This is a genomic window from Cytobacillus sp. FSL W8-0315, assembly GCF_038002905.1.
Classification (GTDB): Bacteria; Bacillota; Bacilli; order Bacillales; family Cytobacillaceae; genus Cytobacillus; species Cytobacillus pseudoceanisediminis.
Genome location: NZ_JBBOOC010000001.1, coordinates 1,557,573 through 1,672,915 on the forward strand (window position 1 = coordinate 1,557,573; position 115,343 = coordinate 1,672,915).

The window sequence follows — 115,343 nt, forward strand, 5'->3', positions numbered from 1 at the left end:
AGTAAGTGGGTTTTTGTCGCAGACAGGGGAGAATAATACAAATGGCAGTAAAGATTGAGGAATGATGTCATTTGATGTAGCGGCAATTAACGCTTTCTAATACATATTAAGGAGGATTTATGTATGTCAGCTGTTGAATGGATTGCAGGAAAACAGTACGAAGAAATCATTTATGAAACATACAATGGAATTGCGAAAATTACGATTAACAGACCGCAAGTCCACAATGCCTTTACTCCAAGAACGGTAATGGAATTAATTGATGCTTTTGCGTACGCACGTGATGATGAAAATGTAGGTGTTATTGTCCTGACGGGTGCCGGAGATAAAGCATTTTGTTCAGGCGGGGATCAATCTGTCAGAGGACATGGCGGATATGTAGGTGACGACCAGATCCCTCGTTTAAATGTACTGGATCTGCAGCGCCTGATCCGTGTTATTCCTAAGCCGGTTATTGCAATGGTAAAAGGCTATGCGATTGGGGGAGGACATGTCCTTCATATCGTATGTGATTTAACGATTGCAGCAGATAACGCTGTATTCGGACAAACAGGCCCTAAAGTAGGCAGCTTTGATGCAGGTTATGGTTCAGGATATCTTGCTAGAATCGTCGGCCATAAGAAAGCACGCGAAATTTGGTATCTGTGCCGCCAGTACGGCGCTCAGGAAGCTTTGGATATGGGGCTTGTCAATACTGTGGTGCCGCTTGAGAAAGTGGAAGAAGAAACAATTAAGTGGTGTGAAGAAATACTGGAGAAGAGCCCGACGGCTATCCGCTTCTTGAAGGCTGCCTTCAATGCCGATACTGATGGGCTTGCAGGAATCCAGCAATTCGCCGGAGATGCAACACTTCTATACTATACAACAGATGAAGCGAAAGAAGGCCGTGACGCATTTAAAGAAAAGCGCAAGCCAGACTTCGGCCAATTCCCGCGTTTCCCTTGATTGAATATTAATTTTTTCAGCTTGATGGCTTGCCATCAGGCTGTTTTTATATGAAAAATCGCATGAAATGAGGAGTATATGATGGAAGCGCAAATAGTACCGAATTTTCTTCAACAGCGAACTTTTTTAACCCCCGATCGCCCTGCCCTTTCCTTTTTGGGGAAAACCTATACATTTTCTGAAGTATACGAGCGTACATACACAATAGCAGGGCAGCTCCAGGCAGCTGGATGCATGAGAGGACAGTTTGTAGGTGTCCTTCTCCGAAATCATGAGGACACTGTTTTTATTCTTTTGGCCCTGCAGCTGCTCGATGTAAAAGCCGTCATATTAAATAACAGGCTGACTGCTGAGGAATTGATTTGGCAAATGAATGATTCGAAGTCCGCTTTCCTTTTAACTGAGAATACTTTTAATGAAGTTAGCCAAAAGGTTGTAAACTCCTTAGGAGAAATTTCGGCAATCTATAAAGAAGATTTATTCAGGAGAGATCCTGATGAGCCGTCAGTAGTAGAAGAAATAAGTCTTGATGAGGTTTGTACCATCATGTATACATCCGGTACAACCGGCAATCCAAAAGGTGTACTGCAAACCTACGGAAATCATTGGTGGAGTGCAGTGGGGTCTGCATTGAATTTAGGGTTGAATGAAAACGACAGCTGGCTGTGTGCTGTCCCGATTTTTCATATTAGCGGCTATTCCATTTTAATGCGGAGCATTATCTACGGCATGAAAATGGTTCTTTTTGAATCTTTCCATGAAGAGAAAGCCATTGAGGCCATTTCCATCGAAAAAGTGACAATCATGTCTGTTGTAAGTACGATGCTGACCAGGGTAGCAGATGCACTTAAAGGTGAAAAGCTGCCGGAGTATTTCAGATGTATGTTATTAGGGGGAGGACCCGCAGCAAAATCTCTTCTTGAAGATTGCAGAGAGAAGGGAATTCCTGTATACCAGACTTACGGAATGACAGAAACTTCGTCCCAGATCGTGACACTGGCTCCGGAATACAGTCTCAGCAAATTGGGTTCGGCCGGTAAACCTTTATTCCCTTCCCAGCTGAAAGTTGCTGATCCAAATGGGAAGCATGCTGATCCCGGAGAAGCGGGCGAAATTCTTGTAAAAGGTCCAAATGTGACAAAAGGGTATTTAAACCGAAAAGAGGAAACAGCAGAAAAACTAAAGGGTGGCTGGCTTTCAACTGGAGATATTGGATATGTGGATAAAGAAGGATTCTTATATGTGCTTGATCGGCGGTCAGATTTAATCATTTCAGGCGGTGAAAATATCTATCCGGCTGAAGTCGAGGGTGTGCTTGTTTCACACGCCCAAATATCGGATGCAGGGGTTATCGGCATGAAGGACGATGTTTGGGGTGAGGTGCCTGTAGCCTTTATCGCTGGAGACGAGAATCTGGATGAAAAAGAAGTGATGAAGTACTGCTTTGAGAAGCTGGCAAAGTATAAAGCACCTAAAAAACTCATCATCATTAATGAAATCCCTAGGAACGCTTCAAAAAAGATATTAAGAAGAAAGCTTCGGGAACTGCTTGAGGAAAGCGGGAATTAGCATGGATATCAAGACAATTACTTTATATAAAATCAAGATGCCTTTGAAAACACCTTTTTCCACGCATTTAGGGACAGTGAAGGATAGAGAGGGAATTATTATTGAGGTAATCGATCAAGAAGGACGGAAAGGCTACGGTGAAGGAGTCGCTTTTTCTTCACCCTGGTATACGGAGGAAACGGTTGAAACGAGCTATCATATGCTAAAAGAATTCCTTATCCCAATAATGCGTAATGCGGATATAAAGCATCCTTCAGAAGCGGGCCGCGTTTTTGACGCTTTCAGAAGGAATCAAATGGCGAAAGCGGCACTTGAAACGGCTTTATGGGACTTGGCAGCCAAAAAAGAAGATATTTCTCTATCAAAATATATAGGAGGCCAGCGGGAATTGATTCCATCCGGCGTGGTTGTTGGCGCTAAAACAAAGGAAGAAGTAAGAAGGCAAATTGAATACTATCTGGAGAGCGGCTATCAAAGGGTAAAAGTAAAGATCAGCCCGGCGAACGATTATGAATTTATTTCAGAGATCCGCCGCTTTTACCCTGATCTGCCAATCATGGCAGATGCAAATTCAGCTTACTCATTGGACGATATAGAACATTTAAAAAGGCTTGATGATTTTGGGCTGCTGATGATTGAACAGCCGCTGGAATATGATGATATTGTTGATCATGCAAAGCTTCAGAAAGAACTGAAAACACCAATTTGCCTGGATGAGAGTATTGTCACCTTTAATGATGCCAGGAGAGCTGTCGAGCTGGGAAGCTGTAAAGTCATCAATATTAAGATTGGCCGGGTTGGAGGTCTGGGAACAGCAAAGAAGATTCATGATTATTGTCTGGATAAAGGGATCCAAGTCTGGTGTGGAGGCATGCTGGAGTTTGGAGTCTCCCGTGCACATAATATTGCTCTTGCCTCCATGGAGGGCTTTTCCATTCCTGGAGATATCTCAGCCTCGGGCAGGTATTGGGAAGAAGACATCATTCTGCCCGAAGTCACCGTGGAAAACGGGATGATAAAAGTTCCTGATAAACCGGGAATCGGTTATGAAATTAATGAAAAAAGGCTGAATGAAGTTTCCACCTCTAAAGATAGCATTGCTTTATAAGTAAAAAACCGCAGTTCTGCTTTTGGCAGATTTGCGGTTTTCGTTATATTGCAAAAAAATAGACGCATTATCAGCGCCCTTTATTTATAAATTATTGCGTAATTTCGTCTTTAATAAATGAATCCTCTTTAATGGCAAAGGAGCTTAATCCAGCAGCAGCGGCAAAAGCAGCTCCAAGCAAAATAATGGTTGATAACATATGTATCACTCCTATAAGTTGTTGTTACTCTATACATTCCCGGTAGGAATCTTAATAAACTTGTTTTTATAAAAAACACAAAAGCGATGCATAAAATGCACCGCTTTTGCAGCATTTCGCCTAACCATCCAATGAAATGCGTACCAGCAATCCGATAGCACCCGGAAGGTGCTGTCACCCATTAAAGGTCATGAGGCTCAAACGTTTTGCAGTCTGTTTCTTTGCTGTTGTCTGCGGTTTCTCCAGTATGGCTGACTACGTATATTTGGTCTGCACTGCATCGGTTCCCATTTTTCCAGAAAGCGCAGTTGTTAACTTCACATAAAACGTCTTTTGCCATTTTCAAACACCTCTTATCAGAAAATTGTGACCACATTAAAATTGACAAATTTGCGGAGCATGTCACTTCTTTATTTTCTGCAGTGCTTTACTGTTCAGTCATGGCATTTGCAGGAATATCATGCCGGATCTTTAGTTTGTTTTTGCCGCAAATATCGTTTGTCGTTCATGAAAAGGCTCCAAAAGTATATGAACCCAGGGAAAAGGATTAGGAATCCTGCGATATAGGTGGCAAATATGGCCCGGAATGAGCTCGGATCTGTAAACGCAGAAGCAATAGTCACTTCAGGGTATACAATATAGGGCAGATGAGCTTTTCCATATACATAGCTGGCAGCAAGGTATTGGAGGGTTATGGAAATAACCGCCAATCTGGGAATTCCCCTAACTCCTTTTTTGTTTACGGACGGAAGGAACAGTGCCAGTCCTCCTATTAGAAACAATCCAAGAGACAGCAAAAGCAAAGGCAAATCATCGATCATCTTTTCATAAATCCAAAATGCTTCCCTTTTTAAAGTAAACATAATAAGAAATGCCATTATGATTGAAACCGGTCCAAGCATGATTGCATCCCTGCGGTACACTGAGTAAGCTTCCATCTCTTCCGAGGCTTTTGAGTAGTCAGCGAGTAGAAGGGAAGACAAAAACAGTGTGCTGCTGATGGCAAAACCAATAAAAGCATATTCATTCGGGCTAGTAAAAAGATGCGCAAGGTCCAGAGATTGCCTGCCATCAGTAAATTCAACAAAATCTCCATGGGTGATGGGCAAAACGCTAATCAGCAATCCGGGGATAAGGATTCCGGATAGGCCTGAAATATAGGTGAGCGGCTTCCTGTATTCTTCCGCAATGTTGGAAAACACGAGGAATGCACTTCGGATCGCAAGTAATAGCAATATGATGCTGCCTGGTATTAGAAGTACAGTTCCCAGTGTATAGGCTGCAGTTGGAAAAAGGCTATAGACTGCCACTACAATTGCGACGATAAAGGTGTTTGTCACTTCCCAGGTAGGAGACAAATAACGATTCGCCACATTTGCCGCCTTTATTTTGGGCAGATTGAAGTAAATCATGGACCAGAAGCCTGCGCCGAAATCCATTGTTGCCATTACCGCATATATGAAGACGAATCCCCATAACACTGTGATGGCAAGTAATTCTTCAGCCATTGGATTCACTCCTTCATGTATTTGATCCGTATAGAGGAACGTTTTTCTGTTCGGCTCTATTTATATCATCTATTACGGTATTCTTTTTGAAGTAATATAGCATAACAAACACAACTGCCACCCCAAGCACTACATATACCAGGGCAAAGAGAATAAATAATATCCCCAGATTTTCAGCGGTCGTAACAGAATCAGCAGTGGACAGCACCCGGTAGATGGTCCAAGGCTGACGTCCGGTACAGGCAAATACCCAGCCAAATTCTATTCCAAGAACTGCTAGCGGCCCTGAAGCAACAAATGCCCACATGAGGACCCGCGGAAAATGATTTTTTTTCAGAAACTTATTCCATACGAAAGCGATTAAGGATAAAAATATCAGCAATGAACCAATTCCGACCATGGCATTAAAGAGAGTATGAACAAAAAGTGGAGGCCATTCTTCTTCCGGAAAGTCATTCAGACCCACTACAACGGTGTCAAAGCTGTTGCCCGCCAAAAAGCTTAGTGCCCACGGAATTTCGATTCCCCACTTAACCCCCTGTGTTTCACGGTCTGTAAATCCGCCGATTGCAAGGGGGGCATAGGATTGTGTTTCAAACAGCCCCTCTGCTGCTGCAAGTTTTTCCGGCTGATACTCATGCAGATATTGAGCCGATTCATGGCCGTTTAAAGCTGTTAAAAATGAAAAAATTCCGCCGACAATCAGGCTCAGCATAAGTGCTTTCTTATGAAAGTTATATACTCGTGTTCCGAATGGAGTTCTCAGCATTTTGAAAGCAGCAACTGACGCTACAACAAATGCGCCTGTTGTGTAAGCTGATAGTGCCACATGGCCAGCTGTAACGATAAAGCTTGGGTTAAAAAACGCAGCCCATGGATCCACATCGACAATTTCCCCATCGACAATCCTGAAGCCCTGTGGTGTTCCTTCAAATGCGTGAACATTGGTTATCAGAACAGCAGAGGCGAAAGCGCCAAGGGCAACCAGCACAAGGCTTGATATACGCATCCATGGAGGAATTCTTTCGGCAGCATACACATAAATTGACATAAATAAAGCTTCAATAAAAAAAGCGTAAATTTCAATCTGGAATGGCAAAGCCATCACCTTGCCGATAACCTCCATAAAACCAGGCCAGAGAAGGGAAAGCTGCGTTCCTGCTATGGTTCCTGTCGGAATTCCTACTCCAAGAAGCACTGCAAATGCCTTGGTCCACCGTTTTGCCATAATGACGTAATCATGATCCTTCGTTTTCTGGTAAAGAAGTTCCGCTGTCAGCATCATCAGTGGCAAGCCAACTCCAATCGTTGCAAAAATAATATGAAAGCCCATTGTAGTCCCAAATAAAGACCTTGCAATCAATAAATCACTCAATGCATTTTCATCCCTTCAATTTCTTCAATGGAAATAGTTTCTTCAAAAACCAGCCAACTATGTAAACTTTTCCTGTATTAGCTATATTAAGGAAACGAAAAAACCTCCCAATGTGGGAGGTTAGTGAGAACTTATTCGTTCAGCGCTTTTTTCAATGAATCCAGATTATCTTCCATAAGTGTAAAATAAGTTTGATTTTCTGATATATTTTCTTCTGTAAGGACCGATAAATTATGAAGCATTAAAGGTTCTGCACCGATTTCTTTTTGCAGAATTTCAGTCAGTCTTGAGCTGACATTCTGTTCAAAAAAGACATATTTCAAGTCATGTTCTTTGGCTTCCGCAATGATTTTCTGCAGTTCTTTCTGAGTAGGCTCGCTGGAAGAATTTAAACCCGATACACTGATTTGATCTAAACCATATCGTTCTTCCCAATATCCATATGCTGCGTGTGAAACAATGAATTCCTTATGCTCAGCATTTTGAACTGTCTGCTCAAAGTCATTATGGAGAAGATCCAGCTCCTGGGCAAGCTCCAGATAATTCTGTTCAAACTGCTCTTTCTGTTGAGGCATCTGCTCAACTAAAGCATCTTTAATTGATTCAGCCAATTCCTTGGAGTATAAAGGATCCAGCCAAACATGGGGGTCGATATCTCCATGGCTATGATCATGACCTTCTTCAGATTCTCCTTCATGATCATGACCTTCTTCAGATTCTCCTTCATGTTCATGGCCATCTTCAGATTCAGCTCCGTGCTCATCAGCATGTTCTTCTTCATGTTCAGCTTCATCAGCATGTTCTTCGGCTTCATGCGCAGGATCATGATTTTCATCTGAGTGAACAAACTCAATATTTTCTCCTGCGGCCACCATTTTAACTTTCTCATTTTTCAATGTTTCTTTTGCTTTTTCCACAAAGCCTTCAAGACCGAGTCCTATAAAAATAAAAAGATCTGAATCAGCCAGCTTCATCATATCTTTTTGTGATGGTTCAAAAGTATGTTCATCCGACCCGGGAGGATAGATGGTTTCAACTTCTAACGCATCCCCTCCGATTCGTTCAGTAAAATATTGAAGCGGGTATACCGTTGTATAAACCGTAGTTTTATTGCTGCTGTTTTCTTCTGGCTTATCGTCTGAGCAGCCTGATAGAACTAAGATTAGGCCTAAAATAAATACTAAAAATTTCTTTGTCATTTTCTCTTTCTCCTCCTTTAGTAAAACGTAGTTATTACGATTTAAAGCACGGACTATATTTTTAAATAATGTTTATTAGGGCAGTTAATTGCAGCAGTCAGCGTCCAAGTGATTAATAATACGTAATCATTACGATTTCCCTTAGTTATCTTACATAATTTCCAGCCAAAAAGCAAGAATAAAAATTTGTTTGAAGCTCCAGCTTTATGTATCATAAATATAGATGCCTGTTAAAGGTCATCATTAGTATTGACATCTTTTTGTCAAGTATTGCAGCATTTATGCCTGCTCAAAGCAAAAAAATACATAAAAGTCAGGGAGTGGAACAATTGAAACTTTTAGAAGAAATCTTAAACCATAACCAGCAGTTTGTTGAAGAAAAAAAGTATGAAGAGTTTGAAACAACGAAATTCCCTAATAAGAAAATGGTTATCTTGACTTGCATGGACACTCGTTTAGTGGAGCTTTTGCCAAAAGCGCTCAATGTAAGAAATGGTGATGTGAAAATTATCAAAAATGCGGGAGCTTTAGTAACACATCCGTTTGGAAGTATTATGAGAAGCATTTTAGTAGCTGTTTACCAGCTGCAGGCAAAAGAAGTGTTTGTTATTGGCCATCATGACTGTGGCATGAGCGGAATGAAAGCAGATGCGGTTGTCAGCAGCATGAAGGAGAGAGGCATTACTGAGGATGCATTGGATACGATGACATACTCAGGAATCGCTGCAGAAGACTGGCTAAGAGGCTTTGAAAATGTAGAGGATAGTGTGTCCCATAGCGTCCATATGGTGAAAAAGCATCCATTGATGCCGGCAGATGTGCCTGTGCATGGGCTTGTTATTCATCCTGGCACAGGCAAGCTTGACCTGGTAGTGGACGGATACGAGGGTTAATTCTTTTTCTTTTTGGGCCATTCCTCCGGAACAAGGTCAACACCGCCTGGATGAAAGGGATGACATTTAAGGATCCGTTTTATAGTCAGCCAGCCGCCCTTTAAGGCGCCAAATCGCTTAACAGACTCCAGCCCATAATGGGAACATGTCGGATAAAAACGGCATGTTGGAGGCTTTAGCGGTGAAATCGCAATTTGATAGAAACGAAATATCGAAATCATTATTTTTTTTAACATGGCATTACCTTTCCTGGTTAAATCATATTTTCTTTTAAAATAACATATAATCGTGAAAACGTCATAATTTTCATATTAATTTGATGAATTTAGTCGGATATTGCGTTATAATAAAAGGAAAACTTTAGGGGAGTGTTTTGAATGCCTTCAGTAGAAAGTTTCGAGTTGGATCACAATGCTGTTAAAGCTCCATACGTGAGGCACTGCGGTGTCCATAAAGTGGGAAGTGACGGTTTAGTTAACAAGTTTGATATCCGTTTCTGTCAGCCAAATAAGCAGGCGATGAAGCCGGATGTCATTCATACACTTGAGCATCTGCTCGCTTTTAATATCCGTACGCATGCAGAGAATTATGATCATTTTGATATTATTGATATTTCCCCGATGGGATGCCAGACAGGCTATTATTTAGTCGTTAGCGGAGAGCCGTCAGTTGAAGAAATAATCGATCTGCTTGAAGCTACAATGCAAGATGCGGTTGAAATAACCGAGATTCCTGCTGCAAATGAGAAGCAATGCGGACAGGCAAAGCTTCATGACCTTGAAGGCGCAAAACGTCTTATGAGATTCTGGCTGGATCAATCGAAGGATGATTTGAAACAGGTTTTTGCATAATGAAAACGGGCTGACTGGTCAGCCCGTTTTTATAATAAGATAAGAATAAAATTTTGTAAGCCGATAACTGCATGACTTATAAAATCGGCGATAAAAGTCTTGAAATGGATTCTTTCAATTTGATTTTTAAGGCTCTATTTCTGTAATCTTCTGCAGTAAGGTTAGTTGATAGCTGGACATCTTCCTGAAAGCTCTCAGTCAGTTCTTTCGAAACGTCCTCATCATATATAAAGGCATTTACCTCAAAATTCAGCCTGAAGCTTCTAACATCTATATTCGCGGTTCCAACCGACGAAACTTTCTCGTCAACAATCAAGGTTTTTGCATGGATAAAGCCATTCTCATATATATAGATGTTCGCATTAGCTTTTAACATTTCTCCTATATAGGAGTAGGTTGCCCAATAAACAAACATATGGTCAGGCTTGTTCGGTACCATAATGTTCACTTCCACCCCTGATAATGCAGCTATTTTCAATGCATCCAGTAGACTAGCGTCCGGAATGAAGTAGGGAGTTTGGATATAAATAGATTTACGGGCCGATGAAATCATTTTTATATACCCATTTTTAATCTGTTCCCATTCCGAATCAGGACCGCTGGTAACAATTTGCATCCCTACGCTATCTCGAGACTCGGTCAGTGGAAAATACTTAGGAGCATAGTAAATATCATGGCGGTGCGAAGCCTGGTTCCAGTCCAGGATAAAGCGGGTCTGCAGGGAATGGACAGCACTCCCTCTAATTCTTAAATGAGTATCACGCCAATACCCAAACTTTGGATTTAGCCCGAGGTATTCATCCCCGACATTAAACCCGCCAACATATCCAATTCGGCCGTCAATAATGGCAATCTTGCGATGGTTCCGGTAATTAATTCTCAAGTTGATAAATTGCAGCCGGGAAGGGAAAAAGGCTTCAATTTCCCCTCCTGCCGCAATCAGCTCTTTAAACGCCCTTTTATGCAGGCTTCTTGAACCCAGTTCATCATAGAGAAGCCTTACTTTTACGCCTTCCTTTGCCTTTTCCGTCAAAAGATTGATTAAGCTTTTCCCCAGATTATCTCTCTTGAAGATATAATATTGCAGATGGATGTGATCGACTGCATTTTTGATGTCATCCACAAGCGAATTGAACTTCTCTTTCCCATCTGTAAAAATCCTGACCTCGTTGTCCTGGGTTAATACCGAATCATTATTGACAAGATGCATATATATAAGGTCCTTGGAGTTTTTAATTATGTCATTTCGAAAATGGAAATCCTTTTCCTTGATTCCTCTGATTTGATTGTTCAGCAGTTCATCAATTCCAATCTTTTTGCGGTCTTCCCATTGAAACATCTTTCTTCTGGTTAAATTCTGCCCAAAGAAGAGATACATGAAAAAACCAAGAAGAGGAAGAAAGAACAAAACCATGAGCCAGGCCCATGTGGCACCTGCATCCCTTCGCTCCAGAAAGATAACAAATGCTGCCAGGATAATATTTAATACTAGAAATACTGTAAGCATCATGGAGTATATATCCATCTCAATGTCCTCTCATTACATGTATATTATTTCCGTCCATTTAAAAGGAAAACCTCCGGCTATACGGAGGCTGTATATATAATAGCGTATGCTTATGAACGGTTTTGGTTATCTTCTTGATCTTCTTTAGCCTCTTTTTGTTCCTGCTCGCTGTCAGGAAGCGGATCAACTGGGTCTACCGTATGTTTGAATTGGTAAGCTTTTGAAGTGGTAATGACGCTTAAAAGCAGTACCACGATCACAATGATAATCGATATGACTAATACCGTATACATGTTTCTCCCCCTTTTCTCTCAATATTTTACCATGAAAGCAGCTCTTTCATGAAAGATTTCGCAATCACCAAGGTACAGGTTTGATTTTTGTTAATGTGGGTAATCTATTGTTGGGAGGATGATTTATATGAGTATAGAATTGGTAAAGGCTGTTAACCAGCAAGTAGCAAACTGGACTGTTCTGTATGTAAAGCTTCACAATTACCATTGGTATATTAAAGGGAAAAACTTTTTTACCCTTCATGCAAAATTTGAAGAACTTTATAATGAAGCCAACGTACATGTTGATGAACTGGCTGAGAGAATCCTGGCTCTTGAAGCCAAGCCGGTTGCGACTATGAAGGAAGTTCTTGAGACCAGTTCTCTCGAAGAAGCGACAGGAAAAGAAAATGAAGAAGAGATGGTCCAATCTGTCGTTGATGACTTCGAAAAAATGGTGGACGAGCTTCAGGAAGCCATTGAGCTAGCAGAAGAAGCCAAAGATGAAGGAACAGGCGACATGCTGATTGCTGTAAAGCAAAGCTTAAAGAAACATATTTGGATGCTAAAAGCATACCTTGGCTAATAAACAAAGACTGGCTGGAAAGCTGGTCTTTTTGTATGCAAAAAAAAAGAGAGAGTGCCTTCGGAACAAATCTAAACCGGGTGCCTTTCCTTTGTGCTTACCTTACTCCCGGCGTGTATGTACAATAAAACAAAAAGCGGCTTATCGCCGCCTTAAATAATATGGATAGTTAATAATTCCGGATATGTATAGTTTAGTGTATGTTACGGTGATGAATGATTGGGCTTCTGCGCTGGCCGTAATTCTCACTGGCAAATTTCCCTTTTAAGCTCTCAATCAGATAAAGCCCCATTAAATCATATAATTCCTGATTTTCGAGATCCTTGATGATATTCAGCAGGTCTTCTCTGTCCATTTCTTCTAAGAAAGCAAAAGCGAGCATATCGATATCCTCTTCATCACCTGTCAGCTTATTCCTGTAAAGTTCATATAGCTCATCAATCAGTTTCATGATAACACCTCCTTAATAATGCGCCTGTTTTATTTAGTATACTTAATTTAATACCCCTGATGCAGGAAAATATTCACCCGGATAAATTGAGAAGCCGTTTCCCATTTATTTAACTTAGTATATGTAAGCTTATGAAGAATGATCGTAATTTCGTATAATTTTATCATAAATGTGGGATACGATAACTATAGAAATGAAAAAGTAATGATATTTAAGATAAAGCAACCGGTGTTGAAGCTGTGTCACAGGAATGAACAAAAAAGGGGCTGACATGATTGGAAGGGAATAAAAAGACGTATTATATAACGCTTGGTTCTGGGGAGATTTCCCAAAGTGCCACTGGCTCAACATGGAATTTTAAAATAGAGGCAACAGATGATGAAATCATTGCCTTAAGAGAATATTTTGACCAGAACTATTCAACTGAGTGGCAGAATTTTTACAGGGCCCATGTTCCTTATGTTCAATACCATTATGACCGTGAAAATGATGCTTATGATGATACAATGAAGAAAATTTATGGAATGATTTATGATCTTGGAGATGATGAAGCAAGAAAGCATATTGAAAGCATGGGGATCCTCACCGAAGAGGAACATAAATAAGAAAAACGGAAGCGCCTCGCCCACCCCCTGCACCTGAATGGGGCAGGCTGGAAAGCTCTCGAAGTGCCAAGTAATATTTAGTAGCATAAAAAGCTGAGGCGAATGCCTCAGCTTTTCTACATTTCCATTTCTACAGCTGTATCAAGAACTTCCTGCGGAACAGCTATAGCCTCTACCTTATTATAGTTTGAGTATTGGCCGTTCATGTTCTGCTTCATGGAGATGGTCTGGCCTTCAGCCGTGATTTCCATTTCCATAATCATATTCAGCACACTTGGATAAAAAGTTTCTTTATCAATCACGATTTCGTATTCAACGCCGTTAATTTTCATGTTATCAAGCATTTCTCCGTTCGCGGCCAGTTCAGGCGGGAGCGTTTCTGCTGCTGTTTCCTTCACAAAATCATTGAATTTTTCTCCATCGGCTTTCAGCTTTAGGATGTAGTTTTCTGCGTCCTGTTCAAACGTAAAGTCGTCCACGAACTCCTGCAATTTTTTTAGTTCTTCACCAGGATTCGTCTGCTGACTGGACATTTGAAGCAAATCATCCGACATTTCTTTAGGGAACTTCATCCACTGCTTACCGGCGGCGTCATAAAGGAACATGCCTTCTTCAGTAAAATAGCTTTCGATATCATATGACTCTTCTGTGCCGTCCATCGACATAGTCATCTTTTGATAGAAGGCCATTGGATCTGTTGTAACATCCATGTCAATGACAGAATCGATATTCATATTTTCCCCTTCAGTGCCTGAGCTCATTTCCTGGCTCATATCCATATTTACGGAGAAGCTTTTAAGCTCTTCTGAAGCCTCGGTTGATTTCGTTAAAACTTCCTCCAGTGTCAATTCTGAAGCTTCTTCTGCTTTGGTTTCTTCCTTGTCTGTGCCACCATCAGATTCATTTACAGGTTTTGCTGTCTCACTGCATGCAGCCAGCATTAGAATCATTAAGAAGCCAATAAGAATTGCAAGGGACTTTTTCAAGGTATACACTCCTCTATTTTGGTTAGTCAGCTAATTTTACGGTAAAAAAAGGAAAAAAGTTTCAAAAATATGTAATTTGATACTTTAGGCCCAGAAGTTTTTAAATAAATAATAAACATATATAATGATAACAACAGAAATTTATTTTCGAGTGAGGGAAAAGTATGGAAACCTTTTTGGATGCGAACGGCGGGGAAGTGAGATTTTCTTTTAATAAAAGAGCTTTTGGAACAGAGCCAAGACATGTTCTGGTCATTTGCCGCTATGGCGATCAATGGCTGCTGACGAATCATAAAAAGCGGGGGTGGGAATTTCCGGGCGGCAAGAGAGAACAGGGGGAGTCACTTGATGAGGCAGCCAGAAGAGAGGTATATGAAGAAACAGGAGCGGACTTAAAGGATTTACACTTTATTGGTGAATATGAAGTAAACTTTGGAACCGAACGTTTTGTCAAAGCCATTTTTTTCGCAGAGGTGGAGAGCCTTAACAAAAAGGAGCAATATTTTGAAACTGACGGTCCCATCCTGACAGAGGGAAACATGCTGGAAGACAGATGGAACAGTCAATACAGTTTTATCATGAAGGATAAAGTAATTGAAAACTGCCTCGAAAAAATCATGAAGGAAAAGTAAAAAACGGCAATACACTGTGCCGTTTTTTTAAGATCCATTTTTAATCAGTTTTCGCTCGAGAAGTTCGACAAGCTGATACATCACTGTTGCAAAAACAGCAATTACCAGCAATGACAGCATGACAAGGGTGAAGTTGAATACTTGGAAGCCGTAAATAATCATGTATCCGAGACCTTTTGAAGATACAAGGAATTCGCCGACAATGACTCCGACCCATGATAGCCCGACATTCACCTTTAAAGTGGAAATGATAGTCGGGAATGAAGCAGGCAAAATGGCTTCCCTGAAGATTTGAAATCGATTCGCCCCAAAGGTCTGAAGCACTTTAATATAATTGGGGTCTACTTCTTTGAAAGATGTATAGACGACAATGGTTGTGATGATGATGGAAATAATCGCTCCCATGGCTACAATTGAAGTAAAACTGGGGCCTAATGCGACGATTAATATCGGGCCAAGGGCAACCTTTGGCATTGAATTCAGGACAACCAAATAGGGATCCGCTATTTTCGATAGCATCGGTGACCACCAGAGAATGGCTGCAAGCAATGTGCCTAAAAAAGTACCCAAAATGAATCCAAAAACGGTTTCTGACAAAGTATAGCCTAAATCCACCATCAAGGTACCATCCTGGATTTTGGTTAAAAATAACCCCCATACTTTAGAAGGCGAACTGAAAATCAGCGGATCTATCCATTGCTTTTGGCTTGCCAGCTCCCACCCTGAAAAAAACACGATAAAGATGACAGCCTGATAGAAGCGGACCCATTTTTTTTCACGGTTCAACGACTGGATATATTTCTGGTGGAGGAATTTAACGTTCTCCTGCGGGCTCAAGGGACTCCAGCTCCTTCCATATAGTTTGAAAAATTGCTGGATATGCTTCATGATTTCTTGCGTTAAAAGGAGTTTCATCTCTTAATTCTTTCGGAATGACAAACGTTTTATGAAGCTGTCCGGGCCTTGCGGAAAAGAGAAAAACGCGATCACTCATGCTGATTGCCTCACCAATATCATGGGTAACCAGTATGGCTGTTTTACCAAAAGATTTAAGCGTGTTAGAGACCAAATCCTCAAGCTTCAGCTTGGTTTGATAATCTAATGCGGAAAAGGGTTCATCAAGCATGAGCAGCTTTGGTTCTGTTGCAAGTGTTCTTACAAGGGCAACACGCTGGCGCATTCCGCCTGAAAGCTGCTTCGGAAACTGTGATTCTACACCTTTTAATCCCATCTCCTTAAGGAGCTGCAGAGCATAAGCTTTTTTGTCTGGAGTAAGGCTGTTCCCGATTTTCAGCCCCAGCAGGATATTTTCTTCAATCGTTTTCCAGGGAAAAAGATAATCCTGCTGCAGCATATAGCCAATTTCATTTTCTGCCGTTTCAACCCGCTTTCCTTCAAGTGTTACAGTGCCTTCTGTGGGTTCAAACAGGCCTGCTATGATGGAAAGCAAAGTTGTCTTGCCGCATCCGCTTGGGCCGAGGAAGGAAACAAATTCGCCTTCCTCCACTTCAAGCGAAATATCGGAGAGGGCCGTTACAGCAGAGGTTTTCGTAAAATAAGTGTGGTGGACAGCATCTACCTTTAAAAAATTCATGTCGGCCTCCTCTTTCGTTTATTACTTCATTACACCTTCAGCGATTTCTGTGTTGACAAGTGTGTCATGCTCTATGCGCTTAGGGAGCTCTCCTGCTTCGTCCATGATGTTCTGCAGATTTTCCCATTCTTCAGTGTCCAGGATAGGATCTGTTGCAAAGGATCCCTGGCTCTTATAGCGGTCTACTACCATCTCAATGATATCAAGCTCGGTATTGTCGAAATATCCTTGAATGGTTTCTGCCGTTTCTTTCGCACTGTGTGTCTCAACCCATTGCTGTGCTTTATAAATCGCTCTTGTGAATTTTTCGACCGTTTCTTTATTTTCATCAATATAGCTTTGTTTTGTCATGAATGTGGTATATGGTACATGACCGGACTCTGTTCCGAAAGAAGCTACGATATAGCCTTTGCCTTCTTTTTCAAAAACACTGGCAGTCGGCTCGAACAGCTGAACAAACTCGCCTGTTCCTGAAGCGAAGGCCGGAGCGATATTGGCATAATCAATATTTTGAATCAAGTCCATATCTGCGTGAGGATCAATTCCATGCTTTTTCAGAACAAACTCACCGGCCATTTGCGGCATACCGCCTTTGCGCTGGCCAAGGAATGTTTTGCCTTTCAGCATATCCCAGGAAAAATTGTCGATTTTATTGCGGGAAACTAAAAATGTTCCATCTGTCTGGGTTAGCTGTGCAAAGTTGATAACCGGGTCATTGGAGCCCTGCGCGGATACGTAAATCGATGTTTCAGAGCCAACAAGCGCCACATCAGCGCTGTCTGAAAGCAAAGCTGTCATCGTTTTATCTCCGCCTGCTGTAGTCGTAAGCTCTACTTTAAGACCTTCTTCTTCAAAGAAACCCTTCTCAAGGGCTACATATTGCGGAGCATAGAAGATGGAACGTGTCACTTCGGCAATACGGACGTTTTGCATTTCATCCTTTCCGCAAGCGGCCAAAGGAACAATAAGTATCGCCGTAAGCAAAAGAAGCATGCTTACTTTCATCCATTTTTTCATAAGCCATAAGACCTCCCTTATGCTAAAAAAGTCAGATTTAAAAGCCTAGGATATCGTATGAAAATCGAAAAAATGTGTGAATGCCCATGGAAACATTTTTAGGCGGAGGTCATAAAGCTCATACTATTAGTCGTATTCAGATTACTTCAAGAGGGGGAATGAGGACATGGAATTCCAAAATGGCCAAATCATAAATAAACAGAGATTTCCTTCGCCAAATCCGGCAATCGAATTATCAGTTGTCACATATCATGCAAACGGATTACATATAAAAGGCCTGCTGGCAGAGCCAAAGGGGGAGGAGCTATATGATGGATTCCTATACCTGAGAGGAGGCATAAAAAATGTCGGGAAAGTAAGGCCTTCACGGATTGTCCAGTTTGCCTGTGAAGGCTTTATTGTATTCGCCCCTTTTTACAGAGGCAACCAAGGGGGAGATGGCAACGAAGATTTTGCAGGGGAGGACAGACAGGACGCGTTTGCCGCTTTCACTCTTCTTCAGGAGCATGCACGGGTAAAAAGAGTCCATATATTTGGCTTTTCCCGCGGTGGCGTAATGGCATTGCTTACTGCAATCGAGTTTCCGGAAGCCGCGTCCATTGTAACATGGGGAGGGGTCAGTGATATGTTTCTCACTTATGTGGAGCGCAAGGATCTCCGAAGAATGATGAAACGTGTAATAGGCGGAACCCCGACGAAGTTTCCGGAAAGGTATAAATATCGCACCCCGCTTTTTCGGCTGGAACAGCTGGAGGCGCCTGTCTTAATCATCCATGGGGAACAGGATCATAATGTTTCGGTGGAGCATTCCTATCGCCTGGAAAAAAGGCTCAAGGCTCTTAAAAAAGAAGTAGGCAGCTGGTATTTCCCTGAATATACCCACTACTTTCCGCCAGCCGTGAACCGGAAGACAGTAGAGGATTTAAGTGCGTGGATGAAAAGCAATGGGTAGATAAAATTAAAGACTTTCAGAGCGGAAAAAGGTGGGGTAAAATAGAGGTAAGGATATTAAGAATGAAGGAGAGATACCAATGGGTATGCCTTTAGAGCTGAACACAATGATCGTGACAAAGGGAAGGGAAAAAAGACTTGATGAAAATTTCTTTTCGCTTGTCAAAGACGGATACCGATTATATCCGCTCGATATCCCTGTCGAGGTAAAAAGAACAATTGACGGAGACCTGAACGGAATGGGTATTATTAGAAAAGTAGAATGGGAAAACAGCCAGACACTCATTACTTACCAGCTTGTTTCTCTAAACTCAACAAACTAAAGAGCGCCTGGACTTAGTCCGGCGTTTTTTTGTTCAAAAGATTTCTGCAAATCGCAAGTGAGAATAGTGCTTTTTTAATCAGGGAATGAGAAAGAATGATTAGTTGGAATAGTGCCGCTGAGCGAGGAAAAGGAGTTGCGAAAGGACTTAAACAGAAGGAATAGTGCTACTGAGAAATAGAAAAAGAGTGCGAACTGGAACTAATCGAAGCGCACTGTGCCGATCAACGACTATAAGTCTGCATGCAAGAAACTTATTCGTTCGAGCTTGAAGACTTATAAAATGAAATATAAAAAAGGAATTGCTGCTAAGCTGCAATTCCTTTTCTATATTATGCGATTGGTCCGCCTTTTTCTTCGATTTCAGAAGAAACGCTTGTGAACTTCTTGAAGTTCTCACGGAATTTTGCAGCGAGTTCTTTTGCCTTTGCTTCATAAGCAGCCTGATCTGCCCATGTTTTGTTTGGCTGAAGAACTTCGTCAGGCACACCCGTAACGTGCTGCGGAATTTCCAATCCGAAAATTTCGTCTTTGACTGTTTCTACGTTGTTTAGTTCGCCTTCAAGTGCAGCTTCCACCATAGCACGAGTGTAAGCAAGTTTCATGCGTTCACCGACTCCGTACTCTCCGCCAGTCCATCCTGTGTTTACCAGGAAGACTTTTGCATTATGCTCATCGATCTTCTCGCCAAGCATTTCAGCATAACGGTTTGCAGGAAGCGGAAGGAAAGGTGATCCAAAGCAAGTTGAGAACGTTGCCTGCGGTGAAGTGATGCCGCGCTCAGTTCCTGCCAGCTTGGAAGTATATCCGCTTAAGAAATGGTACATTGCCTGCTCTTTTGACAGTTTAGAGATTGGAGGCAATACGCCAAATGCGTCAGCTGTTAAAAATACGATTGTATTAGGATGTCCGGCAATGCTTGGGTCAACAATATTATCGATGGCCTGAAGCTGGTAAGCCGCACGTGTATTTTCAGTTAAAGTGCTGTCATCGTAATCAGCAACCCGAGTTTCGCTGTTTACTACCACATTTTCCAATACAGCCCCAAATCGGATAGCATCAAAAATTTGCGGTTCTTTCTCACGGGATAAGTTAATGCATTTCGCATAGCAGCCGCCTTCAATATTGAAGACGCCATTTGCTGACCAGCCATGCTCGTCATCCCCAATCAGCTTGCGGTTAGGGTCTGCAGATAAGGTTGTTTTCCCTGTTCCGGATAAGCCGAAGAATAAAGCAACATCTCCTTCACGACCAACGTTCGCGGAACAGTGCATAGGAAGGATCCCGTTTTCTGGAAGCATATAGTTCATAACAGAGAAAATGGACTTTTTCATTTCGCCTGCATATTCAGTACCACCGATTAAAACAGTACGGCGCTCGAATGAAATGATGATAAATGTTTCGGACTTTGTGCCGTCAACTGCAGGGTCTGCTTTGAAATTAGGAGCAGAAATGACTGTGAACTCTGCTTGATGATCCAATAGCTCGTCTTCTGCCGGACGAATGAATAACTGATGTGCGAAAAGATTGTGCCAGGCATATTCATTAATTACCTGGATTGGCATGCGGTGCTTTTTATCTGCGCCTGCGAAGCCTTTGAAAACAAATACTTCTTCTTTTTCTTTTAAGTAGTTGATTACTTTATTATAAAGATTAGAGAATGCTTCTTCAGAGATAGGCTGGTTTACGCTGCCCCAATCCATTTTATCTTTATTTGATGCTTCTTCAACAATGTATTTATCTTTAGGAGAACGTCCTGTATACTTTCCTGTAGTAGCGCGTACGGCGCCAGTAGAGGTAAGGGACCCTTCATTGCGGTTTAAAACTTTTTCCACAAGCTGAGGAACGGATAATTGCACTTGAATGTTGCTGCCATTTAATAATTCGCTCAATTCGTTTGATATGCTTACAGAGTTCATCTGATGAATACCTTCCTTTTTTCCGATTTTTTTATGAAAGTGATTACATCTCGAAATTAGTATAACACATTAAAACGATTAGTCTATACTATTACGAAACTTTTTTATTCATGTTATAAAAATGTCATAATTGGACATGCAATTCCACTTTAATCACCTTATAACTGATATATGTTAATATAGAAGAAAGTGTTAATTTTAACATGGGACTGATCTAAAATGAAGACAATTGCCCTCTATGATGAAACTTGTTCTTTATGCAAGGAAACAAAGAAGATATTTAAAAAACTTGATTGGCTGAATAAAGTGGTATGGATTTCTCTGCAGGAGTATGAAAAAATCCCGGATTCTCTCTCGTTTTCCAAGCATGACCTGCGCAGAGAGCTTCATATTATTACTCCATCGGGCGGTGTGAAAAAGGGTTATTCTGCAGTAAGGAGACTGCTGTTCCTCTTTCCTGCCTCCTTTTTAATCAGCCTCCTTTTATATCTCCCATTGACGCCAATACTGGGCGATCCGATCTACAAATGGATTGCTAAAAACAGGCATAAATTTCTAAAGAAAAAATGTGATGATGGAAGCTGTTCGCTGTAAGCATGGAGCATAATTTTCAATGCTGAAATTTTACTGTTAAAAATAATGAAAACTTGTTGACATGATTCGATAAAATACGGTATGATTCAACCTTGAACGGATACTCTCTTATCCCGAGCTGGTGGAGGGACAGGCCCTATGAAACCCAGCAACCTGCTAAAAGGCATTTATCAGCAAAGGTGCTAACCTGACGCAAGGACGTAATTCCTTGAACGATAAGAGTGAAAGGCGCGAATCGATTTGCTTTCAACCTTTTCACTATTGAGAAGGTTTTTTATTTTGCACAGGCAATGGGATGAACGGCTTTTGGAATGTACTATTTATGTGAGTTTTTAGCAGCTTGCAGAGAGGCATAAGAAAAGATGGATGCCTGGCTTTCTAGCCAGCGATGCCTATTTTTCTAATAAAAACTCCATGTTTATTTCATACTACTAAGGGAATGAGTTCCGTATCAAACAGAGATCCATGAAATGACAGGGAAAAGTTCTTTTCCGCTTCCCCATTTCTTAATTCTCGCTCAATTTTCTATTTATAAGGAGGAAGCCAGATGTCAACAAAGCGTCGTTTGTTTACTTCTGAATCAGTTACTGAAGGTCATCCGGATAAAATCTGTGACCAAATTTCTGATGCAATCTTAGATGCGATTTTAGCTAAAGATGCGAATGCCCGTGTTGCTGCAGAGACTTCTGTAACAACTGGACTTGTATTAGTTGCAGGTGAAATCACAACATCTACATACGTAGATATTCCAAAAATCGTTCGTGAAACGGTAAAAGAAATCGGTTATACCCGTGCTAAATATGGTTTCGATTCCGAAACATGTGCAGTTTTAACTTCCATTGATGAGCAGTCAGCAGATATTGCAATGGGTGTTGACCAGGCTCTTGAAGCAAGGGAAGGACAAATGAGTGATCAGGAAATCGAAGCAATCGGTGCAGGGGACCAGGGTTTAATGTTCGGTTTTGCATGCAACGAAACGAAAGAGCTAATGCCTCTTCCGATTTCTTTAGCACATAAACTTTCCCGCCGTCTGACTGAAGTTCGTAAAGAAGAAATTCTTCCTTACCTTCGTCCGGACGGAAAAACTCAGGTAACGGTTGAGTATGATGAAAATGACAAGCCAGTCCGCATTGACACAATCGTTATTTCTACCCAGCATCACCCTGAGATCAGCCTGGAACAAATCCAGCGCAATCTTAAGGAGCATGTTATTAACCCGGTTGTTCCCAAAGAACTAATCGATGAGAATACAAAGTATTTCATCAACCCAACAGGACGTTTTGTAATCGGCGGACCTCAAGGGGATGCAGGCCTGACTGGACGCAAAATCATTGTTGATACTTACGGCGGATATGCCCGTCATGGCGGAGGCGCGTTCTCCGGTAAGGATCCTACAAAGGTTGACCGCTCTGCTGCTTATGCTGCTCGTTATGTAGCGAAGAACCTTGTGGCAGCAGGTTTAGCTGAGAAAGTGGAAGTTCAGCTTGCTTATGCGATTGGTGTAGCACAGCCAGTGTCGATTTCTGTTGATACATTCGGAACAGGCAAAGTCGATGAAGATGTACTAGTTGATCTAGTTAGAAAGCACTTTGATCTTCGCCCTGCAGGAATTATTAACATGCTTGGCCTTCGCCGCCCAATTTACAAGCAGACAGCTGCTTACGGACACTTCGGACGTACAGATGTTGATCTTCCTTGGGAGCGTACGGACAAAGCTGAAATCCTTCGCTCTGAAGCTTAATAGAAAAGCGGAAGCTCTTTGGCCATCCCCGATACTTTAAGGGGGAGACAAAAATATAAAAAGCGGGAGTTGCATTAATCAATGTAACTCCCGCTTTCTTTTTTGCGTCATTATACATAAAGGGTGTTTATTCACTTTTCGGTCTTTATGCTCTTTAGTCGTTTATAATTATATGTTATCGTATAAACTTCGGATAATGGCTTAATTTTCCGTGCATATTTTTTTTATATTCCACGTGCTAATTATAAATGATTAGTGGTAGTATTATAGGGTATGTTTTCTAAGAAAAAGGAGCCGTTAAGGCTGTATCTAAATATTGAGAAAAGAATGGAGTAGGTGACGTACATAATGTGTGGTTTTATTGGTTGTGTACATGAAAAAGCACAAAATTACCGTGACGCAGATAAAGAACAGTTCCAAAATATGAATGATATCATTACCCATCGGGGTCCCGATGATTCAGGATACTATTTTGATGACCATATTCAATTCGGCTTCCGCCGGCTGAGCATTATCGATATCGAAAGCGGACACCAGCCGCTGACATACGAGAATGAGCGTTATTGGATTATCTTTAATGGTGAAATCTATAACTATGTGGAACTTCGTGAAGAACTTCTCAAAGCTGGATTAAGCTTTGAAACAAGCTCCGATACAGAAGTCATAATTGCCCTTTACAGCCATATGAAAGAAAAGGCTGTTGAAAAATTGCGCGGTATGTTTGCGTTTGTCATTTGGGATAAACAGGAACAGTCTCTATATGGAGCCAGAGATCCATTTGGGATTAAGCCTTTCTTTTATTACGATAAGGGAGACCGCACGTTCTTTGGATCAGAGAAGAAGAGCATTCTTTTGGCTCTTCAAAATGATGTATTAAACTATGACTCCCTCCAGCATTATCTGACCTATCAGTTTGTGCCTGAGCCAAACACGATGTCAGAGGGAATCCATAAGCTTGAGCCTGGCCATTATTTTACTAAAAAAATTGGTGCTCAAATGGATATTAAGCGATATTGGAAAGCTGCTTTCCATCCAGCGCAGAAGTCAGAAGCTGATTTCACGAAAGAAATTAGAGATGTTTTGTTCGACTCAGTCAAAATGCATATGCGTGCCGATGTTCCGGTAGGTTCATTTCTTTCAGGCGGAATAGATTCTTCCATCATTGCTTCCATTGCGAAAGAATTCCATCCTGCTATTAAAACATTCTCCGTCGGGTTTGAACGCAATGGCTTCAGCGAGGTGGATGTAGCGAAAGAAACAGCGGAAAAGCTGGGTGTCGAAAACATCAGCTACATCATAACTCCTGAGGAATACATGAATGAGATTCCGAGAATCATGTGGCATATGGACGATCCGCTTGCTGACCCGGCTTGTGTGCCCCTTTATTTTGTAGCAAGAGAAGCACGCAAGCATGTAACGGTTGTACTTTCAGGTGAGGGCGCTGATGAGCTATTTGGCGGCTATAATATTTACCGTGAACCACAATCCCTGGAAGTCTTCAATAAAATTCCTGCCATCGGCAAAAAGCTTCTACGCATGATTGCAAACATGATGCCAGAGGGAATGAAGGGGAAAAGCTTTATCGAACGCGGTGTAACACCAATGGAAGAGCGCTACATTGGAAATGCAAAAATGTTTACAGAGCAAGAGAAGCGCAGCCTGCTTCATGTATATAAAGACAGCTTAAATTATACGGATATCACTAAACCGCTATATGAAGAAAGCCGGGGCTATGATCCGGTTGACCGCATGCAGTATATCGATATTCATACGTGGATGCGCGGAGACATTCTATTGAAAGCGGACAAAATGACGATGGCTCATTCTCTCGAGCTTCGTGTTCCGTTCCTTGATAAAGAAGTGTTTGAAGTGGCTTCCAAAATTCCGACCAGCCTGAAAACGGCCAATGGAACTACGAAGTATATTCTTCGCAAAGCTGCTGAAGGAGTCGTTCCAGACCATGTGCTGAACCGCAAGAAGCTTGGATTCCCTGTGCCAATCCGCCACTGGCTGAAAGACGAGATGAATGAATGGGCGAAAAATATCATTCGTGAAAGCAGCACAGATCATCTAATTAATAAAGATTACGTACTGCAGCTGCTAGAAGACCATTGTCAGGATAAAGCGGACAATAGCCGCAAAATCTGGACAGTTCTTATGTTCATGGTTTGGCATCAGGTATATGTGGAGAAAAAGTATTCTTTCGAGAAAGAGTATTTGTTAAATAAAGACTTGCAGCCGCTTAAAGGCTAAAAATAAAAACGTCCATCAGGTGAAAACCTGGTGGACGTTTTTATTAATTATAAGAATGTATAAATTTTTTAAGTCAGATAATTGTCTGGCGCAAGCAGCCTCCCACCTCGAGATCACAAGCTTGTCTAGCTGAGGCTCCTAGGGACGAAAGATAAGACACTCCCTCACAAAAGGCAAAGGACGTCTTTCCGGAATGCTCGTCTTGTGCTTGAGGCCGCAGGATAAGGAATGCTTCGTTAGCATAAAAATCGCACGACCGAAAACGTTAGGTTTTGGGAGGTCGCGGCGATCTTAGTCTGCGTTCTTTCGTGGGCAAGGCGCTTCCGCTTTTCTTATGGGAGATAGGTAATAGCCTGTTTGCCCATCTGCACCCATGCTTTTTCAAAATCGTTTTTGGGTGCTTTTTTATTTTTCTCTCCTGTGAGCGGATCGTTGAAATACATGTATTCCTGATCATACCCTGTGAGCAGGACTGAATGCTCTTTATAGGTAATCTGTATTTTTCCGCTTGGCGTATGCCAGGTCTGGAAAAAGTCATCAGAAAGCTGTTTATAGGCTGTGTTGATAATAACCCAGACAGGCCTGCCGTCTGACAAATGGATCTTTAAGTCTTCAAAATCGGATCCGGTAAGGTCTTCAATGGAGCCAGGCATGTACTTTTCCGCAAGCTCTTTTACCGGTTTATGATAAACGCCAAGACCTGGATTATCAAAGGAATACATATCGCCTATGAATCCGTCATTCGGGTGCCCGAAATAGATTTTTCCGTTTTCTATGCGATAAGGCTCAGGATTTTTCTTTATTTCTTTAGCGAGTGTCATTTTATCAGCCTGTATTCCTGCATGCTGAAGGAGCATGGATAAGCTCGTCACCTCGCATCCTCTGGGGAGCTCAGGAAACTGATTGACTGCGGGTGCATCTATAATTGTTTCTTCCTTGATCTTTATTACGACAGTGTTGTTTCCAAGGAAAGAGCTGGCTTTCTCAGCAGGTTCAGACAGCCATGATTTAATTTGGTTTACGGCTGAAGCAGGCTGGCTGCCTGAAAGGTTGTCATAAACAAATGCACCAGAAATCAGGATGAAGACAAGTAAAAACATTGGTGCCGTTTTTAACATTGTTTTTCTGAATATCACTATTAAAAATAAGAATAGAACAATTGCCGCAATATAAATCTTCAATTTCTTCACCCGCCCATTGGTATTGCCTTATGTTTATTATCGGCTGTTTTCCCATTCTATAATAGGGGGCAGGTGAGTTATTCAGGCTTTTTCTGCAAAGACTTATAGTACTGCCCTTTTTCGGCGTACTCCCTGCTGATCCGTTCCATATCTTTGATATCTTCTGGTGTCAGCTCGCGGATCACTTTTGCGGGCCTTCCGAATGCAAGTGTATTGGGAGGAATTTTCTTTCCCTGTGGAACAAGGCTCCCTGCACCAATGAATGCTCCCTCTCCGATTTCAGCCTGATCTAATACAATTGAGCCCATTCCTATTAAAGCCTTTTTGCGGACAATGCAGCTATGAAGGATTACCTGATGGCCAACTGTCACTTCATCTTCCAATATCAGCGGGTTATTCGGGCTTTGATGCAGGACGGAATTGTCCTGGATATTGACTTTTTTGCCGATGATTGTTGGTGCTACATCTCCGCGTATAACGGAGTTGAACCAAACGCTGGAATCCTCGCCAATTTCAACATCGCCGGTAATGGTAGTAAAATCTGCAATAAATGCGGATTCTGCAATTTTAGGTTCTTTATCTTTATATGGATAGATCATGTGAAACACTCCTATATGAAGTTTGATTATTTTGATTTTATCATAAGAGGCATGATAAACGTTATTTTGGCAAAAAGAATTCCAATTTTACAAAGGGTTGATTCATGAACAATTTCAGCATCTAGGCTATAATATATATACAAAAGACAGTACGTAAAAAGGCTGGGAGGATTGACTATGTGGAAATGGGAAACTGAAGGAGATGCAAAGGGCGTTATTGTCATGGTGCATGGGGCAATGGAGCATCACCGCCGTTATGGCTGGCTGATTGAAATGTGGCGCTTGGCCGGTTTCCATGTCATTATGGGAGATCTTCCTGGCCAGGGGATGACTTCAAGATCCAGAAGAGGCCATATTGACTCCTTTGATGAATATATACTTGAAGTTCAGGATTGGGTACATGCTGCCTATGAATTTGAATTGCCGGTCTTTCTTTTAGGGCACAGCATGGGCGGTCTGATTGCCATTCGCCTGCTGCAGGAGGAAAGGATGAATCTCGCTGGGGTAATTCTGTCCTCCCCATGCTTAGGCTTGGTTCAACAGCCTTCAAAATTTCTGAACTTCTTATCGCTTGGACTCAATTCTGTGATGCCTGGCCTGAAAATGGATGCCGGATTATCCGTTGACATGGCGACGCGGAATCAGGACGTCCTTGATGCTGATTTAAATGATTCTCTTTATGTGACAAAAGTTTCGGTCAGATGGTACAGGGAACTTGTTTCTGCAATAAAGCTTGCCTTTGAGAATCTTGATAAGATCCAGGATGTGCCCCTCCTTGTATTACAGGGCGGCGATGATAAGATCGTAAATAAAACAACTGTCAGAGAATGGTTTAACCTTGCGCCCTTCTCAGAGAAAAGGTTCAAAGAATGGCCTAAATGCTACCATGAAGTCTTTAATGAACCTGAGCGTGAAGAAGTCTTTGAATACGCGAAGGATTTCGTTAACAGCCAATTAAAAGCGCTTGGTTATGTGGTTTAAGGACGGTGTTTTAATTATGGAGGGGTGCAGCTTAATATAAGAAACTGTTCACCTATCCCTAAGCAAAAGGAGGTTTATCATGTCATGAGTGTCCCTTCCATGCCAATTAGCTTAATGTCACATGTCTACAGGAAGGTTCTTCCTGCGGTACATAAGGAACTAGCATACTGGAAAAGCAGAGCGGAAGCCATTCCTGATCAGGAGTTAAGAAAGCAGGCTCTTGCCAGCATTGAGCATAAAACCTTCCACTGTGAAGGCGGAGCTATTATGTCATTAATGGCCAAGGAAAAATATGAACAAGCGGTTAAGTTCATCGTCGCATATCAGACAATCAGTGATTATTTGGACAATCTCTGCGATCGGAGCACTTCACTTGATCCCCGGGACTTTGCGGCACTGCACGAGTCAATGGAGGATGCCCTCGATACCGATGCAGCAGAAAAAAATTATTATCGGCTGAGAAATGAACAGGATGATGGAAACTATCTTGCAGATTTGGCAGGAGTCTGCAGGGAAGTGCTGTCCAGTCTGAGGCATTACAGACATATAAAAAGCCATCTGCTTGAATTATGCCGATACTATTGTGATCTGCAAATACATAAGCATGTTGTGGTGGAAGAACGAGTTCCCCGTCTGCAGAACTGGTTTGACCAATATCGGTCTGATATTCCTGAGATGGAATGGTATGAGTTCTCTGCTTGCTCGGGATCTACTTTGGGGATTTTTTGCCTTGTTTCCTACGCACTGAGAGATGATTTTGAAGCGGAGCATGCGGTAAATATACGAAATGGTTATTTTCCATACATCCAGGGTCTCCACATTCTTCTTGATTATCTGATTGATCAGGAAGAGGACAAAGCCGGTGGAGACTTGAATTTTTGCTTTTACTATGAGAACGAAGAAAAACTGTTTTCGAGATTGAAGCATTTTGTTGCCGAAGCAGATAAGCATACTGAAAAGCTGCCTCATAAACATTTCCATAAACTGATTAATCGCGGCTTGCTCGGGGTTTATCTATCCGATGAGAAGGTCCGGAAGCAGCGGAATGTCAGAAGATTAGCCAAAAGCATGATCAGAACAGGCGGCATGGTAAGCTTTTTCTTTTATGTGAACGGCAGAGCTTACCGTACTTTGCAGAAGATGATGCCTGCGGGCTTTTCAGGAGCGATTGAAAAATAATAAAAAGCCTGCATTTTTTGCAGGCTTTTACCGTTTTTCAATAACTACAATAAACGGCGGGTTATTTTTTTGATTAATAAACTGGTATTGCAATACATGGACGAGGCTTTGATCCAGCTGCCTTACATATCTGAGCAGATAATCACGCTCAACAGCTCCCTCAATATGGCCGTGATAAATCACTAAAAGAATAATCCCCTCCGGAGCCATCAGTTCCAAAAGCTGATCGATGGCAGAAATGGTTGTCTGCGGACGGGTGACAATATCTTTATCACCGCCGGGCAGGTAACCTAAATTAAAAATGGCTGCAGTTATTTTTCCATGATGCACAGGCGGCACATTCTCAAGAATGAATTCATGTCCTGTATGGAAAAGGGTAGCCCTGTCTGACAGGTCATGATCAGCCAGGCGCGTTTTTGTATTCTGGACAGCTTCTTCCTGAATATCGAAACCGTAAACTCTTCCATTATGTCCTACCAGATCCGCCAGAAATACTGTATCATGTCCGTTGCCCAAAGTGGCATCAATAACGATATCTCCAGGTGATACTGCTTTCTCAAGCAGCTGTCTTGCATAAGGTAAGATTCTTTCAAGCTTCATGACAATGCCTCCATTTGGCTTGGATTGTAAAGTTTGCCTTGCCAGCTGTTTCTGCGCTTTAATTCCGCATCAATGCTATTTAGCACTTCCCACTTATTTACGCTCCACATTGGCCCGATCATCAAGTCGATTGGCCCATCTCCTGTTATTCGGTGTACAATCATTTCCGGAGGTAAAATCTCCAGCTGGTCACATACTAAGTTTACATATTCATTAAGTGACAGAAACTCAAGCATGCCTTTTTCAAATTGTTTAACCATCGGGGTTCCTTTTAATAAATGAAGGAGATGAATTTTTATCCCCTGCACATCCAGTTTTGCAACTTCCCGTGCGGTTTCCATCATCATATCCGGTGTTTCAAGCGGAAGGCCATTAATGATGTGGGAACAGATGCGGATGCCATGTTTGCGGAGCTTCTTTACTCCCTCTGCATAGCATTGATAATCATGAGCGCGGTTAATTAAAAGGGCAGTCCGTTCATGCACAGTTTGTAAGCCCAGTTCTACCCAGAGATAAGTTCGCTGATTAAGCTCTGCCAGATATTCGACTACATCATCAGGCAGACAGTCAGGGCGGGTCGCAATAGACAGTCCGACAACTCCGTCCTGCTCAAGCACTCTCTCATACATATCACGAAGCACTTCCACAGGGGCATGAGTATTCGTAAAGGCCTGAAAATAAGCCATGTATTTTCCATCTTTCCATTTATGATGCATTTTTGTTTTTATTGCATTAAATTGTGTTTCCAAATCATCAGCACGGTTCCCGGCAAAGTCTCCCGAACCGGATGCACTGCAGAATGTACATCCCCCATGTGCGACTGTGCCATCACGGTTGGGGCAATCAAAGCCGCCATCGAGTGCCACCTTGAAAACCTTATGGCCAAATTCATTACGCAAATGATAATTCCATGTATGGTACCGTTTATTATCGGATGCATATGGAAAAGGATTTACTTTATCCACAATTATCCCTCCTTTTTCAAAGAGTAATCTATAAGGTAAAAATGAATATGAAGGATTTCATAAAATTAATCTTATCATGACCCAAAACCTTATCCAAGGGGAATTGGCAGGAAATAGAGTGGTAAGAATTACAGAAAAATGAACAAACTAATTATTGAAGCATGCAAGCTTCTAGACCCATTCTTTAAGGAGGGGAACAGATAATGGCAACCCGTGAATCGATGGATACACTCCTGCAGCAGTGTGAGGATGCAATCCGTTTTGCCCAGGAGCAGTTTGAATCAGGCAGGACACAGGAGCATTATAATGATAACGAATACTCCAATGCTCTTCAATCTTTGGAAGCTGCTTATAATGATATAACCCAGATGGCCCATAGCGCCAACTCCCAGCAGCGGGAACAGCTTCACCGAATGAGACTCCAGCTGCAGCAGCTCCAAAATCAGATGATAATACTTCCTCATTAAGGAGTGGTCCACAGATGGTAAAAAAGCGCTCAAAACAAAACAATCCGGAACAAAAGACCCGCAATGGCGCCAATAGCCAGGACGTTGAACTTGGCCGGGATTTTGATGCGGTAAAGCAGTCGAAAAAGAATTATGAGAAGTCAGGCGGCCAGCCTGTAAAATCAAAATTTCACCCTGAGCCGGAACAATCATCATAAATAGAATATGGAAAGCCCCGATTTTTCAAAATCGGGGCTTTATTTTTGTGCCGTTTAACGAACTATTCTCAATAGGTGCATTCCTTAAATATCCACATTCAGTTTCAATTATAAAAGAAGAAGTATTCTGTCTATTAAAATCGAATGAAAACCTATTGCAAGGACAGGAAAAACCAACTAAAATTATTTTGGATTTCGAAATAGTGCCGGGTGGTAATATGCCGGCTGACATAAAAAAAATTTTAAAAAAGGGGCGTAATTTTATGCCGCGGACCTTATGGCTTTTAATAATTGGGATGGCAGTGAATGTAACCGGATCTTCTTTTTTGTGGCCACTTAATACAATCTACATTCATGACCACTTAGGCAAGTCCTTATCGGTTGCCGGCCTGGTTTTGATGGTGAACGCAGCTGCAAGCGTCGCAGGAAATTTAATAGGGGGAAGCCTATATGATAAAATAGGCGGCTATCGTTCGATTCTTCTTGGAATTATCATCACGGTAATGGCGCTTCTCGGTTTGACCTTTTGGCACGGCTGGCCTGCATACGTGGTGTTTCTCACTATTGTCGGATTTGGGTCTGGCATTGTTTTTCCATCTATGTTTGCGATGGCTGGATCTGTGTGGAAGGAAGGCGGCCGCAAAGCTTTCAATGCCATCTATGTGGCTCAGAATGCCGGTGTTGCCATTGGTGCTGCTCTCGGCGGCCTTGTGGCTTCGTACTCTTTTCAGTTGATTTTTCTGGCCAATACTGTCATGTATATCGTTTTTTTACTGATCGCTGTTTTTGGATACAGGGGAATAAATACTGCTTCGGGTCAGCAGACCTCCATCCTTCAGGAAAATCGCATGGTTAAAAATCATACCAAGCTTTATGCACTGCTCATATTATGTGCAGGCTATTTATTGTGCTGGGTCGGATATGTGCAATGGCAATCAACTATTGCTGCTTACACACAGGAATTGAATATTTCGTTAAAGCAATACAGCTTGCTGTGGACTATTAATGGAGCCCTGATTGTATTGGGACAGCCGTTTATCAGTGCTTTGGTAAAATGGTTTAAAACACTTAAGGTTCAGATGGTCGCCGGCATGGTCATATTTATAGGTTCATTTGCTGCTGCAGCAAGTGCCGAGAAATTCTCAGCTTTTATCACAGCCATGGTTATACTGACGATTGGCGAAATGCTAATATGGCCAGCGGTTCCGACCATTGCTAACCAGCTTGCCCCTAAAGGGCGGGAAGGTTTTTACCAGGGAATCGTAAACAGTACTGCTACAGGCGGAAGGATGATCGGGCCTTTACTGGGGGGGATTCTCGTTGACCTTTACGGAATCTCCATGCTGTTTGCTGTATTAATAGTTCTATTTGTTTTTGCCATTCTGACAACTCTTGTGTATGACCGGAAATTGAAGGAGCCTAAAAAATTGGCGCATGTATCATAAGAAAGAAACCTGCAGTTTTGAGCTGCAGGTTTTTTTGAAATTTTAGTTCTTAACCGGCGCCTTCGAAGTAATTTTCTTTTTGCTTAGCGGCAAATACAACTTCATTGAAGAAGCTTTTCAAAATCAGCCATCTCGCTGGATAAGAACTGATAAAATCCTCGAGAACCTCTTCTGAATAAAGAAGCAGGACATCCAGATCTGCCTTCTTTTGCTTCAAATCATACAAAAGGGCATGCGGAATGGTGTAATAGTCATTCAGCTGCCATTGATTTAGTTTCACAGTTAAAATATTATGGTCATCAATATAGGTTTGCAGCGCCTGTTTTTGCGCCTGAGTGCATTCCTGTTTTGATTTGTTTCCAGATTGCCAATTCGGATTAATCAGATAGATGCCTTTCATCTGAAACACCTCCCATGTCTGCTAGTACTAATGTTATGGGCAGTAAAAGCCATAAGAATACCCATTGAAGTGAATTTGTTTTCAGAAAAATATGATAAAATAGTATTCATAAATAGTAGATTGACCTAAATGAGGGGATTCAAATGAAAAGTGCATTCTTCGATCTGCCTGTGAAGGTTGTCGAAACCATTGTTGAGAACGCCTTTGGATGGCTTGTAGTTGTGAATAAAGAAGGAACAATTATTTACATTAATAAAAATTATTGTAATTTTCTGGAAACAGAAAGGGAAAAGGCTCTTGGGAAGCATGTGTCCGAGGTGATTGAAAATTCACGTATGCATATAGTGGCAGAATCAGGAAAGGAAGAAATTGCAGATCTGCAATATATAAGAGGCAACTATATGATAGCAAATCGCATCCCCATTTTTTCTGATGGCGAAGTAATTGGCGCTTTCGGGACAGTCTTTTTTAGGGATACAAAGGAATGGATGCAGATGAACAGCCATGTAAAGAGCATGCTGACAAAAATCCAGAGCTTTATCCAGGAAATTGATCCAAGTGTTAAATACAGCCTTGATGATATCCTGGGAAACTCGAGCCAGATTCATAGCCTTAAAGAAAAGGTGAAAATGGTGGCAGCCAGTGATATTTCCGTTTTAATCCGCGGGGAAAGCGGGACTGGAAAAGAACTATTTGCGCACAGCATACATCAGCTCAGCAACAGGAGCCATCAGCCATTTGTGAAAATTAACTGCGGAGCCATTCCGGAACATCTGCTGGAGTCTGAACTGTTTGGCTACGAAGAAGGTGCGTTTACAGGTGCGAAAAAGGGAGGTAAAAAGGGGAAATTCCAGCTTGCTGATGGAGGGACTTTATTTTTGGATGAAATTGGAGATATGCCGCTTAATATGCAGGTGAAGTTATTGCGTGCTCTGCAGGAAGGCGAGATTGAAAGCGTGGGTTCGACTTCTCCGGTTAAAGTAGATGTCCGGATTATCGCTGCAACTAACAGACCGCTCGAAAAAATGATGGAGGAAAAGCGCTTTAGGGAGGATCTATTCTATCGGATTAATGTGGTGCCGTTCATGATTCCTTCTTTGCGCGACAGGATGGAAGATTTATCACTCCTGATCGATAGCTTTATCAAGAAAATAACGAAAAAATCGGGAAAGAGAATAAGTGCAATTGAAGACGAGGTAATAGAAAAGTTTCATCAATATAGCTGGCCCGGCAATATTAGAGAGCTTGAAAATGTAATAGAGGCATCCATTCATTTAACAAGCAATGAAAGTATTACTACAGAATCTTTGCCGGATTACATGAAAGAATCTGCCGTTTATCCCGTTGGAAAAAAGAACTTGAAGGACATTCTGGAAGAAACAGAAAAGCGGATATTGACTCAAAGCTTGAGCAAATATAACCATGATCGATTAGAAGCGGCAAAAGCTCTAGGCATCAGTAAATCTTCTATGTATGAAAAACTAAAGAAATATGGAATTGAATAAAGATAAACAGTCCAGAAATCCGGAATATGTTCCAGAATTCTGGACTGTTTTCATTCTAGTAATTTTATGTACACTTAGTCCTACCCTTAGACGGAATTATCAGAAACTAGTCTATTATATCTGTGGACTTGTTTCCTTTGCATTCCAGAATTCTGGAAAAATGATTCATTAATTGTTCACGATTCCCTTTACCTACAAGCCTTTCATGTTGGCACGACTCTTGCATTATCATTTCTCAGCAAGTTATTTTTCAGTTATTTTTTGCAAGCGTTTTCAGGAGGAGGATGAAAAGTTCTTTTCTTATTTTTAAAACAAAGGGGGAAATGAAATGCTAAGTATGATTGGATTAATAGGCGGGCTTGCCCTGCTGATTTACCTGACTATGCGGGGAATGAACCTGCTGGTTGTCGGACCGCTATCTGCCTTGTTTGTAGCTCTTTTTAGCGGCATGCCATTATTTCCGCAGCTGGCAGGTGAAGGGGAGGCCAATTTGGTCGGGAACTATATGTCCGGCTTTTCAGGGTTTGTAACATCATGGTACCTAATGTTCCTATTGGGTGCAATTTTTGGGAAGGTAATGGAAGACAGCGGCGCGGCCGACAGTGTATCCAAAATGGTAGTGGATAAGCTCGGAATGAAATATGCCGTTCTTGCCATTGTCGCTTCCTGTGCTATTTTAACTTATGGCGGAGTCAGTTTATTCGTAGTTGCTTTCTCTGTATATCCAATGGCATTAAGTTTATTTAAACAGGCAAATCTTCCAAGAAGGTTCATCCCTGCAGCACTTGCCTTTGGATCTGTAACTTTTACGATGACTTCTGCGGGTTCACCGGAAATTCAAAACTGGATCCCGATTGAATTTCTTGGAACGACTCCATATGCAGGCTGGGAAGTCAGCTTAATTGTCGCTGTGTTCATGATGATTTTTGGCTACTGGTGGCTGAAGCGGATGATCACAAAGGCTGTAAACAAAGGAGAAACCTTTGAATCCCGAAAGCAGGATCCTGTAACTGAGAATAAGGAATTACCGCACCCTTTTATGGGGGTTCTCCCATTGGCTGTTGTTTTAATTATCTCATTCGTATTCCATGATTCTCTTGCACAATCTGCACTTATTCTTGCATTACTGGGCGGAGTTATTGCCACATATCTATTGAACAGAAAGTATTTCACAAATTTCTGGAATGCTGTGTCTGATGGTACATTAGGCGCATTAATAGCGATTGGGAATACAGCTGCTGTTGTCGGGTTCGGCGGAGTGGCAAAGGCAGTTCCTGCATTTGCCACAGCAGTAGATTGGATGACAAGCATTCCTGGGAGCCCGCTGATAGGCGGTGCCATAGCAGTAAGTGTTATCGCCGGCATGACCGGTTCAGCTTCAGGCGGGCAGGCCATCGCATTGCCGATTCTGGCCCCGCATTATATGGACATGGGCGTCAATGCAGAAGCCCTGCACAGAACAGTAGCCATTTCATCCGGTGCTCTGGATTCCTTGCCGCATAATGGCTATGTCGTTACCACTGTACGGGCTATCTGCGGGGAATCTCACCAGGCTGCATATGGAGCGGTAGCGGCTGTTACAGTAATCGTTCCGCTGATTGGTTTAGCACTTGCGATTGTATTATTCTCACTCGGTCTAGGAATCTAATTTCGGCAGGGGCTCATAAAATAGAGCCCCGGCTTTGTTTTTGAAAGGAGCTTATTCATGGTACAAAATAAAGTAGTTTTTATAACCGGTGCAGCGCAGGGAATTGGCTATGAAATAGGCAAGAGATTTGCTGAACACGGCTCGAAAATCGTTCTGACAGATATTCAGGAAGAGGCTGTGAAAAAAGCTGCAGAAAATTTGCAGAATGAAGGTTTTGAAGCAATCGGGCTTAAATGTGATGTGACCTTGGAGTCTGATATACAATCGGCCATCAATGAAACTGTCAGTCAATTCGGTGCCTTGGATGTGCTCATTAACAATGCAGGGCTGCAGCATGTTTCCTTTATTGAAGACTTTCCTACTGAAAAATTCGAGTTTCTTATCAAAGTAATGCTGACTGCACCGTTCATGGCCATTAAACATGTCATGCCCGTCATGAAAAAACAAAAGTCCGGCCGTATCCTGAACATGGCATCCATTAACGGTCTTGTTGGATTCGCGGGGAAAGCAGCTTATAACAGTGCCAAGCATGGCGTTATAGGCCTTACTAAAGTCGCAGCATTGGAAGCTGCTGAAGATGGCATTACGGTCAATGCCATATGCCCGGGCTATGTGGATACACCACTCGTAAGAAATCAGCTGAATGACCTTGCTAAAACAAGAAATGTACCTATTGAAAAAGCGCTGGAAGAAGTCATTTATCCCTTAGTGCCGCAAAAGAGGCTGCTGAAGGTAGAAGAGATTGCAGATTATGCTATTTTTTTGGCTGGTGACGGAGCTAAAGGCATTACAGGACAGGCGGCAGTTATCGATGGAGGATATACTGTTCAGTAAATCAGGCACATTTTCTGAAAGATTGCATATTCTAGTTATTAAATTCCTGTCAGGATAAGCCTACTTGCATCCTGGCGGGAAATTTATTACAATAGTCATATTCCTATACTAAAATGCTTAGATAAGGAGCAGTAGTGGTGCAATAGCCCGTTATAGAGAGTTGACGGAAGGTGCAAGTCAGCCGGGCACATCATGAACTCGCCTTGGAGCAGCAAGTGTGAAGTACCAGTAATGCTTGCCGTTTTCCGCGTTAAGGATGAATGAAGCGAGTGACATGTTCACTAATGTGGGTGGTACCGCGGGAGATTTATACATAATCCTCTCGTCCCTTTTTTGGGATGAGAGGTTTTTTATTATATTTTTTAGGCTGTTTCGTAAAGTTGATTGCAGCGGAGGGCACTTGATCCTCGAAAATGCTGACGCATTTTCTTCGTGCGGTGCTCATTCATGGAGGGTTATTCAATGTCCTGCGGGTAGTGAGGAAAGTGAGAGACCCCGCAGGCGAAGCCGGGGAGGCTCTCATCTCTCCCGCGGGTTCGCTAAGTGCCTCGTGCTGAAATCAACGGGCAATATTCATAAGCCCAAAAACGGTTTATAAGAAAAGAGCCTGATTTTATTTTCATTAATAGGAGGAAACAAAAATGAGTTTCAATCATCAGGAGATTGAAAAAAAGTGGCAAGGCTACTGGGAAGAAAATAAAACTTTTAAAACAACTGAAGATAAAGGCAAGCGCAAGTTTTATGCGCTTGATATGTTCCCTTATCCTTCAGGCGCAGGACTTCATGTCGGTCACCCGGAAGGATATACGGCAACAGACATCCTTTCCCGCATGAAGCGCATGCAAGGCTATAATGTTCTTCACCCAATGGGCTGGGATGCATTTGGTTTGCCTGCCGAGCAATATGCCCTTGATACAGGAAACGATCCTGCTGAATTCACAGAAAAGAATATCAACACCTTCCGACGCCAGATTAAGGCTTTAGGTTTTTCATATGACTGGGATCGTGAAGTAAACACAACAGACCCTGAATATTATAAATGGACTCAGTGGATTTTCTTAAAGCTTTATGAAAAAGGGCTTGCATATATCGATGAAGTAGCTGTTAACTGGTGTCCCGCACTTGGAACAGTACTTGCAAATGAAGAGGTCATCGACGGAAAAAGTGAACGAGGAGGCCATCCGGTAGAACGCCGTCCAATGAGACAGTGGATGCTAAAAATTACGGCTTATGCTGATCGCCTGCTTGAAGATCTTGATTTATTGGATTGGCCAGAGAGCCTTAAAGATATGCAGCGAAACTGGATCGGCCGTTCTGAAGGAGCAGAAGTAACGTTCAATATTGAAGGCCATGATGGAACGTTCACTGTTTTCACAACACGACCTGACACATTATATGGTGCAACATATGCTGTTCTTGCTCCAGAACATGCGCTTGTTGAAAAAATCACAGCAGATGGGCAGCGCGAGGCAGTTCAGGCTTACATTGACAAAGTAAAGAGCAAGAGCGATCTCGAGCGGACAGATCTTGCTAAAGAAAAAACAGGTGTCTTCACTGGTGCTTATGCGATTAACCCGGTCAATGGCGAAAAAATGCCAATCTGGATTGCAGATTATGTTTTAGCCAGCTATGGAACTGGGGCCATCATGGCGGTTCCAGCCCATGACGAGCGCGACTATGAGTTCGCCAAGCAATTTGATCTGCCTATTAAAGAAGTCGTTGCCGGCGGAGAAGTTGGAAAAGAAGCATACACTGGCGATGGCGAGCATGTTAACTCAGGTTTCCTTGATGGATTAAACAAAGAGGAAGCGATTGAGAAAATGATCGCATGGCTTGAAGAGAAAGGCATTGGCACTAAGAAGGTTACTTATCGTCTTCGTGACTGGCTATTCAGCCGCCAGCGTTATTGGGGCGAGCCGATTCCAGTGATCCACTGGGAAGATGGCACAATGACTGCCGTGCCGGAAGATCAGCTGCCATTAGTGCTTCCAAAAACAACGGAAATCAAACCATCCGGCACTGGAGAGTCACCATTAGCCAACATCGATGAGTGGGTTAATGTCGTGGATCCTGAAACAGGCAAGAAGGGCCGCAGGGAAACGAACACAATGCCACAATGGGCAGGCAGCTGCTGGTACTATCTTCGCTATATTGATCCGAAAAACAGTGAAGCTCTTGCAGATCCTGAGAAATTAAAAGAATGGCTTCCGGTTGATATTTATATCGGCGGAGCTGAACATGCGGTTCTTCATCTCCTATATGCCCGCTTCTGGCACAAGGTCCTTTATGATGTGGGAATTGTCCATACGAAGGAACCGTTCCAAAAGTTATTTAACCAAGGTATGATTCTTGGGGAAAATAATGAAAAAATGAGTAAATCAAAAGGCAATGTCGTTAATCCGGATGAAATTGTAGCAAGCCATGGTGCTGATACTCTTCGTCTATACGAAATGTTCATGGGGCCTCTTGAAGCTTCCATCGCATGGTCTACAAATGGATTGGATGGTTCAAGAAGATTCCTTGACCGCATCTGGCGTTTGTTTGTGGAAGAGACTGGTGAATTAAGCCAGGGAATTCAGGACATTGAAGAAGGCAGCAGCCTTGAAAAGGTTTACCACCAAACGGTGAAAAAAGTAACTGAGGACTACGAAGGGCTGCGTTTCAACACAGCTATTTCTCAAATGATGGTATTCATCAATGAAGCATATAAAGCAGATGTGCTTCCAAAGACCTTTGCAGAAGGCTTTGTTAAAATGCTTTCACCCATTGCTCCACACATGTCCGAAGAGCTTTGGTCTAAATTAGGCCATGGTGAATCCATTGCTTATGAAGCTTGGCCTGCATATGATGAAGCCAAAATGATAGATGATGAAGTCGAAATCGTTATCCAAATCAACGGTAAAGTTAAAGCAAAGCTTATGGTTCCTGCCGATGCCAAAAAAGACCTATTGGAGCAAATCGCAATGGGCGATGACAAAGTAAAAGAACAAATTGACGGAAAAACCGTCCGTAAAGTCATCGCGGTGCCAGGTAAACTTGTGAATATCGTTGCGAATTAAGTTATATCAGATGAAACCACCTCTATTTGTCAGAGGTGGTTTTTGTATTTGTGTTTTAGAAACGTCCCGTTTATATTTTTCGTCCCATATAGGGTATTATAGAATTGGCAGCATTATTTAATGTTAAGTGCTATTTAAAAGGCTTTCCAGAAAGGGTGTTAGGATTGGACCGTATTGAAGAGATAACAACAGAAGAATTGCAAAAAAAGCTTGAAGAAGGGGAGAAACTTGAGCTTGTCGATGTAAGGGAAGATGAAGAGGTTGCATCCGGCATGATTCCAGGGGCGAGACATATCCGTATGGGCACGATACCTGAGAATCTTGATAAATTTGATAAAGATACGGAGTACATCATTATTTGCCGTTCTGGCAATCGCAGCGGAAACGTATGCCACTATTTGCAGGACCAGGGATATAAAGTCCGCAATATGACCGGGGGCATGCTGAACTGGCAGGGTGAAACAAAATAGAGAAGAGCGGAGCCGCAGCAGGCTTCGTTTTTTTTTATGTTTCGGTTTTAAAAATTCAGAAAATTGTACAAACTGATAAAAAACTAAGAAAGGAAGTTTCCTGTGATTAAGGTAAAGCTATTTGATCATGAACATGAAAAAGACCTGGAAAAGGATATGAATCATTTTCTGGAGAAGATTGAAGAAAAAAAGCTGCTGGATATTAAATATAATGTTGCCGCAGTGCAAGAGGACGAAGATGAACAAATTTATTGTTTCTCTGCCATGGTTATATATAGAGCCTGATGTCTGAGGAGCATCAGGCTCTATCTTTATTATACAATCCTAGCTGAGACTGCTGCGTTTAATCCGGCTAACCTGCCTGTTACAAGTGCGGATGTAATATTATATCCGCCTGTGTAGCCATGGATGTCCAGGATTTCTCCGCAGAAGAAAAGTCCTTCCATCAATTTTGAAGCCATTGTTTGCGGTTCAATTTCTTTGACGGAAACCCCTCCGCCGGTAACAAAGGCTTTATCGAGAGGCAATGTCCCATTTACTTTAAACTGAAAAGATTTGCAGGCTTTAACAAAGCTTCTGATCTTTTCGTTTGAAATCGCAGCTCCCTGTGAGGACGGATCAATTCCGTTCTTCTCAAGAAGAAACAAAAGATATCTTTCAGGAAGCCTCCCTTTTAAGAGATTTTTCATACTTTTCTTTGGATCTTCTTTGATCTTTTTGGACACTTCCTGAAAAAGAGGCTCTTCTTTTGTATCCGGGATTGCGTCCAAATTCATGACCACTTCTTTTAAATTCCACTTCTTCATCGCTTTCACCGCATATTGGCTGCAGCGCAAGACGGCCGGGCCGCTAATGCCAATATGGGTAAAAATCATATCCATCCGATGGGTTATAAGCGCTTTTCCTTTAGGGTTTAAAACACTAAGCGCCACATTCCGGAGCGACAATCCCTGCAGTATTTTTTCTTTAATAAAGTTCTCAGAAGATGTCAGCGGAACCTCGGTTGGGAAAAGCTCTGTAATCGTATGGCCTGCTTTTTCCGCCCATGCATAGCCGTCGCCGGTTGAGCCGGTATGAGGGACTGATTTCCCTCCTACGGCAACCACAACTGAATCTGCTTCATATACATCGCCTGTTTTTAATTCTACCGATTTCACCCTGCCATTTTCATAGTGAACATCCTGGATAGGGCTATTCGTCTTGATATCGACTTTCAGCTCCTTCAGCCTTGAAATCAAGGCATCAACAACAGATTGCGCTTTGTCGGTAACAGGAAACATCCGTCCGTGATCTTCTTCTTTCAGCTTAATTCCTAAATTCTCAAAGAAGCGGATAATATCTTCATTGCTGAAAATGGAGAATGCACTGTACAAAAACCGGCCATTGCCAGGAATATGCTTAATGATCTCGTCCACTGGAAGCCTGTTTGTGACATTGCACCTGCCCCCTCCGGAAATGGCAAGCTTCCTTCCAAGCTTGGTTCCTTTGTCAATCAGCAGTACTTTTGCCTTCTGTTCCGCAGCACCGATTGCTGCCATCAATCCCGAAGGACCCCCGCCTATAACTATTACATCATATTTCATATTTTCACCAACTTATCTTGATTCGCTAAAAAAGCAGTAGCTTCATTATAAATCAAATATCCTATTTCTAAAAATAATGCCCCATAATACGGTATTGCAAGTGGAATTTCCTCTGCAAGAAGAGTACACTACAAATAGTGTGTCTAAAAAGATAGAAAATTGACGAACTTACTGCGAATTGTTTTGGCAATCACAGGCTGTAAAAGCTGCATGCTGCAGGTTTTTAAATAAGAGAGAAAGCTTTGAAAGTCGATAACTGTCTAGCTCCACAAGGAACGCTACGATAGCTTTATCATCGCACGGCTAAAAGCGCTGGCTTTTAGGAGGAGCGCCTACCGGGGGGTGGGCAAAGCGCTTCCGCATTTCATAAAGGAAGGGATTATATGTCATCTAAGCTCTTAAAGGGAACCTTCATCCTTACGCTTGGCACAATTATCTCGAAGGTTCTTGGTTTGTTTTATGTTATTCCTTTTTACCAAATTGTCGGGAAGGAAGGGACAGCCCTTTATTCCTTTTCGTATACACCTTATACAATCTTTATTAGTGTTGCAACAGCGGGAGTTCCGCTTGCTGTTTCAAAATTCATCTCTAAATATAATGCAATAGAGGAATACGCAGTCGGAAGAAAGCTGTTCAAATCAGGCCTGGCGGTCATGACGGCAAGCGGAATCATTTCATTCCTGATCCTATTCTTCCTTGCTCCGGCAGTTGCCGAAATGACCTTGGCAGGAAAAGACGTTGAAGTTAGTGTTAAAGATGTAACAACTGTAATTAGAGCGGTATCATTTGCCCTGATTATTATTCCGTTCATGAGTTTGATAAGAGGGTTCTTTCAGGGACATCAGTCAATGGGTCCTACTGCTGTTTCACAGGTTGTGGAGCAGATTGTCCGCATCCTGTTCGTTCTTGCAGGTGCATATGTCGTTTTAAATGTAATGAAAGGTTCACTGACTGCCGCGATCAGTGTCGCCACCTTTGCTGCCTTTATTGGCGGACTCGGAAGCCTCGGGGTATTATTCTGGTATTGGTATAAACGTAAGCCGCATTTGGATAAAATGCTTGAAGAAGATAAAGGAACCGTTGACATTTCCCTAAAGGAAATTTATAAAGAAATCATTCTTTATGCCGCACCATTTGTATTTGTGGGTCTCGCGAATCCTCTCTTTCAGTTTATCGATCAGATAACATTTACCAGGGCGATGGATGCCATCGGTGAATCGAAAAATGCAGTTGCAGCCTTTTCTGTCCTGAACTTTGAGACGCATAAGCTGGTCATCATTCCTGTCTCGCTTGCCACAGCTTTCTCGCTGACGCTTGTGCCAAGTGTGACGAAAGCATTTATGGAAGAAGATAGGTCAGATTTAAACCGCCAGCTTAACCAGACTTTCCAGGTGCTTCTCTTTCTGACTCTTCCTGCCGTAGCAGGATTGTCCCTGCTTGCCGAGCCGGTTTTCACCCTGTTTTATGAGCATAAGGATTTGGGTACTGAGGTGCTAAGAACTTATGCCCCAGTGGCGATTCTCTTTGCTTATTTTTCGGTAACTGCAGCCATTCTGCAGGGAATCAATGAACAGCGTTTTACAATTTTAAGTTTGCTGACAGGCCTGCTTGTAAAGCTGTCATTGAATATTCCGCTCATAAAACTGTTCGAAACACAGGGAGCCGTATTTGCAACCGCTCTTGGCTATATCGTAGCTATTTTAATTAACCTTTTCGTAATTAAAACATTTGCAAAATATCCTTTCAAGCTTGTCTTAAGACGAGGAATGCTGATTGTATTATTTACTGCATGCATGTACATTGCTGCAGGCGTGGTTTATAAAATCACAACTGCCTTCTTATCGCCGGCATCCAATTTTCAGGCTATCATCATTGTCATCACCTGCGCAGCAGCTGGAGCGGGAGTCTATTTCTACCTAAGCTTCAGAACTAAATTAATCTATCTCCTGTTTGGATCAAGAGTCGATAGAATGCTTAAGAAGTTAAGATTGAAGGCTTAAAATTAGAAGGTCTCCGTGATGGGGGCCTTTTTTAAAAAATGTTTAGGATTTGGTTTTAGATAACAATATACAAAGCACTGAGTTGATTGGAGCGGAGGGTACTTGATCCTCGAAAATGCTGGCGCATTTTCTTCGTACGGTGTTCAGTCGAGGAAGTTTATTCAACGTCCTGCGGGAGCAGTGGGGCAGGTGAGACCCCGCAGGCGCAAAGCGACGAGGAGGCTCACCGCCCGCTCCGCGGAAAGCAAGTGCCCCGTGCTGAAATCAGCGGACAGAATATTTACTTATAACAAGGATAAGAGAACCTTTTTAAAAGGTAAATCTTTAATAACGCGATTTTAATAAAAATCAGATTAATTAGGATTAAAAGGGAGGGGCAGCCATGAGAATTGACAAAATGCTGGCCAATCTGGGCTACGGAAGCCGTAAGGATGTTAAAAAGCTATTAAAGGATGGAGCTGTAACCGTTAATGATGAAAAAGTAAAGGATCCCAAGCACCAGGTCGATCCTGAACAGGATGCTGTCATCATTAATGGCGAAAAGGTTGAATATAAGGAATTCATTTATTTGATGATGAACAAACCGCCAGGCGTCATTTCCGCAACAGAAGACTCTCAATTTGAAACCGTGGTCGACCTGCTCGAAATGGAAGACCTTGTTTTTTCTCCTTTTCCAGTGGGACGCCTGGATAAGGATACAGAAGGGCTTTTGCTGCTGACTAATGACGGCCAGCTGGCACATCGGCTGCTTTCTCCAAAAAAGCATGTTCCTAAAACCTATTTTGCAGTCATAGACAGGGAAGTAACAGCTGATGATGTTGCTGCGTTTAAAAAAGGGGTTATACTAGATGATGGCTATGAAACCAAGCCTGGGGAGCTGGAAATCCTTAAATCCGGCATAACATCTGATATTGAGTTAACCATTACGGAGGGAAAGTTTCATCAGGTGAAAAGAATGTTTGAGGCAGTGGGAAAAAGAGTCATCTATTTGAAGAGAATCTCAATGGGCCCGCTTGAGCTGGATAAAACATTGGAATTGGGTGAATATCGGGAATTGACTGATGAAGAGCTTGATAAGCTGATGAATTATGAAGTGAGATGAGACGGAAAAATCGCCCTGACAGCAGGGCGATTTTTTATTTGTTAGGTTGGTTATGCTTTGAGTGTTAAGATGACATCTTTACTTTCTTTTGAGTTATGGTCCATTTGCCTCTGCTCGGACTCTTAACCAAGTCATTGTAGGCGAGGACATTTAAATCTCTTTGAATGGTGCGAGGAGTAATACCAAATTCCTCTACAAGCTCCTGAGTTGTTACAGTTCCGCGCTTACTTATAAACATGTAGACGGATTTTACACGGTTTAACATCCGGTTAGTTGAAGGTTTCAAAAAACCACTCCCTATCCTTTTTTCAAACCCCATGGCAATTTCCTGCAACCGACAGCTACATTGAAGGATTTTCCTTCAATCGTATGTAGTTTTCTTTTCCCCAGACAACCCCTTTGCATTCTGGTTATTTAGTCAAGATGTCATACCTCTGACTATATTGTAACGCTATTATCTGATTATTTCTACTTTAAGGATACAATTTTACAAAATATTTATAATGCTGCTTGTGTTTTAGTCTTTACGTTCCCCTCCTTTTTAATGTATGTTCAATTCCCTAATTATTTGCGATTAAACCTCAATGGGAAAAGGGACTATTACTATACCTTATGGCAGATGGGGCTTGAATTATGTACAGAATATTCAAATAATCGTTCAAGAAAGTTTCTATATCCTAAAATTTGTTTTTTGATTATAATCAATTGGTATATTTAAAAGAGATTGAAAGGAAGAAAGTGTAATGGAAGCTTACTCGCTGAGAGATCGCCTGGTATACCCGAAGGAAAATATTTATTTTGCATTCGTTGCTTTATTTAGTATTTTGTCTTATATTTTTCTCGCATTCTCTATTATTGGCATTGTGATTATTTTAGCATTAATACTTGTATCTCTTCTGTTCCATGGGATTATGATGGGCGGCATCAGAAGAAACGGAGTAAGAATAAGTGAGAAACAATTTCCTGAAATTTATGAAAAAGCAGTATTAACTGCAAAGGAAATGGGTCTGCAAGATTTGCCGGATATATACGTGATTGAGTCTGAAGGTGTCTTAAATGCCTTTGCAACCAGGTTTTTCAGAAGAAATATGGTTGTCTTATATTCTGGTATTTTTGAATTGACTGCTCGTGGAGCTGAAAAGGAAGTGCTGTTTGTCCTGGCCCATGAGTTTGCACATTTAAAAAGAAAGCATGTTATCATAAGCCTTCTTCTGCTCCCTGCTATGTGGGTTCCATTCCTGGGGAATGCGTACTTAAGAGCATGTGAGTATACATGTGATCGTTATGCTGCCTATTATATAAAGTCGTTTGAAGCATCTAGAGATGCCTTAACTATGCTTGCGATTGGAAAAGAACTTTATCCTAAGGTCAATAAGCATGCATACATGGAGCAGCTCCAAACGGAAACTGGATTTTTTGTATGGCTGAATGAGAAACTTTCCACCCATCCTCACCTGCCGAAAAGAATTTATGCTTTATCAAAAGTTTTTGATGAAGAATCTGCAGTTGAGTTAAAAGAACCAAAGGGCAGGATATGGCTAGGGATAGCAGGAGCGGTCTTAACGCTGACTATTCTTTCCGGCGGACTCTGGGTTGGGTATAAATCACTTAAAAAAATGGATTTGTGGACTGAAACGGTTATGGGCATTGAAGGAGCTACCGCTCTAATGAATGCAGCGAGTGAAAATGATACTGAAATGATCCACATTTTATTGGCTGATGGGGCGGATATTGAGGAAATGGATGCAGATGGCACTACTGCCTTACACTGGGCTGTTTCTTATGGCCAGTATGACAGCGCTGCCCTTCTGCTGGAAAATGGCGCAGAGCCTAATACGGCAGATAACTATCAAACCACTCCTTTAATGAGTGCAGTATTTAATGAGGATACTGAAATGGCCATGCTTCTCCTGGAGTATGGTGCAGATCCCGCTGTGAAAGATGCGGATGGCTACACAGCCTATGATTACGCTGCAGACTTTGAAAATACAGAATTAATGGATATCCTCCAGCCATAATGAAACTGCCCCTTTCGGAGGGGCAGTTTCATTATGGTTTTAAAGAATATATGAAAAAGAGCAAACCTTTTCCAATTATATCCGTATGTATAGTCAGGAGGAGAGTAAATGAACTTATTAAACGTCGATATTGCATCAGCAGGCTATGAAAATGGAAAACCGATCATACATAATATTAATTTTGATGTAATGGCGGGGGAATTGATCGGCCTTATAGGTCCTAACGGGGCAGGAAAAAGCACAACGATTAAAACAATCCTGGGATTATTGGAACATAAAAAGGGGACAGTGAAATTTAAGCAGGGAGTTAAGTATTCCTATATACCTGAACGCCCCATCTTTTATGATGAGCTGACATTGTGGGAACACTTGGATTTTACAGCTGCCGTAGAGGGACTGTCGGAAATACAGTATAAGAAGAGGGCATCAGAGCTCTTGAGGGAGTATAATCTGTCTGAACACGCTCATAAATTTCCCGGCACATATTCAAAGGGGATGCAGCAAAAGGCGATGCTGATTCTTGCGATGATTGCCAAGCCGGATGTCTATATTATTGATGAACCGTTTATTGGACTTGATCCTAATGCTATGAAACTGTTTCTGGAATCAATTGAAAGAGAGAGGCAAAGGGGCGCAGGCATTCTTATGTCCACTCATGTACTGGATACGGCAGAGAAAGTGTGCAGCAGCTTTCTAATTGTGCATGATGGCCAGTTGAAGGCTTCCGGCTCATTAGACGATATCAGGCAGCAATGCGGTCTTTTGGCTGGTTCGCTTTATGATTGCTTTCATCAGATTGCAGAGGGAAATGACAATGAAAAGTAGTTCGCTCTTTTTTGGAAGGTTAATCAATAGCTGGAAGTATCAATTTGGTATTTTCCGTTCCGTTGCAGATTGGACCATCATGGTTTATCTCATTGTTCCCGGTGCAATCATTTTTGGAATGATATATCGCTCCTGGTGGTTGGAAACGCCTGAATGGATTGCAAACTTGCCAATGTTTCTCCTTTTCTTCCTGCTTTATATTTATTCATGGCTGGGTAACTTTCGCCCATTTATACAAGAGGCTGACAAGGTGTTTCTGGTGAAAAATAAGAGCCTCTATTTGGGAATGAGAAAATGGGGAGTTGGCTATTCACTTTTCTTTCAGGCAGTCAGTACAGGCGCGATAATCGCTCTTCTTCTTCCCTTTCTAAAGAACAGTTATTTTTTGCAATGGAGTCAAATCATTGCCCTGCTGACTTTTTTCATTACTCTGAAATGGACGCTTATGACAGTTTCCTATTCTCTGAAAAGGATTGAAGGGAAGTTTAGAAAATATGTAATTGGCTTTCTGCTGTTTGTATTATTGAGCTGGTTCAGCCAGCTCGTTTATTCTCTGTGGAATTTCGGTGCAGACTTTCCGGTTTACATGATTTCGGCAGTGCTGCTTTCCGGCACTTTAACGAGAGTCTCCCAGATGCTGAAAGGGATATCGGCCGTAGACTTTGAAATTTTGCTTGAGCAGGAGGAAAAAACAAAGTATATCAAATGGATATTTATGATGGCTCCTGAAATAGAAAAGCCTGCTATTTCAATGAGGACAAAACCTCTATTATTCAGAAACTCCAGAAGAATCTTTAAGAAGAGAACACCCATTACGGGACTGATAGAATTATTCATAAAGATTTTCATACGGAATCCCTCCTTTATTTTCAGTTATTTTCAAATCATTTCTGTAAGCGCAGCGGGGATTATTGCCATTCCGCCACTATGGATAAAAGTAATTGTGTCGGGTGTCTTTCTTTTCTTGATGTATACATGGCTTTCTATTACTTGGGATAAATCCATCATGTCCCATCCCTTTACAAAAAAATATAGTGAAAAAGATTCCTATTTCACCGCAAAGAATAGAACGGTCATAGCCTTATTCTTCCTCGCCATTTTGATCTTAGGACTGATTGTAAGCGCCTTGACAATCATCTTGGCAAGGTTCGGCATTCTTGGTGCATAATAAAGGTATGCTTTTATTAAACAGTCCCATAAGCAAATTTAAGGCAAAATCGGTTATAATGGGGAAATCATAAATGTTCAAATCAGGATAAGGAGGTAACTTTTATGAACGTATTGGATTGGCAAAAAGAGGTTAATAACAGAAAAGACGCTTTAATTGAAGATACCCAAAAACTTTTAAGAATTAAAAGCCTGCTGGATGAAGAGAATGCAGCAGAAGATGCCCCCCTTGGTGAAGGTGTGAAGGAAGCACTCGATTTCATGCTTGAACTTGGAGAAAAGGATGGATTCACTGTCAAAAATGTCGGCAGCCTGGCTGGTCATCTGGAATTTGGCGAGGGTGAAGAAATTGTTGGTGTACTTTGTCATGTCGACGTAGTTCCTGAAGGAGATGGATGGACTAGCGACCCATTTGGTGCAGAAATTCGCGATGGAAAGATTTTTGCCAGAGGGGCGATCGACGACAAAGGCCCAACAATGGCTGCATATTATGCTATGAAAATTGTAAAGGAATTGGAGCTGCCTTTAAGCAAAAGGGTCCGAATGATTATTGGAACAGATGAAGAAAGTGATTGGCGCTGTGTAGAGCATTATTTTAAACACGAAGAAATGCCGGCAATGGGATTTGCCCCTGATGCCGATTTCCCAATCATCTATGCAGAAAAGGGCATCTCTGATTTTGATCTTGTCCAAATCGGCCATACCGAAGAAACAGACAGGGAAGTACTGGCAGAGGTCGTGCATTTCCAGTCAGGAAGAAGATATAACATGGTTCCTGATTTTGCAAAAGCTAGTCTTGTAGTCCATCTTGAACACACTGAAGTGGTGCAAAGGTATATTGATTTCCTCAAAAAGACTGAGCTTGAAGGAAAGTAGTACATAGATAACGGCGAACTGATTCTGGAGCTTCAGGGGGTATCGGCTCATGGGATGGAGCCTGATAATGGGAAAAATGCAGGTATTCTGATGGCGTCATTCCTGGCATCCCTTCAGCTGGATGAGAAGGCATGCCATTATTTTCAGTTTGTATCACGATACTTATGTGATGATTCCAGAGGAAGAAAGCTTGGCATCGCCTGTGCGGATGAGATTACCGGTGATTTAACCGTTAATGTAGGAAAACTATCATATACAAAAGAAAATGGCGGCCGTTTAGGCTTTAATGTACGTTATCCCGTCACTAACAATATGGATGATACGAAAAATAGGCTTCAGTCATTGATCGAAGACGAACATTTCAGATTAGAGAATTTCACTGATTCCAAGCCGCATCATGTGGAAGAAGATGACTTTCTTATCCAAACCCTGAAAAAAGTGTATGAACAGCAGACTGGCGAAAAGGCAGAGCTTTTAGCAATTGGCGGGGGCACATATGCACGTTCCTTGAAGTCTGGTGTAGCGTTTGGCCCGCTTTTCCCAGGCAGGGAAGACGTGGCACATCAAAAAGATGAATATGTGTTTATTGAGGATTTAATTAAAGCTGCAGCTATTTATGCACAGGCGATTTATGAACTTGCGAAATAGCTCTAAAACCTGATATGATGGCTGAAAGATTTTACATTAACAGCTAATAGATTAGACAAACAAACCATTTACAGGGAGTGTCAGAGAAATGGAATATGTCATTTTGAACGGTGATTTGATCGAACGCTCTGAAGCGAAAGTAGATATTGAGGACCGCGGCTATCAATTTGGTGATGGCGTCTATGAAGTAATCCGCGTCTATAACGGAAAAATGTTTACGGCAGATGAGCACCTTGAAAGGCTGCTTGAGAGCGGAAGGAAAATAGAGCTCGATATCCCTTATTCTATAGGGCAGCTTAAACAGATGCTTGCAGAGATGATCGAAAGGAATAATCTTGAACTTGGAATAGTATATATGCAATTTTCCAGGGGGACTTCTCCAAGAAATCATGCTTATCCTGGTGCAGACGTTGCACCGGTGCTTACAGCCTATACCCGTGAAACCTCAAGACCTGTTGAGAGCATGAGAAATGGTGTTAAGGCTAGTTTGATTGAAGATATACGCTGGCTGCGCTGTGACATAAAGAGTCTGAACTTGCTTGGCAATATCATGGCAAAGCAAAAAGCAGCACAATCGGGCTGCTTTGAAGCAATTCAGCATCGCGGGGATACGGTGACTGAGGGAAGTTCTTCCAATATAGCGATTGTAAAAGATGGGACACTATATACGCACCCTGCAACAAATCTGATCCTAAATGGCATTACCCGCCGTAAAATCAACGAGATCTGCAGGGGAAATGGAGTAGCACTTGAAGAATCTGCTTTTACAAAGGATGATCTGCTGGACGCGGATGAAGTCTTTATGTCCAGTACATCAGCTGAAATTACTCCGATTATAGAGATTGAAGGAAAGCCGGTTGGTAATGGAAGTCCTGGTCCCATCACAAATAAATTACAGAACCTTTTTGAAGAGGCAATTGAAAAAGAGTGCGGCAGTTTGACGGTTAAAATTAGATAGTTCTAAAACGAAAGACCCCAGGAGTAATCCCTGGGGTCTTGTCTTTTAACTTACTTATTCAAACTGAAACAGATCGCTTGAAAGGTATCTTTCTCCAGTATCGCAAACGATGAATACGACAACATCGTCCGGCTTTAGCCTTTTTGCAACCTGGATGGCAGCATAGCAGGCTGCTCCTGAGGATGGACCGACTAATATCCCTTCTTCTCTTGCCATTCTGCGCGTTGTATCATATGCTTCTTCATCTTTGATTTGATGGATTTCATCATAAACATCCGTATTGAGAATTACCGGAACAAATCCGGGACTTGTGCCGACAAGCTTGTGTCTGCCAGGCTTTCCGCCTGATAGGACAGGTGAGCCCTTGGGTTCCACAACATGTACTTCCAATCCAGTATAATGCTCTTTCAAAACTTCTCCTGTGCCGGTAATCGTGCCGCCAGTGCCTGCCGTGGCAACAAAGGCAGAGAGTGGTTTGCCGATTTCCTTCATGCCCTCAATAATTTCGACTGCTGTTGAATAGCGGTGTGCATCAGGGTTAGCGCTATTTTCAAATTGCATCGGCACAAAGCTGTTTGGAATTTCCTCAGCCAGCTCATTTGCTTTTTGTATAGCACCGGGCATTTTGTCATCTCCAGGAGTCAGGACAACTTCTGCTCCATATGCTTTCAAAAGGTTGATGCGCTCTGCCGTCATGGTGTCAGGCATAACCAGAATGGCCTTATAGCCACGTGCTGCTGCATTCATTGCAAGCCCGATGCCGGTGTTTCCGCTGGTTGGTTCAATAATAGTTGAACCTGGTTTCAATTGGCCTGCTTTCTCAGCTTCGACAATCATATTATAAGCCGCGCGGTCTTTTACACTGCGGCTTGGATTGTAGAATTCAAGCTTTGCATAGATGCTTGCTCCATTTTCAGGGGCGAGCTTATTTAATTTAACAAGTGGAGTATCTCCAATTAAGTCCGCGAGATTGTTAACAACTTTCATCTGACTCTCCCTTTCAAATAAGACTGTAATAACAAGGAAGTTTAATACTTTGTTATTTTATGTCGATTTGTTTAATTTCATCCTAACAAAGGAAATCTATAACTATTCATATTATGTCCATCATACTAAAACAGACTATTCCAATCAAATCAAAAGGAATTGGAAGAATACTTAAAATGAGAGGTCAAACAGAAAGTATCTGCCAATTTTAACTGATGTTTGTTAAAATAAGTGAAAATATGGAGGAATCTCAAGTGTACAAACAATTGAATGCTCATTTTTTCTTTGCGATGAAATTACCGGTTGAAACAAAGAAAAAGTTGAAAGAATACTGTGGGAATTTAAGTCCAAAATTGCCTTTTAGCCGCTGGGTCCATCAAGAGGATTATCATATTACCCTAGCATTTCTAGGGTCTGCACCCCAGGAAAAACTGCAGAAAGCAGCCAAGCTTGCCGCTGACTCAATCAGACACGAAAAAAGATTTCCTCTGCATATCTGCAAACTTGGCGTATTTGGAAAACAAGACGCACCAAGAATTTTCTGGTGTGGAACCCAGCAGGACAAACATCTCCAAGATTTAAGATCGAAAGTATATTCAGCATGCCAGGAAGCGGGCTTTGAAATGGAGACAAGACCATTTAAACCTCATATCACTATGGCAAGAAAATGGGCCGGCACTTTTCCGTTTCAGGAAAACATGCTGGACGCTTACAGTCCATTCAAGGAGGAGCCCCTTGAATTTGAGGCTTCAGAAGTCGTTCTATATCAGACCCATCTGGACAAAACACCGAAATATGAAAGCATTGCCATCTTTCCGCTTGTGGGGGAATAAAATAAATACATACTATTAATGAAAAACAGCTTAGGTGAAATTGCTGCTTTTGAGAGAATATAAAATATTTATCACTGAGTTGATAGGAGCGGAAGGTGGGGGACTCCAACGGGAGTAGCGCACCAGGGGAGACCCCGCAGACACATCGCGTTGAGGAGGATCCCGGCAGTCCCGTGGAAGGCTAGTGCCTGCAGCGGAAATCAACGGGCAAAATAAAAAAACTTAAATGAATAATTAGAGATAGAAAGTTATATACGAAAGCAGGGCTAGGAGTATGGGACAGTTAATTAAATTGCAGGATTATGTTTCACGTTACCAGCAAGACATTTTTGTATATCCTTCCCGATTTGTCAGACTAAAAAAACAGCAGTGGGATAAATGGCATAAAGCATGGGAATCAAATGATTCATTCAATCCTCAATCCGGGCAGCAATATACAGCCGGCACAGCGGAGTGGCTTGAGGAAGAAAAAGAACCGCTCATGGAAAAGCTAAAGGGGTTGTTAAAGCGGGGAAAAAATGAAGAATTAGAGGAATACGGGGCTTCCGGGGATGAATTGAAAAAGGAGGAAGAGGTGCTTGAATTTGAAGCCTCCTTTGCTGTGCGTCCAGAAACAATTGAGAATTTAAAACACCAGTTTCTAGACCAGCTTTTCCGATTCCAGATGAAATGGGCAACCTCCACATTAACGGAAAAATCATTTCCCGATAAGCATTACTATTATGATGAAAAGCTAAAGTATTTTCTGCAAAGATATCCGGATACGTATCTTGTCATGTTCAATCCGATCTTTCTGCTGAAAAAGGCTCCGGTGGAAACAGAAACTATTGTTATAAGCCCGACAGAGGTATGGTGCATCAGCTTTTTGGAGGAAGAAGATTCAGCAGTATTCTCAGGTTCGAAGGATAGATTCTGGACAAAAAAGGGAAAAGGGGAGGAAAAGAAGGTCCTGAATCCGCTGCTTGCATTAAATAGGACTGAAAAAATTGTCCGAAAAATATTTGAAATTCATTCTATTGAATTGCCGATTAAAAAGGCTTTACTTACCCGAAATGGATATATTGATTATCCGGCAGCTCCTATTGATGTTCAGCTAATCGATAAAAGGACCTATGATCAATGGTTTCAGACAATGAGAAGCCAGCGTTCGCCTCTCAAGCATGTTCAATTAAAAGGAGCGCAGGTACTGCTTCAATATTGCCAGACTGCATCAGTCAAAAGGCTGGAGTGGGAGAATCGCGATGAATCATGAAGATTTCCTCGAGGATAAAGCTCATAGCAGGGAAGAGCTTAAGTTCATTATTAACCCGCAGGCGAAAAATGGCTCCTGCCTGAAAGTCTGGAAAAAAGTTGAGCAGATGCTGAAAGAGGAAAATATCCCTTTCTCTGCAGCCAGGACAGAATATCAGGGCCATGCCAGGGAATTGGCAAAGATCTATGCAGAACAGGCGGGCGGGCAAAGATTATATCTTGTTGCTGTGGGCGGAGACGGGACGGTTCACGAGGTTATGAATGGTGCTGTGAGTCATCGGAATGTGACAGTCGGATTTATTCCGGGAGGATCTGGGAATGATTTCTCGCGGGGCTTTAGAATTCCTAAAGACCCGGCAGAATCTTTAAAAGCAATTCTTAAGGGGATCAGTCATTCTTCTGTAAAAGCTGATATCGGAATGATTAGACACATAGATGGGAAAAAAACATATTTTATTAATAATATGGGTGCTGGTTTTGATGCACTGATTTCCCGGAAAGTAAACAGTTCAAAGATGAAAGGAATCTTGAATCAGTTATCTCTGGGGAAATTTGTATACGCTCTCTTTCTTGTAAAAGAGCTGTTTACTTATAAATGCTCTGATCTTGAAATCGTCATTGATGGAAAAAAATTCGATTTCGATTCAGCCTGGTTTATTACTATTTCCAATCAGCCATTCTATGGAGGCGGTATGATGATTTCTCCGGATGCAAATCCTTTTGATGGAATTCTAAATGTTACGGTCGTCCACAATATATCAAGAATAAAAATTTTGTTTGTATTTGCCTCTGTCTTCAAGGGGCGTCATATAGCATTTAAAGAAGTCACAGTTCTTCAGGGCCAGAATGTCAGCATTAGATCTTCACACCCCATTCCTGCTCACGCAGATGGAGAGGCTTTAGGCAGCTCCCCGATTTCGGCCTCTGTTTGCCCCGAAGCCATTCCTGTAATTATTGGCAATGGAAAAGATGGGTGTTGATTTTAGGAGAGAGCTGCTCTTAAATTACCGTCCGACTAAGTAAAGGAGATGAATTCGGAATGATAACGATTGAACGGACTTTTAATGCATACTTAGACGAAATGCACATCATTACGATCATACTTCCTTTCAGCTATCATCAGGGGCGTTCTTCCGGGTTCTCTCTCCTTACTGACTGGGAAGAAGAGTTTCCTGTTGAAATATTGAAAAGCATGCCGATTGAGGATGCCGTTAAATATACATGCAGAATAGAACATGAAGCGGAATTTGGGAAACAATATTGGATAGTGGACGAATATGGGGGAAAAACAGATCTGCAAATTGGCGCCGTTATTCGTACAAGTGATTTTGATGAGAAATTCTATTATGACGGTCCGCTGGGGTTCTCGTACAGCAAAGAAAAGACACATTTCAGGCTCTGGGCTCCGACAGCCGCAAAGGTAAAGCTGAAGCTTAAAGGAGCACTGGAGCAGGAAGCTGAGCTTATTCCGATGGGAAGAGAAGAGAGAGGAGTCTGGAGCTGTGAAGTAAAAGGCGACCTGGATCGTTTTCTTTATTCTTTCCTTGTATGCATTAACCTTGAGTGGAAAGAAGCTGTTGATCCATACGCAGTCTCTTCGGCTATAAATGGGGAATATGGTGCGGTAGTCAATATGGAAAATACAAAAGTAAAGAAGCCGGAGCTTCCGCCGCTTCCGCAGCCCACAGATGCCATCATATATGAAACGCATATTAGGGATTTTACCATTCATCCCGCGAGCGGGGCAGCACAGAAAGGCCTTTATTTAGGAGCGGGAGAGACAAATACCGTCGGCAGAGACGGGGAGCCTACATGCCTGTCCTATGTGAAGCAGCTTGGTATTACTCATATTGAGTTTCTGCCTGTCCATGACTTCGAAGGTGTGGATGAAAAAAGTCCAAAAGAAGAATATAACTGGGGTTATAACCCCCTCCATTTTAATGTTCCGGAAGGAAGTTATTCTACAAATCCTTTAGATCCCTACTCGCGGATCAGAGAATTGAAAGCCTTAATTTATGCTGTTCATTCCCAGGGAATTCGGGTCATTTTGGACGTAGTCTATAATCATGTTTATATTCGCGAGCATTCTTCTTTTGAAAAAATCGTACCGGGTTATTTCTTCCGGCATGATGAATATGGAATGCCGTCAAATGGCACCGGAGTTGGAAATGACTTTGCTTCGGAACGCCTGATGGCCCGGAAGTTTATTGTTGATTCCGTATCATACTGGATAAAGGAATATCAAATTGATGGGTTCAGGTTTGATTTGATGGGTATACTCGATATTGAAACGATGAATGAGGTTCGCCAGAATGCAGAATTGATTGACCCGTCTGTCATTATTATTGGTGAGGGCTGGGATTTGAATACCCCTATACCGGATGACCAAAAAGCAAGCATCCGCAATCAGGAAAAGCTTCCTGGAATCGGCCAATTCAATGACTGGTTCAGAGATTCCATCAAAGGCAGTACGTTTAATTTATATGATAAAGGTTATGCATTGGGAAATGAGCATTATTATGATGCGGCAAAGCAGGTATTGGCTGGAAGCATTGGCCTCGAAAAAAAGGAAAAAGGCATTTTCCTTTCCCCGTCCCAATCTGTAAATTATGTGGAATCACATGATAATCATACCTTATGGGATAAAATACAGGTTTGTTCTGAAAATGCGAATCCTCTTGTGCAGCAGCAAAAGCACCGCTTAGCAACAGCAATGGTCCTTCTTTCCCAAGGAATTCCATTTTTGCATAGCGGACAGGAATTTTTTCGGACCAAAGAAGGAAATGGAAACAGCTACCGTGCTCCAGATTCCATCAATAATCTGGACTGGGAAAGGAAATCCCGTTACTTAAATAATGTTGAATATATTAAAGGGCTGATCAGCATAAGAAGGTCAATTCCTCTTTTCAGACTCGCCAATGCAGAAATGATCCGGAATTCCATGCGGTTTCTGGATATTAAAAAACCTCTATTGGGTTATGTGTTAACAAGCAGTGATCAAAATGCCGAGTGCAGCCATGCAGCCGTGATTATCAATCCTTTAATGACGGAAGAAGAAATTTTTCTCCCGGCTGGGGATTGGGACCTTATTGCGGATGAACGTGAGGCCGGGATTTCCACTATCCGCAAGATTAACACCAGATTTGAAATGCCGCCATTAAGTTCATATGTATTGGTTTGCAGAAGATAGAAGAAGTCTGAGAAGCATACCACTGTTCAGTTCTATTATTTCAAAAATTATCCTTAATAAGAAAATAATGATGAATTGACCAGAAAAATCTTCATTTTTTTAGATGATATTCCGTAAACCTAAATAGATGCACTTGACGAAAAAAGCCAGTAAGAATAAAATTTATAAAGATGGCTATTGTGAGGGACTAACATCAATAGCTTTTTTTTTATTTTATATTCCCAAAACATTGCTGGTTTGTATTTGCTGATTACTTTGTGCTTTATAGGAGCTTTATTTAATTAACCTGATAAACAGCTATATTTGCGAAAATGCAATATAGTCGAATAGAACAAAACATTATTAAGCAACGGCCCTTTTATTGGCCATGGCAAAATAAGTCTTGCTGCAAAAAACAGGGCTTATTTTTCAACTTTTTATTATTTGAACTCGAGAATTGTCTAGCGCAAGCAGCCTACCCCTCGAGGTCACAAGCCGATTCCCCCAAAAAGGCAAAGGCGCCTTTTTGGGAGGCACGTCTTGTGCTTGAGGCCCACAGGGTGTGGGTCATGCAGACTTTGCCACAGGACGTGGCGATCTTAGTCTGCGTTCCTTAGGTGGGCAAGGCGTTTGCGCTATTCTACAACCAATGGCTTACTAAATTGCAGGTGAACAATTTTGGAACATTTATTTGGACATGACTGGGAGATTGTTCCCGCCGGAGGGGCGACAGGGGAAGCCTTCTATGCAAAGCACGAAGAGCAGAGGCTTTTTCTTAAAAGAAACTCCTCTCCTTTCCTGGCGGTTCTGTCTGCGGAAGGAATCGTCCCGAAACTTATCTGGACAAAAAGAATGGAAAATGGGGACGTTATAACTGCCCAGCAATGGCTTAATGGAAGAGAGCTAAAAGCTTCTGACATGAACCAGGAAAGCGTAGCAAAGCTTTTGAGAAAAATACATTCTTCAAAGCCGCTGCTTGGTATGCTGACAAGAATGGGTAAGTCTCCGCTGCAGCCCGAAACCCTTTTGCGTTTGATTGAGGAAGAACTGGATTGTGATCTGAAGGAGCAGGCTGCTGTTATTCAGTCAGTCGATTTCCTGAAGCAAGAGGTTTCGCATATCCACTGTGAGGAAAATACGGTGTGCCATTGCGATGTGAATCATAACAACTGGCTGCTTTCGGAAAACAACCAGCTGTACTTGATTGATTGGGATGGAGCCATGATAGCAGATCCGGCCATTGATCTGGGGATGCTATTGTATTGGTATATTTCTAAAGAAGAATGGCCAAATTGGCTTGAGCGGTACGGCATTCAGTTGACAGATAATTTGCTGCTCCGCATGAAATGGTATGTGATTGCACAGACTTTGACATCTATCCAATGGCATAAAAATAAATTCAGGTACCAGGAAATGGAAAAGTGGCTTTCCTATCTGGATGAGCTCCTTTAAGATTTACGAAAATTGATCTATATCCTGTACCCATTGTGATAATTCATTCTGGTGGGATTCAATGTGAGTATCCAATTGTGAAGAATTGATCCCGTGCTGACTGTATTCATAAATTTCTTCTAATACTGTTTTTACGTTTTGATTAATATTTCCGTTGATCATTAATGATTTAACCAAACGTTCCAATTGTTCACATTCTGAAATAGAGCCACAGCAATCTGTCTGATGATTGCTTAAAATATCTTTTAATAAATTTAATTGATCCTGGTGTCCAAGCGGCATGAAAAGCACCCTTTCTATTGAAGCTGAAAATAAAAACAAAAGGAATTCACTTTTAGGTTGTGGATTCTTTTTTTTATTTATTCATTGGCGGATTGTAATTTAGGTGTTTGAGTGCCATTGGGTTAAACTACAAACAAGGGATGAACCACTATAGTAATCCCTCTAAAAATAAAGTTGCATCACTGCGACAGGCATGATATTGTTTGAACGATATTAATTTTTAGGAGTGTCAAAATGCGACAGCGAAATAAACCTTGGGCGAAAGATAAATTAGCCGAATATCCACAATACGTAATTTCAGAACCTGAAAAATATAAAGGAAAGTGGAAGGAAGCCTTCGATAAAGATCAGCCCCTTCATATAGAAATTGGGACAGGAAAAGGCCGCTTCATAACTGGTATGGCGAAAGCAAACCCGGAAAACAACTACATTGGAATTGAGCTCGCTGACAGCGTCATCGTCACTGCTCTGGATCGTATCATCGAGGATGAACTTCCAAATGTAAAGCTTCTGAATGTGAATGCCAATGATCTTCGGGATTACTTTGAAAAAGGCGAAGTCGATCGTGTCTACCTTAATTTTTCAGATCCATGGCCAAAGAAACGCCATGCAAAACGCAGGCTGACTTATAAAAGTTTCCTGGAGATTTATGAAAATATCCTTGGGGATAAAGGAGAAATACACTTTAAGACTGATAACCAGGGATTATTTGAATCATCTCTTATGAGTTTCTCCGAGTACGGCATGCTTCTGACATTTGTCAGCCTGGACCTTCACAATAGCGATTATGAAGGAAACATCATGACCGAATATGAAGAGAAGTTTTCTTCAAGGGGAAGCCGTATATTCCGGTGTGAAGTTCAATACAGATAAGCTAGTCTATCCGGATGGATAGGCTTTTTTTGGATATTGCTATATTTGACTGTTTGCATTCGTGTGGAATAATTTAAATATTTCTACAAGTAAGCGCTTAAATGTTAATATGAGATAAGGGGAATGCGAGCGCTTGCTCAGAAAAACTCAAATGGAGGAGATAATGATGGAAGCATTGGAGTTAAAGAACGTAAAGCTGTACTGGCTTCGCGGCGGTGTCACACATCTTGATGGCGGAGCCATGTTTGGGGTAGTTCCTAAGCCTTTATGGTCTAAAAGATATCCCTGCAATGAAAATAATCAGATCGAACTGAGAACAGATCCGATCCTTATTCAGTTTGACGGTAAAAATATTCTAGTCGAATCGGGTCTTGGAAACGGGAAGCTGAGTGATAAACAGAAGAGGAATTTCGGAGCGCTTGAAGAGTCTTTTGTTGAACAGGATTTAGCCAAGCACGGCCTGTCACCAAAGGACATCGATTATATCCTTATGACGCATCTTCATTTTGATCATGCCTGCGGACTGACAAAACCGGAAGAAGGAAAATTTTCTTCTATATTTCCAAATGCAAGAATCATTGCATCACAAGTGGAATGGGAAGAAATGAGAAATCCTAATATCCGTTCAAGGAATACATATTGGAAAGAAAACTGGGAGTCCATTCAGGATCAGGTGGATGTCTTTGCAGGAGAGTGGACGCTCGGCCCTATTAAAATGGTGCATACAGGCGGCCACAGTGATGGCCATTCTATACTTGTTATAGAAGATGAGGATGAGACCGTCATTCATATGGCTGATATCATGCCAACTCATGCCCATGCGAATGTACTTTGGGTTCTCGCTTACGATGACTATCCGATGGATTCCATAAGTGCCAAGGAAAAATGGATGGAATACGGGCTGGAAAGAAATGCATGGTTTACTTTTTATCATGATGCTTTTTACCGGGCAGTCAAATGGGATGAATCAGGAAATATTGCTGAGAAGGTGGAAAAGAAGCAAAGTTAAAAAATCCCCATCCGGGGATTTTTTAATACTCTTTAAACGTCTATAACTGGCCTGCCCCCTCGAGGTCACAAGCTTGTCTAGTTACGGCTCCTAGGGACTCGGGGACATAAGCTGTTTCCTTTCAGAAGGAGAAAACCACCTTCTTTCAGGAAATGTCTTATGCCTGAGGCCCGCAGGACAAGGAAGGCTTCGACAGTATAAACATCGCACGACAGAGCGGTAGGTAGCTTTTGGGAGGACGTGGCGTTCTTAGTCTGCATTCCTTCTTGGGCAAGGCATTTGTGCTTTTCTCAATGCAGTGGAAAAACGTCCAAAATGGTTCCAGTCTCTGCGTCGGCAATGAATTCATACTGCTCGGCTTCTTCACCCGAAAACCTCGAAATGCCGCCCTTATAAACCTGATATTTTAAATGACCTTTTTCATAAGGTTCAGCTTTCATATGAATCCATGATCCGCTTATCGGCCCTTCCTGTTTAAATGCATCCTTTGCATTTGCCAAAGCTTTCTCAGGGGAAACAGCAGTTTTCTGCGACAGCAATTCCCTAGCTGCGTACCCGCTCGCCAAACCAACCCCAACACCTAACATAAATGACTTCCAATTCATAATTGCACCTCCCCAGGCTGATGATATAAGCAGTTCATTTTTACAAATTTTTCTGTTTTCCAATTCTATCTTATCAAAAATAGGCATGAACTAAAATAAATAATACACAGCTTAAATTTCGCCAACCGAAGTTTCCTGCCTGAAATGGTGGAAAGACGTATGAAAGTTCTGTAAAATGAAATTATACATATCTGCATAGCCAATTCGCAAAGTGATAAAGGAGAATAATAATGAACGAAAAAACATTGCAGCTTTTTAAAACATTGACAGAGTTGCCAGGGGCGCCTGGAAACGAGCATTTAGTACGGAAATTCATGCGCGAACAGATCAGCCAGTATACAGAAGAAGTCGTTCAGGATAAGCTTGGAGGCATCTTCGGCGTGAAAAGAGGCGATCAAAGCGGCCCGACTGTCATGGTGGCAGGCCATATGGATGAAGTTGGATTCATGGTCACTTCCATAACAGATAATGGAATGATCCGTTTTCAGACACTGGGAGGCTGGTGGAGCCAGGTTTTGCTTGCACAAAGAGTCCAAATTATTACAGATAATGGACCGGTGACAGGAGTTATCGGTTCAATTCCTCCGCATCTTTTAGACGAAGCAAAGCGCAGCAAGCCGATGGAAATAAAGAATATGCTGATTGACATTGGTGCAGATGACCGTGAAGATGCGAAAAGAATAGGCATTAAGCCAGGACAGCAAATTCTCCCGATTTGTCCATTTACACCAATGGCAAATGCAAAGAAAATCCTGGCGAAAGCATGGGATAACCGTTATGGCTGCGGTTTGGCGGTGGAACTTTTAGAAGAAGTCCAGAGTGAAGCACTTCCCAATATTCTCTATTCCGGAGCAACAGTTCAGGAAGAAGTTGGCTTAAGAGGTGCACAGACAGCAGCGAATATGATCAATCCTGACATTTTCTTTGCGTTGGATGCAAGCCCTGCCAACGATATGACCGGGGATAAAAACGAGTTCGGCCATTTAGGAAAAGGAGCTCTTCTGCGCATACTGGACCGTTCAATGGTAACGCACCGCGGCATGAGGGAGTTTGTTCTGGATACAGCTGAAACGAACAACATTCCATATCAGTATTTCGTCTCGCAAGGCGGAACAGATGCAGGTAAAGTTCACATATCCAATGAAGGTGTTCCAAGTGCAGTAATCGGCATTTGCTCCCGTTATATTCACACACATGCATCCATTGTGCATGTCGATGATTATGCAGCGGCAAAAGAATTGCTTGTTAAATTAGTAAAAGCTTGTGACCGTTCAACAGTAGAAACCATCCGTCAAAACAGTTAAGCAGATGAGACAGCAGGTGCTGTCTCTTTTTCCTGTAATATGAAAGGAGTACACATGAAAGTCATCATTGGTTCAAAAAATCCCGCAAAGATTTTGGCAGTAAAAACTGCTTTTAGCCATTATGAAGCTGTTATTATGTCCGAAGATGTGCCCTCAGGAGTGAACGACCAGCCATTCTCGGATGAAGAAACCATAAAAGGGGCCATCAATAGAGCATATGGAGCACTCCAAGCATCCGGCGGACAAATTGGCATTGGCCTCGAGGGCGGTGTGCAGAAAACAGAGCACGGGCTATTTCTCTGTAATTGGGGGGCTCTTGCGGAAAAAGGGCAGCCTCCGATTATTGCTGGCGGAGCCAGGATTCCCCTTCCAGATGGGGTTGCAGTCCGGCTTTTGGCTGGCGAAGAACTTGGCCCTGTAATGGATGATTACGCAAAAAAAGAAAATATCCGCAAAAATGAAGGAGCTGTTGGGATTTTTACAAATGGGCAGATTAATCGTGCTGACATGTTCTCGCATGTCATGAAGCTTCTTCTTGGGCAATATGAATATAGAAAAAAGGGCTAGCTTGGTGCTAACCCCTTTTTCTATTCGGTTTCGAAGATGTACGACAAAACTTTCAAGGCCTGGTTGACCGTTTCAACAGTAACATTGGCTTTACTTGAAAGCTCCTTTAAAGGGTGATGCAGCTCATTGGGACGGATGAGGATCAGCGGTTTTCCAAGTGCCGCAGCAGCACTTGCGTCCATGGCTGTGTTCCATTGCTTATATTTTTCACCAAACAAAGCAATCACGAGATCCGATTTTTGCATAAGAAGCTGTGTTCTTAAGTTATTGATGCTTGAAGCGGCTTCATCACGGAAGATTGCATCCGGCTGCTTCCCGAGAATTTCCTCTCCGATCATGTCAGAACGGTCATGGTTTTCCATAGGACCCGTAAAATGAACAGGCAGCTGAAGTGATTTAGCTTTCTCCTTTAATTCATTGCGCCAATTGGAATGTATTTCACCTGCTAAGTAGACGGTTATTTCCATTCTTTTTCCTCCTTTATGCAATATTCTTATATTTTAACATTTCTTCTAAGAAGTAACGCAGTGAAAAGGCCCTCAATCCTTATATGAAGGGTTGTCAGACTATTAAGAAGAAATGTATGATAGGGAAGGATATGAGATTCCATGCAAGGAGGGGACTTTAGAATGCATAAAAGATTCACCGCAGCCTTGCTCTTATTTATTTCATTTATACTGGTCAGTGCCTGTTCAGCATCGTTGGAAGAAGAGCAAACTGCCGCAAAGAATGCTGCAGAGGAAGCATTCAACCTATCACCTGAAAAGACAAATCATGAGTTTGAAGATATAGAATATTATTTGCCTTTCGGCTACGAAGTAGAAGAGGAAAGTCCAAATAACATCATTTTAAAAAATGGCTCCAAAAGGTATATCCTTTTTTACAACCAGCATGAAGGCCCGGACAGCAAGGTTGTTTATGATGCTACCCTAAAGCAAAAAGATAAATATGAAGTTAAAGAGACGTTTACAAAAGATGGACATAATGGCTTCCTGTTAATCAACAGAGGGAAAAAAGACGAACACGAATTGGTAGTCGGGATTGGCGGAGTAAAATTATCTACGCAGGCTGCGACCAGAAATTTATCCTCTGAGGCCGCTGCAATGATGGAGATAGCTAATTCTGTCCAGGTGAAGAATTAAAGCGAAGGGCGATGTCCTTCGTTTTTGTTTTGCTTTTTTTTAAGAATTTATTTTTAATAAATTATGATAGAAAACCCCTATTATAAAGAACAATAAGAATACAAAAGATTTTATATTACAAGTGTCTTTACATGTGTTATCTTATAGTTGCAGAACTTTTAAATAGGGGGAAAATAATGAGAGCCTTTCTGAATAGAAAAGGGGTAACCCTTTCACCTAAAGTATATTTTATAGATGCACTGAGCAGCATGGCGCTTGGATTATTCGCTTCGCTGATCATTGGGCTTATTATTAAGACAGTCGGCGAACAGACTGATTTCAAATACCTGGAGGATATGGGCACTCTGGCTATGGGTCTGATGGGGCCTGCAATAGGTGTTGCAGTTGCATACGGACTTAATGCTCCACCGCTTGTTATCTTTTCAGCCATTGCCAGCGGGGCTGCCGGCGCGGCTCTTGGCGGTCCAGCAGGGAGCTTCGCTGCAGCTCTTATTTCCACAGAGCTTGGAAAACTTGTCAGTAAGGAAACAAAGGTTGATATCATTGTAACACCGCTTGTTACAATTGTGGCTGGTTATATGGTTTCAACATTAATTGGCCCCGGGATCGATTATGGAATGAAGAGCTTTGGCAGCCTGATCATGTGGGGAACAGAGCAAAGGCCAATCATCATGGGCATCATTGTGGCGGTATTAATGGGTCTTGCCTTGACGGCACCCATTTCTTCAGCCGCCATTGCGCTTATGCTTGATCTGCACGGAGTTGCAGCAGGAGCTGCCACTATTGGCTGTGCAGCACAAATGGTCGGCTTCGCAGTGAGCAGCTTCAGGGAAAATAAAATGGGCGGTTTAGTAGCGATTGGAATAGGAACATCCATGCTGCAGGTAGCCAACATTATTAAAAATCCGCGTATTCTTATTCCACCTACCCTTGCAGGTGCGTTCCTGGCACCCTTTGGCACGACCGTCTGGCTAATGGAGAACAATGCTGCAGGAGCAGGCATGGGAACAAGCGGGCTGGTTGGACAGATAATGACTTTTACAACGATGGGCTTTGGTTCAGAAATTTGGATGAAGGTCATTATATTGCATTTTATTGGACCGGCTCTTATCAGCCTGTTATTATCTGAGTATATGAGGAAGAAAGGCTGGATCCAATATGGAGACATGCATATCAGCACAGGGGGCGAAAAAAAATGAAAAAACTGGAATCGGCAGAACAATTTAACGAGATGCGCAGCAATGGGAAGCATATTTTCATGTTTTCAGCTGACTGGTGTCCGGATTGCCGGGTTATTGAACCGATATTGCCTGAAATAGAAGCAAAATATAGTGAATACACTTTTATTTATGTAGATCGCGATCAATTCATTGATCTTTGCATTGAGCTTGATGTCTTTGGGATCCCAAGCTTCATCGGATACAGGGATGGCCAGGAACTTGGCCGCTTTGTCAGCAAAGACCGCAAAACCCAGGAAGAAATTGAAAACTTTATTCAAACTCTTGAACAATAAGCCTGTGTACATTTAGTGTTCAAATTTTACTTTGATAAATGTCTAGCGCAAGCAGCCTGCCCTCTCGAGGCGTCGGGGGCTGGCAAGGCGCTTCCGTTTTTAGGCCCTCCTGCATCTCTTTTGAGCAGGAGGGTTTATTAGTGTAGAATGATAGTCGGAAATCAATCCCCATAAGGAGGGGCTTATATATGAAAATGGATAGTAAAAAGATGAAAAATGAATTGGAGCAGCGCTTAGCAAAAGAGAACCGGACTTTCTCTTTTGACAGGGAAAAAGATCAGTTCAGAATCGAAAATAAGGACACTGGAAAAGGAATTACCATCTCTCTTCCGGGCATTATTGCTAAATGGCAGGAGCAAAAGGAAAAAGCGATTGAAGAAGTCGTTTATTATGTGGAAGAAGGCCTGGAGGCAATGGTGGAGGATGCCCATTTGTCGGGACATGAAAAAAATATTTTTCCAGTCATCCGATCAACTTCTTTTCCAGGCGAGTCACAGGAAGGTATTCCTTTTTTGACAGATGAACATACGGCTGAAACACGAATTTACTATGCGCTCGATCTTGGAAATACGTATCGCCTCATTGATGCAAAGCTAATGGAAAAAGAGAGCTGGGATCCCGAAAGAATTAGAGAAACGGCTCTTTTCAACGTAAGATCCCTGTCGACAGATATGAAATCGGATACTGTTGCAGGCAACACTTTCTATTTCTTAAACAAAAATGATGGATATGATGCAAGCAGAATCCTGAATGATTCCTTTATTAAAGAAATGGGCAGGAAAGTAGAAGGATCCATGGCCGTTGCCGTTCCGCATCAGGACGTATTGATTATTGCTGATATAAAAAATGAAACAGGCTATGACGTTCTCGCCCAGATGACTATGAGTTTCTTTGCGAGCGGCAGAGTGCCCATTACTTCCCTGTCATTCTTATATGAGAATGGAGAGTTTGAACCAATATTTATTTTGGGTAAGAATAAAAAAAAGTAGGTTTTAAGGGTCACAGCAATGTGGTCCTTTTTTTGTTTAACACTGATTCTTCCTGAAAACAAGGCGATAAACCCCCAGGTGAGATGAACCATTACCGAATGATATATAGATCCGTTATTTTAAATGAAAGTTAAGCAGTTCCGGGTAAAAAGACAGATATCACTACTTATGAACCTTTAATCACCCGCCTGAGTCGAAAGTATGCCTGCAGCCTTTAGTTTGTTTGTAAATTTACCCATTCTGTCTTTATAAGGACTCATTCTCGGATTTCTTATTCAAAATCTGTGAATAACTGCTAAAATAATATAGAAAGTCTAACAAAGTTTTTAATAGAAAGAGTTGATATAAATGAGCTGGATTAAAAAGCTATTCCATATGTTTAAAAGTGATGAGGAAGAATATGAGGAAATGGAAGAACATGCAGATGAGCATAACTATGAGAAGCAGCCGCCTGCAAAAAAAACAAAAGAAAGTTCGAGAGACATAGATGCTAAAGTAGTCTATCAATACCCCAAAGGCCAATTCCGTTTTCCGGTCATACCTGACCATGAAGCAGAACGGGAGAATAAGAGGCAGCAAAGACAGGATCATAATAGACAGGATCATAATCGTGGGAAGCCTGTAAATAAAACTGAAAAACGGAAGTCAAGGGCAGGAGAAACGGAATGGCAGAAAAAGCCGGCGGATACTCCAATCCATGAAAAAAGGACGCCTCGTTCCGCAGATAGGGAGCGGCAAAGAAAGTCTGCGCCACCACCTGCCAGTGAAGAAAAAATTCTGACCCGTAATGAAAGAGAGGCTGCCAGCAAGAAAAGACCTTTTCAGCCAACAGAAATTCCATCGCCGATATATGGATTTAAAAGGCCACGGCCAAATGCCCAGCAAGATAAATCTGATAACGGGGAACAGGAAAACCGCAGGGAACTTACATACGATGAGGTTATGCGCAAAATTCAGCAGACCCCCCCTAATCGGCCGAATGTAACCGAAGCTGTTTCGGATGAAGAAAGAGAAACTGTCATTTCCGATAAACTGAAAGCTTTACAGGCACAGGCTTCTGCATTGGAAACAGAGGAACCAGCAGCCAAAAGATACAAAATAGGTGAAGCGTCTGAATTAATGTTTGAAGTACCTGAAAATAACCAAGAAACATTGCGGCATGAAGAAACACATACTGCCTGGCAAGATCATAAGGAACCTGGCAGGCAGCTTGGAGGATCTTCCAAGCCTGACGGTGAATCTCCAAATAGTGAGGATCGCATCGGTCTTAAAAAAAAATCGGAAATCAGCAGATCGCTCGCAAACTTGATTGAAGAGGCTCTGCACGAGGAAGAAAAAGAAGAATACACAGCAGAACTCTCAGAGCAGAGCGAATTAAGATCTCATGATATCCTTGAGATTGAAGCTGAAGAGGATGCAGAAAAGAATGAATTTCATCACGATTTAGGGATTGTTGCTAAAAGTGACTCGGAAGAGTTTATCCATATAAACTTAAAAGAGGGAAACTCACAAGCAGAAGGAATGGAGATGTCTAATAAAGCTGAATTAAGTTCTGATCATGAAGATAGCGGGGAATTAACAGGCTCGTTCTCTACTCAGGCTGAACTGATTTCTGATATAAACAGGGCTGAGAATGCAGAGCAAAATGAGACTGCAGGTGCAAATGAATACTTAGAAACAAAAACAGAATCTGCTGCGTCAACCCCACAGCAGGAAGAAGATGCCCAGGAAGGGAAGAAGCCTTCATCAAGAGGATCAATTCCATTTAATGTCATCATGCTGAATAATGACAGAAAAAAACTGAATCAGCAGGATAAGATGGCAAGACCGTCAGATGAAAAAAAAAATAATATCGCTATGTTTCCGTCAGAAAATATCCAGCAGTCTGCTGCTGCTGCAGAAAAGATCGAGAATCATCCACCGGTGAACCATTTGCCTATGGAAGAACGTGCAGAGCAGACACCGCCTGCATCGGAAATGGACCGATTTGAGGATGAACAGACATATCAGGGGGACGAAGAAATTTTTTATTACCAATTTCCTTCCCAGACATTGCTGACACCGCCAGTAATCATGGAGGAAGCTTCCGATTGGCTTTACGAACAGGAACAGATGTTAAATTCTACACTGCAAAATTTCAATGTCAGGGCGAGGGTGGTTAATGTTACGCAAGGACCTTCTGTAACAAGGTTTGAAGTACAGCCCGAACCAGGTGTCAAGGTGAATAAAATCACGAACCTCTCAGATGATATAAAGCTGAGTCTGGCAGCAAGGGATATTCGGATCGAAGCGCCGATACCAGGAAAGCATACAATCGGCATTGAGGTTCCGAACCAGAGCAGCCGTCCGGTACTTATCAGTGAGATCATCAGCACCCCGGAGTTCCAGACTGGCCAATCCCCATTAACGGCTGTGCTGGGGCTTGATATCTCTGGGAAGCCGATTGTGACGGATTTACGGAAAATGCCGCATGGTTTGATTGCCGGTGCAACGGGATCAGGGAAGAGCGTCTGTATTAACACGATCCTGGTAAGCCTGCTGTATAAGGCGAGTCCCGATGAATTGAAGCTTCTTCTGATCGACCCAAAAATGGTCGAACTTGCACCATATAATCGAATTCCACATTTGGTCAGCCCGGTTATTACCGATGTAAAAGCGGCAACGGCAGCCTTGAAGTGGGCTGTCGAGGAGATGGAACGCAGATATGAATTGTTTGCCCATGCAGGTGTGAGGGATATAAACCGTTTTAATGAGCTGGCAGAGGAGCATCAGCAATATTCAGAGAAGCTGCCATTTATGGTCATTGTGATTGATGAGCTGGCAGACTTAATGATGATGTCGCCAGCCGATGTGGAAGAAGCCATTTGCCGGATTGCACAAAAAGCCCGTGCATGCGGAATTCATCTTATTATTGCAACCCAGCGTCCTTCCGTGGATGTTATTACCGGCTTAATCAAGGCGAATGTGCCTACAAGAATTGCATTCTCTGTGTCATCTCAAATCGATTCAAGAACAATCATTGATATAAGCGGAGCTGAAAAACTGCTTGGACGGGGAGATATGCTTTTCCTTGAAAACGGATCCTCAAAGCCAGTGAGGCTGCAGGGTACATTTGTTTCAGATAAAGAAATTGATGATGTGGTAGCCCATGTACGGAGGGAACGCGATCCTGACTACTTATTTGAGCAGGAAGAACTTCTGAAAAAAGCTCATGCAATAGAAGAAGAGGATGAATTGTTTTTTGAAGCATGCGAGTTTGTTGTTGATCAGGGAGCGGCTTCCACTTCAAGCCTGCAAAGAAGATTTAAAATAGGATATAATAGGGCAGCCAGGCTGATTGATATGATGGAAAAACAAGGGTTCATTTCTGAAAATAGAGGCAGCAAGCCAAGGGATGTCCTCATTACAGAAGCTGATCTTGAATCCATACAAGAGACTAGTACATTAAATTAATCCATGGTATTCTTTACTTGCATGTTTAAAATAATATGAATAAACAACTACGATAAACGAAGAAAGCATTCTAAAGCTGGCGGGCTGCCGGCATAGAGGCCTGCTCCTTGCAAACCAAGTCAGCAGGCGCTTCTGCTTTCTTTAATGTTTCTAAGGAGCTTTAGGGATGAAGGAAATTGAAATGAAGGTTAAAGGAGAAATCAAACGTCTGACAAACCAGACTTTTAAATTCGATGAACGTGTAAGAGATGGCTGGTTTTCAGCGGTTTACTTCCTTAAAACAAGAGAAATTGTTAAGAAATATCACGAAGATAAAATCGTAACCATGCAGTTTTTCCAAAAGAATCATGCCGTTCTATGCGGTACGGATGAAGTCATTGCGCTGCTAAAAACATTTGCAGACCGCCCGGATGATCTGGAAATTTATTCATTAAAAGACGGTGATAAGATTTCACCCTTTGAAACAGTTTTAACCATTACAGGAAGATATCAGGATTTCGGATATCTTGAAGGAATAATTGACGGCATATTGGCCAGAAGAACTTCAGTTGCCACGAATGTCTATAATGTGGTAAAAGCAGCAGGTGTTTCTGGTGTTCAAAAGCAGGTCATCTTCATGGGGGACCGGGATGATCATTATATCACCCAGGCAGGAGATGGCTATGCAGCCTTTATTGGGGGGGCAACAGCCCAGGCCACGCATGCGATGAATGAATGGTGGGGCAAAAAAGGAATGGGAACAATGCCGCATGCTTTGATCCAAATGTTCGAGGGAGATATCGTTGCATCTACTAAGGCTTATCAGGAGACGTTTCCTGAAGACGATTTAGTTGCTCTGGTAGACTACAACAATGATGCCATAACCGATTCCCTGAAAGTGGCAAGAGCCTTTGGCAAAGAGCTTAAAGGTGTCCGGGTTGATACATCAAGAACAATGATTGATCAATATTTCTTAAGAAATCAGCATTTGCTGGGAACGTTTGACCCGCGCGGAGTCAATGCAGAACTGATTTTCGCTTTAAGAAAAGCGCTGGATGATGAAGGTTTCCAACATGTGAAGATTGTGGTGAGCGGCGGTTTTACTGAATCCCGAATCCGTGAATTTGAAGAACAGGGTGTTCCGGTTGATACCTATGGAATTGGAAGCAGCCTGCTGAAGATCACCACAGGGTTCACTGGAGACAATGTAATGATTGACGGTAAGCATGCAGCTAAGGCAGGACGCCGTTATCGTCCAAACCCCCGCCTTGAAAAGGTTGAATAACTGAACGCTATTTACAAGAAAGTAAGGAGCATCCTAAATGGATATGGACAGCTCAATTCTGGATTTACAATCTTTCCGTAAAGCTAAACAGCTCCAGGGAGAGAATAATGCTCTGCGTTTATACACATTAAGCAAGGATTATACAGAACGAACGGCTAATATCAGAGAGAAAGTCCGGGCAAAGCATTTATTTCGGAAAACGCTCGGTCTTGCTTCTGAGACGGCTTTTTCGCCTATTCAGCAGGAAGTTTTTCAGGATTGGTTTCTCTTTGATTATAAAACCATTCAAGGCTCTACTATGTTCAGTCTGTTCTTAAAGAACAATGCCAGGCAGCTTTCAGAGTCAGATCTCATTCAGGGGGCTCTCTTTTTAACATCAGTCATGGAACCCATCCGGATTTTAGATGTAAGTCAAAAGAAAATCTCCGCCTCAGGTGTGGAAGATAGCACTTCTTTTCTCTTAAGTCAGCACGGGGTGTTTCGGCCGGAACTGTCAATAGGGTGGTATTTTATTAGAAGAATACCAATCCAGATGTATGATCTTCCTATTGGACCATTTATCTCTATTCAAAAGGATGAAGGAGTTCACCGTTTAACGAAGGCATTTTCGAAGGCAAAATTAAAGGTTCCTGACCTTACATGGAGAGCTTTCCTGAAATCTAATGTTTTATTTTTTATTTCTGGGGTATAAATAGCTGGCAATACGTTACATAGTTTTTAGAATCGATTAATGATATAATGATTCAATACATTAAAGTGTAAGTAAATAAAAATGACAGCGGAAAAGCTTAGCAGCACAGTCATGGAAGCATGTCTTCTAAGGGGATATGCGCAAAACTAGATATATGTCATATACTGTTTTACAGATATACGATGGTTGGAGGTTCTTTATATGACTATTTACCATTTCGTAGGTATTAAGGGGTCTGGAATGAGTGCATTGGCACAAGTTCTGCATGATATGAATTATCAGGTTCAAGGCTCCGATTTTGAGAAACACTTTTTTACTCAGGTTGCACTTGAGAAATCCGGAATAAAGATCCTTCCCTTTCAAAAGGAAAACATACAGCCGGGCATGACGGTAATCGCCGGGAATGCATATCCGGACACGCATGAAGAGATTGAGGAAGCAATGAAGCTTGGCTTGCCTGTTGTGCGTTATCATCGATTTTTAGGTGATTTCATGAAGAATTTTACGAGCATCGCTGTGACGGGAGCTCATGGGAAAACATCCACTACAGGCTTGCTTGCGCACGTAATGCGAGGCGCAAAACCAACTTCATTCCTTATTGGAGACGGTACGGGCAAAGGGGACAAGGAAGCTGAATATTTTGTTTTCGAAGCTTGTGAATACAGAAGGCACTTCCTTTCTTACTATCCTGATTATGCAATAATGACGAATATTGATTTTGACCACCCTGATTACTTTGCCAACATTGAAGATGTGTTTTCTGCTTTTCAGGAAATGTCATGGCAAGTGAATAAGGGGATTTTCGCATGCGGTGATGACGAGCAGCTGCAAAAAATCCAGGCAAAAGTGCCCGTGGTATTCTATGGTTTTGGAGAAGATAATGATTTTCAGGCACGCAATGTAGTTAAAACTACAGAAGGAACAACATTTGATGTATTTGTCCGGAACACCTTCTTTGAGACTTTCTCTATTCCAGCGTATGGAGATCATAACGTCTTGAACTCCTTAGCTGTTATCGCTCTATGTCATTATGAAGAGATCGATGCAAAGATTGTCCAGGAACAGCTTCTTTCCTTTGAAGGAGTGAAAAGAAGATTTTCCGAGAAGAAAGTGGGCTCTCAGGTAATTATTGATGACTATGCCCACCATCCGACAGAAATTAAGGCGACTGTAGAAGCTGCCAGACAAAAGTATCCTGAAAAGGATGTGGTTGCAGTTTTCCAGCCGCATACATTTACGAGGACTCAGGCCTTTCTTGATGATTTTGCATCAAGCCTTAATTTGGCTGACAAAGTATATCTTTGCGAAATCTTTGGCTCTGCCCGTGAAAACCATGGAAAACTCACGATTGATGACTTAAAGGCCAAAATTCCCAATGCACAAATTCTAAATGAAGAAGAAACGGCTGTACTAAGGAATCATGAAGATAGCGTAATTATGTTTATGGGTGCCGGGGATATCCAAAAATTCCAGCAGGCATACGAAAACCAAATATAAATCATAAGAAGGATGCTTCGCTAAGGAAGCATCTTTTTCTTTATGACTTTAAATGTTGATAACTTTTTTGCTCCAGGCGCCTGGAGCTTTTTTATTACTTTAAATTTTCCGGATTTAATGCTTCAAGTTCACTAATGACAAATCGCCCGTCTTTTCGGATTAATACCTCATCAAAGTAGATTTCACCGCCGCCATAGTCAGGGCGCTGGATGTTGACCATATCCCAATGAATATTGGATTTATTGCCATTATAAGCTTCGTCATAGCACTGTCCAGGTGTGAAGTGGAAGCTTCCGTCAATTTTTTCATCGAACAGAATATCCTGCATTGGATGAAGAATGTATGGGTTAACCCCGATAGCGAATTCACCAATATAGCGCGCACCCTCATCAGTATCAAAGATTTTATTGATGCGTTCGCTATCATTGGCTTCCGCTTCAACAATTTTCCCGTCTTTAAATGTCAGTTTTACATTTTCAAATGTAAAACCATGGTATGGAGATGGAGTGTTATAGGTGATGACGCCGTTGACAGACTCACGTACAGGGGCAGTATAGACCTCTCCATCAGGGATATTCATTTGACCTGAGCATTTTATTGCCGGAATATCCTTAATCGAGAAGGATAGATCTGTTCCAGGGCCAGTTATTCTGACTTTATCGGTTTTATTCATTAATTCCACAAGGCTGTCCATTGCTTTGTCCATTTTGCCGTAATCCAAATTGCAGACATCAAAATAGAAATCTTCAAATGCTTCTGTACTCATTTTAGCCAGCTGGGCCATGGAAGCATTAGGGTAACGCAAAACCACCCATTTCGTTTTTGGCACGCGGATTTCTCTATGCACTCTTTGTCCGATGGTTGATCCATGGATTTTCATTTTATCATCCGGCACATCAGCCTGCTCGTTGATGTTGTCTCCGGAGCGCAGTCCTATGTATGCATCCATTTTGCTCATAACATTTGCTTCAAACTCAGCCATCAAATTGAATTGCTCTTCCTGTGCCCCTAAAAGCAGGGAGCGATCAACCTGATGATCCTTTAAGGAAACAAAAGGGTATCCTCCAGCTGCATATGCTTCCTTAACCAGCGCGGTCACTAATTCCTTCTGCAGTCCGAAATTTTCAATAAGGACCTTCTCTCCTTTCTGGAGTCTGACTGAATAGTTAATCAAATTTTTTGCCAGTTTTGCAATACGGGGATCTTTCATGGATAAATACCTCCAGTAAATTTATTTTTCCGACAACTATTATTGTACCCGAAATGATAGGTTTTGTTTAACCTTTTCCAGTTGTGCTAAAATTTACTTTAACTGATGAAAATACCTGTTAGAGAAGGAATTTCGACTTCACAAGTGGAATCTATTAATGTACTCCTGGTTTAGAGGCAGTGCATCTGGGTAAAAAGATATTATACAGACAACCGGAGGTGTAAGAATTGGAAATTATTTTATACTTAAGTGTAGCAGTAATTGCTATAGCATTTCTTGTTTTGGTCATATATCTGGCGAAAACGTTAAAATCCTTACAAGGGACATTAGATAACGTATCAAACACATTGGCAGGCCTTGAAAGGCAACTAGATGGTGTCACGAAGGAAACCACTGTCCTGCTGCATAAAACCAATTCACTGGCTACAGATATTCAGCAGAAATCTGAAAACCTGAACAGTGTCGTGACTGCGGTAAAAGAAGTTGGTGACTCTGTCCGCAAATTTAATGGATCCATTCAGAAAATCACATCTTCTGTAAACACACAGCTTGAACAGAATAAAGATAAAATCTCACAGGTGGTACAGTGGAGCAATGTTCTCCTTGAAATCAAGGATAAATGGAAAATGAGAAAAGAAGACCCTTATCAGTACAACGTCAGCGAGAAACAGATGCTTCCGCCTGAACGCCAGAGAGAAAGAGCAAGATACTAGATTTAAAGGAGGAAAAAGGAGAATGAATAGTCAAGACCGCACTCAATTTGATTCAAATCAGGCGAAAACAGATGAAAATATCAATACGAAAGATTTCATGATTGGTGCCTTAATCGGAGGCATGGTTGGCGCAGCAACCGCTCTGTTCCTGGCTCCTAAATCAGGCAAAGAGCTTCAGAGTGATTTAAGCGAAAAGGCTGCCCTATTAAAAGAGAAGTCAGGACAGTACCGTGAAACAGCTATGACAAAAGGTACCGAACTGGCTAATGCTGCAAAAGAAAAAACAAATGTGCTGACTCAAACGGTGACAAAGCAATCCAATGAACTCGTTAATAAAGTAAAAAGCTTGAAAGAAGCTCAAAATGGACAAGCTGGTGCAAACGGGACATCCGAAGAAAATGGAGAGGCCATCAATAACGAGACATTCCAGGCAGAAGGGAACGCTCCAGTAAATGATGCAGAAATCCAAATGAAGCTGGAAGAGACGAAAAAAGCTTTTGACGAAACCGAGCAAAAGTATAATTAATTTTATTTGTTTAAGCAACGGTGAAGTGGTACGATTACTTCACCGTTATTTAATTTAAAGAGCGAGGCTTTGCCTGGCTTAGTTGGGGAGGCAAGAAAATGAAAAAATTTGATAGCCATGAATCATTTGATCAAGCAGTAGAATCAGGAGAGCAGCTGCTGGTTTTAAAACACAGTTCCACTTGTCCGGTGAGCGGCGCAGCGTTTGAAGAATATGAAAGCTTTGTAAAAGAGCATCAAGATGTAAATGCTTATTACTTAGTTGTTCAGGATGATCGTCCCTTGTCAAATCACATTGCAGAAGCTTTTCATATCAAACATGAGTCTCCTCAGGCCATTCTATTTAATAATGGAGATGTTGCCTGGCATGCATCACATTGGAAGATTACATATGATTCCCTGGTGAATGCTGTGAAGGAAAACAGATAAAACCCATCCAATCGGATGGGTTTTTGCTATCAAACAAGAAAATATATATTTATTAAACGTCGATAACTGTCTAACACTAGCAGCCTGCCCCCGCTTTTCTTATATATACTTCACATTTGAATTTTTATTATTTATGGCAGGCCACACGATTTTGAGATGATCACCAGGCTCTATAGGTTCATGAAAAGATGCCTTTTCCCCATTTTTCAAGAGAACGAAGCTTCCGGAAGATGCTGCAGGCATATCTACACTAACATGGCTGAAGATATCCTGAAAAATAAAAGGAGACATTGGTTTTTTCACGAGTGTTATCGCATCTCCAGCATGAATCGCATCATCTTCATTGAGGACAGCTCCTTCCCTCTGAAATTCAAGTATCCCTCTTGAAAGCTCTAATTTCTTACCGTTAAACATGACCGGGATCCTCTGCTGTAGTACCAGCTGCTTTATATCTGCTAATTCCTTTACTGATAGTGTGCCTCTTTTTTCAATTCGGAGATTGTCACCATCGTCTACTATGCTATGATAATTCGCCTCAAGGCCGTTTTTAAAAAGCTTTCCGGTATGGCGGGGGAGGAATGTCTCTTTTTCATTAATGCTGATTCTAAAAGGCGTAAGCTCGCTTAATAAATCGTTTAGGTTCAAGTTTCCTAAGACTTCTTCAAATGTTTCCGGAATTCTGCACTCTACCTTATCCCGATCAGCAATGATCTGTTCAAGCGAGGCAGCTTTTTCATTACAGGTAATAACAGGGTGGATTGTGTACTGCTTTTCGTTAATAGTAATAGACTTTTCAGGAACTTCATCAATCAAATCTTTTATGCGGACTTCAGCAGGCAATCCGTCACGTCCTCTTGAAACAGTGATGATATCCCCTGATTTGATTTCTTCATCCAAAGCACTTGTAAGGCTGTTGCGTATGATGACAGGAGCTTCTCCATGACTTCCTGGAATCGTAACGCTTTGCCCGTTTAGTTTGACTATCATGGCGAGTCCGGGCTTACCGTAAAGCTTATTCATTTTAATGCCTGCTGCCAGGAGACAATCCCCAACTGTCAGGTTCTTGACCTCGAATAGCCTGACAGGCTGATCGTTGACGTAAACTGTACAATATTGGACTGGGGCTTTTTTAGCAGCGATGGCTATTCCTATTGGGGTGACAAGTTCAGGGCCTTTGTATGTAAAATCCGGTAAATTCAGCCCGCTTATTGCGTCAATTCCCCTTATTGCGACTCTATTCGCTGGAAGGCCCAGTCTTTGCGCTATTCTTTCAGGAAGTCCAGGTGTTAAGCTCCCGCCCCCTACCAGCATGACGGCTTTGGGCGGCCTATTATTCAGCTGCAGAATTTCATCGCAGATGGAATTTGTCAATCGTTCTAGCGCAGGAGAAATTTTTTCAATTGTCTCTTCCCTGCTGACTTCTGTCTGGAAGCCGAGAATATCCGTGACAGTAATTGTATCCGATACATGCAAATCTCTCTTTGCCTTTTCGGCTAAAGGAAAGTCCAGGAGAAACTGGTCACTGATTGCTTCAGTTATCTCATCTCCTGCTACAGGCACCATTCCGTAAGCTGTAACTGTGCCCATATCTGTAATGGCAATATCGGACGTTCCGGCACCGATATCAACAAGAGCAACATTCAGCCTTCTCATCGAAGGAGGAATCAGCACATTAATAGCTGCGATTGGCTCAAGTGTCAAAGCTTCCATTTCCAGGCCAGCCCTTTGTAGAGCTGAGATTAGTGACTCCACTACAACCTTGGGCAGGAACGTAGCAATGATTTCAACGGATGCTTCATCCCCCTGCTGATCAATTAGACTGCCGATTTCTTCTTTATCAAGACGATAGTATAAAACGGAATATCCAACACAATAGTAATAATAGCTTTTCTCAGTTTCATGTTTTTCTGCAACCATTGCCTGTGCCTGCTGAACTGCACTTAATTCAAGGTGAAGTATATCCTGCTTTTGCATCATCGGTTTTCCTTTAATACAGATAACTGTTTCAGATCTTTCTGTTTTTAAAGCCCTGCCTGCCGCTGCAACGCACACCTTTTTTAATGGGCCGTGTTTTGCTTCTAGTTCATCCCTGATTTCTGCTATAATTTTTGATACAGCCAGTACATCATGGATCTGTCCGTCGAGCATGGCCCTTTCTGCATGCTCCTTAATCACGATGTCTTTCACATGATATTGCCCGCCGTTTTCTTCGAGAATAATTCCGACCACCGTGCGGGTGCCGATATCCAGTGCAAAAAGCTTTTTTTGTTCGTCCAAAGCAGTACACCTTCTTTGTAAATGTCATAAAATGCATAAATAAAGCCCTGAAGCCGCTTTATCACTTAAAAGCGTTTAATTAATAAAGAAATATTTCGTGACATGTCTGAATAATTCATATATAATAACCCTAATTATAAAAAATGTATCACATATCCAGAGGCCGTAAAAGAGAAAGATGGAAATGTTTAACGCTGTGCACATTTAGATGCACGTTTTGTGCATTATCCTGAAACCAACACGGCTTAAATTCAGATTTGAAAGGAAGGGACAGGAAATGAGCAATAAAGAGCTAGATAAACTTCGTGATCGAGTGGATGAGCTGAATCTCCAGCTTTTATCTTTGATCAATGAAAGAGCAGAACTTGTTCAGGAAATCGGAAGAGTAAAGGAAACACAAGGGGTTTATCGTTATGATCCTGTCCGGGAACGCAAGATGCTGGACTTGATAAAAGAGCATAATGACGGTCCTTTTGAAAATTCAACAATTGAGCATATGTTCAAGGAAATTTTTAAAGCAGGTCTTGAACTTCAAAAAGATGATCATAGAAAGGCGCTTCTTGTTTCACGCAAAAAGAAGCCTGAAAATACGATTGTAGACTTAAAGGGTGAAAAAGTAGGGGATGGCAATCCTCATCTTGTTTTTGGCCCTTGCGCAGTTGAATCTTATGAGCAGGTGGCAACTGTTGCTGAAGCTGTAAAAGCAAAAGGACTTAAGCTCCTTCGCGGAGGCGCATATAAACCAAGAACATCACCGTATGATTTCCAGGGGCTTGGCCTTGAAGGTTTAAAAATCTTAAAAAGAGTGGCAGATGAATACGATCTGGCTGTTATTTCTGAAATCGTAAGCCCTAATGATATTGAAACGGCTGTAAATTATATTGATGTCATTCAAATCGGGGCAAGAAACATGCAAAACTTCGAGCTATTAAAAGCAGCGGGGGCTGTAAACAAACCAGTTCTTTTAAAGCGCGGGATTGCAGCTACAATTGAAGAATTCATCAATGCAGCGGAATATATCATGTCCCAGGGGAATGGACAGATTATTCTATGTGAGCGCGGAATCCGCACATACGAACGTGCTACACGCAATACATTGGACATTTCGGCTGTGCCTATTCTTAAGCAGGAAACACATTTGCCAGTACTGGTTGACGTTACGCATTCAACAGGCCGCAGAGATTTGCTTCTTCCAGCAGCAAAAGCTGCGCTGGCAATCGGCGCAGATGGTGTAATGGCAGAAGTTCATCCAGACCCGGCCGTTGCCCTATCAGATTCAGCGCAGCAAATGGACTTGAATCAATTTGATCAATTTATGGCTGAACTTCAATCTTCAGCATTGCTGAAAGTGTAGCCATCTAAATATGGAGAGCCTTCTGCTGGTAGCAGGAGGCTCTTTTTTTTGCATTTAAAGTGGAAATTTAAGTTTTTTTCAAAAATACAAGCCTTGACATTGCGGCAATTCCTGGACTGTCGTATGATTAAATACATAATTGTACATGTGTAACCACTCACAAATTAGGATAAAAAATGAGTAGGTTACGTCGTGTTGCTGTAAAATATAAAGTAATTGAAGCGACCGCTATTTAAAGAAGGAGTGTAAGTAATGAATGTAACAATATACGATGTAGCAAGAGAAGCGAATGTATCAATGGCAACGGTTTCTCGTGTTGTAAATGGCAACCCGAATGTTAAGCCTGCAACAAGAAAAAAAGTAATGGAAGTAATTGACCGGCTTGGGTACCGCCCCAACGCGGTTGCAAGAGGATTGGCAAGCAAAAAAACGACGACAGTCGGTGTAATCATTCCCGATATCTCCAGCACCTTTTTTGCAGAACTGGCAAGGGGCATAGAGGATATTGCGACAATGTATAAATACAATATCATTCTCAGCAACTCCGACCAAAATATTGAAAAAGAACTGCACTTGCTCAATACTATGCTCGGGAAACAGGTGGATGGAATAGTCTTCATGGGCGGCAATATTACCTCCGAGCATGTTGAAGAGTTTGAAAAGTCACCGGTTCCGATCGTACTGGCTGGCTCTATTGAAGAAACAGGCAAAATCCCATCTGTAAATATTAATTATGAACAGGCAGCATTTGATGTGACTAAGTCATTTATTGAAAAAGGCCATAAAGATGCAGCTATCGTGGTGGGACCTCTCCGCGAGCCGATTAATCAGGAAAAAAAGCTTGCAGGCTATAAGCGGGCTTTGGAAGAAGCTGAGGTGGCCTTCCGCGATGAATTGGTGGTTGAAGGAGATTATACTTACGATTCAGGTATAGAAGCCTTTGAAAAGCTGCTTGAGGCAGATCCGCGTCCAACAGCTATTTTTGCAGGATCTGATGAAATGGCATTGGGAATTGTCCACGGGGCGGAGGATAAAGGGTATAATATCCCGAAAGACTTTGAGGTCATCAGCTCTGACAATACAAGATTGGCATTAATGGTCCGTCCTCAGCTGACATCAGTCGTTCAGCCATTGTATGATATTGGTGCAGTTGCCATGAGATTGCTTACGAAACTTATGAATAAAGAATCAGTCGATGAGCAAATTGTTGTACTCCCTCACCGAATTGAAGAACGAAGCTCAACAAAGTAATGAATTTGCCGATATAACAGAAAAGCGGAAGCTCCTCGACCAGCCCCGACCAGCGCTGGAGGTCCAGAAGTTGAAGTCGTTCTTTGACTTCAGCATCTGGACCGAAGTGACTAGGGGGCTAGGCGCTGCAGCTGGACAAAAGAGAAGAAAGAGAAGCGCCTTAATTAAAAGGCGTTTCTTTCTGCCAATTTTAAGCTATCGTACCTGTTTTAGAGCACATAAATAATAAACCATTAGACAAAGGCAATTCGCAATGGATCAGGGAGAGAGAGTATGAGAAAGGTTGATATGTTAACACCGGCTGGATTAATGGTGGGGCTTGCTATGCTGATTTTTGGAATCATGTGGAATGGAGGAGCTGATGGTTTTTTATCCTTTGTTGACCCTTCTTCAATTCTTATTGTTCTGGGCGGTTTAATAGCCGGGCTGCTTGTAAGTTTTCCTTTAAAAGATATCAGGCATATGGCCACCGTTTTTAAGCAGGTTTTTTCCAGTGAAGAGCAAAGCGTTGGCGAGCTGATTGGAATTTTTGTCAAACTCTCTGAGCGTGCCCGGCGTGAAGGGCTGTTATCGCTTGAGGCTGAAATCGGGAAGGTGGAAGATCCATTCATTCAGAAAGGCGTATACCTGGCTGTGGATGGTATAGAGCCAGATGTCATTACTGACATTATGAATGCCGAAATTATGGCGATGGAAGAGAGGCACAGAAAAGGAAGAAGCATTCTCGAAAGAGCCGGGGAATACGCTCCGGCATGGGGAATGATAGGGACCCTGATCGGACTGGTTCTGATGCTGAAAAATTTGAATGATCCTTCCACACTTGGGCCCAATATGGCTCTTGCCTTACTGACTACTTTATATGGATCCCTGCTGGCCAATCTGATTTTTCTGCCGATGGCAGCGAAGCTGGCTTTAAAGACAGAGAAGGAAGTTTTTTTGAAGCAGATTATTATTGAAGGGGTTATCGGTGTTCAATCCGGGCAGAATCCGAGAATATTGGAAGAAAAGCTGAGCGCCTTTTTATCCTCAGAAGAACGGAGAGATTTGGATAAAGCTGTAAATGAGGGGGAGGCACTGGATAATGAAGCCTAGGAGAAGATCTCCGGAGCCTCCAAAAGGCTCCCCAAGATGGATGGTGACTTTCTCCGATCTCGTCACACTGATATTGGTATTTTTTATTCTGCTGTTTTCGATGTCCCAGATTGATTTAATGAAGTTTCAGGCATTATCCGATTCTTTCCGGGACAGACAGGTGCTGGATTTTCAGCCGTCTATCATTCCTGCAGAGAACCCGGAACAAAATGAAGAAATAAAGGAAAATGAGGACAGCGGGCAATCAGATTCGCTTGATGAGCTTCTGATGGAGATCCAGTCGTTTTTGGATGAGAATGGCTTAGAAAAAGTGATTGTGGCGAACAGGACGGAACGGGGGGGCGTTCTCGTTCTGCAGGAACAGGTTTTATTTGAATCCGGAGATGCCAGTCTGATAGACAGTTCATACTCTTTCCTGGATAAAGTAGGAACCCTTTTAGCAAACATGCCAAACCTTGTGAAGGTGGAGGGACATACTGATGACCGGCCCATAACTACTTACAGATATCCGTCCAATTGGGAGTTATCTGCTGCCAGGGCTAGTACTGTAATCAGATATCTAACAGAAAAGCATAATCTTGAAAGTCATAGGTTTATGGCTGTGGGCTATGGGGAAACCCGTCCTATCGTCCCTAATTCCGGACCGGAGAATTGGGAGAAAAACAGGCGTGTTGAAATCATTATTTCTGATCCGAAATTTAATGAAGATAACAATATTCATAATTGATAACAGGTCTGGCAATAGTCAGACCTGTTTATTTACATATGCAGAAATGAACAGCGGCCGGTAAAATGTTCCCGGCCGCTGTTCTTATAAAGATTCTGTCATTGTTCTGTTTCGGATCGGATAAAGAACTTTGTCCACTGTCCGGGCATTTTTTTCAGTTATTTCGCTCTTACGGGGGATAGGCTCATATAAATCAGCAGGATCATCCCATTCCAGGGGAAGAGGCACAGGTGCGTGTTCTTTCCACTTGTTTATCCATTCCGCCGGTATATTGCCGTAACAATTAGAGTTTTCAGTCATTTCGAGCCATATCATGGCCCATGCCCGGGGAACAACCCTCCAAATATCATAACCTCCGCCGCCGACGGCAATCCATTTCCCGTCACAATATTCATGGGCAATTTCATGGGCCAGTTTCGGAATTTCCCTATAAATCTTTATAGTAGATGACAAATGGGTAAGAGGATCAAGATAATGGGCATCAGCACCATTTTGCGTCAGGATCACATCCGGTTTGAAAAATTCTGCAACCTCCCGAAAAGCTGTACGGTATGCGTGAAGCCAGGAATCGTCTTCAGTAAATGCATCCACGGGAATATTAAAAGAGAATCCATATCCTTTCCCTTGTCCTCGTTCATTTACATTTCCGGTTCCGGGGAAAAGGTATCTGCCAGTTTCATGAATAGATAAGGTGCATACATCCGGGTCATCATAAAATGACCATTGGACACCATCACCATGATGGGCATCTGTATCCACATACAGAATACGGGCTTTATACTTTTCCTGTATATATTTTATGGCTACGGAGCTATCGTTGTAGATGCAAAATCCAGAAGCTTTTCCCCGAAACCCGTGATGAAGGCCGCCGCCAAGGTGAAGTGCGTGCTTAGCAAGTCCGCTCATGACTGCATCAACGGCTGCCAGAGTGCCTCCTACTAAAAGGGAGCTTGCTTCGTGCATGTTTTGAAAAATAGGTGTGTCCTCTGTTCCAAGACCATAGTTTTCGCAGATATCCTCAGGCAGGTTTCCTTTGCCGGCGAGCTTGACAGCATTCACATAACTAGGATCATGAATCAAGTGTAGCTCTTCATCGGAAGCCTTGCGCGGAGGAATAATATGACATTCTTCAATGGCATTGATGTTTTTGAGCAAATCGAGTGTCAGTTTCAGCCTTATCTGATTAAAAGGATGATTTTTGCTGAATTTGTAGTTCAGCAGGTCTTCCGAAAAAACAAATAATGAATCATGTGTCATAGTGAAATCCCCGGCAGGCTGGGCCATAAAACATGATGGCCTGCTTTTTTCAAATCTTCTACTACAAGCGTAGGGTTCATTGTCTGTACCCTTATCACCAGTATTTTGTATTTATCATCCGTTTTGTCAGGGTAAACAAGGACACTCTGTATATTTGCTTTTCTTTTGCAGATGACTTCAGCGATTTCAAACAGCATGCCTGCCCTGTTTGGCACCTTTACTTCAATCTGCGAACCTGGCTGATGGGCTCCCGTCAATTGAACTAACGTATGAAGCAAATCGGTTTCTGTGACAATTCCGACCAGCTTATCATCGTTTAATATTGGCAGGCAGCCAATTCGCTGTTCATAAAAAACCGCAGCAATTTCTTCAGCAAAATCAAGAGGGTGTCCGGTAATGATATCTGTCTTCATAATCATTTTTAATGGTCTCTGCAGATCTTCCTTAAATAGTTCTGTATGAAAAATAGATGGAGTCGCATCACGGATGTCCCTATCTGTTACAAGTCCCTGCAATCTGCCCGCTTCATCTGTAATAGGCAAATGCCGTATTCTTTTTTCGTTCATAATTTTTATGGCGTCGGCAATGGTGTCTTCTTTTGACAAGGCCGTGACATCCGTTTTCATAATTTCTTCAACAATCACTTTAAATGCCTCCTTATAAATATATGGAGATACATTCATGCCGAAAAAATAGTGTGAATACAGGCATGAATTATGTATTGACGCTATTATTAAGATTTAATACATAAAGCGATTCATAAAGCGCAAGCGGTCAAATTGCTGCACTGAATCCTGATCCACTCTTTTTCCAATGCGGGCCATTAGGCAATTTGCGGGATGAGAACTGATTTCAGGGTCATCTGTGGCATACCATTCAAGACCACCGGCATTCATCATCTTTTCCATAACCTTCCTATATTCCCATACGTTCAGGCCAGTTCCTTTTAAATCCCAATGCCAATAATATTCAGTTGTTATAACAATATAGTCTTCCATTGCGTCATCCATCATGGATACTTTCAGCAGGTTCTTTCCTGTTCCTGAACCTCTGAAAGCCGGGATCACTTCTATTGCACCCAATTCTATTAAATTATCCATTTTTCCTTCCGACCAGCGCTCGAGAGGGTCTGGATACAAGTAAGTAACATAGCCGACAATGGTATGCCTGTCACGGGCCACTATAATTCTTCCCTCCGGCAATCCCGCAATTTCAACCAGGGCTTTATGCTGCTGAGCCGGAGGCCTGAAAGCAACAAGATCCTTGTGAAACTCATAATCTGCCAATTTTTCAGGTGAAATTGGCCCCTCAATGATTAATTTACCATTGGCTGTTTTTAATTCTTTTGCATTATAAGTTTTTTTATATTCCATTTATTCACCGCCATAGACATGATCAATGTAACTTCTATTATACATAAAAACACGGGGGATAAAGCGCTTTCACGCAATTTTCTGTGTAATTTAAATAAGTTTGTGACAATTTACCAGTTGGTTCATAAGTAATTTTTTCCCCGCTCCAAAATTTTAAAAATTGAGAAAATATAATGTTTATACTATAATAATATCAAATCTTAAATAAGGGGGATAATTATATGAAAGTGGAAGCGCTGCCAGTAACACAAGGGGACTTCAATTTAAAAAGCTATGATGAGCTGTATGAAAATTTTAACTGGGCTGATGCGGAAAAAGAATTTTCCTGGAAAGAAACCGGCCGCATGAATATGGCCTATGAGGCCATTGACCGACATGCGGAATCTTTCAGAAAAAATAAGGTTGCCCTTTATTATCGCGATGGACAGAGAAATGAGAAATATACATTCAAGGAAATGAAGGAACTATCCAATAAAGCGGGAAATGCATTAAAAGCATATGGCGATGTTGAAAAAGGAGACCGAGTTTTCATTTTTATGCCGCGTTCTCCTGAACTCTATTTTGCCGTATTGGGAGCAATTAAACTGGGAGCCATTGTAGGTCCTCTTTTTGAAGCATTTATGGAAGGGGCAGTCCGTGACAGGCTTGATGACAGTGAAGCAAAAGTTCTGATTACAACCCCTGAGCTTTTGGAACGTGTGCCTGTTGATCAGCTGCCTGCCTTAAAGCATGTTTTCCTTGTTGGGGAAAATATTGAGGAAACAGGCCCGTATGTGGACTTTAATAAAAGAATGGCTGAATCAAGCAGAAAGCTTCCAATTGAATGGGTTGACGGAAAAGATGGCCTTATTTTGCATTACACTTCCGGCTCTACAGGCAAGCCAAAGGGAGTTCTGCATGTACATAATGCAATGATTCAGCATTATCAGACCGCTAAATGGGTGCTGGACTTAAAAGAAGAAGATGTATATTGGTGCACTGCTGACCCTGGCTGGGTAACCGGTACTTCATATGGCATTTTCGGCCCGTGGCTGACAGGGACTTCAAACCTTATTGTCGGGGGCAGATTTAATCCGGAGACTTGGTATAAAATGATTGAGGAGTATGGCGTTTCGGTTTGGTATAGTGCTCCGACCGCTTTCCGTATGCTGATGGGGGCAGGTGATGAGGTTGTGAAAAAGTTTGATTTAAGCTCCCTTCGTCATGTCCTCAGTGTCGGTGAACCGCTAAATCCTGAAGTAGTCAGATGGGGAATGAAAGTATTCAATATGCGCATCCATGATACGTGGTGGATGACAGAAACAGGTGCACAGCTCATCTGCAACTATCCTTGCCTGGAGATTAAGCCGGGCTCCATGGGTAAGCCGATTCCTGGTGTTAAAGCTGCCATTGTCGATGACCAGGGAAATGAGCTGCCGCCAAACCGCATGGGGAACCTTGCAATTAAAAAAGGCTGGCCTTCCATGATGAATGCCATCTGGAATAACGAGCAAAAATATGAATCTTATTTTATGCCAGGTGACTGGTATGTTTCTGGAGATTCAGCATATATGGATGAAGATGGATATTTCTGGTTCCAGGGTCGTGTAGATGATGTGATCATGACATCTGGTGAACGCGTTGGGCCGTTTGAAGTGGAGAGCAAGCTCATCGAACACCCGGCTGTTGCAGAAGCTGGAGTTATCGGCAAGCCTGATCCTGTCCGAGGTGAAATAATAAAGGCATTTGTTGCTTTACGGGACGGACATGAACCTTCTGAAGAACTGGTGGAAGATATCCGTCAATTCGTTAAGAAAGGCCTTGCTGCCCACGCAGCCCCGCGTGAAATTGAATTCCGCGACAAACTTCCAAAAACACGGAGCGGCAAAATTATGCGCCGGGTGCTTAAAGCCTGGGAACTGGATCTGCCAACTGGCGATTTGTCTACAATGGAAGATTAATAGAGGAGACCGCTGCATAAATGAGCAGCGGTTTTTTGTTTAGCAAAGTATCTAGAATATATTTTGGGCGATTGTTATTTCTATAAAGAAAAAGCAGAATCCCAAGCCCTTTTTGGGCAAATGGGATTCTGCTTTTCTTTAATTAGTTTCTTCACCTTCATCAGGTTCTGATGGTTTATCAGCATCAGGCTTTTCCTCGGCTGGAGGAGGATCTTTAGGTTTCTCTTCTTTAGGTTTCTCTTCTTTCGGCTTCTCTTCTTTTGGCTTCTCTTCCTTCGGCTTTTCTTCTTTCGGTTTTTCTTCTTCCGTCTTTTGGCCGATTTTTACTACATTGGAAGAAGCAGACTCTTTGCCGGCAATGTCAACGGCTGTTACATGGATCGAGCCGCTTCCAGCCTTGTAGTTTAAGGAAGAGCCGGCTTTTATTGTAGCAACTTTTTTACCTCCGCTGTAAACGCGATAGCCAATGACATCTTTTTCAGGATGTGCTCCCCAAGTAATGGTTTGGCCAGAAGCTTTTATGCTTGGGGCCGCAGGTGCTTTGCCATTGTCTTTGAGCTGATCTGCACTTGTCAGAATACTCTTCCAGCGTTCTTTATTCGGAATAAGAGTACTTAGATTTGCTTTAATGCCGAATAGTTTTTGAATATAATCCGGATTCACTACCATTCCAGGTTCAGTAAACTCTTCTGGTGTTGAATCAAGTGCCATATATTTTTTATCGCCAATTCGTACAAGTTTTCCATTGCCAAGGCTATCGTCAACTTTTGTAGGAACAAATTTGGCATTGAATAAATCAGTCTCGACTAAGCCAGCTTTAGAGCATGCTTCTGAAGGAAGAAGGCCTGAAATGGCACAGAATGAACGTCTTACGATTCCGCCCGGCATTTTAAAGCTTTCACTCGGGTCAACAAGATCAGGTGCGACGTCATATGCTGCATTCATCAAATCTGCCCAGAGATAGTTATTGCGCAAACTATAGCTTAGCGGTCCAGGGGCTTTTAATGATTTAGGCGTATCATATCCTGACCATATGCCGAAAGTGACATTCGGATTGGATGCCACGAACCATGCATCTATGAATTCAGTACCAGTACCAGTTTTCCCTGCCCAGTCAGAACTGAACTTCAATCTGTTCTTAATCGATGTGGCAGTTCCGCTGTTAATAACGTCTCTCATCATATCGATTGTAAGGTACGCTGTCTGCGGACTGAATACATCTACAGGCTCAGATTTATTCTGGAATATAATGTTCCCGTCTTTATCTGTGATTTTCTCGATCATATAGGCGTCAATAAACTTTCCGCCGTTGGCAAATGTAGTAAAGGCATTCGTATTTTCTTCAACAGTTACCCCATATTCCAAAGAACCAATGGATGTAGACAAGTTTGTATAGTCAGGACCGATCAGAGAGGTAAAGCCCATTTTTTCCAGATAAGAGGCAGGCCGCTGTCCGACTATATCCTTATAAAGCTTTACAGCTGGGACATTGTATGAATGCTTAAGTGCTTGTCTGGCTGAAACGAGCCCGCTATAGGTATTCGTATAGTTCTTTGGCCAAGGCCTATTTAATCCTGGACTTAGATATAGCGGCACATCAGGCAGAATGGTGCCAGGTGCTGCTTTTCCAAGTTCCATTGCAGGAGCATAGACTAATAGCGGCTTCATGGTTGAACCATTTTGTCTTAGAGCGCTTGTAGCATGATTCAGCTGCTCGCGTTTGTGATCGCGTCCGCCGACAAAGCTGATGATTTTACCGGTTTTATTTTCAATTAAAATGGCTCCAACCTCTACGGGCTCCATGATTTGTTTATTTTCACCGGTTTCTGGGTCCTTAATCGTCTCAGGTTTGTCTGGCCCATAATAAGGGTAGTTATTTTTTACCTGCTGCATTTTATCATAAATATCTTTGTTGATCGTCGTATGGATCTGGAAGCCATTCTGGCGGATCGTCCGGTCTGCCAGAGTCCTGTATTCCTCTCGGAGCTCGTCATCTTCTTTTAAGTCCTGCTCTTCGTATCCATCATTTTTTGCGAGAATCTTAGTCATGATGTTTACTGCACGTTCTTCAATTTCATACGTCAAATATGGGTACTTTTCCAAAGGGCTTTCTGAAGGCGTAGTGAAATCCTTGGTCAGGTCGTAAGCCAAAGCTTCCTCATATTGCTTCTGGTCAATCTTTCCGTCGTCATACATTCTTTTCAGAACAGTTTTCATCCTGGAGAAACCTGGTTCCAGATTTTCTTTGACCGTTCCCTCCCTTGTAAAAGGAGTGTAGCCGAATGGACTCTGCGGCAGCCCTGCTATGAATGCAGCCTGGGGCAAGGTTAATTCTTTTGCACTCACCCCAAAAATGCCTTTGGCAGCTGCTTCAACTCCGGCAATATTACGTCCGGATGCATTTCTTCCAAAGGTAGATACATTCAGATATGCTTCCAATATCTCTTTTTTATCAAAGAATTTCTCCAATCGCAAAGCAAGCAGAATCTCTTTTGCTTTCCGCTCGAAAGAAACTTCATTCGTTAAGATTTGGTTCTTTATCAGCTGCTGTGTAAGTGTACTTCCGCCGGATTGAACAGATGAATTTGTTACTTCCTGGAACAGTGCGCGCATAATCGCTTTTGGCACCACTCCGTCATGCTCGTAGAAATATTCATCTTCAGTAGCTACAACTGCGTTAATTAAGTGTTCCGAAACATCATCAAGCTTAACTTCCTCACGTTCCAGGTCAGTCCGGAGCTTCCCTAAATAAACATTATCGGCAAAATAAATTTCCGATGTTTCTGCATAGTCATAAATATCTTTTTTCATGCTGGCATAAGATCGGATTGGCTCATCCTTTACCAGCGACGCGAAGTAACCTGCTCCAAGCCCCCCCGCAAATGAACCGCCAATGACAGCTAAAATGAGAAACAGCAAAGTAAGGTTCCAGACAACCTGGTAAGTAATGCTCGCACCTTTAGCTGCTTTTTTATTCCCGAAAAGGCCCGGAGTTTGCCTCAATTTATTAAATAACATCTGAAACTTTTCTTTCATCATATCAATCCCCCTAAAATCACATCTATTATAGCATATTGCGACATAGTAATATGACAAGGTTCGCCATTTATCTGAAATTTCCTTTTTTCGCACAGGCATTTGACATTTGGCTGATTTATATGATAAAAATGTTTTATCTTAGACGTTTAAATATTTTATAGGCATTGATGGGAACCCAGTAATGCTTCTATCCCTGTTTCAGAAAGCCGGCGTTCGCTGCGAGCCGGTACAAATAGAAGTATGAATTACCTCCCTGAGCTTTCACTGTCAACCTGCCCAGCAGTTATAGCAGTGGACGGATTATCCGTTATTCTGAAAGAGTGGAGGACAGCTGTCCTCAATTTGGGTGGTACCGCGCAAAAACGATCATGCGTCCCTGCATATTTGCAGGGGCGTTTTTTTGTATGGGTGATTCCCTGTTAATGCCTTGAAAATAGCCGTTAAATAGGAGGAGTTAAGATGAGTTTACTTGAAGATTTGCAATGGAGAGGGATTATTTATCAGCAGACAGATGAAGAGGGCATTGAGAACACTCTCGGTAAAGAAGCAATCTCTTTATACTGTGGTGTAGACCCAACAGCTGACAGCATGCACATTGGGCATCTGTTGCCGTTTTTGACATTAAGGCGCTTTCAAAAGGAAGGCCATCGTCCAATCGTTCTAGTAGGCGGGGCCACTGGCCTGATTGGAGATCCAAGCGGTAAAAGCGAAGAGCGGAAGCTGCAGACGCTGGAAACTGTCCAGCATAATGTGAACTGCATAAAGAACCAGCTAAAAAGAATTTTTGATTTTGAAGGTGAAAATGGTGCAATCATGGTTAACAACTATGATTGGGCAGGGTCCATGGATATTGTTACATTCCTGCGTGATTACGGGAAACATGTCGGAGTCAATTACATGCTCGCTAAAGACACCATTTCTTCCAGACTGGAAACGGGAATTTCCTTTACAGAATTCACATACACCATCCTGCAGGCCATGGATTTCCTTCATTTATATGAGAATCATAACTGCAAAATGCAGATTGGCGGAAGCGACCAATGGGGGAATATCACAACCGGCCTTGAGCTCATCCGCAAAATGGCGCCTGAAGGGTCAAAGGCATACGGCCTGACCATACCTTTGGTTACGAAAGCGGATGGAACAAAATTCGGCAAAACGGAAAGCGGAGCAATCTGGCTTGATTCGGAGAAAACATCTCCTTATGAGTTTTACCAGTTCTGGATTAATACAGCAGATGCGGATGTAATCAAATACCTTAAGTTCTTTACATTCTTATCCCGTGAAGAAATTGAAGGCCTTGAAAAAGCTGTTCAAGATGAACCGCATCTCCGCAAAGCCCAAAAAGCACTTGCTGAAGAAATGACACGCATGATTCATGGAGATGAAGCATTGGAACAGGCTATAAAGATTACAGCAGCGTTATTCAGCGGAGAAATTAAAAACCTTTCGGCTTCAGAGATAAAACAAGGCTTTAAGGATGTTCCATCTTATGAGCATTCTGAAGGAGGAGAATTGGGGATCGTTGATTTGCTTGTTGCTGCCAAAATCTCCCCATCCAAACGCCAGGCACGTGAAGATGTGACGAATGGCGCTGTTTCAGTAAATGGCGAACGCATAACGGAGCTTGACTACACTCTTTCTGATAAGGATAAGATTGAAGGCCAATTTACTGTCATTCGCCGCGGAAAGAAGAAATATTTCTTAATTAAATACTAATCAAAAAGCCCTCCTTTGATGGAGGGCTTTTTGATTATCTCAGAGTTTTCCGGACAACAAAAAAACTGCCGAAATGTATCGGCAGTTTTAAAATTATTAACGAGAGTAGAATTCAACGATTAGAGATTCGTTGATTTCAGCTGGAAGTTCAGAACGCTCAGGCATGCGAGTGAAAGTTCCTTCTAGCTTGTCTGCATCGAAAGATACGAAGTCAGGTACGAAGTTGTTAACTTCAATTGCTTCTTTAACGATGTCAAGGCTGCGAGATTTTTCGCGAAGTGTAATTGTTTGACCAGGTGCTACGCGGTATGATGGAATATCAACGCGAGATCCATCAACCATGATATGACCATGGTTAACTAGCTGGCGAGCTTGACGGCGAGTGCGTGCAAGACCTAAACGGTAAACCACGTTGTCAAGGCGTGATTCAAGAAGAATCATGAAGTTTTCACCGTGCTTACCAGGCATTTTGCCAGCTTTATCGAATAAATTGCGGAATTGACGCTCATTTACTCCGTACATATGACGAAGCTTTTGCTTCTCCTGCAATTGTAATCCGTATTCAGATAATTTTTTGCGCTGGTTTGGACCATGTTGTCCAGGAGCGTAAGGACGCTTTTCTAATTCTTTACCAGTTCCGCTTAGAGAGATTCCAAGACGACGGGATAATTTCCAGCTTGGACCAGTATAACGAGCCATTTAAGACTCCTCCTTTTGTGTTTTTATTTGGGTAAAATAAAAACAGAAACAGATGCGCACAACAATCATGTCCATTTTGTTTTCATGTACCTTCGCCCTAGCAGCAGAGGGTTACACAGTACCCCATCCCCAGAAAACTCTGGTTGAGGAACAAAATGAGTGCATCAAGGTGCTCACATAGGCTGCAATATTTTACACAAGGAGTATTATATAATTTTTAGAGGATAAAAGTCAAGTTGATTTTATTTTTACTCCTTCATTTTTTAAGGATGTTTAAATTATAAGCGAAGATTTTGTCCTGTGCCATAATTCACTTGAATTAGAAAACTTAATAACGAGTCCATTAGCAAGATATGATATAATAAAGAAAAAATTGGAATTGTTTAATTAATAGGAATGCGGCTTCGCTTTTTTTATTTTAATGTGTATTTTATGCAGCGATTACTTTTCTTAAAAATATGAATATAGGAAAGTTGAAACGAAATAGCCACATGTATGCTCAAAATATTAATTTCTAGTCCGTTATAATATACCTTATTGGTTTAAAGATTCATGATCTGAGACATTTGATAGGTGATAATAAAGATGGATACACTTGAACACCAAATCATACTTAGTTTAAAAAGCCGCTTTTTTGACATTATCGATACGGAGAACGGTTTCTTTCACTATGAAAAATTACTGAATGAAATGCTCTCTTCCATTAAAGCCCTTACCGGAGCGGATGAAATAACTCTGTACGTCTTTAATGAATGGAAACAGGAGTTTTTTGCAGAAGCTGCCACGAACCCGGATGCTTTGCTTTCACCTGCTTTTTCAGGTGATTTAAAAAGATGGGCTAACAAAAACAGAGGGTTGCAGAGTTTAAGGACCGAGATTAAGGAAGAACAAATCATGATTCCTCTTGTAAAGAGAGGCAAGCTGCTGGGATGCATGATTTTATCAGGTGAATCAGGCTGTTTTCATTCCTATACAGAAAAAGTATTTCAGGAGCTTAGCGAAGAATGCGGGCAATTTCTTGATAAAGCTCAGGGGCTGGCCAAAATTGCATCTGAAGAAAAACGTTATAAACAGCTGTATCGAGTTACGGAGAAATTCCATTCCTCAATGGATATGGATATGGTGCTTGGGGAAATTATTTATACTTTGCAGGAAATGTACCCCACTTTTACCTATTATCTTCTGCTGTCCCAGGATAACAATAATCATGGGGATCTGCCCATCAGAGACCTTGAATATGACAGCGAAAACATCGCGGCCATGCAGGCATATGTCACAGGGGCAGTTCAATTTGAAGATTCCCTGCAGGAAATGCGCTCTGTCTTATATGCCCCATTAAAAGGGAAGCAGGGGGTTTATGGAGTACTTCAGGTCATTGCGCCTAATACCATGATATTCCCTAAAAATGAAATTGAGTTTATAACACTTCTGGCTAATACTGCAGGAAGTGCACTGGAAAATGCGCAGCTTTATCAGCAATCCAAGCGATTGATAGCGGACCTTCAATTAATTAACGAAACTTCCCACCGCTTGAATTCGAATTTGCGGCTGACAGAAACCATGAACTACATGGCAGATCAGATTCTGCATTCCTTTGATGCTGAAGAAGCGGGTTTCATCTTGATAAATTCTGAAAATGCCGATGTGAATGTAATCCAGGGCAGTACTGAATTTTTTCAAACCAAAGAGGCAGAAGACTATATTCACTATATAAGGAAAAAGATCATCAAGGAGAAAGAGTCTCTTTTTATTGGGGATTTTTCTTTACAGTTCGAGGGTGCGGCAAGTTTATATAAATCCATCATGGCTGTTCCAATGGCCCAATCTGGAGTATTAAAGGGATTTGCCCTTGTCATGCATAGCTCTCCTTATCATTTTTCATTTGAAACATTCAAGTTGCTTCAGTCTTTGATTCATCATTCCACGCTTGCCTTTACCAATTCAATGCTTAGAGAAGAGCTTGAAAAGATGGTTGTAACAGATCACTTAACCAAACTATATTCCCGAAGCTATCTGGATGATCGGATTCATCAGTCCATGAATGAAGATCATGAAGGAACATTTATGCTTGTGGATATAGATGATTTTAAATTGGTAAATGATACATACGGACATCAGGTTGGCGATGAAATCATTATTCAAGTTGCCAATTTAATTAACAGCAATATCCGCAGCACTGATATAGGCGCACGATGGGGCGGAGAGGAGCTGGCTCTTTATCTTCCGGGTGTTTCATTGTCGGCGGGAGTACTTATTGCTGAACGGATTGTCAGAAAGGTATGTCAAATCACAGATCCCCAAGTAACCATTTCATGCGGTATTTCGTATTGGAGCAGGGGGAAAAAAGATTCATATGCAGCGCTTTTTAAAAGGGCTGACAGGGCATTATATACCGCCAAAAACACAGGGAAAAATAAAGTGATCATTGAGTCGGCTGCAGATTCATTTATCTAGGACTGCCTTATGGAAAGGCAGTCTTTATTGATATTTTTCCAAAACAAAATACTTTCAAAAAATATACTATTATCATATGCTGAAAGAGAAGTTTATTATAGATAATAATGTAAGCGCTTGCAATGAAAAGGAGAGGTAAAATGGATAGGAAACATCGGTTTAACTTCGAGACGCAGGTCATCCATGAAGGATACGATGCTGAAAGGTTCAAAGGGAGCCTCGCACCGCCAATATTCCAGACGTCAACTTTTACATTTGAGACAGCACAGCAGGGTGAAAAACGTTTTTCCGGTGAAGAAGAAGGGTATATCTATTCCCGTCTGGGCAATCCAACAGTTAAGATGCTTGAAGAAAGAATGGCCGTACTGGAAAAGGGAGAAGCAGCCCTTGCTTTTGGGTCTGGTATGGCTGCAGTTTCAGCTGTCCTGTTTGCTTTAACCAAAACAGGTGATCATATTTTATGTTCTCAGGGAGTTTATGGATGTACATTTGGACTCCTGGAGATGATGGAGGAAAAATTTCAAATCAGCCATGATTTTTCAGCTATGGAATCAAAGCAGCAGCTGCTTGATGAAATTAAACCGGAGACTGCCTGTATTTATGTTGAAACTCCAATAAATCCAACAATGAAATTAGTGGATCTGAGTATGGTTGCAGAAGCAGCGAAAGAGAAAGGAATTCCAGTTGTAGTGGATAATACTTTCTGTTCACCATATTTGCAGAATCCGATCGAACTGGGCTGTGATATTGTCATTCATAGTGCGACAAAATACATCGGAGGTCATGGTGACGTAGTTGCCGGGCTTGTAATAGGCTCTAAAGAATTTTTGGATAAAGTCTCCATGACGACTCAAAAAGACATTGGAGGCATTATTTCACCTTTTGATGCCTGGCTGCTTCTGCGCGGACTGAAAACACTTGCAGTCAGACTCGACAGGCATTGTGACAATGCGGAACGGCTCGCATCATATTTGCTGGCACATCCAAAAGTAGAAAAAGTTTATTTTCCTGGAGACAGCAATAATGCAGATTTTGAAATTGGGCAAAAACAAATGAGGAGGCCCGGCGGGATGATTTCTTTTACTCTAAAGGGGGATAAAGAGACTGCCCAGGAATTTATGAACCGGCTGAATCTTATTAAAATTGCCGTGAGCCTTGGTGATGCTGAGACATTAATTCAGCACCCTGCTACTATGACTCATGCAGTGGTTCCAAAGGGATCACGTGAAAAAATGGGCATTGAAGATACGCTGCTGAGGCTTTCAGTTGGGCTTGAGTCAGTTGAAGATATCAGGGATGATCTGTCCCAGGCACTCGAAGGAGTTTAATAGTAAAAGGAGATGGTCGCAGATACGGTCATCTCCTTTTTGCTATTCCGTTAAAGGAATGATACAAGTACTTCCGAGAAATCTTCCAGGAATTTTTGGTCAAGTTCATCAAACCGGTTTTTTTCAGGAGAATCGATATCCAATACACCAAGAAGATTGCCCTCTTTGACAAGCGGAATGACGATTTCAGACTGTGAGGCTGCATCACAGGCGATATGTCCAGGAAATTGATGGACATCTTCAACACGGACTGTTTCCATTTGCCTGGCAGCAGTCCCGCAAACACCCTTACCAAGGGGGATTCTTACACATGCCGGCAGACCTTGAAATGGCCCAAGAACAAGCTCCCCTTCTTCCATCAGGTAAAATCCTACCCAGTTGGTGCGGTCCAGGAATTGATTAAGAAGTGCTGATGCATTGCTTAGATTGGCAATGCTGTTCGTTTCCCCTTCAAGAAGAGCAGCGAGCTGTTTAATCAATAATTGATAATTTTCTTCACGGGTTCCCTTGTATGATTCGACACTAAACATCACAATTCACCTTACTTTCTAAAAGATATATGAATTTCCTGGCAGATGAACAGGAAAATAGATAGACATTGTCGAGAACTTTAAAAAGGATAAGACGATTTTAGCAAGAATGTTTAATTATCACAACAAATCCGTTTTTGAATAAACCCATAATTTATTATTCGCTCATATGTACATGAACAGAGACTTTACAAAAGAAAGCGAGGCGGGAAAGATGAAAAAAAATTCAAAAGAGGCAATTGTATCGGCCGCTATATCCTTATTTAATACGAAAGGTTTCTCCGGGACTTCCATCCGTGATATTGCAGGGAAAGCGCAGACGAATCCAGCGAATATTGCATATTATTTCGATAACAAACACGGGCTGCTTGAATATTGCTTTACAGCATTTTTTGAAGGGTATATTGAGGAAATAGAGAAGGGATTTTCAATTCTTGAGCAGGGGGCGGCTCTGAGCCTGAAAAAAATTGCGCAAAATATCATGGTTTATCAATTTGAGCATAGCCATCTAACAAGATTGATACTCCGGGAAATTTCTATAGATTCCCAAGTGGTAAGGGAAATTATGTCCACTTATTTAGCAAAGGAAAAGTTTTATTTTGGCAAGGTGCTGGAAAGGGGAATGAAAACAAAGGAGTTTCGTAACCATTCAGCCAATTATATGATTGTTCAGCTGAAAGGACTCCTGTCAATGCCATTTTTGAACACACATTATATGGCTGAAGTTCTGCATGTATTTCCTCATGAAAAATATTTCGCAGACAAATACACGAAGGAGATCTTCAATTGGGTTGATGGAGTCCTGTGCAATCATGCTGGAAAACCTTATGCTGCTGTACTCTAAAAGCATTTAAAGGTGTTTCATTCTATCAAGGCCCTGACCCATTTCCTTTGCCTGATGAGAATCGGACCCATAAACCAGTGAAATGCCTTTTTGGGCAGCTGCTTCTGCAGCCCAATCGGGAGGATAGGACTCCTTGCATAACGGCTTGGCGAAACCGGCTCCGTTATAGTCGAGTTCATAGCCTTTATTTTGCACCTCATCAAGTATTTGGTTTATTTCCTCTCTAAATTCCCGATCAGCGGGATATTTTTTTTGGAATTTTTTCACCAGGGTGATATGCCCAATCCTTCCAGGTTTAAACGGCCCTAAATCTGCTTTTATAGATAAAAGCAGGGTGCGGAAATAATTCAAATAAACTGCTTCAATAGAACCGTATTCTTTGATCATCTTTGCAAAAACATCGGGACTGTAGTCCAGGCATTCGTAGCGGCTTCCATGCTTTAGAAAGTGTACAGATAAAATGGAGTCATCTATATATCTCCCGTTCATATCAAGAAATTTGCGGATCTCCTGTTCAAAGCCTTCAATATAATCCACTTCAAGCCCCGCATTAATCCTGATTTTTCCTTGATAGGCAGCTTTCACCCTTGATATATCAGTGAAGTATTTCTCAAGATGCTCCTTGCGCATCGCACTGTCGCGAGCAGGTGCGGGATCCTCAAAGCCCTCAGGGAGCGGAGCATGTTCAGTAAATGAAATTTCTTTAAAACCCAGATTTATTGCTTTTTCAACATAATCTTCAAATGCGTCCTTTGTCCCGTGCGGACAATAGGGAGTGTGGATGTGTCCGTCTTTTAGCATATGGAGAACTTCCTTTCTGCATAGGTTTTTCGCAGTCTAACGGGCAGAAAAGCTCCCTCTTTAAGAGCCTAGGTATTTTAGAAGGAATAGAGAGAGTCAAACTGCCCGTAAAGGCCCGAAAGAAGAACAAAGCCTAAGAAAACCGCGTCCTACCAGAAGCTTCCGCTTTCGGTCGTGCGATCTATCGCTGCCGTAGCCTTCCTTGTCCTGTGGCAACGTCTTTGTGGCCCGCTTCCTCCCAAAAGCTGTCGCATTTGGTCGTGCGATGCTCATGCTGACGAAGCCTTCCTTGTCCTGTGGGCCTCAACTAAAAAACAGTGGGGAAGAAATCCCGCTGTTTGAAGTTTCACTTTAAAAATACAGTACTCAAGTCACTTTTTAACTTATCTCTTAAATAAAGAAGGAAATCTTTTATAAAAAGCGAATTGTTTGTATTTGAACAGTTCATATAGTTCAATAAAAAATACGGATGTTCCAGTTATTTTCCGAAAATAGCAATTTAGACAAGATATAAAAGAAGAAATTCATAAAAATATGAAATAAATAGTCAAAAAATGTCGTTTACATGGTATCATAAAAGCATTGAAAATAACATGTGAAAATGAAGAAACGCCTGCGGGCATTTGTTATTTCTTAAATAAAAACTTTACATATACATATTGGCTCGGGAACAGAACAGGGGGCTTTAAAATGGAATACATAATTGGAGTTATAGTCATTCTTTTATGCCTATATCTCACGGGTTATTTTTTAAAGAAAAAACATTATAAGGAAATTGACAGGCTGGAAACATGGAAGATGGACATAACGGATCGCCCAGTTCTAGATGAGATGTCAAGAGTGAAAAAGCTTAATATGACGGGCCAGACAGAAGAATTATTTGAGCGATGGAGAAATGAATGGGATGAAATCGTAACATCACAGCTTCCGGATGTGGAGGAATTGTTATTTGATGCTGAAGAGAGCATCGATAAATACCGCTTTAAGAATTCCCAGGAAATTCAGCAGAGAATAGAGAAGAGATTAACTGAGATTGAAGAAAGCATAAAAAATCTGCTGAGTGAATTGAATGAGCTGGTAGGCAGTGAAGAAAAAAATAGAGCGGAAATTGAAGAACTGAAAGAAATGTATCGCCAATGCAAAAAGTCTCTGCTTGCGCATCGCCATACATTCGGTAAATCAGAAAAAATTCTTGAAGAACAGCTGGATGAAGCATTGGCCAAATTTGAAGAATTCGATGAGAAAACCGAGAAGGGCAATTACCTTGAAGCTCGTGAAACCCTTCTAGTGATCAAAGCGCTGCTTGAGGATTCTCAGGCTAAAATGGAAGCTATTCCAAACCTGATGGTTGAGTGTCAATCCAAGATCCCTTCCCAGCTGGAAGAGTTAAGGGAAGGGTACAAGGAAATGCTGGATCAGGGGTATCTGCTTGATCACCTTCAACTAGATAAAGAAATTGAGAGGCTTGAAGAACAAGTAACAGGATATGCCGGCTCCATTGATCAGGCGCAAATCGAGGAAGTTCAAAAAGGGGTCGAAGAGATTAAAGATAATATTGAACTTCTGTATGATCTGCTCGAAAAGGAAGTACATGCCAGACATTACTTAAGCCAGCAGGATGATGCAACAAGAAACATGCTTTATAATAATAAAGATATGAATAATCAGCTTAAGACAGAGATAACGGCTATCCGTCATAGCTATCATGTTCCAGACAAGGATCTGGAAATTCAAATCCACCTGGAGAAAAAAATAACTCAGCTCTTCAAAAAATTCGAAGTGCTGGAGCATAAGATTAATAACGGGAGTACTCCCCATACTGTCTTGAGAGAAGAGCTTGCTGAAATCAAGGAACACATTGAGGAAATTTCAGATGAGCAGACAGCCTTTGCGGAAATGCTCCAGGCCTTAAGAAAAGACGAGATGTCTGCCAGGGAAAAAGTCAAAGAGTTAAGCAAGAAAGTGGCAGAAACGATAAGGCTTATCTCCAAAAACAATGTGCCCGGTGTTTCCCAGGAATATAAATATTTGATCCAGGATGCGAAAGAAAGCATAGATAATGTGCTGGCTAAACTCGATGAGAAACCATTGAATATTCCTGCGGTTCAGCAATATCTTGAAGTTGCTGTGCTTACTGTTGATAAGGCTGCTGATTCAGTGGGTGATATGATTGAGACGATTCTTTTAGCAGAGAAAGTCATTCAATATGGAAATCGGTACAGAAGCAGATATCCATCTATTGATAAAGGGTTAAAGGAAGCAGAAGCTTCATTCAGAAGCTATGAATATAAAACAGCACTGGAGCAGGCTGCAGCTTCGATCGAAGAGGTCGAGCCGGGTGCGATCAAGAGAATAGAAGAAATAATAACTGAGCACTAAAAAACCAGATCCGATTGGATCTGGTTTTTTGTTGTCTGGTAATTTATAAAATATATCGTTGTAAATAACTTTAATGAAAAATTATCTGCATTCAGCTCCAGCGCCTAGCCCCCGGGTCATAAGCCAAATCACTCCATAAATCAGGACAAGGAACGCTTCGTCAGCGATACATCGCCCGGCCAAAGCGAGCTTTAGGAGGTTTCCTGTGTGATTCGGTCTTATGCCTGCGGGACTTGCACAGGATATGCCGGCTTTAACGTTCGCCACCGGACGTGGCGGTTTTTAGTTGAAGTTCATCTGATTCAGGCGCTTCCGCCTTTGGTCTTTAGTCATTTACTGCAATTGGCTTTTTAGCTTCTCCGAAAGCCATTGCCAGGAAGTAACCTATAACAGCTCCTGCAATGGCAGGTACAATCCAGCCGATTCCCTCAGCAAAGAATGGCAGGAATTGCAATGAGTCTGTGATGACGGATACATCCATTCCAGCAGTTTTTAACCCATCCACAAAACTAATTAAGCCTGTGGGTATTAAAGCCCCTATATATACCGCCGAGTATCCATTAAACGCATTGTGCATAAAAGAAAGCAGAATCAGCACGATGGCCAGAGGATAAATTATGATTAAGATTGGCAATGAAAGTTGAATCAGCTGAGTTAAACCAATGTTTGCAACCACCATGCTGAACAGCGAAAGAATGATGACAATGGTTTTATAAGGTACTTTTGGGAGCAGTTTATGAAAGTACTGCGCACAAGCGGAAACGAGTCCGACAGACGTTGTAAGGCATGCTACCGTAATGGCCAGCCCAAGGATCAATGCTCCAGCAGGTCCAAATAGGTACTGAGAAGCAGAGGATAGGATAGCGCCGCCATTATCAAGTTGACCTATAGCTTCCATACTTGATGCCCCAATATACGCAAGGGACAAGTATACTGCCGCAAGACCAGCAGCTGCTATAAGTCCGGCTGTAATGCATATTTTCATAAGTGAATGTTTATTTGTCACACCCATGCCCTGTATTGAACCAATAACAATAATACCGAATACCAAAGCTGCAATTGTATCCATAGTCAGATAGCCTTCAATGAAGCCTTTAAAGAACGGCCCCTCTGCATATGCCCCCATTGGCGCTTTTAATTCGCCCATTGGAGTAATGATGCTTTTAATAACCAGAACAGCAAGGATTATGAGGAGTGCAGGCGTGAAAATATTCCCGATTCTATCCACTAACTTCGATGGATTCAAAGAAAGCCATGCTGTTATGCAAAAGAAGACAATGGTATAAGCCAGTAAAGAGTAAGTGCTATTGGAAGCGGTTTCAGACAAGAACGGAGTAACCCCTATTTCATAAGCAACGGTTCCGGTACGCGGAATTCCGAAAAATGGTCCTATGGCTAAGTACATAATAATCGTGAAAATAATTCCATATAAAGGGTGTACCCGGCTCGCAATCGTTTGTAAATCGCCATTTTTGGCAATGGCAATAATGCCTAATAGCGGCAATCCGACCCCTGTTATTAAAAAACCGATAATAGCAGTCCATACATTCGTGCCGGCAGATTGTCCCAGGAATGGAGGGAAAATCATATTCCCTGCCCCAAAGAATAGAGCAAATAACATGAGTCCGACGGCGAGAATTTGTTTTGGTGCCAATGTTTTATTCTCCATATATATCCTCCTGAAAATGGTTCCATATCTTAATGTTTAGAACATTTTCATATTAGCACAGGCGCTAAAAAAAATGTCGAAAAAATACGAAGTCTTAATATTAAGTATTTTATGATAATAAACTGGAGCTGTCCTTTACCCACAGTGCAATATTATCAGCTTTCCACGGGGGCAGCAATTCATTCATTTGGTTAAACTGCACAAACTTGAATAACTTAATAGTAAAGAAATGAATATTTAAAAACAAAAGCTTTAATTACATTTCCAATCTTACGTGGTTATGATATGATTTACAGTTGGCTAAAGGGTTTTCGGAACGGAAAGGAGAAGTCCGTGATTTATTTTGATAACAGTGCAACGACAAAACCATATAAAGAAGTGCTTGAATCTTTTATAAAGGTTTCTTCAGAATACTTTGGGAATCCCTCTTCCCTGCATGAATTCGGCGGAAAAGCAGAGAGACTGCTGATGCAGGCACGTGAGCAAATTGCTCATCTGCTGAATGTTAAGCATAATGAGGTGTATTTTACATCCGGAGGGACAGAGAGCAATAATCTTGCAATAAAAGGAACGGCTCTAATGCATAGGAAAAGAGGCCGCCATATTATCACAACTGGATTGGAACATGCTTCAGTGAAGGAAGCGATGGATCAGCTAAAGGAATTGGGCTTCAGCATCTCCATCATTGCACCGGATAAAAACGGTATTGTCCATGCTGAAGACATTGAAAAGGAAATTACACCGGAAACTATTTTAGTCTCTGTCATGCATGTAAACAATGAAATTGGTTCCATTCAGCCAATAAAGAAAATTGGAGAGATGCTGAAGAAGCATTCGCGAGTGTTATTTCATGTAGATAATGTCCAGGGAATCGGCAAGGTTCCTCTTGATCTTTATCAAGCAAGTGTGGATCTGTGTACGATTTCGGCTCATAAATTCCATGGTTTGAAAGGGAATGGGGTTTTGTTCATTCGTGATGGTCTTCGTCTTTCACCGTTATTATCCGGGGGCAATCAGGAATGGAAAATGAGAAGCGGCACAGAAAATGTAGCTGGCATTGTAGCAATGGCAAAGGCACTAAGGCTGACAATAAATAATATGGAAAGGCGTTTAAGCCAGATTATATCTATTAAAAGGTATATTTTTGAAGAAATGAATAAAATCGGGGGTATTACTGTCCATACCCCCGAAAAAAACTCTGCTCCTCATATTGTGAATTTTTCCATAGAAGGATTCAAAGCAGAGGTGTTTGTCCATGCTTTAGGAGAGCGCGGGATATATATATCAACTACAAGTGCCTGCTCTTCAAAGAAAGCTGCTGCCAGCAGCACCTTGATGGCTATGGGAATTCCTGAAAAAAATGCGAAAAGTGCAGTCAGGATCAGCTTATCTTATGATAGTACAATGGAAGAGGCAGAGGTTTTTGTTGAGACAGTAAAAGAGACCGTTATAAGGCTAAGAGAGGTTATGAAATCATGATAAATTATGATCGTATACTTATACGATATGGAGAAATCTCCACAAAAGGCAGAAACCGGAATAAGTTCGTGGATAAATTAAGAAAAAGCATATTCGATGTGCTCAATGAATTTCCCGGGATCAAGATAGAATCTACAAGAGACCGAATGTACGTTGTTTTGAATGGGGCAGATGGCAGAGAGGTTTCTGATCGACTTAGGGGCATCTTTGGCATTCAGTCTTTCAGTCCTGCTGTTAAAACCTCTAAAGATATCGAAGAAATGAAGGCAGCAGCATTGGCGTTATTTTTAAAACATTTTGAAGAAGGAAAGACTTTCAAAATTACGGCTAAGAGAGCGGATAAAAGCTTCCCTTTAAATACGGATGAACTGAATCATGAATTTGGCGGACACCTCCTGCAGAATGTGGCGGGTCTAAAAGTGAACGTAAAAAAACCGGATATAAATCTGCAAATTGAGGTTCGCGAAGAAGCGGCTTATTTATCATGCGAAACCATTCAGGGGGCTGGCGGACTTCCTGCAGGTTCCAGCGGAAAGGCCATGCTTATGCTCTCTGGAGGAATTGACAGTCCGGTAGCAGGTTATTTGTCCATGAAGAGAGGATTGGAAATTGAAGCTGTCCATTTTCACAGCCCGCCTTTCACGAGTGAGCGTGCAAAGCAAAAAGTAATTGATTTAACTGAAAAACTTGCTAATATTGCTGGAACCGTTGTACTCCATATAATCCCATTTACAGAGATTCAGCAGCTGATCCATCAGCAGGTTCCATCGAATTATACGATGACAGCTACAAGGCGATTGATGCTCCGGATCACTGATGAAATCCGCAATAAAAATGATGGTCTAGCCATCATCACTGGGGAAAGCCTTGGACAGGTAGCCAGCCAGACTCTCGAGAGCATGTTTGCCATTAATGATGTGACAACAACACCTATCCTTCGGCCTCTTATCACAATGGATAAATCAGAAATCATCGAGATTGCCCAAAGCATTGATACCCACGATATATCCATCAGGCCATTTGAAGATTGCTGTACCGTTTTTGTCCCATCATCACCAAAAACAAAACCAAAACGCGACAAAGTCCGCCGCTTCGAAAGCTTTGTTGACTTCGAACCGCTCATCGCAAAAGCAGTTGAGGATACCGAAAAGATGGTTATTAAGCCTCAATCGCGTAATGCAGAGTCTTTTGGGGAGTTATTTTAATCTAAATTCAGGTTAATTGTTAAATACAAGTTTTATTTCGCTGAGTTGATTGTAGCGGAGGGGGCTTGCTCCTCGAAAAATGCTGACGCATTTTCTTCGTACGGTGTTCATTCGGGTAAGTGTATTCAATGTCCTGCGGTAGGCTCCCGTACCTCCCCGCTGAAAGCAAGTGACCCGTGCTGAAATCAACGCAATTCATCTATATGCCAAAACAGTAAATGTTAAATTTAACTTCGAAAAATAATACAACAATTACCAATTAATTAGTGTATATGGCCATGTGATTCTACACATTCTATACTCACAAGGAGGTGAAAATCACATGGCAAACAACAACAACTCAAACCAACTTCTAGTTCCTGGAGTACAACAAGCTCTTGACCAAATGAAGTACGAAATCGCTACTGAATTCGGTGTAAACCTTGGTGCTGAAACTACTTCTCGCGCTAACGGTTCTGTAGGTGGAGAAATCACTAAGCGTTTAGTTCAAATGGCTGAACAGCAATTAGGCGGTTTCCAAAGATAATTAAATAATATGGCTACAAGGAGCAGGAATTATTCCTGCTCCTTATTTTTGCGCAAAAATTATTTTTCAAAAAATAAATAATTTAAAATTTTATAATAATTTAGTATAATAATTTCTATAGACTACGCATCCGAGTTAAGACACCAGTATTTGACATTGTCAGGGGGAGATTTAATGAAACGGGAAGACTTAATTGCACCGGAGAAATACAATCTCGTATCAGAAATGGAGCGGTTTGCCGGAGATAAGGACAAACTTGCAATAAAGTGGGAAAATGAGCTGGGAGAAAAGAAAGAGATTACATACAGTGAACTGATCCTTAATGCAAATAGAATTGGAAACGTTTTCTTGGAAAATGGTCTGAATAAAGGGGATGTTATTCTGATCATTGTTCCAAGACTGATTGAAGCGTATCAGGTTTATGTTGCATCACTAAAAGCCGGAATTGTCGTCATACCAAGTTCAGAAATGCTTCGCTCGAAAGATCTGCAATACCGGATTAATCATGGGGATGTAAAAGGTATTGTAAGTTATTATCCATATGTTGACCAATTTGAAGATATTAAGGAAGCTGCAGACCTGCCGAAGTTTGTGATAGGCGGAAACGCAGATGGCTGGACCCAGCTGGATGAGGAAATGAAAAAGGCATCCGATGAACTTTCTTTGGCTGACACCTCCCGGGATGACATGGCGTTCCTTTCATATACATCAGGAACAACAGGAAATCCTAAAGGTGTAGTACATACACATGGCTGGGCATTTGCTCACCTTAAAACAGCAGCACCGAACTGGCTATGCATTAATGAAGGCGATACAGTATGGGCAACGGCAGGCCCTGGCTGGCAAAAGTGGATCTGGAGCCCTTTCCTTTCTGTTCTGGGTTCTGGTGCTACCGGAATTGTCTACAATGGAAAGTTCGAGCCGAAGAAATATTTGCAGCTGTTAGAGGATTACCAGGTAAACGTACTTTGCTGTACGCCTACTGAATACAGGCTGATGGCAAAGGCAGAAAATATTCATGATTACAAGCTGCCGGCGCTTCATAGTGCTGTTTCAGCAGGAGAACCGCTAAACCGCGAAGTGATTGATACATTCAAAAAGCATTTTAACGTAAAGGTCCGTGATGGGTATGGCCAAACAGAAAATACCCTGCTGGTCGGCATTACAAAGGATATGGAGTTAAAAGCAGGTTCAATGGGCAAACCGACCCCAGGCAACAGAGTTGACATTATCAATGAAGAAGGTGAGGTATGTGCTGTTGGTGAGGTAGGAGATATCGCTGTCCATGTCGAAACTCCTGCGCTCTTCAAAAATTATTATAAAGATCCGGAAAGAACAGCTATGCAATTCCGCGGTGATTACTATATTACCGGAGATAAAGCAAAGAAAGATGAAGATGGCTATTTCTGGTTTGAAGGACGCGGTGATGATATTATTATCAGTTCAGGCTATACGATTGGACCTTTCGAGGTGGAAGATGCGCTTGTAAAGCACCCGTATGTAGCTGAATGTGCAGTTGTGGGGAGTCCGGATGAAGTGCGCGGATTAATCGTTAAAGCATTCGTTGTATTAAGAGAAGGTGTGGACCAAAGCGATCCTAATCTTGTTTCCCAGCTGCAGGAACATGTAAAAGAACTGACAGCTCCTTATAAATACCCTCGGAAAATTGAATTTCTGTCAGAGCTTCCTAAGACCACTTCAGGAAAAATCATGCGTGTGGAATTACGGAAAAAAGAAGCGGAAACTGCTTCCGCACAAAACTGAATGTGTAAAAAATGCAGGCGGGAATTCCGCCTGTATTTTTGTTATACTATGGTAAATGTGAACTTTTAGTTTATCGCAGGCTTAAGGGCAGTAAGACCCCTACTTTAACACTCAGAGTGATCAATGGAGGATTGGTTGGGGGCAGACTGCCCGTAAAGGCCCGATAGAAGAACAAAGACTAAGAATGCCACGTCCTCCCAAAAGCTACCGCTTTCGGTTGTGCGATGTATCGCTGCAGCAGCTTTCCTTGTCCTGTGGCAACGTCTTTGTGACCCGCTTCCTGTGGGCCTCAACTAACAATCAGTGGAAAAAAGATCCCCGCTGATTGAAGTTTCACTCTATTAAAGGAGAAAAGATTTATGGGAACGCTTTGGCATGGGGGCTCGATTTATACCCTTCAGCAGGAAGGTCATCAGATAGAGGCCGTTTTTACAGAAGGAAGCCAAATTATTGAAATTGGCGCGTTGAGAGATTTAAAAAGCAAATATAAAGAAGAGATTCAAAATGAGATAGATCTGCAGGGAAGCACTATGCTGCCGGGATTTGTGGATAGCCATATGCATCTAATCGGGCATGGTGAAAGGCTAATAAGGCTCGACTTATCTAAGCACACATCAAAGCATGAAGTTCTTATGGCTGTAAAGGAATTTTCAGAGACCATAGAAGAGGGAGAGTGGGTCATTGGGGAAGGCTGGAATGAAAATTTATGGGATCAGCCGGAACCTATTTATGCCTCAGAACTTGATCAATTTGTTCCAAAGCATCCTGTCATGCTGAAACGTGTGTGCAGACATGCCCTTGCAGTGAACTCCCTTGGATTAGAAAAAGCAAACATTACTGCAGATACAGAATGTCCTCCAGGAGGAGTAATCGATAAAGATGAATCTGGGAAACTAAATGGACTTTTGAAAGACCAGGCCCAGGAGCTTTTATTTAATGTGATGCCGGCTGTATCAGAAAGCTATTTAAAGAAGGCGCTTCATGCTGCCATTAAAGATGCCTATAGGCTTGGGCTGACAGGAGGACATACTGAGGATCTCAATTATTACGGAGGATTCAGCCAAACTTATCAGGCTTTCAAGCAGGTAATAGAGGCGGATGGTCTATCTTTCCGTGCACATCTGCTTGTTCATCATGGAGTTGCGGATGAAATGAAGGAATCCGGCGGAGGCTATTTAGAGGGAAGTAACCATATAGAGTTTGGAGCTATGAAGATATTCGCCGATGGAGCCCTGGGCGGAAGAACAGCTTTATTAAGTCATCCGTATGCAGATGACCCATCCACTTCGGGAGTTGCCATTTATTCACAGGAGCAGCTTGATGAATTAGTGGAGAAAGCCCGCAAGCATGAATTGCCGGTTGCCGTCCATACGATTGGGGATTTGGCATTTGAAATGGCATTAAATGCGATAGAAAAGCATCCACTGGAAGGTTTGGGGCGAGACAGGCTGATTCATGCACAAATTTTGCGCAAAGAACTTATAGACAGGGCTAAAAAACTGCCTTTAATTATTGATATCCAGCCAAGATTTACAGCTTCTGATTTTCCATGGGTGATTGACCGGATTGGTGAAGAACATATGGAGTACTGTTATGCATGGAAGACACTTCTGAAAGAAGGGATACATTGTGCAGGAGGTTCTGATGCACCGATTGAACCGGCCAATCCGTTCCTTGGAATTCATGCGGCTGTTACAAGAACAAATATAGATGATCCGCATAATACAGTCTATTATCCAAGTGAAGCGTTAACTGTTTATGAAGCAGTAAGCTTATTCACAAAAGGCAGTGCATATGCTGCATCCCATGAAAATGATAGAGGTATTATAAAAGAAGGATATCTGGCAGATTTCACAATATTAAATGAAGATATCTTTAAAATGCCAATAGGGCAAATTGCTGCCATTTCAGTTAACAAAACCGTTATTGACGGAATAATAGTATACGAAGCATAAGTGAAAGTGCCAGGCACCTATTCAGCAGGTGCCTGGCACTCGTTTTAGCAGAAAAAATGATTGCAAACATTTTTATCGCAGATTTATAATATAAATATTTCGATACTAGAAAGAATTGAGGAAATGGCAATGAAAAATAATGAAGTGCAAACGGGAGCTCTATACGCAGGGTTTGCTTACTTTTTATGGGGCATTCTCCCGGTTTATTGGAAGTTTTTAGATCACGTCCAAGCAGATGAGATTTTGGCAAACAGGATTTTTTGGTCATTTTTCTTTATGCTGATGATTTTGCTGGCATCAAAGAAATGGAATGATTTTGCTGCAACAATGAAAGGATTTAAAACAAATAGAAAGCAGCTCTACGCCCTTATAATTGCCTCCATTCTGATCAGCACCAACTGGTTTTTATATATTTGGGCGGTCAATAACGATCAGATGATTGAGGCTAGCCTTGGCTATTATATTAACCCGCTCGTAAGTGTGATTCTGGGAATGGTGGTTTTTAAAGAGAAACTATCAACTGCGCAATATTTATCTTTTGGATTTGCATTTACAGGGGTTTTGATTTTGACTGTCAGCTATGGGCGGTTTCCCTGGATAGCCATTGTCCTTGCTTTATCCTTTGGTCTTTATGGGCTTGCCAAAAAGCTTATAAAGGTGGATTCAGCAGTTGGGTTAACGCTTGAAACACTTGTAGTGACCCCGATAGCATTTATTTATATGATTATTCTTTTCATGGATGGCAAACAGGCATTCCTGCATGTTTCGCTAAGCTCCGACTTGCTCCTTATAGGAGCAGGCGCAGCCACAGCAGTACCGCTATTGTACTTTGCCAAAGGGGCACAAAAGATACCGATGTCCATGCTTGGGTTTCTGCAGTATATTGCGCCGACAATTACATTGATTCTGGGGATCTTCGTTTATCATGAACACTTTACAAAGCTTCACTTGCTTTCCTTTATGTTTATTTGGCTGGCCTTAACGATTTACTCTGTTTCAAGAACAAAACTCTTTGCCCATTGGGAAACAAAACTAAAACGCGGAAAAGGTATTGGCATATAGAAAAAGAGTTTCGCACCATCTTGCGAAACTCTTTTTTTATAAAAATTAGAAAGTATAAAGTTTTGAACGCCAGGCTGTCTAGCGCAAGCAGCCTACCCCCCTCGAGGTGCCTGGGGTGGGAAAGGCGCTTCCGCTTTTCTTATAAAAATGTCCTCTTAACCTTTTCCCAAAAGGAATTGTCTTTCAGTTTTACGGTTTTAATGATTTTGTCGCTAAGTTTAATATCAATCTTTTCTACATGCTGAATGCTGAGGGCTTCGTTGTCCATTCCCATTGTAGGGTGGTCGTTGCCATCTTGAACCACCTTTAGGGTCAGCTTTCTGTTTCCGCTCAGGATAAAGGAAGATCCGAGCGTGCGATAGCGATTATTATTCAGTGAAGCGAGTTCGCTCACCTGCATGCAGGGAAGCAGCGGGTCAACAACAGCTCCATTTACAGATTTATTATAAGCCGTGCTTCCAGTTGGGGTGGCAACAATCATTCCGTCCCCGCGGAACGTTTCAAAATGAAAATCATCGATAAAGACATCGATTACAAAAGTTTTAATGATGGCAGAACGGATGCTGAATTCATTTAAGCACTGAAACGATGTCTGGTCATCAACCGTAACATCTATAGTGGGATAGCGTCTTACTTCTACTTGTTCATTTGTCATTGCCTCTACCATTTTCGCGGTATCATCGAGATGGAAATCACAGTACAGGCTCAGGCTGCCAGTCGTTGAAATCCCGGCATACAAACAATCATCCCTATAGCCAGTTTTACGAACTGCCTGCAAAAACGTTCCGTCTCCCCCGATGCTTACAATGATATTGGCTTGTTTGAAGTCATTAACAATGGTAAAGGCATGCTCTTCAGCCAGGCTATAAAGCGGTGCTACTTTCTCCATCGTTGCTTCATCTTTTTTGTGATAAAAGTATATATTGCGTCTTTCAGGCATATTCATTCCTCCAAACAGTAATAAAGGTTGTGGAATTCCAGGGGGAAATGTCCTTGAGGATTTTCTTTCCCAAATAATTCATATTTTGCTATGATTATGGTTGCCTGAGTTCAGTTTACCTTTTTTTGAAACATTTTAAAAGTTTATACGTATGAAGAATATGTGACGAATAGGTTTTCTGGGAATCATAATCGGTCAAACAAGGCACAAGGCGGCTGGTTATGTAAGGAGAAAGCATATTAAAAGGAGGATTTCACAATGAATGGAAAACGTTGGGCTGCACTGGGAATAGCAGCAGGTCTGTTTGTTTTTTCTGTTGTGCTGAACTTTGTAACTGCATTTGCATTTACAGATTTTGAAAGCTCGGTAAATGAACTGTTTGCAGGAAGCAATGAAGCGTTTTTGGAAGAAGTCATTGAAGAGGGAAATGCACAGAAAAAGATAGCCGTGCTTGATGTAAATGGAGTGATTCAGGATACTGGAGATGCAGCTTCTTTATTTGCAAGCCCGGGATATAATCACAAAGGATTCATGGATAATCTTGAATATGTGAAAGAAGACGGCACAGTAAAGGCGATTGTCATTAAGGTTAATTCTCCAGGCGGAGGAGTAGTGGAAAGCGCCGAAATACATGATAAGATTATTGAAATTCAAAAAGAAACAAAGAAGCCAGTATACATATCAATGGGGTCCATGGCTGCATCCGGAGGCTATTATATATCCGCTCCGGCTGACAAGATATTTGCGAGCCCTGAGACAATGACCGGTTCGCTGGGTGTTATCATGCAGGGCTATAATTATGCAGGGCTTGCTGAAAAATATGGTGTCGAGTTTGTAACGATTAAGAGCGGGCCGTATAAAGATATTATGAGCCCTACCAGAGATATGACAGATGAGGAAAGAAAAATCCTTCAATCCATGATTGATAATTCATATGCAGGGTTTGTTAAAGTCATCTCGGAAGGACGCGGACTAACTGAGGCACAGGTGAAGGAAATTGCTGATGGCCGTATTTATGACGGACGGCAGGCGAAAGAACTAAATCTAATCGACGGTTTTGGCTATGCCGATGATGTAATTGAACAATTAAAGAAAGACCATAAATTAGATGGTGCCCAGGTTGTTAAGTACACTGAGAATTTTGGGTTCGGCTCCATGTTCAGCATGGGGGCGCGAAAAATCATGGGGGATGACCTGGAAATGGCAGGGATGATGAAATTGTTATCTCAGCCAAACTCACCGCGTTTAATGTATCTTTATGCTGAATAGGGAGGGGGAGAGAAAATGACTTCAAATGAACAGAATGAAAGAGAGCTTGCCCGTCCTGTATCATTGCAGGGTGAAGGCAGGAATGAGTCATCCCCTGATGAAGCAGCTCCTGCTGTTAACGAAACGATTACACAAGCAGAAACCCTCCCCATTCAGAAAACTGGGGAACCAATCAGGTTTGCCGGGTTTTGGATGAGATTTTGGGCTTATCTTTTAGATTTAATTGTGGTTGGCAGTGTTGACCGGATATTGATTAATCCAATTTTTAGGGCGCTGGATATTCCTCTGCATGAAAGCAATTTGTTTGCTCCGATTTCGATAGCTACTGCCATTACGTTTTATGCCTATTTTGTGCTGATGACAAAGTTTTTTGGCCAGACACTCGGTAAAATGGTATTTGGTTTAAAGGTAGTAAATCTTAAAGGAGAGAAACTGACATGGAGCACAATTTTGTTCCGTGAATGGATCGGCCGCTTTATATCAGCGACCATTTTTGTCGGGTATGTGATTGTAGCATTCCTGCCGAAGAAACAGGGGCTGCATGACCTTTTTGCAGAAACCTCTGTAGTTCATGAAAGGCAAAAAGAACAAGTCTATAATTGAAAAAAAGGAAGCCTGTCACCGCTTGGTGGCAGGTTTATTTTTTTTCAGTTGGGCATAATACAATGCTGAAAGGGTGTGAAAAAAGTGAAGTGGCTTCTGATTGCCGTAATTGCCCTCATACTTCTTTTAATTCTAATCATGGCAACAAAACTAAAGATATATATTCATTTTTACCATGGTAATGATAATGACCATTTAAAAATCCAATTTAAAGCCTGGTTCGGCCTAATCAGATACAAAATAGAAGTCCCTCTAATAAAACTTG

At 41.9% G+C, this 115,343-nt stretch carries 105 protein-coding genes, 1 pseudogene, 1 riboswitch and 2 other annotated features (2 of these 109 cut by a window edge); of the genes and pseudogenes, 71 read left to right on the top strand and 35 right to left on the bottom strand.

All coding sequences use genetic code 11. The features are described 5' to 3' along the window. From menH to menC, 4 genes are all read left to right on the top strand, one after another. A protein-coding gene (gene menH / locus MKY20_RS08010) for a 2-succinyl-6-hydroxy-2,4-cyclohexadiene-1-carboxylate synthase (RefSeq protein ID WP_251156430.1) crosses the window boundary here: on the top strand, positions 1–58 show its end. The gene continues 782 nt to the left of window position 1, outside the view; only the last 58 of its 840 coding nucleotides appear in the window; the start codon falls outside the window, past its left edge; the stop codon is at positions 56–58. 65 nt (positions 59–123) lie between these two features. Next, the gene (gene menB, locus MKY20_RS08015; protein ID WP_009333409.1) at positions 124–945 is read left to right on the top strand and encodes a 1,4-dihydroxy-2-naphthoyl-CoA synthase; all 822 of its coding nucleotides are present in this window, start codon (positions 124–126) and stop codon (positions 943–945) included. An 81-nt stretch (positions 946–1,026) separates the two neighbouring features. Then, positions 1,027–2,514: an o-succinylbenzoate--CoA ligase gene (locus tag MKY20_RS08020; protein ID WP_251174695.1), complete on the top strand. Its 1,488-nt coding sequence runs from the start codon at positions 1,027–1,029 to the stop codon at positions 2,512–2,514. Position 2,515: 1 nt separating this feature from the next. After that, entirely contained in the window at positions 2,516–3,622 is a 1,107-nt protein-coding gene (gene menC / locus MKY20_RS08025) for an o-succinylbenzoate synthase (protein ID WP_341000866.1), read from the top strand. A 380-nt stretch (positions 3,623–4,002) separates the two neighbouring features. Here menC and MKY20_RS08030 read toward each other — a convergent pair whose 3' ends face one another. The 4 genes from MKY20_RS08030 to MKY20_RS08045 form a co-directional block, all read right to left on the bottom strand. Next, positions 4,003–4,161, bottom strand: a complete 159-nt coding sequence (locus MKY20_RS08030) for a DUF1540 domain-containing protein (protein ID WP_009333406.1) — start codon at positions 4,159–4,161, stop codon at positions 4,003–4,005. Between the two features lie 118 nt (positions 4,162–4,279). Further along, the gene (locus tag MKY20_RS08035; RefSeq protein ID WP_251174696.1) at positions 4,280–5,329 is read right to left on the bottom strand and encodes a cytochrome d ubiquinol oxidase subunit II; all 1,050 of its coding nucleotides are present in this window, start codon (positions 5,327–5,329) and stop codon (positions 4,280–4,282) included. Between the two features lie 13 nt (positions 5,330–5,342). Continuing rightward, on the bottom strand, positions 5,343–6,704 hold the full coding sequence (locus MKY20_RS08040; RefSeq protein ID WP_192907811.1) for a cytochrome ubiquinol oxidase subunit I: 1,362 nt from the start codon (positions 6,702–6,704) through the stop codon (positions 5,343–5,345). A gap of 131 nt (positions 6,705–6,835) precedes the next feature. Then, the gene (locus MKY20_RS08045) at positions 6,836–7,903 is read right to left on the bottom strand and encodes a metal ABC transporter solute-binding protein, Zn/Mn family (RefSeq protein WP_019382999.1); all 1,068 of its coding nucleotides are present in this window, start codon (positions 7,901–7,903) and stop codon (positions 6,836–6,838) included. Positions 7,904–8,232: 329 nt separating this feature from the next. Here MKY20_RS08045 and MKY20_RS08050 point away from each other — a divergent pair, with 329 nt between their 5' ends. Next, entirely contained in the window at positions 8,233–8,796 is a 564-nt protein-coding gene (locus MKY20_RS08050; RefSeq protein ID WP_026041815.1) for a beta-class carbonic anhydrase, read from the top strand. On the opposite strand, the gene yidD is transcribed toward MKY20_RS08050, so the two are convergent. Continuing rightward, positions 8,793–9,032 (bottom strand): membrane protein insertion efficiency factor YidD, encoded by a 240-nt coding sequence (gene yidD, locus MKY20_RS08055; protein WP_019383001.1) that lies wholly within the window; start codon positions 9,030–9,032, stop codon positions 8,793–8,795. The two genes, MKY20_RS08050 and yidD, sit on opposite strands and share 4 nt — an antisense overlap. Before the next feature lie 141 nt (positions 9,033–9,173). Between yidD and MKY20_RS08060 the strand changes: the two genes are divergently transcribed. Then, positions 9,174–9,647, top strand: coding sequence for an S-ribosylhomocysteine lyase (locus tag MKY20_RS08060; protein ID WP_251266966.1), 474 nt, complete (start codon positions 9,174–9,176; stop codon positions 9,645–9,647). Positions 9,648–9,723: 76 nt separating this feature from the next. Here MKY20_RS08060 and cls read toward each other — a convergent pair whose 3' ends face one another. Continuing rightward, entirely contained in the window at positions 9,724–11,172 is a 1,449-nt protein-coding gene (cls, locus tag MKY20_RS08065; protein WP_341000867.1) for a cardiolipin synthase, read from the bottom strand. 92 nt (positions 11,173–11,264) lie between these two features. Continuing rightward, a complete protein-coding gene (gene ytzI / locus MKY20_RS08070) occupies positions 11,265–11,447 on the bottom strand; it encodes a YtzI protein (protein WP_019383003.1) in 183 nt (60 codons plus the stop codon). Positions 11,448–11,574: 127 nt separating this feature from the next. On the opposite strand from ytzI, the gene MKY20_RS08075 reads away from it, so the two are divergent. Next, positions 11,575–12,012 carry a Dps family protein gene (locus MKY20_RS08075; RefSeq protein ID WP_019383004.1) on the top strand — a complete coding sequence of 146 codons (438 nt, stop codon included), beginning with the start codon at positions 11,575–11,577 and terminating at the stop codon, positions 12,010–12,012. 193 nt (positions 12,013–12,205) lie between these two features. Here MKY20_RS08075 and MKY20_RS08080 read toward each other — a convergent pair whose 3' ends face one another. Then, entirely contained in the window at positions 12,206–12,463 is a 258-nt protein-coding gene (locus MKY20_RS08080; RefSeq protein ID WP_009333396.1) for a DUF6154 family protein, read from the bottom strand. A 275-nt stretch (positions 12,464–12,738) separates the two neighbouring features. On the opposite strand from MKY20_RS08080, the gene MKY20_RS08085 reads away from it, so the two are divergent. Beyond that, on the top strand, positions 12,739–13,068 hold the full coding sequence (locus MKY20_RS08085) for a hypothetical protein (RefSeq protein ID WP_009333395.1): 330 nt from the start codon (positions 12,739–12,741) through the stop codon (positions 13,066–13,068). A gap of 116 nt (positions 13,069–13,184) precedes the next feature. On the opposite strand, the gene MKY20_RS08090 is transcribed toward MKY20_RS08085, so the two are convergent. Then, positions 13,185–14,054: a DUF6612 family protein gene (locus tag MKY20_RS08090; RefSeq protein WP_019383005.1), complete on the bottom strand. Its 870-nt coding sequence runs from the start codon at positions 14,052–14,054 to the stop codon at positions 13,185–13,187. 164 nt (positions 14,055–14,218) lie between these two features. Between MKY20_RS08090 and ytkD the strand changes: the two genes are divergently transcribed. Then, positions 14,219–14,686 (top strand): RNA deprotection pyrophosphohydrolase, encoded by a 468-nt coding sequence (ytkD, locus tag MKY20_RS08095; protein WP_019383006.1) that lies wholly within the window; start codon positions 14,219–14,221, stop codon positions 14,684–14,686. A gap of 27 nt (positions 14,687–14,713) precedes the next feature. On the opposite strand, the gene MKY20_RS08100 is transcribed toward ytkD, so the two are convergent. From MKY20_RS08100 to MKY20_RS08110, 3 genes are read right to left on the bottom strand one after another with little or no spacing between them, the layout of a single operon-like run. Next, positions 14,714–15,523: an ABC transporter permease gene (locus MKY20_RS08100; RefSeq protein WP_009333392.1), complete on the bottom strand. Its 810-nt coding sequence runs from the start codon at positions 15,521–15,523 to the stop codon at positions 14,714–14,716. Further along, the gene (locus MKY20_RS08105; protein WP_009333391.1) at positions 15,501–16,280 is read right to left on the bottom strand and encodes an ABC transporter ATP-binding protein; all 780 of its coding nucleotides are present in this window, start codon (positions 16,278–16,280) and stop codon (positions 15,501–15,503) included. Before MKY20_RS08105 ends, MKY20_RS08100 begins: the two co-directional genes overlap by 23 nt. Before the next feature lie 21 nt (positions 16,281–16,301). Continuing rightward, positions 16,302–17,297: an ABC transporter substrate-binding protein gene (locus MKY20_RS08110; RefSeq protein ID WP_009333390.1), complete on the bottom strand. Its 996-nt coding sequence runs from the start codon at positions 17,295–17,297 to the stop codon at positions 16,302–16,304. Between the two features lie 166 nt (positions 17,298–17,463). On the opposite strand from MKY20_RS08110, the gene MKY20_RS08115 reads away from it, so the two are divergent. After that, entirely contained in the window at positions 17,464–18,249 is a 786-nt protein-coding gene (locus MKY20_RS08115; protein ID WP_009333389.1) for an alpha/beta hydrolase family protein, read from the top strand. A gap of 79 nt (positions 18,250–18,328) precedes the next feature. After that, on the top strand, positions 18,329–18,571 hold the full coding sequence (locus tag MKY20_RS08120; RefSeq protein ID WP_009333388.1) for a DUF2584 domain-containing protein: 243 nt from the start codon (positions 18,329–18,331) through the stop codon (positions 18,569–18,571). Positions 18,572–18,902: 331 nt separating this feature from the next. Here the strand turns inward: MKY20_RS08120 and pckA are convergent, their stop codons facing one another. Continuing rightward, positions 18,903–20,489 carry a phosphoenolpyruvate carboxykinase (ATP) gene (pckA, locus tag MKY20_RS08125; RefSeq protein ID WP_009333387.1) on the bottom strand — a complete coding sequence of 529 codons (1,587 nt, stop codon included), beginning with the start codon at positions 20,487–20,489 and terminating at the stop codon, positions 18,903–18,905. A gap of 219 nt (positions 20,490–20,708) precedes the next feature. On the opposite strand from pckA, the gene MKY20_RS08130 reads away from it, so the two are divergent. From MKY20_RS08130 to asnB, 3 genes are all read left to right on the top strand, one after another. Continuing rightward, complete coding sequence (locus MKY20_RS08130; protein WP_009333386.1) at positions 20,709–21,083, top strand: thiol-disulfide oxidoreductase DCC family protein; 375 nt, start codon at positions 20,709–20,711, stop codon at positions 21,081–21,083. A gap of 105 nt (positions 21,084–21,188) precedes the next feature. Next, positions 21,189–21,305, top strand: a riboswitch (SAM riboswitch). 325 nt (positions 21,306–21,630) lie between these two features. Next, positions 21,631–22,824, top strand: coding sequence for a methionine adenosyltransferase (metK, locus tag MKY20_RS08135; RefSeq protein ID WP_009333385.1), 1,194 nt, complete (start codon positions 21,631–21,633; stop codon positions 22,822–22,824). Between the two features lie 348 nt (positions 22,825–23,172). After that, complete coding sequence (asnB, locus tag MKY20_RS08140; RefSeq protein ID WP_251266965.1) at positions 23,173–25,077, top strand: asparagine synthase (glutamine-hydrolyzing); 1,905 nt, start codon at positions 23,173–23,175, stop codon at positions 25,075–25,077. A gap of 332 nt (positions 25,078–25,409) precedes the next feature. Here the strand turns inward: asnB and MKY20_RS08145 are convergent, their stop codons facing one another. Both MKY20_RS08145 and MKY20_RS08150 read right to left on the bottom strand, forming a co-directional pair. Continuing rightward, positions 25,410–26,258, bottom strand: a complete 849-nt coding sequence (locus MKY20_RS08145; RefSeq protein WP_192907805.1) for a C39 family peptidase — start codon at positions 26,256–26,258, stop codon at positions 25,410–25,412. 77 nt (positions 26,259–26,335) lie between these two features. Then, positions 26,336–26,857: a gamma carbonic anhydrase gene (locus MKY20_RS08150; RefSeq protein ID WP_009333380.1), complete on the bottom strand. Its 522-nt coding sequence runs from the start codon at positions 26,855–26,857 to the stop codon at positions 26,336–26,338. Between the two features lie 177 nt (positions 26,858–27,034). Between MKY20_RS08150 and MKY20_RS08155 the strand changes: the two genes are divergently transcribed. After that, complete coding sequence (locus MKY20_RS08155; RefSeq protein WP_009333379.1) at positions 27,035–27,838, top strand: alpha/beta hydrolase; 804 nt, start codon at positions 27,035–27,037, stop codon at positions 27,836–27,838. 84 nt (positions 27,839–27,922) lie between these two features. Continuing rightward, the gene (locus MKY20_RS08160) at positions 27,923–29,017 is read left to right on the top strand and encodes a tetraprenyl-beta-curcumene synthase family protein (RefSeq protein WP_251174703.1); all 1,095 of its coding nucleotides are present in this window, start codon (positions 27,923–27,925) and stop codon (positions 29,015–29,017) included. A gap of 27 nt (positions 29,018–29,044) precedes the next feature. Here the strand turns inward: MKY20_RS08160 and MKY20_RS08165 are convergent, their stop codons facing one another. Together MKY20_RS08165 and MKY20_RS08170 are read right to left on the bottom strand one after the other, a co-directional pair. Further along, a complete protein-coding gene (locus tag MKY20_RS08165; RefSeq protein WP_251266963.1) occupies positions 29,045–29,617 on the bottom strand; it encodes a class I SAM-dependent methyltransferase in 573 nt (190 codons plus the stop codon). Beyond that, complete coding sequence (locus MKY20_RS08170) at positions 29,614–30,582, bottom strand: TIGR01212 family radical SAM protein (protein ID WP_009333376.1); 969 nt, start codon at positions 30,580–30,582, stop codon at positions 29,614–29,616. The genes MKY20_RS08165 and MKY20_RS08170 overlap by 4 nt, the downstream gene beginning before the upstream one ends. 203 nt (positions 30,583–30,785) lie before the next feature. On the opposite strand from MKY20_RS08170, the gene MKY20_RS08175 reads away from it, so the two are divergent. From MKY20_RS08175 to MKY20_RS08185, 3 genes are all read left to right on the top strand, one after another. Beyond that, the gene (locus MKY20_RS08175) at positions 30,786–31,049 is read left to right on the top strand and encodes a YtzC family protein (protein WP_009333375.1); all 264 of its coding nucleotides are present in this window, start codon (positions 30,786–30,788) and stop codon (positions 31,047–31,049) included. Between the two features lie 14 nt (positions 31,050–31,063). Further along, the gene (locus MKY20_RS08180) at positions 31,064–31,246 is read left to right on the top strand and encodes a hypothetical protein (protein WP_009333374.1); all 183 of its coding nucleotides are present in this window, start codon (positions 31,064–31,066) and stop codon (positions 31,244–31,246) included. A gap of 263 nt (positions 31,247–31,509) precedes the next feature. Beyond that, entirely contained in the window at positions 31,510–32,691 is a 1,182-nt protein-coding gene (locus MKY20_RS08185; RefSeq protein ID WP_019383013.1) for an MDR family MFS transporter, read from the top strand. Positions 32,692–32,740: 49 nt separating this feature from the next. Here MKY20_RS08185 and MKY20_RS08190 read toward each other — a convergent pair whose 3' ends face one another. Beyond that, a complete protein-coding gene (locus MKY20_RS08190) occupies positions 32,741–33,091 on the bottom strand; it encodes a hypothetical protein (protein ID WP_009333372.1) in 351 nt (116 codons plus the stop codon). A gap of 143 nt (positions 33,092–33,234) precedes the next feature. Between MKY20_RS08190 and MKY20_RS08195 the strand changes: the two genes are divergently transcribed. From MKY20_RS08195 to MKY20_RS08220, 6 genes are all read left to right on the top strand, one after another. Continuing rightward, on the top strand, positions 33,235–34,596 hold the full coding sequence (locus MKY20_RS08195; RefSeq protein ID WP_251174706.1) for a sigma-54 interaction domain-containing protein: 1,362 nt from the start codon (positions 33,235–33,237) through the stop codon (positions 34,594–34,596). A 328-nt stretch (positions 34,597–34,924) separates the two neighbouring features. Beyond that, on the top strand, positions 34,925–36,244 hold the full coding sequence (locus tag MKY20_RS08200) for a GntP family permease (RefSeq protein WP_009333370.1): 1,320 nt from the start codon (positions 34,925–34,927) through the stop codon (positions 36,242–36,244). 57 nt (positions 36,245–36,301) lie between these two features. Then, complete coding sequence (locus MKY20_RS08205; RefSeq protein ID WP_009333369.1) at positions 36,302–37,078, top strand: 3-hydroxybutyrate dehydrogenase; 777 nt, start codon at positions 36,302–36,304, stop codon at positions 37,076–37,078. Positions 37,079–37,187: 109 nt separating this feature from the next. Then, positions 37,188–37,411, top strand: a binding site (T-box leader). Between the two features lie 308 nt (positions 37,412–37,719). Next, positions 37,720–40,137, top strand: coding sequence for a leucine--tRNA ligase (gene leuS / locus MKY20_RS08210; protein WP_251264032.1), 2,418 nt, complete (start codon positions 37,720–37,722; stop codon positions 40,135–40,137). A 164-nt stretch (positions 40,138–40,301) separates the two neighbouring features. Continuing rightward, positions 40,302–40,607: a rhodanese-like domain-containing protein gene (locus tag MKY20_RS08215; RefSeq protein WP_026041816.1), complete on the top strand. Its 306-nt coding sequence runs from the start codon at positions 40,302–40,304 to the stop codon at positions 40,605–40,607. A gap of 102 nt (positions 40,608–40,709) precedes the next feature. Continuing rightward, positions 40,710–40,892, top strand: coding sequence for a sporulation protein Cse60 (locus MKY20_RS08220; RefSeq protein ID WP_009333366.1), 183 nt, complete (start codon positions 40,710–40,712; stop codon positions 40,890–40,892). Between the two features lie 29 nt (positions 40,893–40,921). Here MKY20_RS08220 and MKY20_RS08225 read toward each other — a convergent pair whose 3' ends face one another. Then, entirely contained in the window at positions 40,922–42,190 is a 1,269-nt protein-coding gene (locus MKY20_RS08225; protein ID WP_251156441.1) for an NAD(P)/FAD-dependent oxidoreductase, read from the bottom strand. 383 nt (positions 42,191–42,573) lie between these two features. Here MKY20_RS08225 and MKY20_RS08230 point away from each other — a divergent pair, with 383 nt between their 5' ends. After that, the gene (locus MKY20_RS08230; RefSeq protein ID WP_019383020.1) at positions 42,574–44,190 is read left to right on the top strand and encodes a putative polysaccharide biosynthesis protein; all 1,617 of its coding nucleotides are present in this window, start codon (positions 42,574–42,576) and stop codon (positions 44,188–44,190) included. A 382-nt stretch (positions 44,191–44,572) separates the two neighbouring features. Next, on the top strand, positions 44,573–45,292 hold the full coding sequence (locus MKY20_RS08235; protein WP_019383022.1) for a pseudouridine synthase: 720 nt from the start codon (positions 44,573–44,575) through the stop codon (positions 45,290–45,292). Between the two features lie 64 nt (positions 45,293–45,356). Here MKY20_RS08235 and MKY20_RS08240 read toward each other — a convergent pair whose 3' ends face one another. Next, a complete protein-coding gene (locus MKY20_RS08240) occupies positions 45,357–45,578 on the bottom strand; it encodes a DeoR family transcriptional regulator (protein WP_026041817.1) in 222 nt (73 codons plus the stop codon). A 457-nt stretch (positions 45,579–46,035) separates the two neighbouring features. Between MKY20_RS08240 and MKY20_RS08245 the strand changes: the two genes are divergently transcribed. From MKY20_RS08245 to dat, 5 genes and pseudogenes are all read left to right on the top strand, one after another. Further along, the gene (locus MKY20_RS08245) at positions 46,036–47,310 is read left to right on the top strand and encodes a M48 family metallopeptidase (RefSeq protein WP_019383023.1); all 1,275 of its coding nucleotides are present in this window, start codon (positions 46,036–46,038) and stop codon (positions 47,308–47,310) included. A 108-nt stretch (positions 47,311–47,418) separates the two neighbouring features. Continuing rightward, entirely contained in the window at positions 47,419–48,135 is a 717-nt protein-coding gene (locus tag MKY20_RS08250) for an ABC transporter ATP-binding protein (protein WP_019383024.1), read from the top strand. Next, on the top strand, positions 48,125–49,303 hold the full coding sequence (locus MKY20_RS08255) for an ABC transporter permease (RefSeq protein WP_251174708.1): 1,179 nt from the start codon (positions 48,125–48,127) through the stop codon (positions 49,301–49,303). Before MKY20_RS08250 ends, MKY20_RS08255 begins: the two co-directional genes overlap by 11 nt. Before the next feature lie 104 nt (positions 49,304–49,407). Continuing rightward, positions 49,408–50,826, top strand: a pseudogene (pepV, locus tag MKY20_RS08260) (dipeptidase PepV). 88 nt (positions 50,827–50,914) lie between these two features. Then, positions 50,915–51,784, top strand: coding sequence for a D-amino-acid transaminase (dat, locus tag MKY20_RS08265; protein ID WP_019383027.1), 870 nt, complete (start codon positions 50,915–50,917; stop codon positions 51,782–51,784). Positions 51,785–51,838: 54 nt separating this feature from the next. Here the strand turns inward: dat and cysK are convergent, their stop codons facing one another. Then, the gene (cysK, locus tag MKY20_RS08270; RefSeq protein WP_019383028.1) at positions 51,839–52,771 is read right to left on the bottom strand and encodes a cysteine synthase A; all 933 of its coding nucleotides are present in this window, start codon (positions 52,769–52,771) and stop codon (positions 51,839–51,841) included. 254 nt (positions 52,772–53,025) lie between these two features. Here cysK and thpR point away from each other — a divergent pair, with 254 nt between their 5' ends. The 5 genes from thpR to MKY20_RS08295 all read left to right on the top strand — a co-directional run bounded on the left by thpR (position 53,026) and on the right by MKY20_RS08295 (position 59,476). Then, a complete protein-coding gene (thpR, locus tag MKY20_RS08275) occupies positions 53,026–53,604 on the top strand; it encodes an RNA 2',3'-cyclic phosphodiesterase (protein WP_251266961.1) in 579 nt (192 codons plus the stop codon). Between the two features lie 274 nt (positions 53,605–53,878). Then, positions 53,879–54,856: an NERD domain-containing protein gene (locus tag MKY20_RS08280; RefSeq protein WP_019383031.1), complete on the top strand. Its 978-nt coding sequence runs from the start codon at positions 53,879–53,881 to the stop codon at positions 54,854–54,856. Further along, on the top strand, positions 54,846–55,835 hold the full coding sequence (locus tag MKY20_RS08285) for a diacylglycerol/lipid kinase family protein (protein ID WP_251266960.1): 990 nt from the start codon (positions 54,846–54,848) through the stop codon (positions 55,833–55,835). The genes MKY20_RS08280 and MKY20_RS08285 overlap by 11 nt, the downstream gene beginning before the upstream one ends. Before the next feature lie 59 nt (positions 55,836–55,894). Continuing rightward, positions 55,895–58,045: a type I pullulanase gene (gene pulA, locus MKY20_RS08290; protein ID WP_251266959.1), complete on the top strand. Its 2,151-nt coding sequence runs from the start codon at positions 55,895–55,897 to the stop codon at positions 58,043–58,045. A 657-nt stretch (positions 58,046–58,702) separates the two neighbouring features. Then, the gene (locus MKY20_RS08295; protein ID WP_009333351.1) at positions 58,703–59,476 is read left to right on the top strand and encodes a phosphotransferase family protein; all 774 of its coding nucleotides are present in this window, start codon (positions 58,703–58,705) and stop codon (positions 59,474–59,476) included. 3 nt (positions 59,477–59,479) lie between these two features. Here MKY20_RS08295 and MKY20_RS08300 read toward each other — a convergent pair whose 3' ends face one another. After that, entirely contained in the window at positions 59,480–59,758 is a 279-nt protein-coding gene (locus MKY20_RS08300; protein WP_009333350.1) for a YtzH-like family protein, read from the bottom strand. A gap of 234 nt (positions 59,759–59,992) precedes the next feature. Between MKY20_RS08300 and trmB the strand changes: the two genes are divergently transcribed. Together trmB and MKY20_RS08310 are read left to right on the top strand one after the other, a co-directional pair. After that, entirely contained in the window at positions 59,993–60,631 is a 639-nt protein-coding gene (trmB, locus tag MKY20_RS08305; protein ID WP_019383036.1) for a tRNA (guanosine(46)-N7)-methyltransferase TrmB, read from the top strand. Between the two features lie 166 nt (positions 60,632–60,797). Continuing rightward, complete coding sequence (locus tag MKY20_RS08310) at positions 60,798–61,640, top strand: YtnP family quorum-quenching lactonase (protein ID WP_192908970.1); 843 nt, start codon at positions 60,798–60,800, stop codon at positions 61,638–61,640. A gap of 290 nt (positions 61,641–61,930) precedes the next feature. On the opposite strand, the gene MKY20_RS08315 is transcribed toward MKY20_RS08310, so the two are convergent. Then, the gene (locus tag MKY20_RS08315; RefSeq protein ID WP_009333347.1) at positions 61,931–62,245 is read right to left on the bottom strand and encodes a PepSY domain-containing protein; all 315 of its coding nucleotides are present in this window, start codon (positions 62,243–62,245) and stop codon (positions 61,931–61,933) included. A gap of 230 nt (positions 62,246–62,475) precedes the next feature. On the opposite strand from MKY20_RS08315, the gene MKY20_RS08320 reads away from it, so the two are divergent. Both MKY20_RS08320 and MKY20_RS08325 read left to right on the top strand, forming a co-directional pair. Next, on the top strand, positions 62,476–63,549 hold the full coding sequence (locus MKY20_RS08320) for a M42 family metallopeptidase (RefSeq protein WP_009333346.1): 1,074 nt from the start codon (positions 62,476–62,478) through the stop codon (positions 63,547–63,549). A gap of 54 nt (positions 63,550–63,603) precedes the next feature. After that, positions 63,604–64,116: a DUF84 family protein gene (locus tag MKY20_RS08325; protein WP_009333345.1), complete on the top strand. Its 513-nt coding sequence runs from the start codon at positions 63,604–63,606 to the stop codon at positions 64,114–64,116. Between the two features lie 20 nt (positions 64,117–64,136). Here MKY20_RS08325 and MKY20_RS08330 read toward each other — a convergent pair whose 3' ends face one another. Next, on the bottom strand, positions 64,137–64,583 hold the full coding sequence (locus MKY20_RS08330; RefSeq protein ID WP_009333344.1) for a YtoQ family protein: 447 nt from the start codon (positions 64,581–64,583) through the stop codon (positions 64,137–64,139). Positions 64,584–64,745: 162 nt separating this feature from the next. Between MKY20_RS08330 and MKY20_RS08335 the strand changes: the two genes are divergently transcribed. From MKY20_RS08335 to murC, 8 genes are all read left to right on the top strand, one after another. Next, complete coding sequence (locus tag MKY20_RS08335; RefSeq protein ID WP_009333343.1) at positions 64,746–65,258, top strand: hypothetical protein; 513 nt, start codon at positions 64,746–64,748, stop codon at positions 65,256–65,258. Positions 65,259–65,434: 176 nt separating this feature from the next. Continuing rightward, on the top strand, positions 65,435–66,457 hold the full coding sequence (locus MKY20_RS08340; RefSeq protein ID WP_019383040.1) for a PTS transporter subunit IIC: 1,023 nt from the start codon (positions 65,435–65,437) through the stop codon (positions 66,455–66,457). Further along, positions 66,454–66,771: a thioredoxin family protein gene (locus tag MKY20_RS08345; RefSeq protein WP_009333341.1), complete on the top strand. Its 318-nt coding sequence runs from the start codon at positions 66,454–66,456 to the stop codon at positions 66,769–66,771. The genes MKY20_RS08340 and MKY20_RS08345 overlap by 4 nt, the downstream gene beginning before the upstream one ends. A gap of 188 nt (positions 66,772–66,959) precedes the next feature. Continuing rightward, positions 66,960–67,760 (top strand): DUF1444 domain-containing protein, encoded by an 801-nt coding sequence (locus tag MKY20_RS08350; RefSeq protein WP_251174711.1) that lies wholly within the window; start codon positions 66,960–66,962, stop codon positions 67,758–67,760. Positions 67,761–68,108: 348 nt separating this feature from the next. Then, on the top strand, positions 68,109–71,213 hold the full coding sequence (locus MKY20_RS08355; RefSeq protein WP_251174712.1) for a DNA translocase FtsK: 3,105 nt from the start codon (positions 68,109–68,111) through the stop codon (positions 71,211–71,213). Between the two features lie 166 nt (positions 71,214–71,379). After that, the gene (locus MKY20_RS08360) at positions 71,380–72,477 is read left to right on the top strand and encodes a nicotinate phosphoribosyltransferase (protein WP_009333337.1); all 1,098 of its coding nucleotides are present in this window, start codon (positions 71,380–71,382) and stop codon (positions 72,475–72,477) included. Between the two features lie 37 nt (positions 72,478–72,514). After that, complete coding sequence (locus tag MKY20_RS08365; RefSeq protein WP_019383044.1) at positions 72,515–73,168, top strand: hypothetical protein; 654 nt, start codon at positions 72,515–72,517, stop codon at positions 73,166–73,168. A 201-nt stretch (positions 73,169–73,369) separates the two neighbouring features. Next, a complete protein-coding gene (gene murC / locus MKY20_RS08370; protein WP_009333335.1) occupies positions 73,370–74,665 on the top strand; it encodes a UDP-N-acetylmuramate--L-alanine ligase in 1,296 nt (431 codons plus the stop codon). Between the two features lie 94 nt (positions 74,666–74,759). Here the strand turns inward: murC and MKY20_RS08375 are convergent, their stop codons facing one another. Continuing rightward, on the bottom strand, positions 74,760–75,875 hold the full coding sequence (locus tag MKY20_RS08375; RefSeq protein WP_019383045.1) for an aminopeptidase: 1,116 nt from the start codon (positions 75,873–75,875) through the stop codon (positions 74,760–74,762). A gap of 227 nt (positions 75,876–76,102) precedes the next feature. Between MKY20_RS08375 and MKY20_RS08380 the strand changes: the two genes are divergently transcribed. From MKY20_RS08380 to ytxJ, 3 genes are all read left to right on the top strand, one after another. Beyond that, complete coding sequence (locus tag MKY20_RS08380) at positions 76,103–76,588, top strand: DUF948 domain-containing protein (RefSeq protein ID WP_009333331.1); 486 nt, start codon at positions 76,103–76,105, stop codon at positions 76,586–76,588. A 22-nt stretch (positions 76,589–76,610) separates the two neighbouring features. Beyond that, positions 76,611–77,114 (top strand): YtxH domain-containing protein, encoded by a 504-nt coding sequence (locus tag MKY20_RS08385; protein WP_019383046.1) that lies wholly within the window; start codon positions 76,611–76,613, stop codon positions 77,112–77,114. A 98-nt stretch (positions 77,115–77,212) separates the two neighbouring features. After that, on the top strand, positions 77,213–77,542 hold the full coding sequence (gene ytxJ, locus MKY20_RS08390; RefSeq protein WP_009333329.1) for a bacillithiol system redox-active protein YtxJ: 330 nt from the start codon (positions 77,213–77,215) through the stop codon (positions 77,540–77,542). A 99-nt stretch (positions 77,543–77,641) separates the two neighbouring features. On the opposite strand, the gene pilM is transcribed toward ytxJ, so the two are convergent. After that, entirely contained in the window at positions 77,642–79,819 is a 2,178-nt protein-coding gene (pilM, locus tag MKY20_RS08395; protein WP_019383047.1) for a cell division protein FtsA, read from the bottom strand. 277 nt (positions 79,820–80,096) lie between these two features. Between pilM and MKY20_RS08400 the strand changes: the two genes are divergently transcribed. From MKY20_RS08400 to motS, 4 genes are all read left to right on the top strand, one after another. Beyond that, positions 80,097–81,173 carry a bifunctional 3-deoxy-7-phosphoheptulonate synthase/chorismate mutase gene (locus MKY20_RS08400; protein ID WP_009333327.1) on the top strand — a complete coding sequence of 359 codons (1,077 nt, stop codon included), beginning with the start codon at positions 80,097–80,099 and terminating at the stop codon, positions 81,171–81,173. A gap of 252 nt (positions 81,174–81,425) precedes the next feature. Continuing rightward, on the top strand, positions 81,426–82,424 hold the full coding sequence (gene ccpA / locus MKY20_RS08405; protein ID WP_009333326.1) for a catabolite control protein A: 999 nt from the start codon (positions 81,426–81,428) through the stop codon (positions 82,422–82,424). Between the two features lie 273 nt (positions 82,425–82,697). Continuing rightward, entirely contained in the window at positions 82,698–83,516 is an 819-nt protein-coding gene (gene motP, locus MKY20_RS08410; RefSeq protein ID WP_019383048.1) for a flagellar motor protein MotP, read from the top strand. Further along, positions 83,506–84,243, top strand: a complete 738-nt coding sequence (gene motS, locus MKY20_RS08415) for a flagellar motor protein MotS (protein WP_341000870.1) — start codon at positions 83,506–83,508, stop codon at positions 84,241–84,243. The genes motP and motS overlap by 11 nt, the downstream gene beginning before the upstream one ends. A gap of 84 nt (positions 84,244–84,327) precedes the next feature. Here motS and MKY20_RS08420 read toward each other — a convergent pair whose 3' ends face one another. The 3 genes from MKY20_RS08420 to MKY20_RS08430 all read right to left on the bottom strand — a co-directional run bounded on the left by MKY20_RS08420 (position 84,328) and on the right by MKY20_RS08430 (position 86,873). Continuing rightward, positions 84,328–85,500, bottom strand: a complete 1,173-nt coding sequence (locus MKY20_RS08420; protein WP_251174714.1) for an acetoin utilization protein AcuC — start codon at positions 85,498–85,500, stop codon at positions 84,328–84,330. After that, the gene (locus tag MKY20_RS08425) at positions 85,497–86,144 is read right to left on the bottom strand and encodes an acetoin utilization AcuB family protein (RefSeq protein ID WP_009333322.1); all 648 of its coding nucleotides are present in this window, start codon (positions 86,142–86,144) and stop codon (positions 85,497–85,499) included. The genes MKY20_RS08420 and MKY20_RS08425 overlap by 4 nt, the downstream gene beginning before the upstream one ends. Before the next feature lie 96 nt (positions 86,145–86,240). Then, complete coding sequence (locus MKY20_RS08430) at positions 86,241–86,873, bottom strand: GNAT family N-acetyltransferase (RefSeq protein ID WP_217032631.1); 633 nt, start codon at positions 86,871–86,873, stop codon at positions 86,241–86,243. A gap of 221 nt (positions 86,874–87,094) precedes the next feature. Between MKY20_RS08430 and acsA the strand changes: the two genes are divergently transcribed. Further along, positions 87,095–88,813 (top strand): acetate--CoA ligase, encoded by a 1,719-nt coding sequence (acsA, locus tag MKY20_RS08435; protein ID WP_009333320.1) that lies wholly within the window; start codon positions 87,095–87,097, stop codon positions 88,811–88,813. Between the two features lie 138 nt (positions 88,814–88,951). On the opposite strand, the gene MKY20_RS08440 is transcribed toward acsA, so the two are convergent. Then, positions 88,952–91,852, bottom strand: a complete 2,901-nt coding sequence (locus MKY20_RS08440) for a transglycosylase domain-containing protein (protein WP_251174715.1) — start codon at positions 91,850–91,852, stop codon at positions 88,952–88,954. Positions 91,853–92,007: 155 nt separating this feature from the next. Further along, positions 92,008–92,233 (top strand) — a binding site (T-box leader). Between the two features lie 78 nt (positions 92,234–92,311). On the opposite strand from MKY20_RS08440, the gene tyrS reads away from it, so the two are divergent. Further along, on the top strand, positions 92,312–93,571 hold the full coding sequence (gene tyrS / locus MKY20_RS08445) for a tyrosine--tRNA ligase (RefSeq protein WP_019383053.1): 1,260 nt from the start codon (positions 92,312–92,314) through the stop codon (positions 93,569–93,571). Positions 93,572–93,667: 96 nt separating this feature from the next. On the opposite strand, the gene rpsD is transcribed toward tyrS, so the two are convergent. Continuing rightward, positions 93,668–94,270 carry a 30S ribosomal protein S4 gene (rpsD, locus tag MKY20_RS08450; protein WP_009333317.1) on the bottom strand — a complete coding sequence of 201 codons (603 nt, stop codon included), beginning with the start codon at positions 94,268–94,270 and terminating at the stop codon, positions 93,668–93,670. 585 nt (positions 94,271–94,855) lie between these two features. Between rpsD and MKY20_RS08455 the strand changes: the two genes are divergently transcribed. Together MKY20_RS08455 and megL are read left to right on the top strand one after the other, a co-directional pair. Beyond that, on the top strand, positions 94,856–96,724 hold the full coding sequence (locus tag MKY20_RS08455; RefSeq protein WP_217025974.1) for a sensor domain-containing diguanylate cyclase: 1,869 nt from the start codon (positions 94,856–94,858) through the stop codon (positions 96,722–96,724). 140 nt (positions 96,725–96,864) lie between these two features. Continuing rightward, a complete protein-coding gene (gene megL / locus MKY20_RS08460; RefSeq protein ID WP_009333315.1) occupies positions 96,865–98,052 on the top strand; it encodes a methionine gamma-lyase in 1,188 nt (395 codons plus the stop codon). A gap of 50 nt (positions 98,053–98,102) precedes the next feature. Here the strand turns inward: megL and MKY20_RS08465 are convergent, their stop codons facing one another. Next, on the bottom strand, positions 98,103–98,582 hold the full coding sequence (locus tag MKY20_RS08465) for a GAF domain-containing protein (RefSeq protein ID WP_251266958.1): 480 nt from the start codon (positions 98,580–98,582) through the stop codon (positions 98,103–98,105). A 214-nt stretch (positions 98,583–98,796) separates the two neighbouring features. Between MKY20_RS08465 and refZ the strand changes: the two genes are divergently transcribed. After that, positions 98,797–99,426: a forespore capture DNA-binding protein RefZ gene (gene refZ / locus MKY20_RS08470; RefSeq protein WP_019383055.1), complete on the top strand. Its 630-nt coding sequence runs from the start codon at positions 98,797–98,799 to the stop codon at positions 99,424–99,426. A 6-nt stretch (positions 99,427–99,432) separates the two neighbouring features. On the opposite strand, the gene hisJ is transcribed toward refZ, so the two are convergent. Further along, positions 99,433–100,227 (bottom strand): histidinol-phosphatase HisJ, encoded by a 795-nt coding sequence (hisJ, locus tag MKY20_RS08475; RefSeq protein ID WP_019383056.1) that lies wholly within the window; start codon positions 100,225–100,227, stop codon positions 99,433–99,435. 690 nt (positions 100,228–100,917) lie between these two features. Between hisJ and ezrA the strand changes: the two genes are divergently transcribed. Continuing rightward, the gene (ezrA, locus tag MKY20_RS08480) at positions 100,918–102,606 is read left to right on the top strand and encodes a septation ring formation regulator EzrA (protein ID WP_251266957.1); all 1,689 of its coding nucleotides are present in this window, start codon (positions 100,918–100,920) and stop codon (positions 102,604–102,606) included. A 325-nt stretch (positions 102,607–102,931) separates the two neighbouring features. Here the strand turns inward: ezrA and brnQ are convergent, their stop codons facing one another. Continuing rightward, on the bottom strand, positions 102,932–104,275 hold the full coding sequence (gene brnQ / locus MKY20_RS08485; RefSeq protein ID WP_251266956.1) for a branched-chain amino acid transport system II carrier protein: 1,344 nt from the start codon (positions 104,273–104,275) through the stop codon (positions 102,932–102,934). Between the two features lie 333 nt (positions 104,276–104,608). On the opposite strand from brnQ, the gene MKY20_RS08490 reads away from it, so the two are divergent. The 6 genes from MKY20_RS08490 (at position 104,609) to rarD (ending at position 112,266) form a co-directional block, all read left to right on the top strand. After that, positions 104,609–105,754 carry a cysteine desulfurase family protein gene (locus MKY20_RS08490; protein WP_251174718.1) on the top strand — a complete coding sequence of 382 codons (1,146 nt, stop codon included), beginning with the start codon at positions 104,609–104,611 and terminating at the stop codon, positions 105,752–105,754. Beyond that, on the top strand, positions 105,751–106,959 hold the full coding sequence (thiI, locus tag MKY20_RS08495; protein WP_009333302.1) for a tRNA uracil 4-sulfurtransferase ThiI: 1,209 nt from the start codon (positions 105,751–105,753) through the stop codon (positions 106,957–106,959). Before MKY20_RS08490 ends, thiI begins: the two co-directional genes overlap by 4 nt. A 322-nt stretch (positions 106,960–107,281) precedes the next feature. Then, positions 107,282–107,485 carry an alpha/beta-type small acid-soluble spore protein gene (locus MKY20_RS08500; protein ID WP_009333300.1) on the top strand — a complete coding sequence of 68 codons (204 nt, stop codon included), beginning with the start codon at positions 107,282–107,284 and terminating at the stop codon, positions 107,483–107,485. Between the two features lie 174 nt (positions 107,486–107,659). After that, positions 107,660–109,249, top strand: coding sequence for an acyl-CoA synthetase MbcS (gene mbcS, locus MKY20_RS08505; protein ID WP_251266955.1), 1,590 nt, complete (start codon positions 107,660–107,662; stop codon positions 109,247–109,249). 359 nt (positions 109,250–109,608) lie between these two features. Continuing rightward, on the top strand, positions 109,609–111,204 hold the full coding sequence (locus tag MKY20_RS08510) for an amidohydrolase (RefSeq protein ID WP_009333296.1): 1,596 nt from the start codon (positions 109,609–109,611) through the stop codon (positions 111,202–111,204). Positions 111,205–111,333: 129 nt separating this feature from the next. Then, positions 111,334–112,266 (top strand): EamA family transporter RarD, encoded by a 933-nt coding sequence (gene rarD / locus MKY20_RS08515; protein ID WP_071156203.1) that lies wholly within the window; start codon positions 111,334–111,336, stop codon positions 112,264–112,266. Between the two features lie 139 nt (positions 112,267–112,405). On the opposite strand, the gene MKY20_RS08520 is transcribed toward rarD, so the two are convergent. Next, on the bottom strand, positions 112,406–113,206 hold the full coding sequence (locus MKY20_RS08520) for an NAD kinase (protein ID WP_009333292.1): 801 nt from the start codon (positions 113,204–113,206) through the stop codon (positions 112,406–112,408). 258 nt (positions 113,207–113,464) lie between these two features. Here MKY20_RS08520 and sppA point away from each other — a divergent pair, with 258 nt between their 5' ends. The 3 genes from sppA to MKY20_RS08535 all read left to right on the top strand — a co-directional run. Then, positions 113,465–114,475: a signal peptide peptidase SppA gene (gene sppA / locus MKY20_RS08525; RefSeq protein ID WP_019383062.1), complete on the top strand. Its 1,011-nt coding sequence runs from the start codon at positions 113,465–113,467 to the stop codon at positions 114,473–114,475. A 15-nt stretch (positions 114,476–114,490) separates the two neighbouring features. Beyond that, on the top strand, positions 114,491–115,078 hold the full coding sequence (locus MKY20_RS08530) for an RDD family protein (RefSeq protein WP_009333288.1): 588 nt from the start codon (positions 114,491–114,493) through the stop codon (positions 115,076–115,078). An 84-nt stretch (positions 115,079–115,162) separates the two neighbouring features. Beyond that, a protein-coding gene (locus tag MKY20_RS08535) for a DUF2953 domain-containing protein (protein ID WP_009333286.1) crosses the window boundary here: on the top strand, positions 115,163–115,343 show its 5' end (the start). Its footprint extends 515 nt past the window's final position; only the first 181 of its 696 coding nucleotides appear in the window; the start codon lies at positions 115,163–115,165; its stop codon lies beyond the right edge, outside the window.

What these genes read in the sequence shown, in the direction of transcription:
- menB (WP_009333409.1), top strand. Translation starts at nt 124, where the DNA reads ATGTCAGCTGTTGAATGGATTGCAGGAAAACAGTACGAAGAAATCATT.
- MKY20_RS08020 (WP_251174695.1), top strand. Translation starts at nt 1,027, where the DNA reads ATGGAAGCGCAAATAGTACCGAATTTTCTTCAACAGCGAACTTTTTTA.
- menC (WP_341000866.1), top strand. Translation starts at nt 2,516, where the DNA reads ATGGATATCAAGACAATTACTTTATATAAAATCAAGATGCCTTTGAAA.
- MKY20_RS08030 (WP_009333406.1), bottom strand. Translation starts at nt 4,161, where the DNA reads ATGGCAAAAGACGTTTTATGTGAAGTTAACAACTGCGCTTTCTGGAAA.
- MKY20_RS08035 (WP_251174696.1), bottom strand. Translation starts at nt 5,329, where the DNA reads ATGGCTGAAGAATTACTTGCCATCACAGTGTTATGGGGATTCGTCTTC.
- MKY20_RS08045 (WP_019382999.1), bottom strand. Translation starts at nt 7,903, where the DNA reads ATGACAAAGAAATTTTTAGTATTTATTTTAGGCCTAATCTTAGTTCTA.
- yidD (WP_019383001.1), bottom strand. Translation starts at nt 9,032, where the DNA reads ATGTTAAAAAAAATAATGATTTCGATATTTCGTTTCTATCAAATTGCG.
- MKY20_RS08060 (WP_251266966.1), top strand. Translation starts at nt 9,174, where the DNA reads ATGCCTTCAGTAGAAAGTTTCGAGTTGGATCACAATGCTGTTAAAGCT.
- cls (WP_341000867.1), bottom strand. Translation starts at nt 11,172, where the DNA reads ATGGATATATACTCCATGATGCTTACAGTATTTCTAGTATTAAATATT.
- ytzI (WP_019383003.1), bottom strand. Translation starts at nt 11,447, where the DNA reads ATGTATACGGTATTAGTCATATCGATTATCATTGTGATCGTGGTACTG.
- MKY20_RS08075 (WP_019383004.1), top strand. Translation starts at nt 11,575, where the DNA reads ATGAGTATAGAATTGGTAAAGGCTGTTAACCAGCAAGTAGCAAACTGG.
- MKY20_RS08080 (WP_009333396.1), bottom strand. Translation starts at nt 12,463, where the DNA reads ATGAAACTGATTGATGAGCTATATGAACTTTACAGGAATAAGCTGACA.
- ytkD (WP_019383006.1), top strand. Translation starts at nt 14,219, where the DNA reads ATGGAAACCTTTTTGGATGCGAACGGCGGGGAAGTGAGATTTTCTTTT.
- MKY20_RS08105 (WP_009333391.1), bottom strand. Translation starts at nt 16,280, where the DNA reads ATGAATTTTTTAAAGGTAGATGCTGTCCACCACACTTATTTTACGAAA.
- MKY20_RS08110 (WP_009333390.1), bottom strand. Translation starts at nt 17,297, where the DNA reads ATGAAAAAATGGATGAAAGTAAGCATGCTTCTTTTGCTTACGGCGATA.
- MKY20_RS08115 (WP_009333389.1), top strand. Translation starts at nt 17,464, where the DNA reads ATGGAATTCCAAAATGGCCAAATCATAAATAAACAGAGATTTCCTTCG.
- MKY20_RS08120 (WP_009333388.1), top strand. Translation starts at nt 18,329, where the DNA reads ATGGGTATGCCTTTAGAGCTGAACACAATGATCGTGACAAAGGGAAGG.
- pckA (WP_009333387.1), bottom strand. Translation starts at nt 20,489, where the DNA reads ATGAACTCTGTAAGCATATCAAACGAATTGAGCGAATTATTAAATGGC.
- MKY20_RS08130 (WP_009333386.1), top strand. Translation starts at nt 20,709, where the DNA reads ATGAAGACAATTGCCCTCTATGATGAAACTTGTTCTTTATGCAAGGAA.
- metK (WP_009333385.1), top strand. Translation starts at nt 21,631, where the DNA reads ATGTCAACAAAGCGTCGTTTGTTTACTTCTGAATCAGTTACTGAAGGT.
- asnB (WP_251266965.1), top strand. Translation starts at nt 23,173, where the DNA reads ATGTGTGGTTTTATTGGTTGTGTACATGAAAAAGCACAAAATTACCGT.
- MKY20_RS08150 (WP_009333380.1), bottom strand. Translation starts at nt 26,857, where the DNA reads ATGATCTATCCATATAAAGATAAAGAACCTAAAATTGCAGAATCCGCA.
- MKY20_RS08155 (WP_009333379.1), top strand. Translation starts at nt 27,035, where the DNA reads ATGTGGAAATGGGAAACTGAAGGAGATGCAAAGGGCGTTATTGTCATG.
- MKY20_RS08160 (WP_251174703.1), top strand. Translation starts at nt 27,923, where the DNA reads ATGAGTGTCCCTTCCATGCCAATTAGCTTAATGTCACATGTCTACAGG.
- MKY20_RS08165 (WP_251266963.1), bottom strand. Translation starts at nt 29,617, where the DNA reads ATGAAGCTTGAAAGAATCTTACCTTATGCAAGACAGCTGCTTGAGAAA.
- MKY20_RS08175 (WP_009333375.1), top strand. Translation starts at nt 30,786, where the DNA reads ATGGCAACCCGTGAATCGATGGATACACTCCTGCAGCAGTGTGAGGAT.
- MKY20_RS08180 (WP_009333374.1), top strand. Translation starts at nt 31,064, where the DNA reads ATGGTAAAAAAGCGCTCAAAACAAAACAATCCGGAACAAAAGACCCGC.
- MKY20_RS08185 (WP_019383013.1), top strand. Translation starts at nt 31,510, where the DNA reads ATGCCGCGGACCTTATGGCTTTTAATAATTGGGATGGCAGTGAATGTA.
- MKY20_RS08190 (WP_009333372.1), bottom strand. Translation starts at nt 33,091, where the DNA reads ATGAAAGGCATCTATCTGATTAATCCGAATTGGCAATCTGGAAACAAA.
- MKY20_RS08195 (WP_251174706.1), top strand. Translation starts at nt 33,235, where the DNA reads ATGAAAAGTGCATTCTTCGATCTGCCTGTGAAGGTTGTCGAAACCATT.
- MKY20_RS08200 (WP_009333370.1), top strand. Translation starts at nt 34,925, where the DNA reads ATGCTAAGTATGATTGGATTAATAGGCGGGCTTGCCCTGCTGATTTAC.
- MKY20_RS08205 (WP_009333369.1), top strand. Translation starts at nt 36,302, where the DNA reads ATGGTACAAAATAAAGTAGTTTTTATAACCGGTGCAGCGCAGGGAATT.
- leuS (WP_251264032.1), top strand. Translation starts at nt 37,720, where the DNA reads ATGAGTTTCAATCATCAGGAGATTGAAAAAAAGTGGCAAGGCTACTGG.
- MKY20_RS08225 (WP_251156441.1), bottom strand. Translation starts at nt 42,190, where the DNA reads ATGAAATATGATGTAATAGTTATAGGCGGGGGTCCTTCGGGATTGATG.
- MKY20_RS08230 (WP_019383020.1), top strand. Translation starts at nt 42,574, where the DNA reads ATGTCATCTAAGCTCTTAAAGGGAACCTTCATCCTTACGCTTGGCACA.
- MKY20_RS08235 (WP_019383022.1), top strand. Translation starts at nt 44,573, where the DNA reads ATGAGAATTGACAAAATGCTGGCCAATCTGGGCTACGGAAGCCGTAAG.
- MKY20_RS08245 (WP_019383023.1), top strand. Translation starts at nt 46,036, where the DNA reads ATGGAAGCTTACTCGCTGAGAGATCGCCTGGTATACCCGAAGGAAAAT.
- MKY20_RS08250 (WP_019383024.1), top strand. Translation starts at nt 47,419, where the DNA reads ATGAACTTATTAAACGTCGATATTGCATCAGCAGGCTATGAAAATGGA.
- MKY20_RS08255 (WP_251174708.1), top strand. Translation starts at nt 48,125, where the DNA reads ATGAAAAGTAGTTCGCTCTTTTTTGGAAGGTTAATCAATAGCTGGAAG.
- dat (WP_019383027.1), top strand. Translation starts at nt 50,915, where the DNA reads ATGGAATATGTCATTTTGAACGGTGATTTGATCGAACGCTCTGAAGCG.
- cysK (WP_019383028.1), bottom strand. Translation starts at nt 52,771, where the DNA reads ATGAAAGTTGTTAACAATCTCGCGGACTTAATTGGAGATACTCCACTT.
- MKY20_RS08280 (WP_019383031.1), top strand. Translation starts at nt 53,879, where the DNA reads ATGGGACAGTTAATTAAATTGCAGGATTATGTTTCACGTTACCAGCAA.
- MKY20_RS08285 (WP_251266960.1), top strand. Translation starts at nt 54,846, where the DNA reads ATGAATCATGAAGATTTCCTCGAGGATAAAGCTCATAGCAGGGAAGAG.
- pulA (WP_251266959.1), top strand. Translation starts at nt 55,895, where the DNA reads ATGATAACGATTGAACGGACTTTTAATGCATACTTAGACGAAATGCAC.
- MKY20_RS08300 (WP_009333350.1), bottom strand. Translation starts at nt 59,758, where the DNA reads ATGCCGCTTGGACACCAGGATCAATTAAATTTATTAAAAGATATTTTA.
- trmB (WP_019383036.1), top strand. Translation starts at nt 59,993, where the DNA reads ATGCGACAGCGAAATAAACCTTGGGCGAAAGATAAATTAGCCGAATAT.
- MKY20_RS08310 (WP_192908970.1), top strand. Translation starts at nt 60,798, where the DNA reads ATGGAAGCATTGGAGTTAAAGAACGTAAAGCTGTACTGGCTTCGCGGC.
- MKY20_RS08315 (WP_009333347.1), bottom strand. Translation starts at nt 62,245, where the DNA reads ATGAATTGGAAGTCATTTATGTTAGGTGTTGGGGTTGGTTTGGCGAGC.
- MKY20_RS08320 (WP_009333346.1), top strand. Translation starts at nt 62,476, where the DNA reads ATGAACGAAAAAACATTGCAGCTTTTTAAAACATTGACAGAGTTGCCA.
- MKY20_RS08325 (WP_009333345.1), top strand. Translation starts at nt 63,604, where the DNA reads ATGAAAGTCATCATTGGTTCAAAAAATCCCGCAAAGATTTTGGCAGTA.
- MKY20_RS08330 (WP_009333344.1), bottom strand. Translation starts at nt 64,583, where the DNA reads ATGGAAATAACCGTCTACTTAGCAGGTGAAATACATTCCAATTGGCGC.
- MKY20_RS08335 (WP_009333343.1), top strand. Translation starts at nt 64,746, where the DNA reads ATGCATAAAAGATTCACCGCAGCCTTGCTCTTATTTATTTCATTTATA.
- MKY20_RS08340 (WP_019383040.1), top strand. Translation starts at nt 65,435, where the DNA reads ATGAGAGCCTTTCTGAATAGAAAAGGGGTAACCCTTTCACCTAAAGTA.
- MKY20_RS08345 (WP_009333341.1), top strand. Translation starts at nt 66,454, where the DNA reads ATGAAAAAACTGGAATCGGCAGAACAATTTAACGAGATGCGCAGCAAT.
- MKY20_RS08350 (WP_251174711.1), top strand. Translation starts at nt 66,960, where the DNA reads ATGAAAATGGATAGTAAAAAGATGAAAAATGAATTGGAGCAGCGCTTA.
- MKY20_RS08355 (WP_251174712.1), top strand. Translation starts at nt 68,109, where the DNA reads ATGAGCTGGATTAAAAAGCTATTCCATATGTTTAAAAGTGATGAGGAA.
- MKY20_RS08360 (WP_009333337.1), top strand. Translation starts at nt 71,380, where the DNA reads ATGAAGGAAATTGAAATGAAGGTTAAAGGAGAAATCAAACGTCTGACA.
- MKY20_RS08365 (WP_019383044.1), top strand. Translation starts at nt 72,515, where the DNA reads ATGGATATGGACAGCTCAATTCTGGATTTACAATCTTTCCGTAAAGCT.
- murC (WP_009333335.1), top strand. Translation starts at nt 73,370, where the DNA reads ATGACTATTTACCATTTCGTAGGTATTAAGGGGTCTGGAATGAGTGCA.
- MKY20_RS08375 (WP_019383045.1), bottom strand. Translation starts at nt 75,875, where the DNA reads ATGAAAGATCCCCGTATTGCAAAACTGGCAAAAAATTTGATTAACTAT.
- MKY20_RS08385 (WP_019383046.1), top strand. Translation starts at nt 76,611, where the DNA reads ATGAATAGTCAAGACCGCACTCAATTTGATTCAAATCAGGCGAAAACA.
- ytxJ (WP_009333329.1), top strand. Translation starts at nt 77,213, where the DNA reads ATGAAAAAATTTGATAGCCATGAATCATTTGATCAAGCAGTAGAATCA.
- MKY20_RS08400 (WP_009333327.1), top strand. Translation starts at nt 80,097, where the DNA reads ATGAGCAATAAAGAGCTAGATAAACTTCGTGATCGAGTGGATGAGCTG.
- ccpA (WP_009333326.1), top strand. Translation starts at nt 81,426, where the DNA reads ATGAATGTAACAATATACGATGTAGCAAGAGAAGCGAATGTATCAATG.
- motP (WP_019383048.1), top strand. Translation starts at nt 82,698, where the DNA reads ATGAGAAAGGTTGATATGTTAACACCGGCTGGATTAATGGTGGGGCTT.
- motS (WP_341000870.1), top strand. Translation starts at nt 83,506, where the DNA reads ATGAAGCCTAGGAGAAGATCTCCGGAGCCTCCAAAAGGCTCCCCAAGA.
- MKY20_RS08420 (WP_251174714.1), bottom strand. Translation starts at nt 85,500, where the DNA reads ATGACACATGATTCATTATTTGTTTTTTCGGAAGACCTGCTGAACTAC.
- MKY20_RS08430 (WP_217032631.1), bottom strand. Translation starts at nt 86,873, where the DNA reads ATGGAATATAAAAAAACTTATAATGCAAAAGAATTAAAAACAGCCAAT.
- acsA (WP_009333320.1), top strand. Translation starts at nt 87,095, where the DNA reads ATGAAAGTGGAAGCGCTGCCAGTAACACAAGGGGACTTCAATTTAAAA.
- MKY20_RS08440 (WP_251174715.1), bottom strand. Translation starts at nt 91,852, where the DNA reads ATGATGAAAGAAAAGTTTCAGATGTTATTTAATAAATTGAGGCAAACT.
- tyrS (WP_019383053.1), top strand. Translation starts at nt 92,312, where the DNA reads ATGAGTTTACTTGAAGATTTGCAATGGAGAGGGATTATTTATCAGCAG.
- rpsD (WP_009333317.1), bottom strand. Translation starts at nt 94,270, where the DNA reads ATGGCTCGTTATACTGGTCCAAGCTGGAAATTATCCCGTCGTCTTGGA.
- MKY20_RS08455 (WP_217025974.1), top strand. Translation starts at nt 94,856, where the DNA reads ATGGATACACTTGAACACCAAATCATACTTAGTTTAAAAAGCCGCTTT.
- megL (WP_009333315.1), top strand. Translation starts at nt 96,865, where the DNA reads ATGGATAGGAAACATCGGTTTAACTTCGAGACGCAGGTCATCCATGAA.
- MKY20_RS08465 (WP_251266958.1), bottom strand. Translation starts at nt 98,582, where the DNA reads ATGTTTAGTGTCGAATCATACAAGGGAACCCGTGAAGAAAATTATCAA.
- refZ (WP_019383055.1), top strand. Translation starts at nt 98,797, where the DNA reads ATGAAAAAAAATTCAAAAGAGGCAATTGTATCGGCCGCTATATCCTTA.
- hisJ (WP_019383056.1), bottom strand. Translation starts at nt 100,227, where the DNA reads ATGCTAAAAGACGGACACATCCACACTCCCTATTGTCCGCACGGGACA.
- ezrA (WP_251266957.1), top strand. Translation starts at nt 100,918, where the DNA reads ATGGAATACATAATTGGAGTTATAGTCATTCTTTTATGCCTATATCTC.
- brnQ (WP_251266956.1), bottom strand. Translation starts at nt 104,275, where the DNA reads ATGGAGAATAAAACATTGGCACCAAAACAAATTCTCGCCGTCGGACTC.
- thiI (WP_009333302.1), top strand. Translation starts at nt 105,751, where the DNA reads ATGATAAATTATGATCGTATACTTATACGATATGGAGAAATCTCCACA.
- MKY20_RS08500 (WP_009333300.1), top strand. Translation starts at nt 107,282, where the DNA reads ATGGCAAACAACAACAACTCAAACCAACTTCTAGTTCCTGGAGTACAA.
- mbcS (WP_251266955.1), top strand. Translation starts at nt 107,660, where the DNA reads ATGAAACGGGAAGACTTAATTGCACCGGAGAAATACAATCTCGTATCA.
- MKY20_RS08510 (WP_009333296.1), top strand. Translation starts at nt 109,609, where the DNA reads ATGGGAACGCTTTGGCATGGGGGCTCGATTTATACCCTTCAGCAGGAA.
- rarD (WP_071156203.1), top strand. Translation starts at nt 111,334, where the DNA reads ATGAAAAATAATGAAGTGCAAACGGGAGCTCTATACGCAGGGTTTGCT.
- MKY20_RS08520 (WP_009333292.1), bottom strand. Translation starts at nt 113,206, where the DNA reads ATGCCTGAAAGACGCAATATATACTTTTATCACAAAAAAGATGAAGCA.
- sppA (WP_019383062.1), top strand. Translation starts at nt 113,465, where the DNA reads ATGAATGGAAAACGTTGGGCTGCACTGGGAATAGCAGCAGGTCTGTTT.
- MKY20_RS08530 (WP_009333288.1), top strand. Translation starts at nt 114,491, where the DNA reads ATGACTTCAAATGAACAGAATGAAAGAGAGCTTGCCCGTCCTGTATCA.